The 112977-nt window shown below is 69.0% G+C and carries 115 protein-coding genes, 3 tRNA genes and 1 other RNA gene (2 of these 119 running past the window's edge); 91 read left to right on the top strand and 28 right to left on the bottom strand.

From position 1 onward, the window contains the following. From rpsS to rplQ, 25 genes are all read left to right on the top strand, one after another. On the top strand, window positions 1-276 hold the 3' portion of the coding sequence (gene rpsS, locus Q0568_RS09830; protein ID WP_197220002.1) for a 30S ribosomal protein S19. The gene continues 6 nt to the left of window position 1, outside the view; the window shows 276 of its 282 coding nt (coding positions 7-282); its start codon lies beyond the left edge, outside the window; the stop codon is at window positions 274-276. After that, window positions 276-674: a 50S ribosomal protein L22 gene (gene rplV / locus Q0568_RS09825; RefSeq protein ID WP_298865850.1), complete on the top strand. Its 399-nt coding sequence runs from the start codon at window positions 276-278 to the stop codon at window positions 672-674. Before rpsS ends, rplV begins: the two co-directional genes overlap by 1 nt. Next, window positions 674-1420 (top strand): 30S ribosomal protein S3, encoded by a 747-nt coding sequence (gene rpsC, locus Q0568_RS09820; RefSeq protein ID WP_298865848.1) that lies wholly within the window; start codon window positions 674-676, stop codon window positions 1418-1420. Before rplV ends, rpsC begins: the two co-directional genes overlap by 1 nt. Next, a complete protein-coding gene (gene rplP / locus Q0568_RS09815) occupies window positions 1420-1839 on the top strand; it encodes a 50S ribosomal protein L16 (protein WP_298865845.1) in 420 nt (139 codons plus the stop codon). Before rpsC ends, rplP begins: the two co-directional genes overlap by 1 nt. After that, entirely contained in the window at window positions 1839-2153 is a 315-nt protein-coding gene (rpmC, locus tag Q0568_RS09810; protein WP_298865843.1) for a 50S ribosomal protein L29, read from the top strand. Before rplP ends, rpmC begins: the two co-directional genes overlap by 1 nt. Then, entirely contained in the window at window positions 2153-2467 is a 315-nt protein-coding gene (rpsQ, locus tag Q0568_RS09805) for a 30S ribosomal protein S17 (RefSeq protein WP_298865841.1), read from the top strand. The genes rpmC and rpsQ overlap by 1 nt, the downstream gene beginning before the upstream one ends. Further along, complete coding sequence (rplN, locus tag Q0568_RS09800; RefSeq protein WP_298865839.1) at window positions 2464-2832, top strand: 50S ribosomal protein L14; 369 nt, start codon at window positions 2464-2466, stop codon at window positions 2830-2832. Before rpsQ ends, rplN begins: the two co-directional genes overlap by 4 nt. A gap of 2 nt (window positions 2833-2834) precedes the next feature. After that, complete coding sequence (rplX, locus tag Q0568_RS09795) at window positions 2835-3194, top strand: 50S ribosomal protein L24 (RefSeq protein ID WP_298865838.1); 360 nt, start codon at window positions 2835-2837, stop codon at window positions 3192-3194. Next, on the top strand, window positions 3194-3784 hold the full coding sequence (gene rplE, locus Q0568_RS09790; RefSeq protein WP_298865836.1) for a 50S ribosomal protein L5: 591 nt from the start codon (window positions 3194-3196) through the stop codon (window positions 3782-3784). Before rplX ends, rplE begins: the two co-directional genes overlap by 1 nt. Before the next feature lie 164 nt (window positions 3785-3948). Then, on the top strand, window positions 3949-4347 hold the full coding sequence (gene rpsH / locus Q0568_RS09785) for a 30S ribosomal protein S8 (RefSeq protein WP_298865832.1): 399 nt from the start codon (window positions 3949-3951) through the stop codon (window positions 4345-4347). 6 nt (window positions 4348-4353) lie between these two features. Continuing rightward, a complete protein-coding gene (rplF, locus tag Q0568_RS09780) occupies window positions 4354-4890 on the top strand; it encodes a 50S ribosomal protein L6 (RefSeq protein ID WP_298865830.1) in 537 nt (178 codons plus the stop codon). Window positions 4891-4892: 2 nt separating this feature from the next. Then, window positions 4893-5252 carry a 50S ribosomal protein L18 gene (gene rplR, locus Q0568_RS09775; protein WP_298865828.1) on the top strand — a complete coding sequence of 120 codons (360 nt, stop codon included), beginning with the start codon at window positions 4893-4895 and terminating at the stop codon, window positions 5250-5252. Continuing rightward, window positions 5249-5929 carry a 30S ribosomal protein S5 gene (gene rpsE / locus Q0568_RS09770; protein WP_298865826.1) on the top strand — a complete coding sequence of 227 codons (681 nt, stop codon included), beginning with the start codon at window positions 5249-5251 and terminating at the stop codon, window positions 5927-5929. The genes rplR and rpsE overlap by 4 nt, the downstream gene beginning before the upstream one ends. Further along, window positions 5929-6114, top strand: a complete 186-nt coding sequence (gene rpmD / locus Q0568_RS09765; protein ID WP_071640253.1) for a 50S ribosomal protein L30 — start codon at window positions 5929-5931, stop codon at window positions 6112-6114. The genes rpsE and rpmD overlap by 1 nt, the downstream gene beginning before the upstream one ends. Next, a complete protein-coding gene (gene rplO, locus Q0568_RS09760; RefSeq protein ID WP_298865819.1) occupies window positions 6114-6695 on the top strand; it encodes a 50S ribosomal protein L15 in 582 nt (193 codons plus the stop codon). Before rpmD ends, rplO begins: the two co-directional genes overlap by 1 nt. A gap of 113 nt (window positions 6696-6808) precedes the next feature. Next, a complete protein-coding gene (gene secY / locus Q0568_RS09755; protein WP_298865818.1) occupies window positions 6809-8131 on the top strand; it encodes a preprotein translocase subunit SecY in 1323 nt (440 codons plus the stop codon). Beyond that, window positions 8128-8724, top strand: a complete 597-nt coding sequence (locus Q0568_RS09750; protein WP_298865816.1) for an adenylate kinase — start codon at window positions 8128-8130, stop codon at window positions 8722-8724. The genes secY and Q0568_RS09750 overlap by 4 nt, the downstream gene beginning before the upstream one ends. Before the next feature lie 5 nt (window positions 8725-8729). Further along, the gene (gene map / locus Q0568_RS09745; RefSeq protein WP_298865814.1) at window positions 8730-9578 is read left to right on the top strand and encodes a type I methionyl aminopeptidase; all 849 of its coding nucleotides are present in this window, start codon (window positions 8730-8732) and stop codon (window positions 9576-9578) included. A 98-nt stretch (window positions 9579-9676) separates the two neighbouring features. Continuing rightward, window positions 9677-10345 carry a thioredoxin domain-containing protein gene (locus Q0568_RS09740; protein ID WP_298865812.1) on the top strand — a complete coding sequence of 223 codons (669 nt, stop codon included), beginning with the start codon at window positions 9677-9679 and terminating at the stop codon, window positions 10343-10345. A 142-nt stretch (window positions 10346-10487) separates the two neighbouring features. Further along, complete coding sequence (infA, locus tag Q0568_RS09735) at window positions 10488-10709, top strand: translation initiation factor IF-1 (RefSeq protein WP_018171468.1); 222 nt, start codon at window positions 10488-10490, stop codon at window positions 10707-10709. Window positions 10710-10776: 67 nt separating this feature from the next. Further along, window positions 10777-10893: a 50S ribosomal protein L36 gene (gene rpmJ / locus Q0568_RS09730; protein ID WP_071644008.1), complete on the top strand. Its 117-nt coding sequence runs from the start codon at window positions 10777-10779 to the stop codon at window positions 10891-10893. A 161-nt stretch (window positions 10894-11054) separates the two neighbouring features. Next, window positions 11055-11429: a 30S ribosomal protein S13 gene (gene rpsM / locus Q0568_RS09725; protein ID WP_116241763.1), complete on the top strand. Its 375-nt coding sequence runs from the start codon at window positions 11055-11057 to the stop codon at window positions 11427-11429. Between the two features lie 27 nt (window positions 11430-11456). Then, a complete protein-coding gene (rpsK, locus tag Q0568_RS09720; protein ID WP_071644012.1) occupies window positions 11457-11855 on the top strand; it encodes a 30S ribosomal protein S11 in 399 nt (132 codons plus the stop codon). A gap of 121 nt (window positions 11856-11976) precedes the next feature. Beyond that, the gene (locus Q0568_RS09715) at window positions 11977-12966 is read left to right on the top strand and encodes a DNA-directed RNA polymerase subunit alpha (protein WP_298865801.1); all 990 of its coding nucleotides are present in this window, start codon (window positions 11977-11979) and stop codon (window positions 12964-12966) included. Between the two features lie 35 nt (window positions 12967-13001). Further along, window positions 13002-13679, top strand: coding sequence for a 50S ribosomal protein L17 (rplQ, locus tag Q0568_RS09710; protein ID WP_298865799.1), 678 nt, complete (start codon window positions 13002-13004; stop codon window positions 13677-13679). Between the two features lie 105 nt (window positions 13680-13784). Here rplQ and Q0568_RS09705 read toward each other — a convergent pair whose 3' ends face one another. Beyond that, window positions 13785-15362, bottom strand: coding sequence for an AMP-binding protein (locus Q0568_RS09705; RefSeq protein ID WP_298865797.1), 1578 nt, complete (start codon window positions 15360-15362; stop codon window positions 13785-13787). A 52-nt stretch (window positions 15363-15414) separates the two neighbouring features. Then, window positions 15415-16698, bottom strand: coding sequence for a PAS domain-containing protein (locus Q0568_RS09700; protein ID WP_298866037.1), 1284 nt, complete (start codon window positions 16696-16698; stop codon window positions 15415-15417). A 166-nt stretch (window positions 16699-16864) separates the two neighbouring features. Here Q0568_RS09700 and Q0568_RS09695 point away from each other — a divergent pair, with 166 nt between their 5' ends. Genes Q0568_RS09695 through Q0568_RS09660 form a run of 8 tightly spaced genes read left to right on the top strand, consistent with a single transcriptional unit; the run spans window position 16865 to window position 23297 of the window. Further along, entirely contained in the window at window positions 16865-17881 is a 1017-nt protein-coding gene (locus Q0568_RS09695) for a tripartite tricarboxylate transporter substrate binding protein (RefSeq protein WP_298865795.1), read from the top strand. A gap of 1 nt (window position 17882) precedes the next feature. Further along, window positions 17883-18428, top strand: a complete 546-nt coding sequence (locus tag Q0568_RS09690) for a tripartite tricarboxylate transporter TctB family protein (protein ID WP_298865793.1) — start codon at window positions 17883-17885, stop codon at window positions 18426-18428. Next, window positions 18428-19981, top strand: a complete 1554-nt coding sequence (locus Q0568_RS09685; RefSeq protein ID WP_298865791.1) for a tripartite tricarboxylate transporter permease — start codon at window positions 18428-18430, stop codon at window positions 19979-19981. Before Q0568_RS09690 ends, Q0568_RS09685 begins: the two co-directional genes overlap by 1 nt. Window positions 19982-20023: 42 nt before the next feature. Next, window positions 20024-20812 carry a sulfite exporter TauE/SafE family protein gene (locus tag Q0568_RS09680; RefSeq protein WP_298865789.1) on the top strand — a complete coding sequence of 263 codons (789 nt, stop codon included), beginning with the start codon at window positions 20024-20026 and terminating at the stop codon, window positions 20810-20812. Window positions 20813-20868: 56 nt separating this feature from the next. Next, window positions 20869-21321, top strand: coding sequence for a MaoC family dehydratase N-terminal domain-containing protein (locus tag Q0568_RS09675; RefSeq protein ID WP_298865788.1), 453 nt, complete (start codon window positions 20869-20871; stop codon window positions 21319-21321). Further along, window positions 21321-21722: a MaoC/PaaZ C-terminal domain-containing protein gene (locus Q0568_RS09670; protein ID WP_298865786.1), complete on the top strand. Its 402-nt coding sequence runs from the start codon at window positions 21321-21323 to the stop codon at window positions 21720-21722. Before Q0568_RS09675 ends, Q0568_RS09670 begins: the two co-directional genes overlap by 1 nt. A gap of 1 nt (window position 21723) precedes the next feature. Continuing rightward, entirely contained in the window at window positions 21724-22866 is a 1143-nt protein-coding gene (locus tag Q0568_RS09665; RefSeq protein WP_298865784.1) for a UDP-N-acetylmuramate dehydrogenase, read from the top strand. A 32-nt stretch (window positions 22867-22898) separates the two neighbouring features. Next, window positions 22899-23297, top strand: a complete 399-nt coding sequence (locus Q0568_RS09660) for a VOC family protein (protein WP_298865782.1) — start codon at window positions 22899-22901, stop codon at window positions 23295-23297. A 75-nt stretch (window positions 23298-23372) separates the two neighbouring features. On the opposite strand, the gene Q0568_RS09655 is transcribed toward Q0568_RS09660, so the two are convergent. The 5 genes from Q0568_RS09655 to aceB all read right to left on the bottom strand — a co-directional run bounded on the left by Q0568_RS09655 (window position 23373) and on the right by aceB (window position 29020). Further along, complete coding sequence (locus Q0568_RS09655; protein ID WP_298865780.1) at window positions 23373-24575, bottom strand: pyridoxal phosphate-dependent aminotransferase; 1203 nt, start codon at window positions 24573-24575, stop codon at window positions 23373-23375. A gap of 37 nt (window positions 24576-24612) precedes the next feature. Continuing rightward, window positions 24613-25029 carry a hypothetical protein gene (locus Q0568_RS09650; protein WP_298865779.1) on the bottom strand — a complete coding sequence of 139 codons (417 nt, stop codon included), beginning with the start codon at window positions 25027-25029 and terminating at the stop codon, window positions 24613-24615. A 70-nt stretch (window positions 25030-25099) separates the two neighbouring features. After that, the gene (gene rraA, locus Q0568_RS09645; protein WP_298865777.1) at window positions 25100-25564 is read right to left on the bottom strand and encodes a ribonuclease E activity regulator RraA; all 465 of its coding nucleotides are present in this window, start codon (window positions 25562-25564) and stop codon (window positions 25100-25102) included. A gap of 172 nt (window positions 25565-25736) precedes the next feature. Beyond that, a complete protein-coding gene (locus Q0568_RS09640; RefSeq protein WP_298865774.1) occupies window positions 25737-27332 on the bottom strand; it encodes an isocitrate lyase in 1596 nt (531 codons plus the stop codon). A gap of 29 nt (window positions 27333-27361) precedes the next feature. Continuing rightward, complete coding sequence (aceB, locus tag Q0568_RS09635; RefSeq protein WP_298865772.1) at window positions 27362-29020, bottom strand: malate synthase A; 1659 nt, start codon at window positions 29018-29020, stop codon at window positions 27362-27364. Between the two features lie 130 nt (window positions 29021-29150). Here aceB and Q0568_RS09630 point away from each other — a divergent pair, with 130 nt between their 5' ends. Next, window positions 29151-30602 (top strand): helix-turn-helix transcriptional regulator, encoded by a 1452-nt coding sequence (locus Q0568_RS09630; RefSeq protein WP_298865770.1) that lies wholly within the window; start codon window positions 29151-29153, stop codon window positions 30600-30602. Window positions 30603-30672: 70 nt separating this feature from the next. Here the strand turns inward: Q0568_RS09630 and Q0568_RS09625 are convergent, their stop codons facing one another. Next, the gene (locus Q0568_RS09625) at window positions 30673-32166 is read right to left on the bottom strand and encodes a PucR family transcriptional regulator (protein ID WP_298865768.1); all 1494 of its coding nucleotides are present in this window, start codon (window positions 32164-32166) and stop codon (window positions 30673-30675) included. 96 nt (window positions 32167-32262) lie between these two features. On the opposite strand from Q0568_RS09625, the gene gabT reads away from it, so the two are divergent. The 12 genes from gabT to Q0568_RS09565 all read left to right on the top strand — a co-directional run bounded on the left by gabT (window position 32263) and on the right by Q0568_RS09565 (window position 43853). Beyond that, window positions 32263-33621, top strand: a complete 1359-nt coding sequence (gene gabT / locus Q0568_RS09620) for a 4-aminobutyrate--2-oxoglutarate transaminase (protein WP_298865766.1) — start codon at window positions 32263-32265, stop codon at window positions 33619-33621. An 84-nt stretch (window positions 33622-33705) separates the two neighbouring features. Then, window positions 33706-35178: an NAD-dependent succinate-semialdehyde dehydrogenase gene (locus tag Q0568_RS09615; protein ID WP_298865764.1), complete on the top strand. Its 1473-nt coding sequence runs from the start codon at window positions 33706-33708 to the stop codon at window positions 35176-35178. Between the two features lie 27 nt (window positions 35179-35205). Then, window positions 35206-36567 (top strand): aldehyde dehydrogenase family protein, encoded by a 1362-nt coding sequence (locus Q0568_RS09610; RefSeq protein WP_298865762.1) that lies wholly within the window; start codon window positions 35206-35208, stop codon window positions 36565-36567. A gap of 187 nt (window positions 36568-36754) precedes the next feature. Then, window positions 36755-38479: a ubiquinone-dependent pyruvate dehydrogenase gene (poxB, locus tag Q0568_RS09605; RefSeq protein WP_298865760.1), complete on the top strand. Its 1725-nt coding sequence runs from the start codon at window positions 36755-36757 to the stop codon at window positions 38477-38479. Between the two features lie 173 nt (window positions 38480-38652). After that, window positions 38653-38725, top strand: a tRNA-Trp gene (locus Q0568_RS09600). A 41-nt stretch (window positions 38726-38766) separates the two neighbouring features. Further along, on the top strand, window positions 38767-39033 hold the full coding sequence (gene secE / locus Q0568_RS09595) for a preprotein translocase subunit SecE (protein WP_298865757.1): 267 nt from the start codon (window positions 38767-38769) through the stop codon (window positions 39031-39033). 62 nt (window positions 39034-39095) lie between these two features. Next, window positions 39096-40127: a transcription termination/antitermination protein NusG gene (nusG, locus tag Q0568_RS09590; RefSeq protein ID WP_298865755.1), complete on the top strand. Its 1032-nt coding sequence runs from the start codon at window positions 39096-39098 to the stop codon at window positions 40125-40127. A 121-nt stretch (window positions 40128-40248) separates the two neighbouring features. After that, window positions 40249-40680 (top strand): 50S ribosomal protein L11, encoded by a 432-nt coding sequence (rplK, locus tag Q0568_RS09585; protein ID WP_298865753.1) that lies wholly within the window; start codon window positions 40249-40251, stop codon window positions 40678-40680. A gap of 11 nt (window positions 40681-40691) precedes the next feature. Further along, a complete protein-coding gene (gene rplA / locus Q0568_RS09580; protein ID WP_298865751.1) occupies window positions 40692-41381 on the top strand; it encodes a 50S ribosomal protein L1 in 690 nt (229 codons plus the stop codon). 197 nt (window positions 41382-41578) lie between these two features. Further along, a complete protein-coding gene (locus Q0568_RS09575) occupies window positions 41579-42391 on the top strand; it encodes an amino acid ABC transporter substrate-binding protein (protein WP_298865749.1) in 813 nt (270 codons plus the stop codon). A gap of 9 nt (window positions 42392-42400) precedes the next feature. Beyond that, window positions 42401-43063, top strand: a complete 663-nt coding sequence (locus Q0568_RS09570; protein WP_298865746.1) for an amino acid ABC transporter permease — start codon at window positions 42401-42403, stop codon at window positions 43061-43063. After that, the gene (locus tag Q0568_RS09565; protein ID WP_298866035.1) at window positions 43056-43853 is read left to right on the top strand and encodes an amino acid ABC transporter ATP-binding protein; all 798 of its coding nucleotides are present in this window, start codon (window positions 43056-43058) and stop codon (window positions 43851-43853) included. Before Q0568_RS09570 ends, Q0568_RS09565 begins: the two co-directional genes overlap by 8 nt. A gap of 29 nt (window positions 43854-43882) precedes the next feature. Here the strand turns inward: Q0568_RS09565 and Q0568_RS09560 are convergent, their stop codons facing one another. Beyond that, window positions 43883-44551 carry a LysE/ArgO family amino acid transporter gene (locus Q0568_RS09560; protein ID WP_298865744.1) on the bottom strand — a complete coding sequence of 223 codons (669 nt, stop codon included), beginning with the start codon at window positions 44549-44551 and terminating at the stop codon, window positions 43883-43885. 70 nt (window positions 44552-44621) lie between these two features. Here Q0568_RS09560 and Q0568_RS09555 point away from each other — a divergent pair, with 70 nt between their 5' ends. After that, entirely contained in the window at window positions 44622-45506 is an 885-nt protein-coding gene (locus Q0568_RS09555; RefSeq protein ID WP_298865743.1) for a LysR family transcriptional regulator ArgP, read from the top strand. Between the two features lie 147 nt (window positions 45507-45653). On the opposite strand, the gene Q0568_RS09550 is transcribed toward Q0568_RS09555, so the two are convergent. Beyond that, window positions 45654-46331 (bottom strand): YqaJ viral recombinase family protein, encoded by a 678-nt coding sequence (locus Q0568_RS09550; protein WP_298865741.1) that lies wholly within the window; start codon window positions 46329-46331, stop codon window positions 45654-45656. 261 nt (window positions 46332-46592) lie between these two features. Here Q0568_RS09550 and Q0568_RS09545 point away from each other — a divergent pair, with 261 nt between their 5' ends. The 3 genes from Q0568_RS09545 to rplL all read left to right on the top strand — a co-directional run bounded on the left by Q0568_RS09545 (window position 46593) and on the right by rplL (window position 48856). Continuing rightward, window positions 46593-47576, top strand: a complete 984-nt coding sequence (locus Q0568_RS09545) for a hypothetical protein (RefSeq protein WP_298865739.1) — start codon at window positions 46593-46595, stop codon at window positions 47574-47576. Window positions 47577-47938: 362 nt separating this feature from the next. Further along, a complete protein-coding gene (gene rplJ, locus Q0568_RS09540) occupies window positions 47939-48427 on the top strand; it encodes a 50S ribosomal protein L10 (protein ID WP_298865737.1) in 489 nt (162 codons plus the stop codon). A gap of 48 nt (window positions 48428-48475) precedes the next feature. After that, complete coding sequence (rplL, locus tag Q0568_RS09535) at window positions 48476-48856, top strand: 50S ribosomal protein L7/L12 (RefSeq protein WP_298865734.1); 381 nt, start codon at window positions 48476-48478, stop codon at window positions 48854-48856. 133 nt (window positions 48857-48989) lie between these two features. Here rplL and Q0568_RS09530 read toward each other — a convergent pair whose 3' ends face one another. Beyond that, entirely contained in the window at window positions 48990-49997 is a 1008-nt protein-coding gene (locus tag Q0568_RS09530; RefSeq protein WP_298865733.1) for a LacI family DNA-binding transcriptional regulator, read from the bottom strand. 246 nt (window positions 49998-50243) lie between these two features. Here Q0568_RS09530 and Q0568_RS09525 point away from each other — a divergent pair, with 246 nt between their 5' ends. From Q0568_RS09525 to Q0568_RS09505, 5 genes are all read left to right on the top strand, one after another. Continuing rightward, window positions 50244-51575 carry an extracellular solute-binding protein gene (locus tag Q0568_RS09525; protein ID WP_298865732.1) on the top strand — a complete coding sequence of 444 codons (1332 nt, stop codon included), beginning with the start codon at window positions 50244-50246 and terminating at the stop codon, window positions 51573-51575. 92 nt (window positions 51576-51667) lie between these two features. Further along, window positions 51668-53017 (top strand): carbohydrate ABC transporter permease, encoded by a 1350-nt coding sequence (locus tag Q0568_RS09520; protein WP_298865731.1) that lies wholly within the window; start codon window positions 51668-51670, stop codon window positions 53015-53017. Further along, window positions 53017-53985, top strand: coding sequence for a carbohydrate ABC transporter permease (locus Q0568_RS09515; protein ID WP_298865730.1), 969 nt, complete (start codon window positions 53017-53019; stop codon window positions 53983-53985). Before Q0568_RS09520 ends, Q0568_RS09515 begins: the two co-directional genes overlap by 1 nt. Before the next feature lie 109 nt (window positions 53986-54094). Then, the gene (locus Q0568_RS09510) at window positions 54095-55249 is read left to right on the top strand and encodes a cystathionine gamma-synthase (protein WP_298865729.1); all 1155 of its coding nucleotides are present in this window, start codon (window positions 54095-54097) and stop codon (window positions 55247-55249) included. Between the two features lie 209 nt (window positions 55250-55458). Beyond that, window positions 55459-56688 carry a multidrug effflux MFS transporter gene (locus Q0568_RS09505; protein WP_298866033.1) on the top strand — a complete coding sequence of 410 codons (1230 nt, stop codon included), beginning with the start codon at window positions 55459-55461 and terminating at the stop codon, window positions 56686-56688. Window positions 56689-56693: 5 nt separating this feature from the next. On the opposite strand, the gene Q0568_RS09500 is transcribed toward Q0568_RS09505, so the two are convergent. Then, entirely contained in the window at window positions 56694-57029 is a 336-nt protein-coding gene (locus Q0568_RS09500; protein WP_298865728.1) for a cupin domain-containing protein, read from the bottom strand. Between the two features lie 57 nt (window positions 57030-57086). On the opposite strand from Q0568_RS09500, the gene Q0568_RS17210 reads away from it, so the two are divergent. Beyond that, window positions 57087-58334 (top strand): GNAT family N-acetyltransferase, encoded by a 1248-nt coding sequence (locus tag Q0568_RS17210; protein WP_366941387.1) that lies wholly within the window; start codon window positions 57087-57089, stop codon window positions 58332-58334. A gap of 25 nt (window positions 58335-58359) precedes the next feature. Here the strand turns inward: Q0568_RS17210 and Q0568_RS09485 are convergent, their stop codons facing one another. Beyond that, on the bottom strand, window positions 58360-59739 hold the full coding sequence (locus tag Q0568_RS09485; RefSeq protein ID WP_298865727.1) for an FAD-dependent oxidoreductase: 1380 nt from the start codon (window positions 59737-59739) through the stop codon (window positions 58360-58362). Window positions 59740-59856: 117 nt separating this feature from the next. After that, window positions 59857-59944 (bottom strand) — tRNA-Ser (locus tag Q0568_RS09480). 76 nt (window positions 59945-60020) lie between these two features. Between Q0568_RS09480 and Q0568_RS09475 the strand changes: the two genes are divergently transcribed. Next, entirely contained in the window at window positions 60021-60911 is an 891-nt protein-coding gene (locus tag Q0568_RS09475; protein WP_298865726.1) for a rhodanese-related sulfurtransferase, read from the top strand. A gap of 93 nt (window positions 60912-61004) precedes the next feature. On the opposite strand, the gene Q0568_RS09470 is transcribed toward Q0568_RS09475, so the two are convergent. Genes Q0568_RS09470 through Q0568_RS09460 form a run of 3 tightly spaced genes read right to left on the bottom strand, consistent with a single transcriptional unit; the run spans window position 61005 to window position 65384 of the window. Beyond that, window positions 61005-63197 (bottom strand): DUF3488 and transglutaminase-like domain-containing protein, encoded by a 2193-nt coding sequence (locus tag Q0568_RS09470; RefSeq protein ID WP_298865725.1) that lies wholly within the window; start codon window positions 63195-63197, stop codon window positions 61005-61007. Continuing rightward, entirely contained in the window at window positions 63190-64383 is a 1194-nt protein-coding gene (locus tag Q0568_RS09465; protein ID WP_298865724.1) for a DUF58 domain-containing protein, read from the bottom strand. The genes Q0568_RS09470 and Q0568_RS09465 overlap by 8 nt, the downstream gene beginning before the upstream one ends. A 5-nt stretch (window positions 64384-64388) precedes the next feature. Next, complete coding sequence (locus tag Q0568_RS09460; RefSeq protein WP_298865723.1) at window positions 64389-65384, bottom strand: MoxR family ATPase; 996 nt, start codon at window positions 65382-65384, stop codon at window positions 64389-64391. Between the two features lie 119 nt (window positions 65385-65503). On the opposite strand from Q0568_RS09460, the gene ffs reads away from it, so the two are divergent. The 6 genes from ffs to Q0568_RS09430 all read left to right on the top strand — a co-directional run bounded on the left by ffs (window position 65504) and on the right by Q0568_RS09430 (window position 69526). Next, an RNA gene (ffs, locus tag Q0568_RS09455) (signal recognition particle sRNA small type) lies at window positions 65504-65600 on the top strand. Window positions 65601-65662: 62 nt separating this feature from the next. Then, window positions 65663-66265: a rhomboid family intramembrane serine protease gene (locus Q0568_RS09450; protein WP_298865722.1), complete on the top strand. Its 603-nt coding sequence runs from the start codon at window positions 65663-65665 to the stop codon at window positions 66263-66265. Further along, window positions 66262-66903, top strand: coding sequence for a hypothetical protein (locus Q0568_RS09445; protein ID WP_298865721.1), 642 nt, complete (start codon window positions 66262-66264; stop codon window positions 66901-66903). Before Q0568_RS09450 ends, Q0568_RS09445 begins: the two co-directional genes overlap by 4 nt. 160 nt (window positions 66904-67063) lie before the next feature. Continuing rightward, complete coding sequence (locus Q0568_RS09440) at window positions 67064-68467, top strand: HNH endonuclease signature motif containing protein (protein ID WP_298865720.1); 1404 nt, start codon at window positions 67064-67066, stop codon at window positions 68465-68467. 157 nt (window positions 68468-68624) lie between these two features. After that, on the top strand, window positions 68625-69104 hold the full coding sequence (locus Q0568_RS09435) for a MogA/MoaB family molybdenum cofactor biosynthesis protein (RefSeq protein WP_298865719.1): 480 nt from the start codon (window positions 68625-68627) through the stop codon (window positions 69102-69104). Then, entirely contained in the window at window positions 69101-69526 is a 426-nt protein-coding gene (locus Q0568_RS09430) for a molybdenum cofactor biosynthesis protein MoaE (RefSeq protein ID WP_298865718.1), read from the top strand. The genes Q0568_RS09435 and Q0568_RS09430 overlap by 4 nt, the downstream gene beginning before the upstream one ends. Window positions 69527-69552: 26 nt before the next feature. Here the strand turns inward: Q0568_RS09430 and Q0568_RS09425 are convergent, their stop codons facing one another. The 6 genes from Q0568_RS09425 to Q0568_RS09400 are packed head-to-tail and all read right to left on the bottom strand — an operon-like array spanning window position 69553 to window position 73626. After that, window positions 69553-69786: a MoaD/ThiS family protein gene (locus Q0568_RS09425; RefSeq protein WP_298865717.1), complete on the bottom strand. Its 234-nt coding sequence runs from the start codon at window positions 69784-69786 to the stop codon at window positions 69553-69555. A 1-nt stretch (window position 69787) separates the two neighbouring features. After that, window positions 69788-70051 carry a DUF6457 domain-containing protein gene (locus Q0568_RS09420; protein ID WP_298865716.1) on the bottom strand — a complete coding sequence of 88 codons (264 nt, stop codon included), beginning with the start codon at window positions 70049-70051 and terminating at the stop codon, window positions 69788-69790. Further along, a complete protein-coding gene (locus tag Q0568_RS09415) occupies window positions 70048-70854 on the bottom strand; it encodes an NTP transferase domain-containing protein (protein ID WP_298865715.1) in 807 nt (268 codons plus the stop codon). Before Q0568_RS09415 ends, Q0568_RS09420 begins: the two co-directional genes overlap by 4 nt. Further along, the gene (moaC, locus tag Q0568_RS09410; RefSeq protein WP_298865714.1) at window positions 70851-71351 is read right to left on the bottom strand and encodes a cyclic pyranopterin monophosphate synthase MoaC; all 501 of its coding nucleotides are present in this window, start codon (window positions 71349-71351) and stop codon (window positions 70851-70853) included. Before moaC ends, Q0568_RS09415 begins: the two co-directional genes overlap by 4 nt. Then, entirely contained in the window at window positions 71348-72550 is a 1203-nt protein-coding gene (glp, locus tag Q0568_RS09405; RefSeq protein WP_298865713.1) for a gephyrin-like molybdotransferase Glp, read from the bottom strand. Before glp ends, moaC begins: the two co-directional genes overlap by 4 nt. Further along, entirely contained in the window at window positions 72547-73626 is a 1080-nt protein-coding gene (locus Q0568_RS09400) for a ThiF family adenylyltransferase (protein WP_298865712.1), read from the bottom strand. Before Q0568_RS09400 ends, glp begins: the two co-directional genes overlap by 4 nt. Window positions 73627-73721: 95 nt before the next feature. Between Q0568_RS09400 and Q0568_RS09395 the strand changes: the two genes are divergently transcribed. The 19 genes from Q0568_RS09395 to Q0568_RS09305 all read left to right on the top strand — a co-directional run bounded on the left by Q0568_RS09395 (window position 73722) and on the right by Q0568_RS09305 (window position 98665). Next, a complete protein-coding gene (locus tag Q0568_RS09395; protein ID WP_298865711.1) occupies window positions 73722-74114 on the top strand; it encodes a TOBE domain-containing protein in 393 nt (130 codons plus the stop codon). Window positions 74115-74160: 46 nt separating this feature from the next. Further along, window positions 74161-74976, top strand: a complete 816-nt coding sequence (modA, locus tag Q0568_RS09390; protein WP_298865709.1) for a molybdate ABC transporter substrate-binding protein — start codon at window positions 74161-74163, stop codon at window positions 74974-74976. Beyond that, window positions 74973-75788 (top strand): molybdate ABC transporter permease subunit, encoded by an 816-nt coding sequence (gene modB / locus Q0568_RS09385; RefSeq protein WP_298865706.1) that lies wholly within the window; start codon window positions 74973-74975, stop codon window positions 75786-75788. Before modA ends, modB begins: the two co-directional genes overlap by 4 nt. Continuing rightward, window positions 75785-76666, top strand: coding sequence for an ATP-binding cassette domain-containing protein (locus tag Q0568_RS09380; RefSeq protein WP_298865704.1), 882 nt, complete (start codon window positions 75785-75787; stop codon window positions 76664-76666). The genes modB and Q0568_RS09380 overlap by 4 nt, the downstream gene beginning before the upstream one ends. Before the next feature lie 190 nt (window positions 76667-76856). Continuing rightward, on the top strand, window positions 76857-77771 hold the full coding sequence (gene fdhD, locus Q0568_RS09375) for a formate dehydrogenase accessory sulfurtransferase FdhD (protein ID WP_298865702.1): 915 nt from the start codon (window positions 76857-76859) through the stop codon (window positions 77769-77771). 120 nt (window positions 77772-77891) lie between these two features. Continuing rightward, complete coding sequence (locus Q0568_RS09370; RefSeq protein ID WP_298865700.1) at window positions 77892-80204, top strand: FdhF/YdeP family oxidoreductase; 2313 nt, start codon at window positions 77892-77894, stop codon at window positions 80202-80204. A gap of 91 nt (window positions 80205-80295) precedes the next feature. After that, a complete protein-coding gene (locus Q0568_RS09365) occupies window positions 80296-81630 on the top strand; it encodes an OFA family MFS transporter (protein WP_298865698.1) in 1335 nt (444 codons plus the stop codon). Between the two features lie 110 nt (window positions 81631-81740). Further along, window positions 81741-82763, top strand: coding sequence for a GTP 3',8-cyclase MoaA (moaA, locus tag Q0568_RS09360; RefSeq protein WP_366941392.1), 1023 nt, complete (start codon window positions 81741-81743; stop codon window positions 82761-82763). Window positions 82764-82815: 52 nt separating this feature from the next. Beyond that, entirely contained in the window at window positions 82816-84921 is a 2106-nt protein-coding gene (gene pta, locus Q0568_RS09355) for a phosphate acetyltransferase (RefSeq protein WP_298865695.1), read from the top strand. Further along, window positions 84918-86141 (top strand): acetate kinase, encoded by a 1224-nt coding sequence (locus tag Q0568_RS09350; protein WP_298865693.1) that lies wholly within the window; start codon window positions 84918-84920, stop codon window positions 86139-86141. The genes pta and Q0568_RS09350 overlap by 4 nt, the downstream gene beginning before the upstream one ends. A 118-nt stretch (window positions 86142-86259) precedes the next feature. Beyond that, window positions 86260-87003, top strand: a complete 744-nt coding sequence (locus tag Q0568_RS09345) for an HAD family phosphatase (RefSeq protein WP_298866029.1) — start codon at window positions 86260-86262, stop codon at window positions 87001-87003. A gap of 20 nt (window positions 87004-87023) precedes the next feature. After that, window positions 87024-89516 carry a glycosyl hydrolase family 65 protein gene (locus tag Q0568_RS09340; RefSeq protein WP_298865691.1) on the top strand — a complete coding sequence of 831 codons (2493 nt, stop codon included), beginning with the start codon at window positions 87024-87026 and terminating at the stop codon, window positions 89514-89516. A 201-nt stretch (window positions 89517-89717) separates the two neighbouring features. Further along, a complete protein-coding gene (locus Q0568_RS09335) occupies window positions 89718-92276 on the top strand; it encodes a DNA polymerase III subunit gamma and tau (RefSeq protein ID WP_298865689.1) in 2559 nt (852 codons plus the stop codon). Beyond that, window positions 92276-92869: a recombination mediator RecR gene (recR, locus tag Q0568_RS09330; protein ID WP_298865687.1), complete on the top strand. Its 594-nt coding sequence runs from the start codon at window positions 92276-92278 to the stop codon at window positions 92867-92869. The genes Q0568_RS09335 and recR overlap by 1 nt, the downstream gene beginning before the upstream one ends. Continuing rightward, window positions 92866-93789, top strand: coding sequence for a DMT family transporter (locus tag Q0568_RS09325; RefSeq protein WP_298865684.1), 924 nt, complete (start codon window positions 92866-92868; stop codon window positions 93787-93789). The genes recR and Q0568_RS09325 overlap by 4 nt, the downstream gene beginning before the upstream one ends. 99 nt (window positions 93790-93888) lie before the next feature. Further along, on the top strand, window positions 93889-95175 hold the full coding sequence (locus Q0568_RS09320) for an aspartate kinase (protein ID WP_298866027.1): 1287 nt from the start codon (window positions 93889-93891) through the stop codon (window positions 95173-95175). A gap of 293 nt (window positions 95176-95468) precedes the next feature. Beyond that, complete coding sequence (locus Q0568_RS09315; protein WP_298865682.1) at window positions 95469-96542, top strand: aspartate-semialdehyde dehydrogenase; 1074 nt, start codon at window positions 95469-95471, stop codon at window positions 96540-96542. A gap of 82 nt (window positions 96543-96624) precedes the next feature. Then, on the top strand, window positions 96625-98043 hold the full coding sequence (gene mqo / locus Q0568_RS09310; protein WP_298866025.1) for a malate dehydrogenase (quinone): 1419 nt from the start codon (window positions 96625-96627) through the stop codon (window positions 98041-98043). 10 nt (window positions 98044-98053) lie between these two features. Beyond that, window positions 98054-98665, top strand: a complete 612-nt coding sequence (locus Q0568_RS09305; RefSeq protein WP_298865680.1) for a thymidine kinase — start codon at window positions 98054-98056, stop codon at window positions 98663-98665. A 119-nt stretch (window positions 98666-98784) separates the two neighbouring features. Here Q0568_RS09305 and Q0568_RS09300 read toward each other — a convergent pair whose 3' ends face one another. The 4 genes from Q0568_RS09300 to Q0568_RS09285 form a co-directional block, all read right to left on the bottom strand. Beyond that, a complete protein-coding gene (locus Q0568_RS09300; RefSeq protein WP_298865678.1) occupies window positions 98785-99558 on the bottom strand; it encodes an HAD-IIB family hydrolase in 774 nt (257 codons plus the stop codon). A gap of 344 nt (window positions 99559-99902) precedes the next feature. Beyond that, window positions 99903-99976, bottom strand: a tRNA-Pro gene (locus Q0568_RS09295). Window positions 99977-100031: 55 nt separating this feature from the next. Next, window positions 100032-100970, bottom strand: a complete 939-nt coding sequence (locus tag Q0568_RS09290; RefSeq protein WP_298865676.1) for a metallophosphoesterase — start codon at window positions 100968-100970, stop codon at window positions 100032-100034. Continuing rightward, a complete protein-coding gene (locus Q0568_RS09285; protein ID WP_298865674.1) occupies window positions 100967-103501 on the bottom strand; it encodes a transglycosylase domain-containing protein in 2535 nt (844 codons plus the stop codon). The genes Q0568_RS09290 and Q0568_RS09285 overlap by 4 nt, the downstream gene beginning before the upstream one ends. 102 nt (window positions 103502-103603) lie before the next feature. Between Q0568_RS09285 and Q0568_RS09280 the strand changes: the two genes are divergently transcribed. Together Q0568_RS09280 and Q0568_RS09275 are read left to right on the top strand one after the other, a co-directional pair. Further along, a complete protein-coding gene (locus Q0568_RS09280) occupies window positions 103604-103822 on the top strand; it encodes a DUF4177 domain-containing protein (RefSeq protein WP_298865672.1) in 219 nt (72 codons plus the stop codon). Continuing rightward, a complete protein-coding gene (locus Q0568_RS09275; protein ID WP_298865670.1) occupies window positions 103823-104281 on the top strand; it encodes a RidA family protein in 459 nt (152 codons plus the stop codon). 103 nt (window positions 104282-104384) lie between these two features. Here the strand turns inward: Q0568_RS09275 and acs are convergent, their stop codons facing one another. Next, window positions 104385-106355, bottom strand: coding sequence for an acetate--CoA ligase (acs, locus tag Q0568_RS09270; RefSeq protein ID WP_298865669.1), 1971 nt, complete (start codon window positions 106353-106355; stop codon window positions 104385-104387). A 372-nt stretch (window positions 106356-106727) separates the two neighbouring features. Here acs and Q0568_RS09265 point away from each other — a divergent pair, with 372 nt between their 5' ends. The 7 genes from Q0568_RS09265 to tmk form a co-directional block, all read left to right on the top strand. Then, window positions 106728-107729, top strand: coding sequence for a TadA family conjugal transfer-associated ATPase (locus Q0568_RS09265; RefSeq protein WP_298865667.1), 1002 nt, complete (start codon window positions 106728-106730; stop codon window positions 107727-107729). After that, a complete protein-coding gene (locus Q0568_RS09260; protein ID WP_298865665.1) occupies window positions 107723-108628 on the top strand; it encodes a type II secretion system F family protein in 906 nt (301 codons plus the stop codon). Before Q0568_RS09265 ends, Q0568_RS09260 begins: the two co-directional genes overlap by 7 nt. A gap of 51 nt (window positions 108629-108679) precedes the next feature. Further along, window positions 108680-108889, top strand: coding sequence for a DUF4244 domain-containing protein (locus Q0568_RS09255; protein ID WP_298865663.1), 210 nt, complete (start codon window positions 108680-108682; stop codon window positions 108887-108889). After that, window positions 108886-109317 carry a TadE family type IV pilus minor pilin gene (locus Q0568_RS09250; protein ID WP_298865660.1) on the top strand — a complete coding sequence of 144 codons (432 nt, stop codon included), beginning with the start codon at window positions 108886-108888 and terminating at the stop codon, window positions 109315-109317. Before Q0568_RS09255 ends, Q0568_RS09250 begins: the two co-directional genes overlap by 4 nt. A 29-nt stretch (window positions 109318-109346) precedes the next feature. Further along, window positions 109347-109673, top strand: coding sequence for an Rv3654c family TadE-like protein (locus tag Q0568_RS09245; RefSeq protein WP_298865659.1), 327 nt, complete (start codon window positions 109347-109349; stop codon window positions 109671-109673). 106 nt (window positions 109674-109779) lie between these two features. After that, on the top strand, window positions 109780-112620 hold the full coding sequence (gene topA, locus Q0568_RS09240) for a type I DNA topoisomerase (protein WP_298865657.1): 2841 nt from the start codon (window positions 109780-109782) through the stop codon (window positions 112618-112620). Next, window positions 112617-112977, top strand: partial view of a dTMP kinase gene (gene tmk / locus Q0568_RS09235; RefSeq protein ID WP_298865655.1) — the 5' portion only. Its footprint extends 269 nt past the window's final position; 361 of the gene's 630 nt are visible here — the first part of the coding sequence; its start codon is at window positions 112617-112619; the stop codon falls past the right edge of the window. Before topA ends, tmk begins: the two co-directional genes overlap by 4 nt.

Here is a 112977-nt window from a genome sequence, read left to right as displayed (position 1 = left end):
CGCAGTCTTAAGAAGGGCCCCTTCGTCGACGAGCACCTGCTTCGCAAGGTGGTCGGTCAGAACGAGGCCGGTTCCAAGAACGTCATCAAGACCTGGTCCCGCCGGTCGATGATCATCCCGGCCATGCTGGGTCACACGATCGCCGTCCACGACGGTCGCAAGCACATCCCCGTGTTCGTGACCGAGACCATGGTCGGCCACAAGCTGGGCGAGTTCGCGCCCACCCGCACCTTCCGCGGCCACGAGAAGGACGACAAGAAGGGGAGGCGTCGCTGATGGTCGAATCGATCGCACGTGTCAAGCACATCCGCGTGACACCTCAGAAGGCCCGCCGCGTCGTCGCCCTCATCAAGGGCAAGCAGGCGCAGGAGGCTCTGGCCATCCTGAAGTTCGCCCAGCAGGGTGCGAGCGAGCCCATCTACAAGCTCGTGCACGCTGCCATCGCGAACGCGCAGGTCAAGGCGGATCGCGACGGCGAGTACCTGGACGAGCAGGACCTGTACGTGAAGAACGCGTACGTGGACGAGGGGACGACGCTCAAGCGCTTCCAGCCCCGCGCCCAGGGCCGCGCGTTCCAGATCAAGAAGCGCACGAGCCACATCACGGTCGTGCTGGCCACCCCCGAGGTCGCTGACGCGGCCGAGGCGGCCACGACGAAGAAGGCGAGCAAGTAATGGGCCAGAAGGTCAACCCGTACGGCTTCCGCCTCGGCATCACCACGGACCACGTGTCGCGCTGGTTCTCGGACTCGACGAAGCCCGGCCAGCGTTACGCCGACTACGTCGCCGAGGACATCAAGATCCGTCGTCTGCTGCTGACGCAGCTCGACCGTGCCGGCGTGTCCAGCATCGAGATCGAGCGCACCCGCGACCGCGTGCGTGTGGACATCCACACCGCGCGTCCGGGCATCGTGATCGGCCGCCGCGGCGCCGAGGCCGAGCGCATCCGCGGCGACCTCGAGAAGCTCACCGGCAAGCAGATCCAGCTGAACATCCTCGAGGTCAAGAACCCCGAGGCCGACGCTCAGCTGGTCGCACAGGGCATCGCCGAGCAGCTGTCTGCTCGCGTGGCGTTCCGTCGTGCGATGCGCAAGGGTCTGCAGGGCGCTCAGCGCGCCGGCGCCAAGGGCATCCGCATCCAGGTCTCCGGCCGCCTCGGCGGCGCGGAGATGAGCCGCTCCGAGTTCTACCGTGAGGGTCGTGTGCCGCTGCACACGCTGCGCGCGAACATCGACTACGGCTTCTACGAGGCCAAGACCACCTTCGGCCGCATCGGCGTGAAGGTCTGGATCTACAAGGGCGATCTCACCAACAAGGAGCTCGCACGCGAGCAGGCGAACATGAAGCCGCAGCGCGAGCGCGGCGACCGTCGTCGCGCCCCGCGCAACGAGGCACCGGTCGCAGAAGGAGCGTCGGCATAATGCTCATCCCACGCAAGGTCAAGTACCGCAAGCAGCACCACCCGACGCGTTCGGGCCAGGCCACCGGCGGCACGAAGGTCTCCTTCGGGGACTTCGGCATCCAGGCGCTGACCCCCGCGTACGTGACCAACCGTCAGATCGAGTCCGCTCGTATCGCGATGACCCGTCACATCAAGCGCGGCGGCAAGGTGTGGATCAACATCTACCCCGACCGTCCCCTCACCAAGAAGCCCGCCGAGACCCGCATGGGTTCCGGTAAGGGCTCCCCCGAGTGGTGGGTCGCCAACATCAAGCCGGGCCGCGTCCTCTTCGAGGTCGCGGGCGTCAGCGAGGAGCTCGCACGCGAAGCTCTGACCCGGGCCATTCACAAGCTGCCTCTCAAGGCACGCATCATCAAGCGCGAGGAGGGCGACGCGTAATGGCGATCGGCACCAAGGAGCTCGCACCCGCCGAGCTCGACACGTTCGAAGACCAGCGCCTCGTCGAGGAGCTGCGCAAGGCCAAGGAGGAGCTGTTCAACCTCCGTTTCCAGTCGGCCACCGGCCAGCTGGAGAGCCACGGCCGCATCCGCGCCGTCAAGCGCGACATCGCGCGCCTCTACACCGTGATCCGCGAGCGCGAGCTGGGCATCCGTGCCACGCCCGCTCCCGCCGAGGTCCCGGCCAAGAAGGCGTCCAAGTCGAAGGCGAAGAAGGCCGCAGAGGCCGACGCGCCGAAGGAGGAGGCCGAGTAATGGCTGAGAAGAAGGCAGCTGAGGCCGCCGAGCACTCCGCGCACGACGTGCGCGAGGCCGGCGCCCGCGGATACCGCAAGTCCCGCCGCGGCTACGTCGTCAGCGACAAGATGGACAAGACCATCGTCGTCGAGGTCGAGGACCGGGTGAAGCACCCGCTGTACGGCAAGGTCATCCGCCAGACCTCCAAGGTCAAGGCGCACGACGAGAACAACACCGCCGGCGTCGGTGACCTGGTGGTCATCGACGAGACCCGCCCGCTGAGCGCCACCAAGCGCTGGCGTCTGGTGGAGATCCTGGAGAAGGCAAAGTGATCCAGACCGAGTCCCGCCTCAAGGTCGCCGACAACACCGGCGCGAAGGAGCTGCTCACGATCCGCGTTCTCGGTGGTTCCAACCGCCGTTACGCGGGCCTGGGCGACACCATCGTCGCGACGGTGAAGGACGCGATCCCCGGTGGAAACGTCAAGAAGGGCGATGTGGTCAAGGCCGTCATCGTCCGCACCGTCAAGCAGACCCGTCGTGCAGACGGTTCGTACATCAAGTTCGACGAGAACGCCGCCGTCATCCTGAAGAACGACGGGGAGCCCCGCGGCACCCGCATCTTCGGACCGGTCGGCCGCGAGCTTCGTGACAAGAAGTTCATGAAGATCGTCTCGCTCGCCCCGGAGGTCATCTGATCATGGCGAACATCAAGAAGGGTGACCTGGTTCAGGTCATCGCCGGCCGCAAGCAGGACAAGGGCGGCGACCGCGGCAAGCAGGGCAAGGTCCTCGAGGTCCTCGTCGAGCAGAACCGCGTCGTGGTGGAGGGCGTGAACTACGTCACCAAGCACACCCGCGTCGGCCAGTCGCAGGGCGGCACCAAGACGGGTGGGATCGAGACCGTCGAGGCCCCGATCCACATCTCCAACGTCGCCGTCGTGGACCCCTCGACCAAGAAGCCGACCCGTGTCGGCCACCGGGTCGAGGAGCAGGTCAAGGACGGCGTGAAGCGCACGGTCCGCGTGCGCTACGCGAAGAAGTCAGGTAAGGACCTCTGATGGCAGCGACTGAGGCTGCGGAGGCTGTCAAGGTGCAGCCCCGCCTGAAGGCCAAGTACAACTCCGAGATCAAGAAGGCTCTGCAGGAGCAGTTCGGCTACGCCAACGTCATGCAGATCCCCGGCGTGGTCAAGGTCGTCGTGAACACCGGTGTCGGCGAGGCAGCTCGTGACTCCAAGGTGATCGACGGTGCGATCGCGGACCTGTCCAAGATCACCGGCCAGAAGCCCGTCGTGACCAAGGCGCGCAAGTCCATCGCGCAGTTCAAGCTGCGCGAGGGCCAGGCCATCGGTGCGCACGTCACCCTTCGCGGTGACCGCGCGTGGGAGTTCCTGGACCGCCTGGTGAACCTCGCTCTGCCCCGCATCCGCGACTTCCGCGGCCTGTCGGGCGAGCAGTTCGACGGCAACGGCAACTACACCTTCGGTCTCCAGGAGCAGAGCGTGTTCCACGAGATCGATCAGGACAAGATCGACCGTGTCCGTGGTTTCGACATCACCGTCGTGACCACCGCCACGACCGACGAGGAGGGTCGCGCGCTGCTGAAGGCGCTCGGCTTCCCGTTCAAGTCGGCCGACGCCGCAGCGTGACGCATCGACGGGCTCGGCGATCCTCGGATCGCTGAGCCCGTCGAAGTGCGCGACTGCTGTGCCGTACACTTGAAGATTGTGCGTCCGCTCGGACGCACTGCTCTCATTGAAGGCCGTCTGTCGTGTAACGGCAGCCGGAACCTCATGAACAAAGGAAACACAACATGACAATGACAGACCCGGTCGCAGACATGCTGACCCGTCTGCGCAACGCGAACTCGGCGCACCACGACTCCGTGTCGATGCCGTCGAGCAAGCTGAAGACGAACATCGCCGAGATCCTCCAGCAGGAGGGCTACATCGCCGGTTTCGAGGTCACGGACGCCCGCGTCGGCAGCACCCTCTCGCTGTCGCTGAAGTACGGCCCCAACCGTGAGCGCTCCATCGCCGGCATCAAGCGCGTGTCCAAGCCCGGTCTCCGCGTCTACGCGAAGTCGACCGAGCTGCCCAAGGTCCTCGGCGGCCTGGGCGTTGCCATCCTGTCCACCTCCTCCGGTCTTCTCACCGACCGTCAGGCTGAGCAGAAGGGCGTGGGCGGAGAAGTTCTCGCCTACGTGTGGTGATCTGACATGTCGCGCATTGGACGACTTCCCATCGAGATCCCCGCTGGCGTGACCGTTTCGGTCGACGGCAGCGCGGTCAAGGTGCAGGGCCCCAAGGGTGAGCTCACCCTGACGGTCGCCTCTCCCATCCAGGTCGAGGTCAAGGAGAACCAGGTTCTGGTCTCCCGCCCCGACGACGAGCGCGAGTCGCGGTCGCTTCACGGCCTGACCCGCACGCTCATCAACAACGACATCATCGGCGTGACCCAGGGCTACTCCAAGGGCCTCGAGGTCGTCGGCACCGGTTACCGCGTGCAGCAGAAGGGCGGCTCGGTCGAGTTCGCCCTCGGCTTCTCGCACCCGGTTCTGGTCGACCCGCCCGCCGGCATCACCCTGACGGTCGAGGGCACGAACAAGCTCACCGTCAGCGGCATCAGCAAGCAGGCTGTCGGCGAGGCAGCTGCCAACATCCGCAAGATCCGCAAGCCGGAGCCCTACAAGGGCAAGGGTGTTCGCTATGCCGGCGAGGTCGTGCGTCGCAAGGCCGGAAAGGCTGGTAAGTAACCATGGCTGTCAAGTCCAAGTCCGCCGCCCGCGCTCGTCGCCACACGCGTCTTCGCAAGAAGATCGTCGGCACCGATGTGCGGCCGCGCCTGGTCGTCAACCGCTCCGCGCGCCACGTGTTCGTGCAGCTCGTCGACGACAGCAAGGGCCACACCGTGGCATCCGCTTCCACGCTCGAGACCGACCTGCGCTCCTTCGACGGTGACAAGACCGCCAAGGCCCGCAAGGTGGGCGAGCTCCTCGCCGCGCGCGCCAAGGCCGCCGGTTTTACCGAGGCAGTGTTCGACCGTGGCGGCAACCGCTATGCGGGTCGTGTCGCAGCCATCGCCGAAGGCGCCCGTGAAGGGGGGCTGGCACTGTGAGTGACAACAAGGAGAACGAAGTGACCGAGACCGCTCCTGCCGAGGCTCAGGCTGAGCCGCAGCGCGAGCAGCGCGACAACCGCCGTGGCGGTCGCGAGCGCGGCCAGGGCCGCGACCGCAACTCGCGCGACCGCGGGGACAACCAGTTCCTCGAGCGCGTCGTCACCATCAACCGCGTCTCGAAGGTCGTGAAGGGCGGTCGTCGCTTTAGCTTCACCGCTCTCGTGGTCGTCGGCGACGGCAACGGTCTGGTGGGTGTCGGCTACGGCAAGGCTCGCGAGGTGCCCCTGGCGATCTCGAAGGGCGTCGAAGAGGCCAAGCGCAACTTCTTCCGCGTGCCGCGCGTCGGCTCGACCATCCCGCACCCCGTGCAGGGTGAGGCCGCCGCCGGTGTGGTGCTGCTGCGTCCGGCCGCCGCCGGTACCGGTGTCATCGCCGGTGGCCCGGTCCGCGCCGTGCTCGAGTGCGCCGGCATCCACGACGTCCTGTCGAAGTCCCTCGGCTCGTCGAACACGATCAACATCGTGCACGCGACCGTCGAGGCGCTGCAGGCGCTCGAGGAGCCCCGCGCCGTCGCCGCCCGTCGTGGCCTCGACTACGACGCCGTCGTGCCGGAGATCATCATCCGCAACGAGGCGAAGGCTGCTGCCGCCGCCGCGCAGAAGGTAGGTGCCTGATGGCCGAGCGCCTCAAGGTCACGCAGATCAAGTCCAAGGTGAGTGAGAAGCAGAACCAGCGCGACACGCTGCGTTCGCTCGGACTCAAGCGCATCGGCGACTCCGTCGTCCGTCCGGACGACGCGCAGACGCGCGGCTACGTCCGTGCCGTCGCTCACCTCGTCAAGGTTGAGGAGATCGACTAATGGCTGAGAAGAACGAAGCCGTCGAGGCCGAGAAGGCCGAGAAGAAGACCGCCGCCAAGAAGCCGGCAGCAGCCAAGGCCGCTCCGGCCAAGACCGCCGCCAAGAAGGCTCCGGCCAAGAAGGCCGAGCCCGAGGCTGCGCGTCCCGCCGTCCTGAAGGTGCACCACCTGCGTCCGGTCCCCGGCGCCAACACCGCGAAGACCCGTGTGGGTCGCGGTGAGGGCTCCAAGGGCAAGACCGCCGGTCGCGGCACCAAGGGCACCAAGGCCCGCAACACCGTGCGCGTCGGCTTCGAGGGTGGGCAGATGCCGCTGCACATGCGCACCCCGAAGCTGCGCGGGTTCAAGAACCCGTTCCGCGTCGAGTACCAGGTCGTGAACCTGGCCAAGCTGGCCGAGCTCTACCCGAAGGGTGGGGACGTCACCGTCAGCGACCTGGTCGCCAAGGGCGCCGTGCGCAAGAACGAGAAGGTCAAGGTCCTCGGCGACGGCGACATCTCGGTCAAGCTCACCGTCTCGGTCGACAAGGTGTCGGGCAGCGCCGAGCAGAAGATCGTCGCCGCCGGCGGTTCGGTCAACTGAGCATTCAGCTGTGAACGCTGGGAGGGGTCGGAGATTATCCGGCCCCTCCTGTGCGTTACCCTGGACTTTCGGCCGTCCTTCGACGTTCGGCAATCCCTTCAGGAGGAACGCCCTTGTTTAGCGCCATCGCGCGAATCTTCCGCACGCCTGATCTGCGTGCGAAGATCCTTTTCACCATCGGCATCATCGCCATCTACCGACTCGGCTCGAACGTGCCCTCGCCGTTCGTGCACTTCCCCAACGTCGAGAAGTGCCTTGCCGACAGCGCCGGTACTGACGGCCTGCTGGGTCTTGTCAACCTGTTCTCCGGCGGCGCATTGCTGCAGCTGTCGATCTTCGCCCTGGGCGTCATGCCCTACATCACCGCGACGATCATCATCCAGCTGCTGCGCGTGGTCATCCCGCACTTCGAGACCCTTCATCAGGAGGGTCAGGCGGGCCAGACCAAGCTCACGCAGTACACCCGCTACCTGACCATCGCGCTCGCGCTGCTGCAGTCCAGCACGCTGGTGACGGTGGCCCGCAGCGGTCAGCTGTTCGGGCAGAACGCCGCAGGGGCCTGCCAGCACCTGCTCACCAACGACGTGTGGTGGGCCCAGATGCTGATCATCATGGCGATGACCGCCGGCACCGGCCTGATCATGTGGATGGCCGAGCTCGTCACAGAGAAGGGCATCGGCAACGGCATGTCCCTGCTGATCTTCGTCTCCATCGCGGCGACATTCCCGAGCGCCATGGGCGGCATCCTCGAGGCCAAGGGCTTCGACGTGTTCATGATGGTGATGGTGGTCGGCCTCGCGGTCATGACGCTCATCGTCTGGGTCGAGCAGTCCCAGCGCCGCGTGCCCGTGCAGTACGCCAAGCGCATGGTGGGGCGTCGCACCTACGGCGGCACCAACACCTACATCCCGATCAAGGTCAACATGGCGGGCGTGATCCCGATCATCTTCGCCTCGTCGCTGCTGTACCTGCCGATGCTGGTGGCGCAGTTCAACACGCCCACCGACGGCTCCGAGCCGCCGGCCTGGGTCGCGTGGGTGTCGACCTACCTGGTCTCGGGCGACCAGCCGCTGTACATGCTGATCTACTTCCTGCTGAACGTCGCGTTCACGTACTTCTATGTGGCGATCACGTTCAACCCCGTCGAGATCTCCGACAACATGAAGAAGTACGGCGGGTTCATCCCCGGCATCCGCGCCGGTCGCCCCACGGCGGAGTACCTGGACTACGTGATCACCCGCATCACGTTCCCCGGATCGCTCTACCTCGGCATCGTCGCGCTGATCCCGCTGATCGCCCTGGCGACCGTGCAGGCCAACCAGAACTTCCCGTTCGGCGGCGCCTCGATCCTCATCATCGTCGGTGTCGGACTCGAGACCGTGAAGCAGATCGACGCGCAGCTGCAGCAGCGCCACTACGAAGGGCTCCTCAGATGACCGCATCCGCACGACTCCTCATCGTCGGCCCGCAGGGCTCCGGCAAGGGCACCCAGGGTGTGCGGGTGGCACAGGCCCTCGGCATCCCCGTGGTCTCCACCGGCGACATCTTCCGCGCCAACATCAAGGAGGGCACCGACCTGGGCAAGCAGGTCACCGCCATCCTCGACGCCGGCGACCTGGTGCCCGACGAGCTGACCAGTGAGATCGTGCGGGATCGTCTCTCGCAGGATGATGCCGCGAACGGCTTCCTCCTGGACGGGTACCCGCGCAACACCGCGCAGGTGGGTCACCTCGACGCGTTCCTCGCCGACGGCGGGACCGCGCTGGACGCGATCATCCTGCTGGACGTTCCGCGCGAGGAGAGCATCTCCCGCCTGCGGCTGCGTGCGGTCGAGCAGGGCCGCTCGGATGACACCGACGAGGCCATCGCCCACCGTCTGGACATCTACGAGCACGAGACCGCTCCGATCATCTCGGTGTACGAGCCCCGCGGCATCGTCGACCGCATCGACGGGGTGGGATCGCTGGACGAGATCACCGCGCGCATCTCCGCGGCGCTCGGCGCCCGAGGCATCGGCGCGCTGGTCTGATCCGGATGTTCCGCAAGTCGATCTACAAGACCCCGGCGCAGCTGCGTGCGATGGTCGAGCCCGGGCTCATCACGGCCGCGGCACTGGATGCCGTCGCACCGCTGGTGCGGGCAGGCGTCACCACGGCGGAACTGGATGCCGCGGCGGATCGCCTGATCGCGGATCGAGGAGCGGAGTCCAACTTCAAGCTCGTCCGGGGCTACCGCCACACCACCTGCATCTCGGTCAACGAGCAGGTCGTGCACGGCATCCCCGGCGACCTGGTGCTGCAGCCCGGTGACATCGTCTCCGTGGACTGCGGCGCGCAGTACCAGGGCTGGAACGGCGACAGCGCCCGCACGTTCGTCGTGCCGGATCGGGACCGGCCTGAGGTCGTGGCGCGCCGCGAGGAGCTGTCCCAGGTCACCGAGGGCTCCATGTGGGCCGGCATCGCAGCACTCGCGACCGCCGAGCACATCAACGACGTGAGTACCGCCATCGAGCACCACATCCTCGCGCAGGGCGATTCCGCCGTGTCCGGCAGACCCTACGGCATCCTTCGGGAGTACGTCGGCCACGGCATCGGACGGAAGATGCACGAGGCGCCGAGCGTCTTCAACTATCAGGTTCCGGATGCCGGCCCCGAGGTGCGCTCCGGGCTGGTCCTCGCCATCGAGCCGATGGTCACCGCCGGGGGAGAGGCCACCTTCGTCGAGGACGACGACTGGACCGTGACGACCGTCGACGGCACCGACGGCGCGCACTGGGAGCACAGCATCGCCGTGCACGCCGACGGCATCTGGGTCCTGACCGCAGTCGACGGCGGCGCCGCGGGTCTCGCACCCTTCGGCGTGGTGCCCGTCCCGATCCCGTAGTCCGCCGCCGCGTTCTCAGCGCCGGTCAGCGCACAGGCGGGGCATAGTCTCGGCACTGCACAATAGGTTGTCAACCGTCGTAGGAGGAATGGACTGTCATGGCCCAGGCTCAGAGCAAGCCCAACTGGTTCGTCATCGGCATCTCCGCCGCTGTCGTCGTCGTGCTGATCGCACTCGGCGTGGTCGTGGTGTGGATGAACAACCGGGCGACCGACGGCGGGCCCGCGCCGGCCAGCAGCAAGGCGTTCAGCGCTGAGACCGGCGCGATCTCGTTCGGCACGGGCAAGGACAAGGTCGCCGTCTTCGTCGACTTCCAGTGCCCGGTCTGCAAGAACTTCGAGGAGCAGTTCGGGCCTTCGCTCGAGAAGGCCGCGGAGGCGAACAAGATCACGCTGTCCTACCATCCGATCGCCATCCTGGATCGCTACTCGCAGAACACCGAGTACTCCTCACGCTCGGCGGGTGCTGCGGTGTGCGTCGCCTCGCAGGAGCCCGACAAGTACCTGGCCTTCGCCCAGCTGCTCTTCGACAACCAGCCCGAGGAGAACACCCCGGGACTGGAGACCAGCCAGCTCGCCGACTTCGCGAAGCAGGCGGGGGCTGACAAGTCCGCCTCGTGCATCACGGACGAGACCTACAAGAAGTTCGGCGCCGCGCAGGCCGACAGCCACCAGATCAACGCCACGCCCACCGTGGAGATCAACGGGAAGCGTCTGGACCTGAGCAACCAGGCCGACCTGCAGAAGCTCGTCAAGCTCATCAGCTGACCCCGAGTTGCCGCTGCGGCACAGACGGTCTAACATAGATCTTTGGTGCCTTGTGCCATGTTCCGGCGTGTCCGGAAGAGGCCGCACCGATCATCACCCATCCACCGCAGATCGACCGATCTGCAGAAGCGTCAGCGAGGCTATGGCTAAGAAAGACGGTGTCATCGAGATCGAGGGCGTCGTGTCCGAGGCTCTGCCCAATGCGATGTTCCGCGTTGAGCTCAGCAACGGCCACAAGGTTCTGGCGACGATCTCAGGAAAGATGCGGCAGAACTACATCCGCATCATCCCCGAGGACCGCGTGGTCGTGGAGCTCTCGCCCTACGACCTGACCCGTGGCCGCATCGTCTACCGCTACCGCTGATCGGTCGAGAAGTAACACCCCGGGCGCATCTGCGCCCGCACGGTGAGGACAGCGAACAGGAAACATCATGAAGGTCAACCCCAGCGTCAAGCCCATCTGCGACCACTGCCGCGTGATTCGTCGTCACGGACGCGTCATGGTGATCTGCAAGAGCAACCCGCGCCACAAGCAGCGCCAGGGCTGAGCAGGGGCCGGGTCTGAGGCTTCGGCATCCGGCCCGGCACTGAACAACTCAATATCGAAACACAGGCAGCATCGGATGCCTCTTCGGAGGCGGACACCTCGGGGCGGAGGCCCGGGAACGGATGCTGCTCCACACCTCCACAACACTCCAGGAGATACCGCATGGCACGTCTTGCCGGCGTTGACATCCCGCGCGACAAGCGCGTGGTGATCGCCCTCACCTACATCTACGGCATCGGTCGCACCCGTTCGGTGGAGATCCTCAAGGCCACCGAGATCGACGAGTCGATCCGCGTCAAGGACCTCACCGACGACCAGCTCGTGGCGCTGCGCGACCACATCGAAGGCAACTACAAGGTGGAGGGTGACCTGCGCCGCGAGGTCGCTGCTGACATCCGCCGCAAGGTCGAGATCGGCTCGTACGAGGGCATCCGCCACCGTCGCGGTCTCCCGGTCCGTGGCCAGCGCACCAAGACCAACGCCCGTACCCGCAAGGGCCCGAAGCGCACCGTCGCCGGTAAGAAGAAGGCCCGCTAAGCGGCCAGGGAATAGGAGAACACTTTCATGGCTGCACCCAAGGCCGCCGCGCGCAAGCCGCGCCGCAAGGAGAAGAAGAACATCGCGCTGGGCCAGGCCCACATCAAGTCGACGTTCAACAACACCATCGTCTCGATCACCGACCCGTCCGGCGCTGTCATCAGCTGGGCCTCGTCGGGTGGCGTGGGCTTCAAGGGCTCGCGCAAGTCGACCCCGTACGCCGCCGGCATGGCAGCGGAGTCCGCTGCCCGTCAGGCCGCGGAGCACGGCGTCAAGAAGGTCGACGTCTTCGTGAAGGGTCCGGGTTCGGGCCGCGAGACCGCGATCCGCTCGCTGCAGGCCGCCGGCCTCGAGGTGGGGTCCATCCAGGACGTCACCCCGCAGGCTCACAACGGCTGCCGTCCGCCGAAGCGCCGTCGCGTCTGATCTCGCACGGTGATGCCGGTCCCCACCACGGGGACCGGCATCACCGCCCGCAGAACTCCAAAACTCAAGACCTCACCACACACATGTCATATAGCGGGCATGTGATCGAAAGGAACACATAGTGCTGATTGCACAGCGTCCCACTCTCACCGAGGAAAAGATCTCCGAGAACCGCAGCCGGTTCGTCATCGAGCCGCTGGAGCCCGGTTTCGGATACACGATCGGCAACGCGCTGCGTCGCAGCCTGCTCTCGTCGATCCCCGGCGCGTCCGTCACCACCATTCGCATCGATGGCGTGCTGCACGAGTTCAGCACGATCCCCGGTGTGAAGGAGGACGTGACCGAGATCATCCTCAACATCAAGCAGCTGGTCGTCTCCAGCGAGCGCGACGAGCCCATCACCGCGTACCTGCGCAAGACAGGTGCCGGTGAGGTGACCGCGGCCGACATCTCGGCCCCTGCCGGCGTCGAGGTGCACAACCCCGACCTGGTCATCGCCACGCTCAACGACACCGCTCGCTTCGAGCTGGAGCTCACCATCGAGCGCGGCCGCGGCTACGTGTCGGCGTCGCAGAACCGCAACGAGTACGCCGAGGCCGGTCAGATTCCGGTCGACTCGATCTACTCGCCCGTTCTGAAGGTCGCCTACCGCGTCGACGCCACCCGCGCCGGCGAGCGCACCGACTTCGACAAGCTCGTCCTCGACGTCGAGACGAAGTCGGCGATCAGCCCCCGCGACGCCGTCGCGTCGGCAGCCAAGACCCTCACCGAGCTGTTCGGACTCGCTCGCGAGCTGAACGTCGAGGCCGAGGGCATCGAGATCGGCCCCGCGCCGGTCGAGGCTGTCCTCTCCAGCGAGCTCTCCATGCCGATCGAGGACCTCGATCTGTCGGTGCGCTCGTACAACTGCCTCAAGCGCGAGGGCATCAACACGGTCTCGGAGCTGGTCGCCCTCTCCGAGACGCAGCTGATGAACATCCGCAATTTCGGACAGAAGTCGGTCGACGAGGTGCGCGACAAGCTCGTCTCGCTCGGTCTGTCGCTGAAGGATTCGGTGCCCGGTTTCGACGGCGCCCACTTCTACAGCGCAGGCGAAGACGAGTCCTTCTGAAACCCGACCTTTTCTGACCAGGAAGTCACACGATTATGCCCAAGCCCACTAAGGGTCCCCGCCTCGGAGGCGGCCCCGCCCACGAGCGCCTTCTTCTCGCGAACCTCGCGGCAGCGCTCTTCACCCACAAGTCGATCAAGACGACCGAGACCAAGGCGAAGCGCCTGCGTCCGCTGGCCGAGCGCCTCATCACGCTCGGCAAGCGCGGCGACCTGCACGCCCGTCGTCGTGCGCTGACCGTCCTGCGCTCCAACAAGGACGCCGCGCACATCCTCTTCAACGAGATCGCGCCGCTGGTGGCCGACCGCGAGGGCGGCTACACCCGCATCACGAAGGTCGGCAACCGCAAGGGCGACAACGCTCCCATGGCCGTGATCGAGCTCGTCCTCGAGCCCGTCACCCCCAAGGTGAAGAAGTCGGCCGCCAAGCCCGCAGCCAAGGCCGAGAAGCCCGCCAAGGCCGCGAAGGTCGAGGAGGCTCCCGCGGAGGAGACCGCCGCTCCGGCCGCTCTCGTCGATGGCGGCTTCGGTGAGGACTCCGCCGCTCCCCTCGAGGACGGCTCCGCTCCCGAGGGCTTCGACATCAAGGGCAACAAGGACTCCATGAAGTTCCACCGCCCCGGTGGCCAGTGGTACGACGCGACCGTCGCAGAGGTGTGGTTCCGCACCGCTGAGGCCGCCGAGGCCGCCGGCTTCGTCGAGGCCGGCAAGTAAGCCGCAGCGACAGCTCGCGAAAGAGCCCGCCACCCCGTCAGGGGCGGCGGGCTCTTTCGCGTCCGGTGCGGATGCCGGCGTCGGCGGATGCCGGAGGCGACAGCCTCAGGCCCGCACGCGCAGATCCTTGCGGAGGATCTTGCCGGAGCTGGACTTGGGGATGACGTCGATGAACTCGACGATGCGCACCTTCTCGTGCGGCGCCACGCGGGAGGCGACGAAATCCATCACGTCATCGGCGGACAGCTCGGCGCCGGCCTGACGCACGACGAAGGCCTTCGGCACCTCCTGCCCGTCGGCGTCGTTCGCGCCGATGACCGCGGCATCCGCGATCTGCGGATGCTCCAGCAGCACCGCCTCCAGGATGGCCGGGGCCACCTGGTAGCCCTTGTACTTGATGAGCTCCTTGAGCCGGTCGACGATCCGGAAGATGCCGTCCGACGTGACCGTGGCCATGTCCCCGGTGTGCAGCCAGCCGTCGGCATCCAGCATCTCGGCCGTCGCCTCGGGGCGCTTGAGGTAGCCGACCATCACCTGCGGTCCTCGGACCCACAGCTCGCCGGGCACGCTCGTGCCCGATGCGGGCGCCTCGACGTCCGCGCCGGTGTCGGGGTCGACCAGGCGCGCCTCGGTGTTCGGGATCAGCGGACCGATCGACGACTTGTCGATGCCGTCGACGCCTGCGGGGATGATGTTGACCGCCGGGCTGGTCTCGGTCATCCCGTAGCCCTGCACGACCTCGCAGTCCAGGCGCTTCGCGACGGCCGCGGCCAGTGCGCCATCCAGCGGCGCCGCGCCCGAGAAGATCACCTTGATGGCCGACAGGTCGTACTGATCGACGACGGGATGCTTGGCCAGCGCAACGGCGATCGGCGGCGCGATGAAGACCCAGGTGGTGCGGTGCTCCTGGATGATGCGCAGGAACTCCAGCAGATCGAACTTGGGCATGGTGACGAGCCCTGCGCGCCGGCGCAGCGCGAAGTTCAGCAGCACGGTCATGCCATAGATGTGGAAGAACGGCAGCACGGCCAGCAGGCGGTCCTCCGGGCCGATGTCGGTGGTCGGGATCACCTGCGCGACGTTGGCGATGAGGTTGCGGTGTGTGAGCATCACGCCCTTCGGGCGCCCGGTGGTACCCGAGGAGTACGGCAGCACGGCCAGGTGGGTGGCCGGATCGAACGTGACATCCGGGGCCGGGTGCCCCTCGCCGAGCAGATCGCGCAGGCTCGGGTGCCCCTCGGCGCCATCGAGCACGAGGAGGTGATCGGCGGGAAGCCCGAGCCGCTCGGCGGCGGCCTGAGCGTGCGGGAGCAGCGGGGAGACCGTGACGAGCCAGGATGCCTCGGCATCCTGCATCTGGTTCACGATCTCGTCCGCCGTGTACAGGGAGTTGATGGTCGTGGCGGTCGCGCCCGCGCGCAGGATGCCGTGGAAGACCGTCGCGAACGCGGGCACGTTCGGGCACAGCACGGCGACGGCGTCGCCCACTCCGATGCCCCTGGCCGCCAGTGCCCCGGCGAACAGTCCGATCTGGCCGACGAGTTGGCGATAGGTGGTCTCCGCACCTGAGGCGCCGTCGACGATGGCGACGCGGTCCAGCGTCTGCTCATCGAGATCTGCGAAGAGGTAGTCGTAGATCGAGACGTTCGGTATCTCGACATCCGGGTAGGCGCTGTGGAACATGTGATCTCCTTCGATCGATCGCCCGTGTCAGGCATACGGGCGGTTCTGGGAGTCAGTCTCGCACAGTCTGGGACACAGTCGCAGTGGTGCTGAGCGGCTCATTCGCGCGGTAGCGCGTGCTGGGCCGGCCCTTGGTGGCGTAATCCAGCCACCGGAGTGCGCGGCCCGTGCTCGCGAGGTGCTCGAGATAGCGGCGGGCGCTGACCCGTGAGATCGACAGCGCTTCGCCGAGCTCCGCTGCGGAGGCGTCCGGAAGTCGGATGAGCGCGGTGGAGACGCGCTCGAGCGTCTCGGCGCTCAGTCCCTTCGGCAGGCCGGCCCTGCGGCGGAACGCGAGGATGGCGTCCGCGGCCTCCACACGACGGACCACGTCGTGCAGCTCGGTGTGATCGCGCAGGAGCAGCGTCGACTCCGCGGCGGCTCCCTCCACGCGGGCGCCGGTGCCGCGGGCGACGAGCACGCTGCTGCCGATGATCACGGGCCGGCCCGCATCCTCACCGTCACGGAGCACCGACAGCAGCTCCTCATCGAGGACGCTCGAGGCGTGGGTGCCGGTCAGCTCCGCGGCATCCACTCCCAGCAGCCGCGCCGCGGCGTCGTTGGCGAGAGTGATGATGCCATCGGCGTCGACCGTGATCACGCCCTCGCTGAGCCGGTGCAGCGTGGTCTCCTGGTTGCGCACCAGCGCCGTGATCTCATGCGGTTCGAGTCGGTGGATGCGACGCCGGATGACCGAGGTCACCCACGCTGAGCCGAAGACTCCGAGCACCACGGCGCCGAGCATCGCTCCGATGATCCAGAACAGGTATCCGGTGAACTCGCCGACGCCTTCTGATTCGAGGATGCCGATGGACACCGTCCCGATCACTGTCGACTCGTCCGAGAAGATGGGCACCTTGACCCGCCACGACGGCCCCAGGGTGCCGGTCTGGGTGCCCATGTAGATCTCGCCGGCGAGCGGGATGGAGGGGTCGGTGGAGACGCGCTCGCCGATGCGCGATGGATTGGGGTGCGAGTAGCGGATGCCGTCGGCGTCGGCGACCACGACGTAGGTGAGATCGGAGGCGCGGCGGATGGCCTCGGCGAGCGGCTGGATGGTCGCAGGCGGGTCGGCATCGTCCATGGCCGCGCGGATGGCCGGCATCGACGCGATGGACTGGGCGACCGCCAGCATCCTGTCCTCGTATGCGTCGCGCACGGTGTGGGCCTGGATGAGACCGGCTGTGACACCGGCGATGAGCGTGACGACCGCGACGATGAGCGCCTGCAGCAGGATCAGCTGCACCCGCAGCGTCATCCCGCCGCCGTGCGTGCGCGGGGACGCGTGCTTCATCATCGAGGTCACCCGACCATTCTCCCCTGTGCGCGCGAGGGGCGGGAACCGGTCTGGACGGCATCTGCGACCAATACTTTCCTAACGCGACCAATGGTTTCCGAAGCGCGGCCAGGCAGGGCGGACTGCATAGCGTGGCGTCATCCCTACACCGCTCAAGGAGGAGCGAATGAAGAAATCACGCAGTGCCCTCATCGCGATCGCGGCCGTCGGCGCGCTCACCCTCGCCGGATGCTCGGCGCAGTCCACCGGTGACAAATCGGACGCCGCGGCGGGAGACTCCGCCTCGTCGTTCAAGGACGTCTCGATCATCGTCCCCGCCGACCCCGGCGGCGGCTGGGACCAGACCGGTCGCACGATGGCGAAGGTCCTCACGGAGCAGGACGTCGTCGGCTCGGCGCCGGTGACCAACGTCGGCGGCGCCGGCGGCACGATCGGCCTCGCGCAGCTGGCCAACGTCAAGGACCCCGCCACGCTCATGGTCAACGGCCTGGTCATGGTCGGCGCCATCGAGACCAACGGCTCGAAGGTGCGCCTGGAGGACACCACCCCCATCGCGCGACTGACGGATGAGCCGCTCGTGGTGGTCGTCCCCGCCGACTCGAAGTACAAGGACCTGAAGGATCTCGTCGAGGACATCGTGGCCAAGGGGCAGGCGGTCACCGTCACCGGCGGGTCCGCCGGCGGCGCGGACCACATCCTCGCGGGCCTCCTGCTGGATGCCGCGGGCGTCGCCGCCGCGGACATCCCCGCCAAGCTGAACTACACGCCCAACTCCGGCGGTGGGGAGGCGGTCTCGCTGATCCTGGGCGGGAAGGTCGCCGCCGGCATCTCCGGCGTCGGCGAGTTCCAGCAGCACATCGAGGCGGGCAAGATGCGCGCGCTCGCCGTCTCCAGCGAGAAGCCGGTCGCGCAGCTGCCGGACGTGCCCACCATCACCGACGCGGGCTACGACGTCGTGCTGACCAACTGGCGCGGCGTCATCGCGCCGGGGGGCATCTCCGACGCGGATCGTGCGGAGCTGGAGCGCATCGTCACGGAGATGCACGACTCGGATCAGTGGAAGAAGGAGCTGGAGACCAAGGGCTGGGCAGATGCCTTCCTCACGGGATCCGAGCTGGACGCGTTCGTGACGCAGAACATCTCCGACGTCACCGCCACGCTGAAGAACATCGGACTGATCTGACATGACCGCCCCGCTCATCGGGGCGAAAGGGCGGGCCGAGGAGACTCGGCCCGCCCCACGGGTTCCCGTCGGGGAACTCGTCTTCGCCCTGCTCATGCTCGTCGTCGGCGTCCTCGCGCTGATCGGCGCCTTCGGCATCCATGTGCCGGTCGGCATCCAGGTCGGCCCGACCGTGTTCCCGATCGCGGTCTCCGTGCTGCTCATCGCCGTCGCCGCCTCCGTGGTCGTGACCGTGCTGCGCGGTCATCGCGCGGAACCCGACGACGGCGAGGACATCGACCCCGACGCGAAGACGGATTGGCTCACGCTCGCCAAGATCGTGGGCGCGCTGATCGTGCACATGCTGCTGATCGACGCCATCGGATGGGCACCCGCCGCCGCCGTGCTGTTCGGCCTGGTGGCGTGGAGCCTCGGCGCCAGGCGCTGGTGGCTCGGATTCCTGATCGGACTGGTCGTCGCGCTGGCCGTGCAGATCGTGTTCGGCGGGATGCTGGGACTCTCACTGCCCTGGGGGCCGGCGTTCGGCTGGCTGGGAGGGATGTTCTGATGGACAGCTGGAGTCTGCTCCTGGAGGGCTTCGCCACGGCCCTGCAGCCCGAATACCTGATCTGGGCGTTCGTCGGCGTCTTCATCGGCACCGCCGTGGGCGTGCTGCCCGGCATCGGCCCCGCCATGACCGTGGCGCTGCTGCTGCCGCTGACCTACACGCTGGACGCGACGGCCGCCATCATCACCTTCGCCGGCATCTACTACGGCGGCATGTACGGCGGCTCGACCACCAGCATCCTGCTGAACACGCCAGGTGAATCGGCGTCCATCGTCACGGCCATAGAAGGCAACAAGATGGCGAAGGTCGGCCGCGGTGCTGCTGCGCTGGCGACGGCGGCCATCGGGTCGTTCGTGGCCGGCACCATCGCCACCGTCGGACTGACGCTGCTGGCGCCGATCCTGGCCGACTTCGCCGTCTCACTGGGGCCCGCGGACAAGCTGGCGCTGATCGTGGTCGCCTTCATCACCGTCGGCGCGCTGATGGGCAAGTCCGTCTCCCGCGGTGTCCTGTCGCTGGCCATCGGCCTGTTCATCGGACTCATCGGCACGGACATGCTGTCCGGGCAGCAGCGGTACACGCTGGGGATCCCGGAGCTGGGCGAGGGCATCAGCGTGGTGCTGGTCGCCGTCGGGCTGTTCGCCGTGGGGGAGACGCTGTACGTCGCCTCCCGGCTGCGGCACGGCGGTGTCGACGTGATCCCGGTCACCAAGGGCTGGCGCACCTGGATGACGAAGGAGGACTGGCGCCGCTCCTGGCGTCCCTGGCTGCGCGGCACGGCGATCGGCTTCCCGATCGGCACCATCCCCGCCGGTGGTGCGGATGTCGCGACATTCCTCTCCTACGCGACCGAGCGCAAGCTCTCCAAGCGCAAGGACGAGTTCGGTCGCGGGGCCATCGAGGGCGTGGCGGGGCCTGAGGCCGCCAACAACGCCGCCGCCGCCGGAGTGCTGGTGCCGCTGCTGACGCTGGGGCTTCCCACCACGGCCACGGCTGCGATCATCCTGTTCGCGTTCCAGTCCTACGGCATCCAGCCCGGCCCCCAGCTGTTCAGCAATCAACCCGCGCTGGTGTGGGCGCTGGTGGCGAGCCTGTACCTCGGCAACCTCATCCTCATCGTGCTGAACCTGCCTCTGGTGGGCATGTGGGTGAAGCTGCTGCAGATCCCGCGACCGTATCTGTACGCCGGCATCCTCATGTTCGCGGCGTTCGGCGCGTATGCGATCAGGTTCAACATCGCCGACGTCATCATCCTGCTGGTGATCGGCGTGCTGGGCTACTTCATGCGCAGGTTCGGCGTGCCGGTTGCACCGCTGGTGGTCGGCATGATCCTCGGGCCGATGGGAGAGGCGGAGATGCGCAAGGCGCTCCAGCTGAGCCAGGGCGACCTGTCCACGCTCGTCATGCAGCCCTTCGCGGCGGCGGCGTACGGAGTGCTCGTGGTGCTGATCCTCGGCGCGCTGTGGCTGCGCCGGCGGCAGCACCGCTACGAGCAGCATCTGACCGAGACGATCGCGGTGCCGATCCTCGCGGATCAGGAGGTCGAGCGCTAGAGCGCCGCCATGGGTGCGGGGCCCTCGGGATAGTCTGTTCTCGTGCACGAGGAACAGGCCCTGACCCGAGGGCCTCGGGCCTACCTCGGCTTCGTGATCATCGGCCTCACAGCCGGCCTCCTGTCGGGACTGTTCGGGGTGGGCGGCGGCACGGTCATCGTGCCGATGCTGGTGCTGATGATGGGCTTCGACCAGCGCCGGGCGGCGGGCACGTCGTTGACGGCCATCGTCCCCACGGCGACGGTGGGGGTCATCTCGTACGCAGCCTCGGGATCGGTGGCGTGGGTCGCGGCTCTTCTCCTCGCAGCGGGGGCCGTCGTCGGTGCGCAGATCGGATCGCGGCTCATGCCGCGCATCTCGCAGCGCGCGCTGCGCTGGGGTTTCGTGGTCTTCCTGCTGGTCGTGCTCGTGAGCCTGTTCGTGGTCATCCCGTCCCGCGAGTCGGTGTTCCACCTCACCTGGCTCAACGGCGTCGGGCTGGTGCTGGTGGGCATGCTCACCGGGGTCGTCGCCGGGCTCATCGGCGTCGGCGGCGGCGTGATCATCGTCCCCGCGCTCATGGTGGTCTTCGGCACCAGCGACCTGGTGGCCAAGGGTACCTCGCTGATGATGATGATCCCCACCGCGGTGTCGGGCACCATCGGCAACCTGCGCCATCGCAACGTCGACCTGGTGGGCGCCGGGATCATCGGACTCTCGGCCTGCACCATGACCGCGCTCGGGGCGTGGCTGGCCACCCTCCTCGACCCCGTCAGCGCAAACGTGCTGTTCGCGGTGTACATCGTCGCCATCGCCGTCCAGATGGGCATCAAGGCCCTCCGCACCCGCTGAGAATCCCCGGTCGGCACGGCGGGACGCGCATCGGGCGCCCCGGATAGGATCGAGAGGTGCCCGTGAACAACGATCTGGTCGGCCGGGAGTTCCCGCCGACGGCCCCCTACCTCGTCGGCCGCGAGAAGGTGCGCGAGTTCGCGCGCGCGGTCTTCGCCGACGCCCCGCAGCACACCGACGTCGAGGCCGCTCGCGCGGCCGGCTACGCCGACGTGGTGGCGCCGCCCACCTTCGCGATGGTCATCCAGGACCTCACGCTGCAGCAGCTGCTGGCCGAGCCCGACTCCGGCATCGTGCTGGCGCGCACCATCCACGCGGAGCAGCGTTTCACGTACTCCCGCCCCATCGTCGCCGGCGACGAGCTCACCGCGCAGCTGGTCGTCACCGGCATCCGGGCGCTGGGCGGCAACTCCATGATCACCAGCGACGCGACCATCACCGACGCCACCGGCGAGCACGTCGTGACCGCCACCAGCGTGCTGCTGGTGGGCGCGGGGGAGGACTCCTGATGAGCGATTTCACCGTGGGCGACGTCATCGCCGAGCGCACCGTGCACCTGACCCGCGAATCGCTGGTGCGCTACGCCGGAGCATCCGGCGACTTCAACCCCATCCACTACCGCGACGACGTCGCCGTCTCGGTGGGCCTGCCCGGCGTGCTCGCGCACGGGATGCTGACCATGGGCCTGGCATCCTCCGTCGTTCTGGCGGCGCTCCCCGCCGACGTGCGTCTGATCGACTACGGCGTGCGGTTCACCAAGCCAGTGCTCGTCGACCCGCAGGACGGCGCCGATGTGCACGTGCTGGCCAAGGTCGGCGCGGCCGACGAGACCTCCGCGCGCATCGACCTCACCGTGAAGGCCGCCGAGACCACCGTGCTCGTCAAGGCGCAGCTGCGGGTCGCGCTCTGAGATGACGGACACTGAGATCACGCCGATCCCGCTGCGGCAGCTGACCACGCTGCGCACCGGGGCCGCACCCGAGCGGATGCTGGATGCCCCCACCACCGCGCAGCTGATCGAGGCGCTGCACGAGGCGTGGGCGACGGGTGAGGACTGGTTCGTGCTGGGCGGCGGGTCGAACCTGTTCGTCGGCGACGAGCCGTTCGAGGGCACCGTGATCCGCATCCTCACCACCGGCATCGAAGAGCTGCCCTCCCCGCACGAGGGCAGGATCCGCCTGCGCGTGCAGGCCGGTCACAGCTGGGACGACGTCGTGGCGTACGCGGTCGAGCGCGGTTACGCCGGCATCGAGGCCATGAGCGGCATCCCCGGCACGGTCGGCGCCGCGCCCGTGCAGAACGTGGGTGCGTACGGGCAGGAGATCCAGGAGACCCTGGTCGAGGTGGAACTCATCGACGAGGGCGCGGACGTCCCGGTCGTCGTTCCCGCCGCCGAGCTGGGGCTGGGCTTCCGCACCTCCGTGCTCAAGCACCATTACGGCAGCGAGCAGGAGCGCCGGGCCGTGATCACCTCGGTGACGCTGGATCTGGCGATCACCGGACCTGCAGGACGGGTGGTGCGGGGTGAGCAGCTGCGACGCGCGCTGGGACTTACGGACTTCGAGCCGGTGCCGCTGGAATGGCTGCGCACCCGCATCCTCGCCACTCGCGCGGCGAAGGGGATGCTGCTGAACGACGGCGACCCCGATACGCACAGCGCCGGATCGTTCTTCCAGAACGCCATCGTGCCCGAGCACGTGGCCCGCACGCTGCCGGCCGAGTGCCCGCGGTGGCCCGTCGAGCCCGACCTGGACACCCTCACCGTCATCCCCCTGGAGGACTACTACGGCCTGGCGCCGCGCACCGAGCGCCCGGAGGGGATGGTCAAGGTCAGCTCGGCGTGGCTCATCGAGCACTCCGGCATCGGCAAGGGCTTCAAGCTGCCGCGCTCGCGTGCGTCGATCTCCACCAAGCACGCGCTCGCGCTCACCAACCGCGGCGGCGCGAATGCCGCCGAGCTCAGCGAGCTGGCCCGGTTCATTCAGAGCCGGGTGCACGCCGAATTCGGGCTCGTGCTGCAGCCCGAGCCCGTGCTGGTGGGCGTGGAGCTGTAGCGTCCGGCATCCGCTCTGCGTACACTCGCGGGATGACCGCACCCATTCCGTACCTGCTGTTCCCCGGTGACGCGGCGGAGGCGCTGCAGAACTATGCAGCCGTCTTCGGCTGCGAGCTGACAATGTTCACCTACGCGCAGGCCGGCCGCACGGACGGTCCCGGAGAGGCGATCGCGCACGGGATGCTGCAGGGCGGCCCCGTCGATCTGGCCGGGGCGGATGCCGCCGAAGGCGAGCCCTCGGTCGTCATGACCGGGATGTTCCTGTCACTGCTGGGCACGGCGGATGCCGTGACGCTGAGCTCGTGGTTCGACGCGCTCGCCGAGGGCGGCGAGGTCATCGACCCCCTGCAGCAGCGGCCGTGGGGAGACCACGACGGCACTCTGATCGACCGGCACGGCGTGCGCTGGCTGATCGGCTACCAGGGCTGAACGCGCCGAGACCCCTCCTGACTGTCGAAACCCCTCGTGAATCGCGTCATTCACGAGGGGTTTCGGCGAAAAGGATCAGGAGGCGAACAGGCGCTGCAGGCGCTGCACGCCCTCCAGCAGCTGGTCGTCGCCCAGCGCGTACGACATGCGGATGTAGCCGGACGGGCCGAAGGCCTCGCCGGGGACGACCGCGACCTCGGCCTGGTCCAGGATCAGGTCGGCCAGCTCCAGCGAGGTGGTGGGCGTCACGCCGCCCCAGGTGCGACCCAGCAGGCCCTGCACGTCGGGGTAGACGTAGAACGCGCCGTGCGGGGTGGGCACGTGCATCCCCTCGATCTTGGACAGCTCTGCGACGATCAGACGGCGACGGCGGTCGAAGGCCTGCCGCATCTGCTCGGCCTCGTCCTGCGGGCCGTTCAGCGCGGCGATGGCGCCGCGCTGCGCGACGTTGTTGACGTTGCTGGAGAGGTGCGACTGCAGGTTGCCGGCGATCTTGATGGCGTCGGCGGGGCCGACCATCCAGCCCACCCGCCAGCCGGTCATGGCGTAGGTCTTGGCCACGCCGTTGACGAGGATGGTCTGGTTCGCCGCCTCGGGCAGCGCCTGCACGATCGAGGTCGCCTTCACTCCGTCGTAGGTGAGGTTCTGGTAGATCTCGTCGGAGATGATCCAGATGCCGTGCTCGACGGCCCACTCGGCGATGGCCTTCGTCTCCTCGGCGGTGTACACCGAGCCGGTCGGGTTGGATGGCGAGACGAACACCAGCACGGTGGTGCGGTCGGTGCGCGCGGCCTCGAGCTGCGCGACGGTGACCTTGTAGTCCTGGTCGGCGCCGGCGAAGACCTCCACCGGGATGCCGTCGGCCAGGCGGATCGCCTCGGGGTAGGTGGTCCAGTACGGCGCAGGCAGCAGCACCTCGTCACCCGGGTTGATCACGGCCTGGAACGACTGGTAGACCGACTGCTTGCCGCCGTTGGTGACGATGATCTGGCTGGGGGAGACCTCCAGCCCGGAGTCGCGCAGCGTCTTCGCGGCGATGGCCTCGCGCAGCGCGGGCAGGCCGGGTGCGGGCGTGTAACGGTAATTGGCGGGATCTGCCAGGGCCACGGCCGCAGCGTCCACGATGAACTGCGGGGTGGCGAAGTCGGGCTCGCCGGCGGCATAGGAGATGACGGGCTTGCCCTCGGCCTTGAGGGCCTTGGCCTTGGCATCCACCTTCAGGGTGGCGGACTCGGCGATGGCGGAGAGCTTGCGGGAGAGAGGTGCGCGTTCGATCACGCCTCAATCGTACGCGGGCGCGCCCGCGCGCGTGCGGTCAGCAGGAGTCGGCGAAGCGGCGGAACGGATGCTGCGGATCGGAGACGTCGACGAGCACCGTCGCATCGTCGTGCGGCTCCTCGCTGCCGGCCAGCAGCCACACGCTGAAGTGCCACATGCCGCGGCGTGTGGCATCCAGCAGCCCCTCGTCGCCGGCCACGATCAGCACGGCGTCCGCACCGGCATCGCGGAACGGCGCCACCACCCGCGAGCGCAGGGTGTCGGCATCCGGCGCGTTCGGCGTGACCGCGGTGGTCGAGATCTGCCGTTCGGCGAAGGCGGCGGACAGCGCCGTCGCGAAGGCGGTCGAGCGCTCTGCATCCGGGCTCGACACCGCCAGCAGGCGGGAGCCGTGCGCGTAGGAGCGCAGGAACTCATCGACGATTTCGGACAGCAGAGACGACTCAGCGGACATGTTTCCAGGCTACGCCGCGGTACGACACCGGGCTCGGCGACCGGGTGAGTCCCTGAGCGTCGAAGGGCCATCAGCGCTCGACGAGGATGCCGTCCTCGTCGGCATACAACCGGGCACCGGGACGGAAGACGACCCCGCCGAACTCGACGGGCACGTCCACCTCGCCCAGGCCCTCCTTGGCGCTCTTGCGCGGATTGGTCCCCAGGGCCTTGACACCCAGCGACATCCCGCGCAGCGCCACGCTGTCGCGCACGCAGCCGTGGATCACGACGCCTGCCCAGCCGGCATCCACCGCGCTCTGCGCGATCATGTCGCCCATCAGAGCGGTCTGCAGGGACCCGGCGCCGTCGATGACCAGCACCGCGCCGTCGCCGGGCGTGGCCAGCAGCTGCTTGACCAGGGCGTTGTCCTGGAAGCAGCGCACGGTGCGGACGGGGCCCTCGAACTGCGTGACCGCGCCGAACGAGCGCAGCTGCAGGGGGAGGGACTGCAGGTTCTCACCGTGCAGGTCGTAGAGGTCGGCGGTGGCGATCATGGGGTCTCCTGAAGGGTGCGGGTTGGGGGCGTTGCGACAGGCTCAGGGACGTCGAAACCCCTCACCACCGTCGAGACCCCTCGTGAATGACGCGATTCACGAGGGGTTTCGACAGGCAGGAGGGGTCTCGGGGACCCTGAGCCTGTCGAAGGGTCGAAACGACCGGAGATGATCAGCTGAACTGGTTCATGGTGTTGTCCTTGCCGCCGGCCTTCAGTGCGGCATCCCCGGCGAAGTACTCCTTGTGGTTGTCGCCGATGTCGGAACCCGCCATGTTCTGGTGCTTGACCGTGGCGATGCCCCCGCGGATCTCGCGGCGCTGCACGTCGCGGACGTAGGTCAGCATGCCCTCGTCGCCGAAGTAGCCCTTGGCCAGGTCGTCGGTCGACAGGGCTGCGGTGTGGTACGTCGGCAGCGTGATCAGGTGGTGGAAGATACCCGCGCGGGCCGAGCTGTCGCGCTGGAAGGTGCGGATGCGCTCATCGGCCTGCCGCGCCAGCTCGGTGTCGTCGTACTCGACGCTCATCAGCCTGTCGCGGTCGTAGCCCGAGACGTCCTCGCCCAGCTCGGCGAGCGCGTCGTAGGCCTGCTGGCGGAAGTTCAGCGTCCAGTTGAATGACGGGCTGTTGTTGTAGACCAGCTTGGCGTTCGGCACGGCCTCGCGGATGCGGTCGACCATGCCGGCGATCTGCGCGATGTGCGGCTTCTCGGTCTCGATCCACAGCAGGTCGGCGCCGCCGCGCAGCGAGGTGATGCAGTCCAGCACCACGCGGTCCTCGCCGGTGCCCCTGCGGAACTGGTACAGGTTGCTGGCCAGGCGCTTGGGGCGCAGCAGCTTGCCCTCGCGACGGATGACGAGATCGCCGTCGGACAGGTCGGCCTCGCTGATCTCCTCGACATCCAGGAAGGAGTTGTACTGGTCGCCCAGGTCGCCGGGGACGGAGGAGACGGCGATCTTCTGCGTGAGGCCGGCGCCGAGGGAGTCGGTGCGGGCGACGATGATGCCGTTGTCGATGCCGAGCTCGAGGAACGCGTAGCGGACCGCGTTGATCTTGGCGAGGAAGTCCTCGTGCGGCACGGTGACCTTGCCATCCTGGTGACCGCACTGCTTCTCGTCCGAGACCTGGTTCTCGATCTGGATGGCGCAGGCGCCGGCCTCGATCATCTTCTTCGCCAGCAGGTACGTCGCCTCGGGGTTGCCGAAGCCGGCGTCGATGTCGGCGATGATCGGCACCACGTGGGTCTCGAAGCTGTCGATCTGCGACTGGGCGAACTCCGCGGCGGTGTCGTCGCCGGCGGCGCGGGCCTCGTCGAGCTGGGTGAACAGCAGGTCCAGCTCGCGGGCATCCGCCTGCCGCAGGAAGGAGTAGAGCTCGCGGATCAGCGCTGGGACGACCGTCTTCTCGTGCATGGACTGGTCGGGCAGCGGGCCGAACTCGGAGCGGAGGGCGGCGACCATCCACCCGGACAGGTAGAGGTAGCGCTTGTTCGTCGTCTTCAGGTGCTTCTTGATGGAGATGAGCTTCTGCTGGCCGAAGAAGCCGTGCCAGACGCCGAGCGACTGGGTGTACACCGACGAGTCGGCGTCGTACTCGGCCATGTCGCGGCGCATGATGTCGGCGGTGTACTGCGCGATGTCCAGACCCGTGCGGAAGCGGTTCTGCGCCCGCATGCGTGCGGCGGATTCGGGGTCGATGGCGTTCCAGCCGGGGCCGGCGGCGTCCTTCAGCTCCTGGATGGCGGCGATGTCGTCCTGGTAGTCAGTCATGAGATGTCCTCTTCGGGGATCGGGGATGGTCAGTCGGTCAGGAAGCGCGCGTACGCGGGCAGTGTCAGGAAGGCGGGGAACTCGGGCTGCAGGGCCGCCTCGCGGAACAGCTCCGCGGCGTCGTCGAACCGGTCGCCCTCGGTCCGCTCGGTCTGCGCGAGCATGTCGCCGATCAGGCGCTCGACGTACTCGACGGTGATCAGGTCGCCCTCCTCGGTGCGGCGGTCCTGATGGATCCACTGCCACACCTGCGAGCGGCTGATCTCGGCGGTCGCGGCGTCCTCCATGAGGTCGTCGATGGCCACGGCGCCCAGGCCGCGCAGCCACGCCTCGATGTAGCGGATGGCCACGGAGACGTTCTCGCGCACGCCCTTCTCGGTGATGGGGCGGCCGATGCGCAGGTCCAGCAGCTGAGCCGCCGTCACGTGCACGTCGTCACGCTGCCGGTCCAACTGGTGCGGCTTCTCGCCCAGCACGGCGTCGAACTCGGCCTGCGCGGCCGGGATGAGGTCGGGGTGGGCCACCCAGGTGCCGTCGAAGCCGTCGCCGGCCTCGCGGCGCTTGTCGGCGGCCACCTTCTCCAGCGCCCGCTCGGTGACCTCGGGGCTGCGGCGGTTGGGGATGAACGCGCTCATGCCGCCGATGGCGTAAGCACCGCGCTGGTGGCAGGTCTTCACCAGCAGCTCGGTGTAGGCCCGCATGAACGGCACCGTCATGGTGACCTCGCTGCGGTCGGGGAGCACGAAGCGCGCACCGCGGCCGCGGTAGTTCTTGATGATCGAGAAGATGTAGTCCCAGCGGCCGGCGTTCAGACCCGCGCAGTGATCGCGCAGCTCGTACAGGATCTCGTCCATCTCGAAGGCCGCGGGCAGAGTCTCGATCAGCACCGTGGCGCGGATGGTGCCGTGCTCGATGCCCAGGTACTCCTCGCTGAAGGAGAACACGTCGTTCCACAGCCGGGCCTCCTCGCTGGACTCGAGCTTGGCCAGGTAGAAGTACGGTCCGCGGCCGGAGTCGATCAGCGCCTTCGCGTTGTGGAAGAAGTACAGCCCGAAGTCGGTCAGGGAACCGGATGCCGGCAGCACCCGACCCGTGCGGTCGGTGAACTCGATGTGCTTCTCGCTCAGGTGCCAGCCGCGGGGCCGCATCACGATGGTGGGCGTGCGCTCGGCCGTGACCCGGTACTCCTTGCCCTCCGGACTGGTGTACGACAGCTCACCGCGGATGGCGTCGCGCAGTGACAGCTGGCCGCCGATGACGTTGCGCCAGGTGGGGCTGGTGGCGTCCTCCTGGTCGGCCAACCACACCTTCGCGCCGGAGTTCAGCGCGTTGATGGTCATCTTCGGGTCGGTGGGTCCGGTGATCTCCACGCGGCGGTCCTCGAGCCCCGGGCCGGCGCCTGCGACGCGCCAGTCGGCGTCCTCGCGGATGTGCGCGGTGTCATCGCGGAAGTGCGGGTCGTGGCCGTTGCCGATCTCGAAGCGGCGGCGCATCCGGTCGGCGAGACGGTCGTGGCGGCGGCCGGCGAAGCGGTGGTGCAGCTCGGCGAGGAAGGCGATGGCCTCCGGCGTGAGGATCTCTTCGAACCGCTCGTCCAGTGGACCGGTGATGCGGATGGCGGGGCCCGCGGTCGCGACGGTGTCGACGATCCTGATCGGGGCGGTCCGTGTGGCAGTGGCGATGCTCATGATCTGTCTCCTCCGTGAGATGGGATGCCGGGGTGGCTTGGGTTCAACTCTGCGTGAAGTTCCAACGTCCCTATGACCAAATCGGGGGAGAAGTTTTGTTGAATTTCTGTTTTTGTGACACACTGCTGCGATGACCCACACGGACGTGGAAGAAGAATCCGACGCGCTGATCATCGGCAGGCGCATCCGTCAGCTGCGCACCGCGCAGGGGATGACGCTCGAGGAGCTCGCCTCTCGCATCGGGCGTGCGCCCAGTCAGCTGTCCATGTTCGAGACCGGCAAACGAGAGCCCAAGCTCACGCTGCTGCAGGGCATCGCCCGTGCGCTGGACACCACGATCGATGCACTGCTGGAGGGCGAACCGCTCGACGAGCGCAGCACCATGGAGATCGCGCTGGAGCGCGCCATGAAGGGGCAGACCTTCCAGACCCTGGGCATCTCGCCGTTCCGCATCGGCAAGTCGCTCTCGTCCGAGGCGCTCGCCGCGCTGCTGGCGCTGCACGGAGAGATCGAGCGGCTGCGCGACGAGCGTGCGGCCACCCCCGAGGAGGCCCGGCGCGCCAACGTGGAGCTGCGGCACCTCATGCGCCGCCAGGACAACTACTTCGCCGACCTGGAGGCGAAGGCCGCCGAGATCCTCGCGGCCGTGAAGCATCCGGGCGGGCCGATCACCCAGCGCACGGCATCCGAGATCGCCGCCCACCTGGGGTTCACCCTGCACTACGCGGCCGACCTGCCGCAGTCCACGCGCAGCGTGGCGGATCTCGCCAACGGCAGGCTGTACCTCTCGCGCAGCATCCCGGCCAAGGGCGACGCCCGCACGGCGGTGCTGCAGGCGCTCTCCAGTCGCATCCTCGGCCACGGCGAGCCGCGCAGCTATGCGGAGTTCCTGCGCCAGCGCGTGGAGACCAACTACCTCACCGGCGCCATCCTCGTTCCCGCGGCGCACGTCGTGCCGGTGCTGAAGGAGGCGAAGGCCCGCCGGGCCATCTCCATCGAGGACCTGCGCGACGCGTACTCGGTGTCGTACGAGACCGCCGCGCACCGGTTCACGAATCTCGCCACCCGGCATCTGGACATCCCGGTGCACTTCCTGAAGGTGCACGAGTCCGGCACCATCACCAAGGCGTACGAGAACGACGACGTGAACTTCCCGACCGACCGACTGGGCTCCATCGAGGGGCAGATGTGCTGCCGACGCTGGACCAGCCGCGAGGTGTTCGAGGTGGAGGACCGCTTCAACCCGTACTACCAGTACACCGACACCGGCAACGGCACCTACTGGTGCACGGCCCGCGTCGAACCATCCAGCGAGGGCCTGCACTCGGTGAGCGTGGGCGTGCGGTTCGACGACACCAAGTGGTTCGTGGGCCGCGACACCACCAACCGAGGCGTCTCCAAGCACTCCGTGGAGACCTGCTGCCGCCGTGCGCCTGCAGAGCTCGAGGCGCGCTGGCGCGATCAGGCCTGGCCGAACGTGCGCACTCCGCGCACACTGCTGGCCACCCTGCCGACGGGGGCGTTCCCGGGCGTGGACACCACCGACATGTACGAGTTCCTCGAGGCGCACGCCCCGCGCTGAACCAGGTCGGCGGCGCTGCGGAAGGCCGGCGTCAGGCCTTCGGCGTGACGATCCGCAGCCCGTCGAAGCATCAGCCTCCGGAGCCCTCTGCCGCGCGCAGCGCGGCCCACAGCTCGGCGCAAGCGGGGAACGACGACAGGTCGGAGCCCAGCAGAGCGGATGCCTGTGAGATCCGGGCGCGCAGGGTATGGCGATGGATGCCGAGAGCCGCGGCCGTGTGCTCGGCGTGCGCATCGTGCTCCAGCCACACCCGCAGGGTGCGCTCGAGCTCGCCGCCGGCGGCCTCGTCGTGCCGGCGCAGCGGAGCCAGTCGCGTGCGCGCCAGCAGTCGGACCTCGTCGGTCACGAAGGCGTCCAGCACCCCTCCGGATGCCGCATCCGCGTACCGTGTGACACCTGCGCCTCCCCGGCGCAGGGCTGTCAACGCCTGGGCGCGGGCCTGCGAGAACTCGGCGTAGTCCACGGCATCCGATGCCCCCACCTGCACGCCGAACTGCTCAGCCACCGCATCCAGCGCCGCACTGTCCGCCGCGCTCGTGCACATCACCAGCCCGTCCTCGGAGTCCGCGACGAAAGACGCGATATCCGCGCGGTCCCACCAGTCGATCAACGGGCCGTTGCGCTCCGGCGCGGCCACTGCGACGACCACGGGGGCTGGCGGCATCGACCCCAGCACCCGTCGGGCGGGGGCGGGATCGTCGGTCAGCAGCGTGGCCAGCACCTGCGTGTTCAGTCGGCGCCTGGCACGCGACAGCTGCTCGCTCTGCTCCAGTGCCAGGCCCGCCATGGCGATGACCGAGCTCACGACCGCACGGGTGTCGGCATCCAGTGCCACGGCGGCGATCGCCAGTGCCCCGCGCAGCTGGCCGGTGCGGCCCAGCGTGAGGATCGTGAAGGAGTCCGATCCGTCCTCGATCGTGCGGCTGGCCGAGCCCCCGCGTGCCAGCAGCTGCGCGACGCCGGCGGTGACGGCATCCGCTGCCTGCGCGAGAGCGGCCGGATGCTGATGGGCCAGCGCGCCCGCGGCGTCGAAGAGCCCGACCCAGCATCCGAGTCGGCGCGACAGCTCCGACAACGCCGACTCCAGTCCGCGCGGTCGGAGGGCCGCGATGGCCAGCGCACGATGCGCCTCCAGCGCCCAGGTGCGCCGAGCATAGGCGTGCGCGGCGATGGCCTCGGCGTGCACCCGCGCGACGGCGAGGAACGGGATGTCGTAGGGCACCTCGAACAGCGGCAGTCCGGCATCCGCGCAGGCCGCCACCAGTTCCTCCGGCACGCCGGGCCGATGCACGCCGGATCCGAAGCCCAGCGCGCGCACGCTGCGGTGCATGAGCCGCGCGACGTAGCCGGTGGCGGCGTCGGCGTCGTGGTCGGCCAGCTGCGTCCCCGTGGTCAGCAGGACCACGTCGTCGGAGAGGAACGGGGTGGGGTCGCTCAGATCGCTGGAGTGCACCCAGCGCACCTCGCGGTCCAGGGCCTCGTCGGTCGCGGGGGACACGGTCGCCAGGCGCAGCTCGCGGTGGCCGAGCAGCATGCGCAGCGTGGGCGCGGGGGTCTGATCCACAGCATCCGCTCCTTCTGTACAGATCGGCGAAGAATTGATTGCGATTGTACAAGACGGCCAATGACGTGCGTCGTGCTGCGGACGTAGCCTCGCCTCATGACACTCATCGACGAGACCATCACGACACCTCTCGGCGGACCCGGCCTTCCGCAGGTCCGTCGCATCGTCACCGCACTGCCCGGCCCGCGGTCGGCAGAGATCCTCGCCCGCAAGTCGGATGCCGTCGCCGCAGGCGTCGCGCACTCCATGCCCGTCTCCGTGGTCGCAGCCGGTGGCGGAGTCGTCGTGGACGCCGACGGCAACTCGCTCATCGACCTGGGATCCGGCATCGCCGTGACCAGCGTCGGCAACGCGCATCCGAAGGTCGCCGCGGCCATCGCCGCGCAGGCCGCGCAGTTCACGCACACCTGCTTCATGGTCTCGCCGTACGAATCGTACGTCGACGTCGCCGAGGCGCTGAACCGCCTGACCCCCGGCGATTTCGCCAAGAAGAGCGCGCTGTTCAACTCCGGCGCCGAGGCCGTCGAGAACGCCATCAAGATCGCCCGCAAGCACACCGGGCGCCCCGCCGTCGTGGCCTTCGACCACGGCTACCACGGCCGCACCAACCTCACCATGGCGCTGACGGCCAAGGCCATGCCGTACAAGAGCGGCTTCGGCCCGTTCGCGCCCGAGGTCTACCGCGTGCCCGGCTCGTACCCGCTGCGCGACGGACTGACCGGCCCCGAGGCCGCCGCTCGCGCCATCACGCTCATCGAGAAGCAGATCGGCGCCGACAACCTGGCCGCCGTCATCATCGAGCCCATCCAGGGCGAAGGCGGCTTCATCGTCCCCGCCGACGGTTTCCTCGGCGCGATCGTCGACTGGTGCCGCGCCAACGGCGTGGTGTTCATCGCCGACGAGGTGCAGACCGGCTTCGCCCGCACCGGCGCCATGTTCGCCAGCGAGATCTTCGGCATCGAGCCCGACATGATCACCACCGCCAAGGGCATCGCCGCCGGCCTCCCGCTGGCCGGCGTCACCGGCCGCGCGGACATCATGGATGCCGCGCACCCGGGCGGCCTGGGCGGCACCTACGGCGGCAACCCCGTCGCGTGCGCTGCGGCCGTGGCGGCCATCGACGCGTTCGAGAACGAGGGCCTCGTCGAGCGCGCGCAGCAGATCGGCAGCATCCTGCGCACCCGGCTCGACTCGCTGAAGGCATCCGACCCGCGCATCGGCGAGGTGCGCGGTCACGGCGCCATGGTCGCCGCCGAGTTCGTCGACCCGGCCACCGGCGCACCGGATGCGGCACTCACCGGCGCCGTCGCCAAGGCGGCCATCGCCGAGGGCGTCATCGTGCTCACCTGCGGCACGTTCGGCAACGTCATCCGCTTCCTCCCGCCGCTCAGCATCGGCGACGAGCTCCTGAACGAGGGACTCGACGTCATCGCGGCCGCGCTGAAGCGCTCCTAGACCGTCGGCCGCGTCCCCGGTCGGGGGATCACGGGTCGCGGCCGACCACTTCCCGCAGCACATCCCAGACAGAATCGAGACGACATGAGCACTCTCGCAGCGAACGAGAAGGAACTCCTCGCACGCGTCCCCGGCGGCCTCTTCATCGACGGCCAGTGGTCGGATGCCGAGGAGGGTCGCACCTTCGACGTGCACGACCCGTCCACCAACCAGGTGATCGCCTCGATCGCCGATGCGTCGCCCGCCGACGGCATGCGAGCACTGGATGCCGCCGTCGCCGCACAGGACGCCTGGGCCGCCACCGCACCCCGCACCCGCAGCGACATCCTGCGCCGCGCGTTCGACCTGGTGCAGGCGCACAAGGAGGACCTGGCGCTGCTGATGACGCTCGAGATGGGCAAGCCGCTGGCCGAGTCCCGCGGCGAGGTCGTCTACGGCGCCGAGTTCCTGCGCTGGTTCAGCGAGGAGGCCGTGCGCATCACCGGCCGCTATGGCAGCAACCCCGAGGGCACCGGCCGGATGATCGTGTCGCAGCGCCCGGTGGGCCCGTCGTTCTTCATCACCCCGTGGAACTTCCCGTTCGCGATGGCCACCCGCAAGATCGCCCCGGCGCTCGCCGCGGGCTGCACCGTGGTCGTCAAGCCCGCAGCGCTCACCCCTCTGACCACGATCTTCTTCGCCCAGCTGCTCGAAGAGGCGGGGCTCCCCGCGGGCGTCGTCAACGTCGTGCAGACCTCGCGCTCGGGGGCGCTGTCCGGCCCGATCATCGCCGACCTCCGCCTGCGCAAGCTGTCGTTCACCGGCTCGACCCCGGTCGGCCAGAAGCTCATGGCCCAGGCCGCGCAGGGCGTGCTGCGGGTGTCGATGGAGCTCGGCGGCAACGCACCGTTCGTCGTCTTCGAGGACGCCGACCTGGACAAGGCCGTCGAGGGCGCCATGATGGCCAAGTTCCGCAACATCGGCCAGGCCTGCACGGCCGCCAACCGCTTCATCGTGCACGAGGACGTCGCCGACGAGTTCGCCCGTCGTGTGGCCGAGCGCGTGCAGGCCATGAAGATCGGCCGAGGCACCGAGGACGGCGTCACCATCGGACCCCTGATCGACGCGGATGCCGTGTCGAAGGCGCAGGAGCTGGTGGGGGATGCCGTGCAGCGCGGCGCCCGCGTGCTGGCCGGCGGCAACGCCGTGGACGGCGAGGGCACGTTCTACGAGCCGACCGTGCTGACAGACGTGGCCGCGGGCAGCGAGATCCTCGTCGAGGAGATCTTCGGCCCGGTGCTGGCCATCTCGCGCTTCTCCGACGAGTCCGAGGCCGTGCGGCTGGCCAACGACACCGAGTACGGCCTGGTGGGCTACGTGTTCACCGAGGATCTGGCTCGCGGTCATCGCATGATCGACGCGCTGGAGACCGGGATGATGGGCCTGAACGTGGGCGTGGTCTCCAACGCCGCGGCTCCGTTCGGCGGCGTCAAGCAGTCCGGCATCGGCCGTGAGGGCGGACTCGAGGGCATCCACGAGTACCTGTCCACCAAGTACACGCTGCTCCCCAACAGCTGACCGAAAGCGCTCCACGAGAGGAACGACATGACCGACTACGCCGTCGTCAACCCGGCCACCGGCCAGACGCTCGCCACCTACGACACGCTCACCGATGAGCAGGTCGAGGAGGCCATCGCCCGCGCGGCATCCGCCGCCACCACCTGGGCCGGCACGGCGCCCGCCGATCGCGCCGTCATCATCCGGCGCATCGCCGAACTGCACCGCTCCCGCAAGGACGAGCTGGGGGCCATCATCGTGCGCGAGATGGGCAAGCCGATCGCCGCAGCCGTCGGCGAGGTGGAGTTCGCCGCGGACATCATCGAGTTCTACGCCGACAACATCGAGAAGATCACCGCCGACCAGCCGCTGGAGATCCTCGGCGACGGCACCGCCGTGGTGCGCCGCGCGCCGCTGGGCGCCCTGCTCGGCATCATGCCGTGGAACTTCCCGGCCTACCAGGTGGCCCGCTTCGCCGCCCCCAACCTCGCCATCGGCAACACGATCATCCTCAAGCACGCCCCGCAGTGCCCCGAGTCCGCGGCTGCGCTCGAGGCCATCTACCGCGATGCCGGACTGCCCGACGGAGGGTACGTCAACGTGTACGCCACCAACGAGCAGGCGGCGGCCATCATCGCCGACCCGCGCGTGCACGGCGTCTCGGTCACCGGCTCCGAGCGGGCCGGCGCAGCCGTCGCCGAGGTGGCCGGCCGCAATCTGAAGAAGGTGGCGCTGGAGCTGGGCGGGTCCGATCCGTTCATCCTGCTCTCGACCGACGATCTGGATGCCGTGGTGCAGAGCGCCGTGGATGCCAGGCTCGACAACAACGGCCAGTCCTGCAACGGCGCCAAGCGCTTCATCGTCGTGGACGGGCTGTACGAGGAGTTCACGGCCAAGTTCACCGCATCCCTCGCCGCCGTGGAGGCGCAGGACCCGGCGCAGGAGGACACGATCCTCGGACCGCTGTCGTCGCTGGCCGCGGCCGAGTGGCTGCAGCAGCAGATCGACACTGCCGTCGCGCAGGGCGCGACGCTGCTGACGGGCGGCACCCGAGAGGGCGCCTTCTTCTCGCCGACCGTGCTGGCCGATGTCACACCCGAGATGGATGTGTACCGCGAGGAGCTGTTCGGGCCCGCGGCGGTCGTCTACCGCGTGGCCGACGAGAACGCCGCGGTGCACCTGGCCAACGACACCTCGTTCGGCCTGGGCTCGTACGTGTTCACCACGGATGCCGAGCAGGCCGAGCGGGTCGCGAACGGCATCGAGGCCGGCATGGTCTACGTCAACCTCGTGCTGGCCGATTCGCCGGAGCTGCCCTTCGGCGGCGTGAAGCGCAGCGGCACCTCGCGCGAGCTGGGCCTGCTGGCCGCCGAGGAGTTCGTCAACAAGAAGCTCATCCGCATCGGCTGAGGCGAGCTCTCAGGCGCCCCGTAACGGATCACTGACGTGCGGCGGCCCTGTCGGCGTGTCTCTCATCAACACGCCGAGGCCCACCTTGCAGCATCCGTGATCCGTCACGCGACCAGAGCAAGCGGATGCCGAGGACGGATGCTGCGGCGTCCCACCCTGTCCGGCCCCACCGGCATAGGCTCGTCGTATGACGACCGTCGCTGAGAACATGGTCCGCACGCTGCGGGTGAACGGCATCGACCGGGTCTACGGCATCCCGGGCGATTCGCTGAACGGGTTCACCGACGCCCTCCGCAAGGACGGCACGATCCGCTGGGTGCACGTCCGTCACGAGGAATCGGCGGCGTTCGCCGCGGCGGCGGATGCCGCGCTGACCGGCGAACTCGCCGTGGTGGCGGGCTCCTGCGGCCCGGGCAATCTGCACCTGATCAACGGCCTGTACGACGCCAACCGCTCGCGCGTGCCGGTGCTGGCCATCGCCGCGCACATCCCCACGGTCGAGATCGGCACCGGCTACTTCCAGGAGACGCACCCGCAGGAGCTGTTCCGTGAATCCAGCGTGTACGCCGAGTATGTCGCGGACCCGTCGCAGATGCCGCGGCTGATGGAGATCGCGATGCGCTCGGCCATCGAGAAGCGCGGCGTCGCGGTGCTGGTCATCCCCGGAGACGTCGCCCTGGCCGAGATCGCCGACGACCGCGCCGTCGTCATCCCGCGCGCGACGCCCGTCGTCACGCCCAGCGCCGATGAGCTGGATCGAGCGGCAGAGCTTCTCAACGGCTGCAGTCGCGTCACCATCCTCGCCGGCGCCGGAGTCGAGGGCGCCCACGACGAGGTCATCGCGCTGGCCGACCGGCTGGCAGCCCCCATCGTGCACGCCCTGCGCGGCAAGGAGCACATCGAGTACGACAATCCCTTCGACGTCGGCATGACCGGCCTGCTGGGCTTCGCCTCGGGCTTCCGCGCCATGTCCGATGCTGAGGCTCTGCTGATCCTGGGCTCCGACTTCCCGTACACGCAGTTCTATCCCGACGGCGCCACCACCATCCAGGTCGACATCCGCGGCGAGCAGCTCGGCAAACGGCATCCGCTCGATCTGGGCCTGGTGGGAGACGTGAAGGCGACCGTCGAGGCGCTGCTGCCGCGTCTGACCGCGAAGGCCGACCGCACCCACCTCGACGACGCCACCGCGCACTACCGGAAGACCCGTGCCAAGCTCGACGACCTGGCCGTGCCGGCCCGCGGCAAGGCGCCGATCCACCCGCAGTACCTCGCCCGCCTGATCGACGAGGCGGCGGCATCCGACGCCATCCTCACGGCCGATGTCGGCTCGCCCACGGTGTGGGCCGCGCGGTACTTCACGATGACCGAGAAGCGCCGCCTGATCGGATCGTTCAACCACGGCTCCATGGCCAACGCGCTGCTGCACGCCATCGGCGCGCAGGTGGCCGAGCCCGACAAGCAGGTCATCGCGTTGGCGGGCGACGGGGGACTGGCGATGATGCTCGGCGAGCTGATCACCGTCACCCAGAACAAGCTCCCCGTGAAGACCATCGTGGTCAACAACTCCTCGCTGAACTTCGTCGAGCTCGAGATGAAGGCGGCCGGCTTCGTCACCTACGGCACCGACCTGCACAACCCCGACTTCGCAGCCGTCGCACAGGCCATGGGCATCTTCGCCCGTCGCGTGGAGCGCTCGGAGGACCTGTTGGATGCCGTGGCCGAGGTGCTCGCACACGATGGCCCCGCGTTGCTGGACGTCGTCACCGAGCGGCAGGAGCTGTCGATGCCGCCCGCCATCAAGGCCGAGCAGGTCAAGGGCTTCGCGCTGTACGCCATCCGCACCGTGATGTCCGGCCGCGGCGACGAGCTGCTGGACCTGGCCAAGGCCAACTGGCGTCAGCTGTTCTGAAGCGCGCGCACCGCCCCGGACCGGCACCGCTCCGACGCCCTCCCACGCCCGGGATGCCGGCCCGGTTCGGCCAGACGGATCGGATGCCGTACACTTGAGGGGCAGTTGTCTGCATCCTTCACTGTGCCCTCATCGGCACACGGGCATGCGGACCCAGGGGCCTTCCGGTCTCTAGGGCGGTAGCTCAATTGGCAGAGCAGCGGTCTCCAAAACCGCAGGTTGCAGGTTCGATTCCTGTCCGCCCTGCGCGTCAGCACACATGCTGACTCACGAAAGGTACTTGCAGGATGGATCAGGACGACGTTGGCGGCGAGGCCGTCGCATCAGGCCCGTACTCCCTGCGGGACAAGCAGCTCGGCTTCTTCGGTCGCATCGCGCTGTTCTTCCGGCAGGTGTGGAGCGAGCTGCGCAAGGTCGTCACGCCGACCCGCAAGGAGCTGATCAAGTTCACCGTCGTGGTGCTGGTGTTCGTGCTGATCGTGATGGGGCTGGTCTACGGCTTCGACACGTTCTTCGGTTGGGTCACGCACCTGGTGTTCGGGCTTCCCGACTGACGCACCCTCCGACGAGCTCGGCGCCATCCGCCCGGCCATCGCAGTGAATGGAAAGAAGCAACGTGTCTGAACGATATTCCGACGACGCAGACTGGGCCACCGCGGCCGAGCAGTCCAGCGAGGTGGACGAGGCCCAGGAGGGCAGCGTGCTCGCCGAGCAGGAGCAGTCCGTCGCATCGGCGGAGAACGTCGCCCTCCACGTGGAGGACGAGGACGGCTCCGACGAGGAGTACGACGACGACACGGACGACATCGACATCGAAGACCCGGAGGCGGACGCGATCGTGAACGACGCTCTCAACCTGGACGAAGCGGCTGAGTCTGAAGCAGCCGCCGAGGTCCTCAACGACGCTGTGGCAGAGGAGACCGCCGAGGAGGAGGCCGCTGCCGCTGAGGAAGTGACTCCCTACGACGGCCCCGACGTGAACGGTGACGACGAGGCGGATGCCGACGACGAGGTTCCTGCCGAGGAGGACCCGTACGAGGCCTTCCGTCTGGACCTGCGCATGATGCCGGGCAAGTGGTACGTCATCCACTCGTACGCCGGCTTCGAGCGCAAGGTGAAGGCCAACATCGAGCAGCGCAAGTCGACGCTCGAGGTCGAGGACGACATCTACCAGATCGAGGTCCCCATGGAGGACGTCGTCGAGATCAAGAACGGCCAGCGCAAGATGGTCACCCGCGTGCGCATCCCGGGCTACGTGCTTGTGCGCATGGAGCTCAACGAGGACACCTGGTCGGTCGTGCGCCACACGCCGGGCGTCACGGGCTTCGTCGGCAACGCCCACAACCCCACGCCGCTGCGCTTCGAAGAGGCCTTCAACATGCTGAAGTCGCTCGTCGAGGTCAAGGACGTCCCCACCGCGAAGTCCATCGCTGCCAAGGGCGGCGTGGCCGTGGCCCGTCCGATGGCCGCCGAGGTCGACTTCGAGGTCGGCGAGACCATCACCATCAAGGAGGGCTCGTTCGCGGGCCTGCCCGGCACGATCAGCGAGATCAACGCCGCCGCCGGCAAGCTCACCGTGCTGGTCTCCCTGTTCGAGCGCGAGACTCCCGTGGAGCTGGCCTTCGAGCAGGTCACCAAGATGCTCTGATCGCCCTTTTCGGGTAAGATCAAGAGGTTTGCGCTTCGCGCGCAAGCGACACCGCGCCTCGGAGATGCCGAGGTTGCGGGAGAGGGATGCCACCGGCATCCGCTCGATGAAAGGAACAAGAATGGCACCCAAGAAGAAGGTGACCGGCCTGATCAAGCTTCAGATCAACGCCGGTGCAGCCAACCCGGCGCCGCCGATCGGCCCCGCGCTCGGTCAGCACGGCGTGAACATCATGGAGTTCTGCAAGGCGTACAACGCCGCGACCGAGTCGCAGCGCGGCAACGTCATCCCCGTGGAGATCACCGTCTACGAGGACCGCAGCTTCACGTTCGTCCTGAAGACCCCGCCGGCCGCAGAGCTGATCAAGAAGGCCGCCGGTGTCGCGAAGGGCTCCGCCACCCCGCACACCGTCAAGGTCGCGAAGATCAGCGCCGAGCAGGTCCGTCAGATCGCCGAGCAGAAGCAGGCCGACCTGAACGCGAACGACATCGACGCCGCGTCCAAGATCATCGCCGGAACCGCCCGTTCCATGGGCATCACGGTCGAGGGCTGAGGGAGATAACAATGGCTACCAAGTCCAAGGCTTACAAGGCTGCCGCCGCCAAGATCGAGGCAGACCGCTTCTACACCCCGGCCGACGCCGTCGCTCTGGCGCGCGAGACCGGTTCGGCGAAGTTCGACTCGACCGTCGAGGTCGTGCTGAAGCTCGCCGTCGACCCCCGCAAGGCCGACCAGATGGTGCGCGGCACCGTCATGCTGCCGCACGGCACGGGCAAGACCGCCCGCGTCATCGTCTTCGCCAACGGTCCGGCTGCTGAGGCCGCCATCGCCGCCGGCGCCGACGAGGTCGGCAGCACCGATCTGATCGAGAAGGTCGCCGGCGGGTGGACCGACTTCGACGCCGCCGTCTCGACCCCTGAGCTCATGGGCCAGGTCGGTCGTCTGGGCAAGGTGCTGGGTCCCCGTGGCCTGATGCCGAACCCCAAGACCGGCACCGTGACCCCCAACCCGGCCAAGGCCGTGGAGGAGATCAAGGGCGGCAAGATCGAGTTCCGCGTCGACAAGCACGCCAACGTGCACTTCATCGTCGGCAAGGCCTCGTTCTCGGCCGAGCAGCTGGGCGAGAACGTCAACGCCGCGCTCGAGGAGATCGTGCGCCTGAAGCCGTCGAGCTCGAAGGGCCGCTACATCCAGAAGGGCACCGTGTCGACCACGTTCGGCCCGGGCATCCCGCTGGACGTCAACGCCATCTGACGCATCATGACGGGCAGCTGAGCCCGTCCGCCAAGACCCCCGCCCGGTGCACCGGCGGGGGTCTTGCGCTCGTGCCGCCCGCATCCGTGCAATCGGACGTCATGCGACTACGGGTGCCGGATCAGCCCGGAATACCCTGGAATCGATCGCGCATCACCACTCGCGCACACGCACCCCGCACCTCAGGAAGGTCCCTTATGTCACGCCGTCTCATCGCCACCGCAGCCGCACTGGTCGTCGCCGTCACCGCGCTGGCCGGATGCAGCAGCACGGCCGCGCCTGAATCGGGCTCCTCGTCGGCGGGCTCCGACCTCGGGCTGGTCGCGGCGGGCACGCTCACCGTCGCCACCGAGGGGACCTACCGCCCGTTCAGCTTCCACGCCGACGGCGGCACGGGCGAGCTCACCGGCTTCGATGTGGAGATCATCAAGGTCGTCGCCGACAAGCTCCACCTCAAGGTGCAGTTCCAGGAGACCCAGTGGGACGCGATCTTCGCGGGCCTGGATGCCGGTCGGTTCGACGTGATCGCCAACCAGGTGACCATCAACGACCAGCGCAAGGCGAAGTACCTCTTCAGCACGCCGTACACGGTGTCGCCCGGTGTCATCGTGGTGCCGAAGGACAACACATCGATCAGCTCGTTCGCCGACCTCAAGGGCAAGACCACGGCGCAGTCGCTCACCAGCAACTGGAACGACCTGGCCGTGAAGTCCGGCGCCAAGGTGGAGGCCGTCGACGGCTGGGCGCAGGCCGTCGCGCTGCTGCGCCAGGGGCGGGTGGATGCCACCATCAACGACAAGCTCACTTACCTCGACTACGAGAAGACCGATGGTCCGAGCGGGCTGAAGATCGCCGCCGAGACCGATGAGGTCGGCAAGCAGGCCTTCGCGTTCACCAAGAAGTCGCAGAAGCTCGTGGATGCTGTCGACGGCGCTCTCGCGGATCTGAGCGCCGACGGCACGCTCGCGAAGATCAGCAAGAAGTACTTCGGCGAAGACGTCACGAAGTAGGGTCGGATCATGGATGCCGGGCAGCTGTTCCTCAACTCGCTCGGGCCCATCGCGCTCGGCGGCGTGCTCGGCACCATCCCGCTCGCGCTGGCCTCGTTCGCGCTCGGACTGGTGCTGGCCATCGTCGTGGCGCTGATGCGGATCTCGGTGAACCCGGTCGTCTCGGGGATCGCCCGCTTCTACGTGTCGATCATCCGCGGTACGCCGCTGCTGGTGCAGCTGTTCGTCATCTTCTACGGGATGCCCGCGATCGGCGTCGTGATCAACCCCTGGCCGAGCGCGATCATCGCCCTCTCGCTGAATGTCGGCGGTTACGGCGCCGAGGTCGTGCGCGCCGCGATCCTGTCCGTCCCGCAGGGCCAATGGGAAGCCGCCTACACGATCGGGATGAACCGCACGCGCACGCTGACGCGCATCATCCTGCCGCAGGCCGCCCGGGTCTCGGTGCCGCCGCTGTCGAACACCTTCATCTCGTTGGTGAAGGACACCTCGCTCACCTCGACCATCCTCGTCACCGAGCTGTTCCGCGTCTCGCAGCAGATCGCGTCATCGTCGTACCAGGTGATGGTGGTCTACCTGACCGCGGCCCTGGTGTACTGGGTGATCTGCCTGGTGCTGTCCACCGGGCAGAGCGCTCTGGAGAGGAGACTGGATCGCCGTGTCACTGCCTGAGGGGATTCCGTCCAGCGCGGCATCCGGTGCTCCGCTGCTGACCGCGACCGGCCTGCGCAAGAGCTTCGGCTCGCACGAGGTGCTGCGCGGCATCGACCTGACCCTGCACCGCGGCGAGGTCGTGGTGCTGATCGGCCCGAGCGGGTCGGGGAAGACCACCGTGCTGCGCTCGCTGAACGGACTGGAGACGCCGGACGGCGGAAGCATCCGCGTCGACGGCGGGCCGGAGATCGACTTCTCCACACGGGTCGGCGCCTCGCAGCGCGCGGCGCTGCGGGACCGCTCGGCGATGGTCTTCCAGCACCACAACCTGTTCCCGCATTTCACCGTGCTGCAGAACGTGATCGAGGGCCCCTGGCGTGTGCAGCGCCGGCCGAAGGACCAGGTGGTCGCCGAGGCGCGCGCGCTGCTGGCGAGGGTGGGGCTGGCCGACCGGGAGGATGCCAGACCGCATCAGCTCTCCGGCGGGCAGCAGCAGCGCGTGGGCATCGTGCGCGCGCTGGCGCTGCGACCCGACCTGCTGCTGTTCGACGAGCCCACCAGTGCGCTCGACCCCGAACTGGTCGGCGAGGTGCTGCGGGTGATCAAGGAGCTGGCCGATGAGGGCTGGAGCATGGTCGTCGTCACCCACGAGCTGAGCTTCGCCCGGGAGGCCGCGGATCGTGTGCTGTTCATGGACGACGGCGTGGTGGTGGAGCAGGGTGCGCCCGAGCAGCTGTTCAGCGACCCGCAGCACGACCGCACGCGAAGGTTCCTCACGCGCATCCTGAGGCCGCTGGGCGAGGACTGAAGAGCGGATGCCGGTCAGCCGGCGCCCGGTCAGCCGGCGAACACGGGCAGCACCAGCAGCACGCCCATGATCACCAGCAGCACGGCGATGCCGGTGTCGAGGATCCGCCAGGCGCGCGGGGTGCGCAGCCAGCGGCCCAGGTGCCGGGCGCCGAAGCCCAGCGCGAAGAACCAGGTGATACTGGCCACGATGGCACCGGCGGCGAACAGCCAGCGCTCCTCGCCGTGCGTGGCGGCGATCGAGCCGATCAGCAGAACGGTGTCCAGGTACACGTTGGGGTTCAGATACGTGAACGCCAGCGTCGCGATGATCACGGTGGCCAGGCGCGACCGGGTCGCGGTGACGGTGCCGCCTGCCGCTCCGATGCTCTCGGCGCTCTCCGCGGGGGCTGCGGTGTCGGCGATCAGCGTCTCTCCGCCGGAGCCCCACGCCCGTCGAGCAGCGTACACGCCGTAGATCACCAGGGAGATGCCGCCCAGCCAGCGGGCGGCGATCAGCAGCCATGGCAGCTGCCCGATGAGGTATCCGAGGCCTGCGGTGCCCAGCAGCACGAGGAGCGCATCGGATGCCGCGCAGATCAGCACGACGGGAAGGACATGCTCGCGACGCAGGCCCTGGCGCAGCACGAAGACGTTCTGGGCGCCGACGGCGATGATGAGCGAGAACATGAGGCCGAGGCCGGAGAGCAGGGTGAGCACGTCTTCACGTTAGGACGGGAACTGCAACAGCACCAGCGAAGATATCTGCATTAGCGTTAGCATCGCTTATGTGAGGATCGATGCACAGCTGGCCGCCACTGTCGCCGCCGCCGTGGACGAGGGCAGCTTCGACGCAGCCGCACGGCGCCTGCACATCACGCCGTCGGCGGTGAGCCAGCGCATCAAGGCCGTCGAGCAGCAGCTCGGACGCGTGGTGGTCGTGCGCTCCCGTCCGGTGCGCGCCACCGAAGCCGGTGAGGCGCTGATCAGGCTGGCGCGACAGGTGCAGCTGCTCGAGCACGACGCCGTCGGCGCGTTCGGGTTGGGCGACGTCGACGGCGCGGCGCCGAGGATCCGCGTGCCGCTGGCCGTGAACGCCGACTCGATGGCCACCTGGTTCCTGGCTCCCATCGCGCGCGTCGCGCAGCAGCATCCGATCGATGTCGACCTGCACCGCGACGATCAGGACTACACCGCTCGGCTGCTGGAATCGGGGGAGGTGATGGCAGCCGTCACCAGCGAGTCCGCGCCGGTCGGCGGCAGTGCGGTCACGCCGCTGGGCGTGCTGGAGTACCGCGCCATGGCGACGGCCGACTATATCGCGCGCTGGTTCCCGCACGGCGTGACGGCAGACGCGCTGCAGATCGCGCCGTTCGTGGATTTCGATCGGCGCGACGACCTGCAGCAGGACTGGCTGCGGGCCAGGGGAGTGGACCCGTGGTCGGTGCCGAGGCACTACGTGCCGGCATCCCACGACTTCTCGCAGGCGGTGCGGCTCGGGCTCGGCTGGGGGCTGATCCCCGCGCCGCAGGCGAGCGACGATCTCATCGAGCTGGGCGGCCCGCCGACGCGCGTGCCGCTGTACTGGCAGCAGTGGAATCTGCGTTCGCCCCTGCTGGATGCCCTCGCCGCCGAGGTCCTCGCCGAGGCCCGCCACATCCTCGCGCCGCTGTAGGGCGCCCTGTTGCCAGCCCCTCTCTTCCGCCGAGAGCACGGGACCTCGCCGAGTGCACGGGAACCTCGCGTGAACAGGGCGTGCGGTCGGCGAGATGTCGTGCTCTCGACGCGGATGCGGAGGAAGCGACGCGGATGCCGAGGCGGGTCAGTCCGAGAGGGCCAGCGCGCGGAACATGTCGCGCTCGCGCAGCGACGAGCGTCGGCTGGGTGCCAGCGGGCCGCGGCTGGGCGGCGTCTGGCCTGTGGTCCGGTGGTACAGCTCGTCGATCAGTCGGTTGGCAAGTCCCACCAGACGGGTGATCTGCTTCTCGTCGCGGTCGATCCACACGCACTTCGGCTCGTCGTGAACGGGCTGGAAGTCGACGTGCTCCTCCCACACGAACAGCGTGCGCTCGGCTCCCAGCACATACTGCTGCCACCAGATCTGGCGCAGGTAGTGGCGCGGGATGCTGCTCCACGACTTGTTGGTGGTCTTGATCTCGGACAGCAGGATGCGGCCGTCGGCCTCCTGCACGACACCGTCGGGGGTCGCGAGGTGGCGCTGCTCGACCTCGGCGCGGAAGAGCGCGGACGAGGGCAGGATGCCGTGGGTCGCGGCCACCCAGGAGGCGATCGCCGGCTCGCGACGGCGACCGTGATCGGTGTACGCGTTGCCCTGGAAGTGCGGCCCCCGGCCGAGCTTCGCATCCGCCGCGCGGGCGATCGACGTCTCGCTGGAGAGCCCGGCGACGTCGGTGGCCGTGATCCCGCGAGTGCGGGCGCGGAGCCAGGAGACCCTGTCGCTGGAGTCCGCGATGATGCGGGCCTGGAGTTCCGGGGTCACCCTCCGAGGCTACCCCTCGCCCCGCCCTCGCCCTGCGCGCCCACGCCGCACCCGCTCTCCCTTGCCCCGCATCCTCGCCCCTGCTCACCGTCCCCGCCCCTGCTGAGTGACGCAGCTGAGCGGGGGCGGCGGCGGCCAGCAGGGGCGGCGGCGCGAAGGATGGCCGGCGACTCCTTCTGCACAATCCGGGGCGCACGACGATTCCATCGGGAGCCTGTGGATAACGGCGGATCGGGCAGGAGCGGTGTCGAAGATCAGAGGATGCGGAAGACCATAGACATCGCCGGAGCGCGAAAGCTGATCCGTACGCGAGCACAGCTGCTGGCGCAGGGGCACTCCGAGCGCGACGTCCGACGACTGGTCACGCAAGGCATTCTCCGCCGAGTCCGCAACGACCGCTATGTGCGCACCGAGCAGTGGGAGGAACTCTGGAACGAGGGGCGCCACCTGGTGGAGGTCGTGGCCACCCATCTCAACTCCGCCGCACCCGGTCCCGTGTTCTGGGGACCCTCGGCCGCGGTCCTGCATGCGTTGCCGCTGTACCGGATGGCGCCGACGAACGTGCACGCGGCGATCCTCGGAGCGCGGCACGGGCGCACGACGGCCGGGGTGAGGTGGCACCGCATCCCGGTGGATCCTGTCGACATCGTCGAGTTCGCAGGCATCCGGTGCACGTCGCTGGATCGCACGATCCTCGACCTCGGATGCACGACGTCATCTCCGGTTTCGCTGTCGGCGGCGGATGCTGCGCAGCGCAGCGAGACCGTGACCGGTCAGGTGCGGGATGCGGATCTCGCCCGGGACTGGAGAGAGCGGATGCTGGCGCGCGCGGAACGCGCCCACCGCCCGGGAATCCGGCGTGCTCGCAGGATCATCGGCCTGGCAGACGGGCGCGCACAGCTGCCTGGGGAGAGCGTGAGCAGGCTCCATCTGCTGAATCTGGGATTCGCCGAACCCGACCTGCAGATGCACGTGGTGGGATCCGCAGGGGATGACTACTGGCTCGATTTCGGATTCCGACGCTCCCAGTGCTTCGGCGAGTTCGACGGACAGGGGAAGTATCTGGACGACAGCATCCGCGGGGAGAAGAGCGCGGAAGAGGTCGTGCTGGCCGAGAAACGACGCGAGGACGATATCCGCGGCGTCACCGGGTGGCGCATCGCGCGGTGGGGCTCGTCCGACATCCGGACCGCGACGACGTTCGGCGCGAGGCTCGCAGCCTTCGGCATCCACCCACCGGGGTGACGTGCAGGGATCTCGCCCCTGCTGAGCGTCCTCGCCCCTGCTCAATGACGCAGCTGAGCAGGGGCGGTGACGGCCAACAGGGGCGGCGAGCGTCATGAGGAGGAGAAGAGGAGAGGGGGCGGGATTTGGGGAGAGAGTGGGGGATGCCGTAGAGTGGGGGCAACCGAAGACCGCCGGTCATCGTCGTGCGCGAGCACGAGGATCGAAGCACTGCTCAGCAGGGGCCCGCGCAGGTGTCATAGAGAGTTTCTCCTCGAGATCCACGCTCCGTGCGCTTGCGCCGGAGCGTTTTTGTTTGACACGCGGGTGGTCGGGGCCGATGTCGCGCAGCCGCGCGGCATCCGTACACGTTAGGAGTGACCATGGCGCAGAAGGATGCAACGGTTGCCGAGCTCACGAAGAACTTCGAGAACTCGAACGCCGTCCTGCTGACCGAGTACCGCGGTCTGACGGTTGCCCAGCTCAAGCAGCTGCGCAACAGCATCCGTCAGGACGCGGAGTACGCCGTGGTGAAGAACACGCTGACCAAGATCGCCGCGAACGCCGCGGGGATCACGTCGCTGGACGACGACCTCAAGGGTCCGTCGGCTGTGGCGTTCGTGCACGGTGACTTCGTCGCCACTGCCAAGGCTCTTCGTGACTTCGCCAAGGCCAACCCGCTTCTCGTGATCAAGGGCGCCGTGTTCGAGGGCAACACCCTCGACGCCGCCCAGGTCGACAAGTACGCCTCGCTCGAGAGCCGTGAGGTTCTGCTGGCGAAGGCAGCGGGCATGATGAAGGCGACGATGGGCAAGGCTGCTGCCACCATCGACGCGCTTCGCGAAAAGCTGGAGACCGCCGAGGCCGCGTGAGCGACCGGCGTCTTCCCCACACAAACCCCACGTATTAGGAGAAACATCATGGCGAAGCTCACCACTGAGGAGCTGCTGGAGCAGTTCGCTGGTCTGACCCTTGTCGAGCTCAGCGAGTTCGTGAAGGCGTTCGAGGAGAAGTTCGACGTCACCGCTGCCGCCCCCGTCGCCGTCGCCGGCGCCGCTGGTGCAGGTGCCGCTGAGGCCGAGGAGGAGAAGGACTCGTTCGACGTCATCCTCGAGTCGGTCGGCGACAAGAAGATCCAGGTCATCAAGGCCGTCCGCGAGCTCACTTCGCTGGGCCTCGGCGAGGCCAAGGCCGTCGTCGACGGTGCTCCGAAGGCTGTCCTCGAGGGCGCCAACAAGGAGACCGCCGACAAGGCGAAGGAGGCCCTCGAGGCCGCCGGCGCCACCGTCGTCCTCAAGTAAGTCGCAGCGCGCGAGCGCAGACTTCTTCCAGAAGGCCCCGGGTTCGCCCGGGGCCTTCTGGCGTACCTTGGGCGACGCTTCGCCTGTACGGAGCGAGAGCGACGCTTCGACGGGCTCAGCGACCCCGGGGACGCTATGCCCGAGGAGCGGCGGTGGATGCCCGGACCACAAGCTCCGAGGGCAGCACGCGCTGCGCGGGAGCGCCATCCGGGGCAGCGACGCGATCCTGCAGCAGCTCGACCGCGGTCAGGCCCTGGACGCGCGGCTGCTGGCGCATGGTGGTCAGCGCGAACATCTCCGCATGCTGGTGATCGTCGATGCCGATGACGCTGAGCTCCGCGGGCACGGAGATGCCGAGACGCCGGGTCGCGATGATGGCGCCGATCGCGGCTTCGTCGCACACGGCGACCAGCGCGGTCGGACGGTTCTGCCTGTCGCCCAGCAAACGCACGGCCGCCTCGTAGCCGCCGGGCATGGTCGGCTCGCCATCGGCATGGCGGATGCGATCGCCGAGGCCCGCGGCGGTCATCGCGGCTCGGTATCCAGCCAGCCGTCGATCATCGCCGAAGGCGTGCAGAGCGGCATCCGTCGTGCCGCCCAGGAAGACGATGTCGCGGTGCCCGAGGTCGATGAGGTGCTCGGTGGCGACGCGGGCCGCACCCTCGTCGTCGATCGTCACCGCGCTGACGTCGCCGCGGTACGCGCCCACGCACACCAGCGGCGACTCGACCAGCATCAGGCGCTCCAGTTCGCGGGCGTTGGGCTGGATCCCGACGGCGATGATCCCGTCGAGGCGGCGCCGCGGGAGGACCTCCTCGAACAGGAGCGCGCGTCGAGGGGTGCCCTCCTGGATGCCGTAGAGCACCAGGTCGAGTCCGGAGGCGAGGAGTTCTTCCTGGATGCCGGCCAGCAGCTCCGCGAAGAACCACCGGTCCAGCGCGGGCATGATCACGCCCACCGAGAGCGAGCGTCCGGTGGCCAGGCTCATGGCCGAGGAGTGCCCGATGTAATCCAGCGCGGCGGCCGCCGCCTGCACCTTCGCGCGGGTCGACGCAGATACGTAGCCGCCTCCGCTCAGCGCACGGCTGGCGGTCGCCTTGGAGACGCCGGCGCGCGCGGCGACGTCCGCGATCGTGCTCATCGGTCCTCCGGGGTGGGTCCTGCACAGCGTATCCGGAACTCGAGTCGAACGGAACCGGTTCCACACGATAGGCTATGGGAGCGCTCCCACAGGTCGCATCACGTATCCGCAACGGTTGCGGATATCTGTGAGCGTGGCGTTGTGAAAGGGCGCCCGGGGCAAGTAGGTTGTCCTGGAATCGGTTCCTCAAAGCTGCGGAGATCGCAGCCGACGGGGGCTGAGATCCATCCGAAGAGGAGAAAACACATGGCTTTGTCACAGCGATACCGCCTGCTCGCTCCCCTCGCCCTGGTCGGTGCGGCTGCAATCGCCCTGACCGGTTGCGCGGAGGCGACACCCGGCGGAGGCAATGGCGGCGATCAGGGCAAGACGACCGTCCGCATCTCCGGTGGCATCACCGGCTCGGAGGCCACCGACCTCAACAAGACGTTCGAGCAGTTCACCAAGGACACCGGTATCAAGGTCGAGTACACCGGCGACAAGAGCTTCGAGGGCAACATCGTCACCAAGGTGACCGGTGGCGACGCCCCCGACATCGCGATCGTCCCGCAGCCGGGCCTGCTGAAGAGCCTGGTCGAGACCGGCAAGGTCAAGGCCGCGCCGGACAGCGTCTCGAAGGCCGTCGACGCCAACTGGTCCGCGGACTGGAAGAAGTACGGCACGATCGACGGCACGTTCTACTCCGCTCCGATGCTGGCCAACCTCAAGGGCTACATCTGGTACTCGCCTGCGAAGTTCAAGGAGTGGGGCGTCGAGGTCCCCAAGACCTGGGACGACATGATCAAGCTCACCGACACGATCCGTCAGAAGACCGGCACCGCTCCGTGGTGCGCGGGCTTCGCCTCCGGTGACGCGTCCGGCTGGCCGGGAACCGACTGGATCGAGGACCTGGTCCTGCGCGACTCCGGCCCCGACGTCTACGACCAGTGGGTCGACGGCAAGGTGAAGTTCACCGACCCGCAGATCAAGGACGCCTTCGACGCCGTCGGCTCGATCCTGCAGAACAAGGACTACGTCAACGCCGGCTTCGGCGATGTGAAGAGCATCAACTCGACCGCGTTCGGTGACGTCGCGGCCAAGGTCGCCGACGGCACCTGCGCACTGACCCACCAGGCCTCGTTCCTGTCGGCGAACTTCCTCGACGTGAAGAACGCCGCAGGGGAGACCCCGAAGGTGGCGCCCGACGGTGACGTGTACGCGTTCATCATGCCCGGCACCAAGGAGGGCGAGCTGCAGGTCGAGGGCGGCGGCGAGTTCGTCGCCGGCTTCAACGCCGATAAGTCCACCGTCAAGGTGCTCGAGTTCATGGCCTCGCCCGAGTTCGCGGATGCCCGCGTCAAGCTCGGCGGTGTGATCTCCGCCAACAAGAACGCCGACCCGACGCTCGCGTCGAGCGAGTTCCTGCAGGACGCCATGAAGACGCTGCAGGACCCGAGCACGACGTTCCGCTTCGACGCATCCGACCTGATGCCGGCCACCGTCGGCTCCGGGTCGTTCTGGAAGGGCATGGTCGACTGGATCGATGGCAAGGCCACCGACCAGGTGCTCAGCGACATCCAGGCCGGTTACGAGAACTGATCGGTCGCGCTAGTCTGAGCGCAACCTGCTGACGGATGCGGGGTCGGGCACACCAGCTCGGCCCCGCATCCGCACCACCAGAAGGGGAATCCATGTCACAGGTCATCGTCGACGAGACAGAGACGGACACGGGCGGCGAGCTTCCGCAGACCACGCACGGCGTCGATGCCAAGGGGCGTGCGATCACCCGCACGCTCGTCGTGGTCGGCTTCGCGCTGATCGTCGCGCTGTTCTTCCTGCTGCTGTTCTCGGCGCCCGTCGAGGATCCCGCCCGCATCGCGCTGGGCTCGGTCTCGCTGAACACGTTCTTCATGTGGCTGGGGGAGATGCCGCCGCTCGTGCAGATCCCCGTGGTGCTGCTGGCCTTCGGCATCGTGGTGGCGATCCTGCTGGTGCTCATCGAGTACGCACCGCGCCCGGGCAAGGGCTACTTCGTCATGCGGCTGGTCGCGTGCCTGGTGATCCCGGTGCTCTCCTTCATGCTGCTGCGCCCGTACGCCAATGCGGTGCTGTACGTCGTGGCCATCGCCCTGCTCTCCGGTGCGCTGCTGTTCTTCGCGGACTACCGCTCGCGGCAGGGCGCGGGCTACCTGTTCCAGCTCATCCTCTTCATGGCCCCGGCGGCGATCATGCTGCTGATGGGCCTGATCTACCCGGCCGTCGCGACGATCTTCAAGTCGTTCTTCGACAAGACCGGCAAGGACTTCGTCGGGCTGGACAACTACATCTGGGTGTTCACGAACCCGGTCGGCACCTGGTCGGTGATCAACACCCTCATCTGGGCGCTGCTGGCGCCCACCATCTCGGTCGCCTTCGGTCTCGCCTACGCCGTCTTCATCGACAGGGCGCGCGGCGAGAAGATCCTCAAGGTGCTCGTGTTCATGCCGGTCGCGATCTCGTTCGTGGGCGCCGGCATCATCTGGAAGTTCATGTACGACTACCGGCAGGGCGACCAGCTCGGCCTGCTGAACGCCATCGTCACGATGTTCGGCGGCGATCCTGTCAACTGGCTGGCGGTCAAGCCGCTGCTGAACACCATCATGCTGCTGATCGTGTTCATCTGGACGCAGACCGGCTTCGCGATGGTGATCCTCTCGGCCGCCATCAAGGCCGTGCCCGTCGAGCAGATGGAGGCCGCGGAGCTGGATGGCACCAACGCGTGGCAGCGGTTCACGAACGTCACCGTCCCGGGCATCCGCTCTTCTCTGATCGTCGTGCTGACGACCATCACGATCATGTCTCTGAAGGTGTACGACATCGTCGCCGTGATGACCGGCGGTCGCGATGACACCACCGTGCTGGGCTTCGAGATGGTCAACCAGCAGCAGCGCTTCCAGAGCTACGGGCACTCCTCGGCGCTGGCCGTGGTGCTGTTCCTGTTCGTGCTGCCGCTGATCGTCTACAACGCCCGATCCATGACCAAGCAGAGGGAGATCCGCTGATGAGCGCCACCGAAGCCATCGTCCGCGACACCCGCTCCAAGCGTCAGGTCGCCAGGGACACGCGCCGCACCGAGGCCATCGCCCACAAGAAGCTCACCTCCAAGGGCGCGACGATCGCCGCCGTGATCATCGCCTTCTTCTGGACGATCCCCACCTTCGGCCTGTTCGTCACCTCGTTCCGGCCTGGCGCCGACACGCAGACCACCGGATGGTGGACGGTGTTCACCGACCCGAAGTTCACGCTCGACAACTACGTGCAGGCGCTCACCTCGGGCGGCACGTCGACCACGCTGGCCGTGGCGTTCGTGAACTCGCTGGCCATCACCATCCCGGCCACGGTCATCCCGATCGCGCTGGCGTCGCTGGCCGCGTACGCCTTCGCCTGGATCGACTTCAAGGGCCGCAACCTGCTGTTCGTCTTCGTGTTCGCGCTGCAGATCGTGCCGCTGCAGATGGCCCTGGTGCCGCTGCTGAGCCTGTTCTCCAACGGCCTCACCATCGGCGACGTGCAGGTGTTCCCCGGTTACACGCTGAACGACCTGGACTACAGCTTCGCCCGGGTGTGGATCGCGCATGCGATCTTCGCGCTGCCGCTGGCCACGTTCATGCTGCACAACTTCATCTCCGAGATCCCCGGCGATGTCGTCGAGGCGGCGCGCGTGGACGGCGCCGGCCACGGACAGGTGTTCTTCCGCATCATCCTGCCGCTGGCGATGCCCGCCATCGCCTCGTTCGGCATCTTCCAGTTCCTCTGGGTGTGGAACGACCTGCTGGTCGCGACGATCTTCGCCTCGCCCGGCGCACTGCCGATCACCCAGGCGCTGAACTCGCTGTCGGGCACGTGGGGCAACCGCTGGTTCCTGCAGTCGGCCGGTACCTTCATCTCGATCATCGTCCCGCTGATCGTGTTCTTCGCCCTGCAGCGCTTCTTCGTGCGCGGCCTGCTGGCCGGCGCGACGAAGGGCTGATCCCGTCGGCATCTGGCATCCTGTCGCGTCTCGCGGCGTAACAGGATGCCGGATGCCGCAGCGCCCGCGCGTAGCGTGAGAGGGCTGTCCGCCTGCCCTGAGGAGTGCCATGTCCGACCGCGCGTTCGCCACCCGAGCCATCCATGCCGGGCAGACGCCCGACCCGGTCACCGGTGCGATCGTGCCGCCGATCTATCAGGCGTCCACGCATGTGCAGGACGGCATCAACGTGCACCGCGGCGGGTTCGAGTACAACCGTGCGGGCAATCCGACGCGGTCGTCGCTGGAGACGCAGGTCGCCGCGCTCGAGGGCGGGGCGTCGGCGTACTCGTTCGCCTCCGGGCTGGCCGCCGAGGACGCGCTGCTGCGCGGCATCCTCAAGCCCGGCGATCACGTGCTGCTGGGCGCCGACGTGTACGGCGGCACCTACCGGCTGCTGGATGCCGTCTTGGTGCCGTGGGGGATCACGGTCAGCACCGCCGACCTGCAGGATCTGGATGCCGTGCGCGCTGCGCTGCGTCCCGAGACCCGCATCGTCTGGCTGGAGACGCCGTCGAACCCGCTGCTGAAGATCGTCGACATCGCGGCGGTCGCCGAGATCGCGCATGCCGGCGGCGCGCTGCTGGTCGCGGACAACACCTTCGCGTCGCCGGCGCTGCAGCGCCCGCTGGAGCTGGGAGCGGATGCCGTGGTGCACTCCACCACCAAGTACCTGGGCGGGCACTCCGACGTGCTGGGCGGTGCCGTCGTGCTGGGGGATGACCGGTTCGCGCAGGCCGTGAGCGACCAGCAGTTCGTCGTCGGCGCGGTGTCGGCGCCGATGGATGCGTGGCTCACCACCCGAGGCATCAAGACGCTGTCCGTGCGGGTGCGCCAGCACTGCGAGAACGCCCAGGCGCTCGCGGAGTGGGCGGCAGAACGGCCGGAGTTCTCCGAGGTCTACTACCCGGGGCTCCCGTCGCATCCCGGCCACGACATCGCCGCACGGCAGATGAGCGGGTTCGGCGGGATGCTGTCACTGGGCCTTGCCGCGGGCCCTGCGGCCGCGCGCGCGTTCACGGAGTCGACCACGCTGTTCCAGCTGGCGGAGTCCCTCGGCGGGGTCGAGTCGCTGCTGTGCTACCCGCCGGAGATGACGCACGCGGCACTGCGCGGCACCCCGCTGGCAGTGCCGGAGAACATCGTGCGCCTGTCGGTGGGCATCGAGGACGTCGCCGATCTCATCGCCGATCTCGAGGAGACGCTGGAGCGCATCGCCCGCTGACTCCGGCGCGTCCCGAGGCGAGTAGCATGGGAGACTTCCGCTGCGCCGAATCGATTCGAGCGCAGCATCCGCTCCTCTTCTGAAAGTCCTCCGTGAGCGACCAGCGCACCCCCACCGGAAGCATCCGCGCCGTCACCGGCGCCATCCGCACGTCCACGCCCACCGGGGCCATCCGCACCCTCGGCGCGGACCCGGCGACCGCGCCGATCATGCTGCATCCCGGCGATGCCATCTCCACCCGGCGGCGGGTGCTGTACATCATCCTGCTCGGCGCGCTCACGGCGCTCGGCCCGTTCACGATCGACCTGTACCTGCCGGCGTTCCCCGAACTCGAGGCGGACTTCGACACCTCCGCCGCCATGATCCAGCTGACCCTGACCGGCACGATGATCGGCTTCGCGATCGGGCAGCTGATCGTCGGCCCGCTCAGCGACAAGGTCGGCCGGCGCGTGCCGCTGATCGTCGTGACCGCGCTGCACGTGCTCTCCAGCATCGCGGCCGCCATCGCCCCCGATCTGATCCTGCTGGGAACCGCACGCGTGGTGATGGGCATCGGCGCCGCGGCCGGCGGCGTGGTGGCGATGGCCATCGTGCGCGACCTGTTCGGCGGCAGGCGACTGGTGGTCATGCTCTCGCGGCTGGCGCTGGTCTCGGGCGTCGCACCCGTGATCGCGCCCATCATCGGCTCCGGGCTTCTGACGGTCATGCCGTGGCGGGGCATCTTCGTGGTGCTGGCGGGGTACGGCGCCGTGATGCTGCTGGCGACGATCCTGCTGATGCCCGAGACCCTGCCGCGCGAGCGGCGCCAGGAGCGCGGCTCCAGCACGGTGCTGCAGCGCTATCGCAGCGTGTTCTCGGATCGCGTGTTCGTCGGCGTGCTGATCATCGGTGCGATGACGTTCTCGGGGCTGTTCTCGTACCTGTCGGCGTCGCCGTTCCTGTTCCAGCAGACGCACGGGCTGAACCCGCAGGAGTACGGCCTGCTGTTCGCCGCCAACTCGTTGGGCGTGGTCGGCGGCGTGCAGGCGGCGGCACGACTGGCGGCGCGGTTCGGCCCGCAGTGGGTGATGGCGTACTCCACCGGGACACTGCTCGTCTCCGGAGCCACCATCATCGTCTGCGACCAGGTCGGCGCCGGATTCTGGGGCACGGTGATCCCGCTGTGGCTGTTCATGACCGCGTGCGGCTTCACTTTCCCGTGCGTGCAGGTGCTCGCGCTGGATAGGCACGGCAAGGCCGCCGGCACCGCGGCATCCGTGCTCGGCGCCAGCAACAACGGCGTCGCGGCCATCATCTCGCCCGCCGTCGGCCTGATCTCGGCGGGCTCGGGCATCACGGCGACGACCATGGCCATCGTGATGGTCGGCTGCGCGGTGGTGGCGATCCTGGCGCTGTGGCTGATCGTGCGCCCGCGCCAGGTCGCGATGCTCGCGCCCTGAGCGCGTCAGCCCATCAGGGTGAGCAGCACGTGCGAGGGCTCGACGGCCTCCAGCTCGTGCGGCTCGAATGCCGTCACCTGGATCGTCCCGCCGGCGGTGAGGTCGTACTCGACGCCGTCCACGCGGAACAGGATGCGGCCGGACACGACCTGCACGAGGATCGGCACCGGGGCACGGTGCTGGCGCAGCACGGCGCCGGCATCCATCACCAGCGTGCGGATCTTGAACCCGTCGCCGTCCATCGTGCGATGCGGACGCACGCGGCCCTCCTCCACGGGGTGCGCGGCGACGAGGTCGGCCGCCGAGGCGGCCAGGAGCAGATGGGACGTGGCGAAGCTCATAGCCCGAGGATATCCCCGCCCGCGCAGGGCCGGCGGAGTCGCGGGCAGAATGGGGTGATGGTGCGAACTCGGATGCTGGTCGGCGGCACCGCCCTGCTGGCCGGAGCCGTCGTGCTGGGACTGGTCGCGGTGACGGCGTTCGGCGGCGGGGTGAACGGACTCGATCAGGGCTGGCACGATCTGACGAAGGGCATCCGGCAGCCGTGGATGCTGGCGATCTCGTACGCGCTGAACTGGATCGGCGGCGGGTGGCGCGCCTCGCTGCTGGTGCCGCTGCTGCTGATCGCGGCGCTCGTGATCGTCCGAAGGTGGAGGGCCGCCGTGTTCGCGGCCGCGTCGCTGGTGCTGAGCGTCGCCCTCGCGCAGCTGCTGAAGGCGCTGTTCAGCAGGGCCCGTCCTGAGGACATGCTGGTGGTCTCGGATCCGGGATCATTCCCCTCCGGGCATACGGCCAACGCCGCGACGCTGGCGGTGATCCTGTATCTGATCTTCCCACGACGATGGGTGGCCGTGCTGGGGGCGATCTGGACCGTCGCGATGGCGCTGTCGAGGACGATCCTCAGCGTGCACTGGCTCACCGACACCATCGGCGGGATGCTGGTCGGCTCGGCTGCCGTGGTGCTGGTCGCCGCGGTTGCGGGGCCGTGGGCGTCGCTAGGCTGGATGGGTTCCGGCATCCGCCCGGACGTGAAGGAGCCGTCCGTGTCGAGCATCCGTCCCTACCGTCCCTCCGATCGCGATGCGATGTACGAGGTGTGCGTGAGGACGGCGGATGTCGGACGCGACGCGACCGGTATGTTCACCGACGATCGGCTGTGGGGCGACATCTTCGCCGTGCCGTACGTCGAGCGGCATCCGGACCTCTGCTGGGTCGTCGAGTCCGAGGACGGCCGCACGATCGGCTATATCGTCTCCACGGATGACACCGAGGCGTTCGAGGCCTGGTTCCACGACGCGTGGTGGCCGAGCGTCTCAGGCCGTTATCCGCTGTCGGGCGGGGCCGAGCCCACGCGCCAGGACAGCATGATCGGCTATGCCGCCCGACGCGCTCCGGGCCGGGAGCCGCACGTCGCCGAGTACCCCGCGCACCTGCACATCGACCTGCTGCCCGAGACGCAGGGCCAGGGTCTGGGCCGCCGTCTGATCGAGACGCTGTTCGCCGAGCTGCGCCGTCGCGGCGTGACCGGCCTGCACCTGGGCATGAATCCCGAGAACGCCGGCGCCGGCGCGTTCTACGAGCGCCTCGGCATGCGCCGCCTGGAGGCCGGCTCCGACACCACCATGTACGGGGTGCGGTTCGACTGAGCCGCCGGGGCTGAGTCTGGCGGGATCAACTGCCCAGCGGATGCCGTGCGGCGAGCACTTCGTTGAGCGCCTCGGTGCTCGACGGATGCGTCCAGATGCTGTCGCGCAGCTCGGCGGCCGTCACGTCGTGGCGCATCGCGAGTGCGACGAGGTTGATGACCTCCTGAGCGTCGATCGAGAACACCGCGGCACCGAGGACCAGGTCGGTGTCCGCGTCGATGAGCAGCTTGATGAGCCCGTGGGTCTCGCCGACGATCTTCGGGCGAGGCATCGCGGCGATGTCGGCGATGGGCTTGGATGCGACCAGCACACGTCGTCCGCTCTCCCTCGCCTGAGCCTCGTTCATGCCCACGCGACCGAGGGGAGGGGTGAGGAACACCGTGTAGGGGACGGCCATGCGGTCCGTGGTCGACCGGACGCCCGACCCGTCCAGCTGGTCCATCACGATCCGGTTGTCGTCCAGTGAGATGTAGGTGAACTGGGGCCCGCCGTTGACGTCGCCGACGGCGAAGATGTGCGGCACCGAGGTGCGCAGCCGGTCATCGACCACGACGTAGCCTCGCTCGTCGACCGCGACGCCGGCGGTGGCGAGTCCGAGCTCGGCGGTGACCGGTCGCCGTCCGACCGCCACGAGCACGGCATCCGTCGTGAGCGTCCGGCTCTGGTCGCCGACGGCGAGGGCGACGGTCGTGCTCCCTGCTTCGTCTCGGATGCTGCGCACATCGCCGCCGAGAATGATCTGCACTCCGGTTTCCTCGAGCAGGGTCCGGGCGGCATCCGCCACGTCACGGTCCTCGTTGCGCATGAACGTGTCGCCGTGGTCGATGAGGGTGACCTGCGACCCGAACTTCGAGAACATGCCGGCGAACTCCAGGCCGACGTACCCGCCGCCGATGACGACGAGCCGCTGCGGGAGCGGGTCGACATGCTGGATGGTGGTCGAATCGAACACCCGCGAGCTCTCGACCGGGAAGCGTGGTTCGGCGGGCGCGGTTCCGGTGTTGATGATGATCGCCTCGGCGTGGACGGTCAGGGTGTCCTCGCCGGCGCTGACCTGCACCTCGTGCGCGCCGGTGAACCGGGCATGGCCGTCGATGAGTGTCACGGTGTCGACCTCGGCGAGCATCGCGTGGTTGCGGGCGCGCAGCTTCTCGGTCAGCGCATCGCGGCCCGCGACGGCGGTGGTGAACCACGCCTGCGGGTCATCCTCGGGGCGGCGCTCGGAGGCGCTGTGCACGAGGTCCTTCGTCGGGATGCACGCGATGTTGATGCAGCTGCCGCCGTACATCGCCGTCGACTGCTCCACGAGGGCGACGGATCGCCCCTTGCGGCCGAGGGCTCCGGCGAGGGTCTTGCCGCCCTTGCCCCATCCGATGACGAGCACATCCACATCGATATCAGCCATGGGGGACACTCTAGGCGCGTGGAGCCTCTGGCCGCGTGGGGCCCTGGGGCGGCGACGTGCCAACCGCCGTCGCAAACGCAAGAAGACCCCCGCTGGCGCGGAGGTCTTCTTGCGTTCTGGCGGTGACGGCGGGATTCGAACCCGCGGTTGCTTGCACAACACACGCTTTCCAAGCGTGCTCCTTCGGCCGCTCGGACACGTCACCAGGAAACAACCTGTCCATCCTATCCGATGCCGGGAGCGCCGACGAACCGCTCGAGAAGCCCACGTAGAATCTGGAGGTGCCCACCCCCAAGATCGTGCTGTTCTACGCGTTCACGCCGCTGGCGGATCCCGACGCGATCCGGCTGTGGCAGCGCGACCTGGGCGCGGCTCTGAAGCTCCGCGGGCGCATCCTCATCTCGAAGGACGGCATCAACGGCACGCTCGGCGGCGACCTGCCGGCGGTGAAGAAGTGGCTGCGCAGGTTCCGCGAGTACCCGGCGTTCAAGGATGCCGACGTCAAGTGGAGCGAGGGCACCGCGCTCGATGAGGACGGGTACAGCCTCGACTTCCCGAAGCTCAGCGTGAAGGTGCGCGAGGGGATCGTCTCGTTCGGCGCGCCGGGCGAGCTGCAGGTCGACGAGCACGGCGTGATCGGCGGCGGTGTGCGCCTGAACCCCCAGCAGCTGCACGAACTGGTCGCGCAGCGCGGCGACGACGTGGTCTTCTTCGACGGACGCAACGCCCTGGAAGCGGAGATCGGGCGATTCCGCAACGCGGTCGTACCCGAGGCCGACACCACCCGCGACTTCGTGCGGCTGCTGGACGACGGCGCCTTCGACGATCTGAAGGGCAGGCCGGTCGTCACGTACTGCACCGGCGGCATCCGCTGCGAGGTGCTGTCCAGCCTGATGGTCTCCCGCGGGTTCGGCGAGGTGTACCAGCTCGACGGCGGCATCGCCCGCTATGGCGAGACGTACGGCGACGACGGGCTGTGGGAGGGGTCGCTGTACGTGTTCGACAGGCGCGGGTCGGTCGACTTCTCCGACCATGCCGCCGTCATCGGCCAGTGCGTCGGATGCGGTGCATCCACCAGCCGCACCGCCAACTGCCCCGAGGCATCCTGCCGCCGCCAGTTCGTGGTGTGCGAAGCGTGCGATGCGGTGCCCTGCCCCGAGCACGCGGCCTGAGACGGGCTTTCAGCCCAACCTAAGCCCGTCTATTTGCGCCGAATGCGCCGAAACTGGCCGAAAACGCCGCGTTAGACGCGAATAGGCGGGCTTTCAGCGGCGGCGGGCGAACAGCGAAGCGGGCAGCAGGCGCGCCAGCACGCGCTGGCGCGAGTCCACGCTCGCGCCGAGCTGGGCGAGCACGACCCGCAGCGGGTTCGCCAGGTTCCCGGCATCCGGTGTCCGCTCGGCGTAGCTGGCATGCTCCACGGCCCGCACGATCGGGGCGAGCGCCACGGGGTCCACTCCTCGCGTCAGCGCCAGGGCGTCGGCCCGCACCCGCGCCGTCTGCGCCTCGGGCGCGGCCAGGCCCAGATCGACCAGCGTGTCGGAGAGCTCCTGCCAGGCGGCCATCGCGTCGCCCGACCGGGCCCTGCCCACGCGGGAGGCCCGCCGCACCTCGCGCACCAGCATCGGCAGCAGGAGCACCACCAGGATGCCGAGCACCGTCAGCGTGACGGGCGTCGGGTTCAGGGCTCGCAACGGTGCCGCGCCGCTGGAGCCGACGTCGTCCCGGGGGCCCCTGGAGCTGGTGGGTGCGGCCGATGCGCCATCCGTCGGCGCGCTCGAGGGCTTCGGCGCCTCGGGACCGTCGCCGCTGCCGCCGGCCGCTGCAGCGATGAAGTCGGTCGGCACGCCCAGCGTGGCCGTCGGCTCGAACGGCACCCAGCCGATGCCCTCGAAGAACACCTCGGGCCAGGAGTGCAGCTGGTCGCTGGACACCGAGTAGATCAGATTCTCGCCGCGCTTCTCGCCCGTGGAGGTACCGGGCAGGTATCCGACGACGATCCGCACGGGCATGTCCAGCGACTGCGCCATCAGCGCGAAGGCGCCCGCGAAGTGGATGCAATAGCCGGTGCGCTTCTCGAGGAACGTCGCCACGGCATCCGCGCCGGTGCCGTCGAAGCCCTCGTCGACGGGGGCGTCCAGTGAGTAGGTGAACTCGCTGCGGAACCAGTTCTGCAGCGCGATCAGCCTGTCGTAGTCGGTGTCGGCCCTCGCGGTGACCTGCCGGGCCAGCTCGCCGATGATGGGCGGCAGATCGTCGGGCAGCGGCGGCACGGGCACGCCGGATGCCGACGACGCGCGGATCTGCTCGAGCGTCGGCACCGCGGTCTCGGCGGTGACCGTGTAGTCGCTGCCGGCGGCATCCGCTGTGCGACTGATGACCGTGCGATTCTCGGGGATAGCCGACCAGCCCTCGCCCGCGTCCTTGATGCTCTCCGGGGCGTATGGCACGGGCAGTCGGTCGCTGGAGACGCCGGTCACCCGGATCGACACCTCGCTCTTCACGGTCTTGATGCCGTCGCCCCAGTCGGGGGCGCCGAAGCCGTCGCTCAGCGCCACGCGGTCGCCGCGGTCGGGCCGCCAGACGTCGCCGTCGAAGCGCGACAGCGTGGCCAGCCGGAGATACGGCGGGTTGGCGGAGGACGTCACCAGCGTCAGCGCCTCGATGCCCTCCGGACGGCGCAGGTCGCTGCCCAGGTTCAGGTCGGCGTTGATGGTCAGCATCGGTCCGGTGCCCGGCAGAGCGGATGCCACGGGCAGGACCGGCGCGAGCACCAGCGCCGCGACGACGGTCAGCGCTCCGGCGGTCGTCGCCACCATGAACGATGCGCCGCGGGGTGCGCGCGGATCGTGCCGGGCGCCGAACCTCAGCAGCAGCAGGATCACGATCGCCTGCATCACGAACCACACGATGTTGATCGCACCGAAGGAGATGAGGATGGGCATCACGCCCACGACCGAGGTGAACACCACCGCGAGCAGCACCAACCGGTTCGCGACCAGCTGGTCGATCAGGATCGCGACGACGACGAACACCAGGCCCAGCAGGGTCGCCATCGGCACGGTCGCCTCGATGGGAGCGACCCCGTTCATGATCTCGTCGACGCTCTGGCTCAGCCGCAGCCCGATCAGGCGCACGGTCTGCCCGGTGGGGATGAGGCCGGCGATCGCGGTCTCCGAGGCCAGCGTCGCGGTGCCCGCCATGGCTGCGGCGATCGCCTGCACCAGCAGCACCAGCGGACTGCGGATGCCGGCGCGCACAGCCGCGAGCGAGAGTCGGGCGAGGATGCCGCTGACGCCGACCGCGATGACGATCGTGACGATCACGAACGTCCACAGCCCCGGTCGCACGGCGCCGGTGTACGGCCACAGCGTCACGAACGCGGCCAGCATGGCCAGCATCCCGGCCCCGGCCGGTGAGATCGGCCGGCGCACGGGGCGTGCCGTGGTCTCAGACATGCTGCACCGTCGTGAACGGGAGAGCGGATGCCCACGCCGCGGCCAGCTCGGCGGGATCCGTCGTGCCGGTGGGGAGGACGGACGGATGCCAGCCGTGCGACCGCACGGAGGCCAGTGCCTCGGCACTCGCGGATGCCGCGAACAGCAGCGGGGCTGCGGCGCCGGCGGTGCTGAGCTTCTCGGCATCCTCGTCGTCCAGGACACCCGTGATGAGGATCAGCGGGCCAGGCGCCGTGCTGCCGACGACGGAGCGGATGTCGTGCGCCTCGCCGCGCGGCTCGACGGTGGCCAGGGCGATGAGCATGTCCTCGCGGTCCTCCTCGTGCCCGCGCAGGGCGCCCAGAGGGTTGCCTGCCGCGTCGACCACGTCGACGCTGTAGCCGTCCTGGGCCAGCCTCAGCGCGGCGGAGGCGCACAGCGACACCGCCTGCTCGAAGGCCGGATCGGGATCCTCGCCGGGACGCGCCCAGCGGCCGGCGGTGCGGTCGAGCACCACCATCGCGTCGGGGCTGGCCTCTTCCTCCTCCTGACGCACCATCAGGCTGCCGCGATGCGCGGTGGCGCGCCAGTGGATGCGCCGGCGCGAGTCGCCGGACGAGTAGGGGCGGGGGATGAGGTTGTCGGCGCCCTGCCCGATCCGGGTGGAACGGGTCTGCGCGGTGCCGCCGGCCGCGCCGACCTTGGTGGGCAGGGGCGCAAGCGCCACGGTCTGCGGGATGACGGTGATCGTGCGGGTGTCGCCGAAGGCCTGCTCGCGCCTGGCGAGTCCGAACGGATCGGTGGTGCGCAGCATGAGCGGGCCCAGCGTGGACACCCCGCGGCGCATGCCCTCCACGTCGTAGCGCAGCGCGTCGTCGGGGTAGTCGCCGGTGGCGTCGCCGCGGACGGCGGCGGGCAGCACGTCGCGCCAGATCCCGTTCGGGATGCCGAACGACCACAGATCGAACCGCACCGTCACGCGCGACGTCTCGCCGACAGCCATCAGATCGGTGGAGATCTGCCGCGTCACCTCGCCGCGTCGCCGCGGCATCCGCACGATCATCAGACACACCACCGGCAGAGCCGCCAGCAGCACGCCGATGTACAGCAACGGTCGCGCCGCGGCGATGTTCGCAGCGACGATCAGCAGGATGCCCGAGAGCAGGCATCCCCATCCTCGTGCGGTCAACGGGCGACTGCGGGACATGGTGCTCAGCGGCGGGTGCCGGCGAACGGCACGGGCACGCGGGAGATGATCTGCGTGAGGGCGGCCTCCACCGGCTGGGCGCCGGCGCGGTGCATGCCGCGGGCGGCCAGCAGGCGATGCGCGAACACCGGGATGACGAGGTCGGCGATGTCGTCGGGCACCACGAACTCGCGGCCGTCGAGCGCTGCGCGCACCTTCGCCGCGCGCACCAGCTGCAGCGTGGCGCGCGGGCTGGCGCCCAGGTGCAGGCCCGGGTCCTGACGAGTGGCCTGCGCGATGGCGACGGCGTACTCCTCGAGGGACTCCGCGACGTGCACGCGGCGGGTCCAGGCGATGAGGGAGCGGATGCCGGCGGCGTCGACCACCGGGGCGACCGAGGCCAGCGGGTTGGAGCGCTCGCGCTGGCGCAGCATGAGCGTCTCGGCCGCCGCATCCGGATAGCCCATCGAGATGCGCATCATGAATCTGTCGCGCTGGGCCTCGGGGAGCGGATAGGTGCCCTCCATCTCCAGCGGGTTCTGCGTGGCGACGACGAGGAACGGCTCTGGCAGCAGGTGCGTGGAGCCGTCGACGGTGACCTGCTGCTCCTCCATGGCCTCGAGCAGGGCGGACTGCGTCTTGGGTGAGGCGCGGTTGATCTCGTCGGCGATGACGATGTTGGCGAACACGGCGCCGCGCTTGAACTCGAACTCGCGGTCGGCCGGGTCGTACACGGCCACGCCGGTGACGTCGCCCGGCAGCAGGTCGGGCGTGAACTGGATGCGGCGGACGGTGGCGTCCACGCTGGCTGCCAGAGCCCGGGCGAGCATCGTCTTGCCGACACCGGGAACGTCTTCGATGAGAAGGTGCCCCTCGGCGAACAGGCAGGTCAGCGCGCTGCGCACGGCCTCGGGCTTTCCGTCGATGACCGAGGAGACGGAGGCGATGATCCGCGAGGTCTGCTCGGCGAAGACCTCGGCGGTGATCTGGGCGGTGCTCGGCTCGGTCAACTGCTCTGGCATGCGGTGGCTTCCCTTCGCAACGGTGCGAACTCCGATCGTATCTCGGCTGGGTGAACCAGGGGTTGCCGGTGGGTGCCTGAGCCTGTCGAGAGGCTGCCTCCGCGTCGGGTAGACTCGTGGACGGCTCTCCGCGTGACGGCATCCAGGCCAATTCCCCCAGGGCGGAAACGCAGCAAGGGTAACCGGGCTCTGCTGGGTGCGCGGAGGGTCTTTTTTCTTGCCCCGGGGCATCGGGTCGCGCTCGGACTGCTCACCGGAACACCTGCGAGGATCGTCGTGTGACAGCATCCGCTCTTCCGGCTCCGCGCTCCTCGTCGAAGGGGTCGCGCTTTCTCGCGCCGGTCGGGCTGCTGGCGCTGATGTGGGCGATCCAGTTCGCGGATGCCGTGCTGCCCGGGACGTTCGTCGGCTGGGGGCTGCGCTCGTGGGACCTCGGCAGTCTGCAGGGCCTCGTGCTCGGACCGCTGCTGCACGCGAACTGGGCGCATCTGATCGGCAACTCCGTGCCGTTCCTCATCCTCGGATGCCTGGTGGCTGTGGAGGGGGCTGGGCGGTTCTGGGCGGTCACCGGTGTGGTCGCGCTGGTCGGCGGGGCCGGAACGTGGCTGCTGAATGCGCCGGGCACGCTCACCGTGGGCGCATCCGTGCTGGTGTTCGGATACTTCGGCTACGTCGTGCTGCGCGTGATCGCACCAGGGCGGATCGCGCATCGGCTGGCGTATGCCGGGATCGCACTGATCGTCATCGTGCTCTACGGCACCACCGTGCTGGGCGGGATCTTCGGAGCAGGCCCCGGCGTCTCGTGGCAGGCGCATCTGTTCGGCGCGATCGGCGGCGGGCTCGTCGCGTTCATCGGCAGGCGGAGGGAGCCTCAGGAGTGAGCGTCCGCCGCTCGAGGGCGACCATCCTGCGCCGTCGCGCGCGCCGGAGGCGGGAGTGGAAGCGGATGCTGCGAATCGCCGCGATCACGGTGTCGGTGGCGCTCGCGGCATCCGCTCTGCTGGTGGGGATCGGGATGCTGACTCGACAGTCGCCGTCCGAGACGTACTGCGTGACGGAGCCGTCGACGTTCCCTGCGCAGGGCGTTGACGGCTGGAGCGGCGACCAGCTCGAGAACGCGGCGATCATCGTGCGCACCGCGCAGGGCATGGGATTCGAGCGCGATGGGCAGATCCTGGGCGTGATGGCCGCGATGGGTGAGAGCTCGCTGCACAACATCGACTACGGCGACTGGGAGACATCGGGAGTGACGAATCCCGACGGCAGCCGCACGACGAGTGTGGGGCTGTTCCAGCAGCAGAAGTGGTGGGGGAGCGTCGCCGAGAGGATGGATCCTGCCGTTGCGGCTGGAAAGTTCTACGCACGGCTGAAGAAGCTTCCGGACTGGCAGGGGATGCCGGCGTCGCACGCGATCCACCGGGTGCAGGTCAACGCGGATCAGGAGCACTACGCGAGGTTCCAGGGGGATGCCGAGGACGTGGTCGATGCACTGTCGGGGGAGTGCGGCGGTAGGGCTTGAGCCTGGTCCGTGGTTCGGCTGCTGGGTCCCTGAGCCCGTCGAAGGGTCGAGTGTCGGTGCATACTGATAGGGAAGATTTGTTCGAAGATTAATGCAATACAAGGAAGGAATATTAGAAGAAAAGCTTGACTTATTAGTGGGGCGTTCGTAGGCTGGAGGCATGTCAGCTCCCCTGGAGAATCTGCACGAGGCCGTGTCGGTCATCGATGCGGCGTGGGTGGATGCTGACCAAGGACTGGGCCGGTCCGAGCTGTTGTCGGTGAACGCGGCGATCGGGTCCGCGCGGCGAGCACTGGACGCTCTGCAGGCGCGGGTGGCGGCGGGGATCGCGCATGAGTCGCGCCCCGAGCTGGGCGCAGAGTCGCTGGCGAAGCAGGCGGGTTTCAGAATCCCTGCAGCGTTGATCGCGGCGACCACCGGAGTCTCGACGGGGGATGCCGGCCGGCTGGTGAAGGTCGGGGAGGCGGTCGCGCCACGGGCTGACCTGGTGGGGGATCGGATGCCGCCGAAGTACCCGGGCGTGGATTCAGCTCTGTCGGAGGGGATGCTGGGCGCTGCCGCGTCTGCGGTGATCGTGGAGCTCCTGGACCGGGTCCGCGTCGGACGCGACGCCGATGAGGTCGCCGATGTTGAGGCGCGGCTGGTGGAGCGCGCGGTCGGGCTGTCGCTGGATGATGTGCGTCGACTGGTCAAGCGCGCCGAGATGCTCCTGGAAGAGGACCGGCTCGAAGCTCGAGAAGAGGAGCGTCGTGCCGCGCGCTCGCTGACCTATTTCGAGAAGGACGGGAACTTCCACCTGTACCTTGTCACTCCGGTCGAGGAGGGTGCCCCGATCCGCGCAGCCCTCGATGGGTACGTGACGGCGCAGTTCCAGGCCCGCAAAGACGAGGAAGGTGCTGGTGCTGGTGCCGGTGCCGGTGGGGCGGACGAGGATCGTCGGACGGTCGCGATGATGCGCGCTGACGGACTCATGCTGTTCTGCGAGCACGTGCTCGACTGCGGCGCCTCGGTTCCTGTAGCCGGAGCCACTGTGATCGTTCGGATCGGCCTCGACGACCTCGAAGCGGGTACTGGGCACGGCACGATCGACGGGATCGATCAGCCGGTCAGCGTGGCCGCGGTGCGGCGGATGGCCGCATCCGGCGGAGTGATCCCCTGCGTCCTCGACGGTTCCGGGGAGATCCTGGACTGGGGACGGGAGCGGCGGCTTTTCACTCCGGCGCAGAAGCTCGCCCTCGCAGAGCGTGACGGCGGCTGCGCGAGATGCGGACTCCCACCCGGGATGACCAAAGCCCACCACCTGGCCTGGTGGAAACGCGACGCCGGACCGACGGACCTGTCCAACGGTGTCCTGCTGTGCGAGTCCTGCCATCACCGCATCCACGACAACGGCTGGGACATCCGCATCGATGACCCACCCGGCACGAGCGTCGGCACCACCACGACCCGGCGCGGGACGGGCGTCAACATCCACGCTCGAGTCTGGTTCATCCCACCTGCCCACGTCGACCCCGCCCGCACCCCACAACTCGGCGGACGCGCCCGCTACGACATCGCCGCCTGAGCGACGGCGCGCCGCGGGGCTCACGGGGCCCGGGCCGTCTCGCCCCGCCCGCTGAGCCCGTCGGAGTGCCGTCCTTCAGGTTGCTCACGGGCTCGCTGACGTTATCGAAGCGTCGTCGGCGCGGGCCACCCCTCCCACTGCTCGCTAGGCTGAAGGCATGTCGCTGGCCGCCGCCGTCATCACCGTTTCCGACCGCTCGTCTCGCGGTGAGCGGGCCGATGCGTCCGGGCCCATCGCCGTCGCGGCGCTGCGCGAGGCGGGCTTCGACGTCGGCGACGCGATCATCGTGCCCGACGGTGCCGATGAGGTGGAACGCATCCTCCAGGCGACGCTGCAGCGCGGCATCCGCCTGATCGTCACCACCGGTGGAACCGGCATCGGCCCGAGAGACCGCACCCCCGAGGGGACGACTCGCGTGCTGGAGCGCGAGATCCCCGGCATCGCCGAAGAGCTGCGTCGTCGGGGCGCCGCCCAGAAGCCCGCCGCCCTGCTCTCCCGCGGACTCGCAGGCGTCGTCGGGGACGCCCTGATCGTGAACCTGCCCGGTTCGACGGCCGCCGTCACCGACGGCATCCGACTCGTGCTCGAGATCGCGAAGCACACCCTCGGACAGCTCGAAGGAGAGGACCACCGATGAACATCCGCCTCGCGCAGATCAGCACCGAGCCGCTGGACGTCGACGCGCACCGCGCCGCCGTCGTGGACCCGCGCATGGGGGCCGAGATCACCTTCGTCGGTCTGGTGCGCGACAACGACGAGGATGCCGCGACGCCGGTCGTCGCGTTGGAGTACACGTCTCACCCCGATGCCGAGAAGACGCTGCGCGAGTTGTGCGCCGAGGCCATCGGCGACACCGACGCCATCGTCGCGGCCAGCCATCGCATCGGCCGACTCGAGGTCGGTGAGACCGCGGTGATCGTCGCGGTGGCGGCCGGCCATCGCGGCGTCGCCTACGACGTCTCTCGAACCCTCATCGAAGCCATCAAGCACCGCCTGCCCATCTGGAAGCGCCAGGTCGAGTCCGGCGGCGCGACCGTCTGGAAGGGCCTCGGCGGCTGACCGTCAGCACCGCACGAGAGCAGGAGTCAGCCCCCGGCGAAGGGCGGCAGCACGTCGACCACGGCGTCGCCGCCGAGCGGCCACGAGTCGTCCACGCGCGCGCCGTCGACCAGTACCGAGCAGCGCGGCAGGATCTCCGCCAGCTTGGGGTGATCATCGCGCAGGGCAGCGGTCAGCGCGGCGAGCGTCGCCGCATCCACGGTCAGCTGCGAGCTGCCGACGGCCTCCTCGGCCGCGGCGAAGAACCTCACCTGTGCCATGTCATCCCTGCCACTCGCCGGCCAGCTTCGCGACATCGGCGACAGCCGAGCGGATGTCCTCGGGCGATCCGCCGCGACGACCGGCCATCAGTCCCGCGACGAACGCGCTGAACGGAGCGGCCGGACGGGCGACGCCGTTGGCGACGTCCTTGGCCAGGTTCAGGATGAGCGAGATCGGCACATCCTCGGCGCTCAGCTCGAAGTGCTCGCGGAGGGCGTCGGCCCACTTGTCCAGGGCCTCGGGCGGCAGATGGTTCTCGCTCATGGATGCTCCTTCGTCAACTCTTCGTAATCCTCCCACGTATCCACGTCGCGGGCGCTGGCCTCGTGATCCGCCAACACGTCGACCGACAGTCCCGCCACCAGCGCGCGCACAGGCTGGTCGCGTCCGCCGTCCTGCAGAGCCGTCGCCGCGCGCGCGAGGGCGGTGGTTCGGTAGGCGCCGGTCAGCCACTGCATCCGCCCGTCCTCGTCGGCCAGGCAGACGCCGTCCGACTCCGACTCCAGAGAGCGGATGCTGTCGGCCAGCAGCTGCACGGCGGCCTCCGGCCGCGGCAGGTCGCAGGCCAGCAGCAGCGTCCAGTTCGCGGCATCCGACCCGATCGCGGCCAGCGCGGTCACAACAGCGGCGGCGGGACCGGAGAACGGCGGATCCTCCCGCACCCAGCGCACCGAGCCGGGCGCGCTGGCGGCGGGCGAGTCAAGAGCGGATGCTCCTGCAGCCGCCGCGACGGATGCGCCCGCTGCGGATGCCGACGATGCGGAACTCGCATTCGCGGGCGCCTGGGATCCGGACGCGGCACGTGCTGTTGCGGATTCATCTGGCCCGTGACCCGTCGGCGGCAGCGCCGCGTCGACAGGCGGGGCGCCGTCGTGCTGCAGCAGCACCGCATCCGATCGGGAATCCGGCTCCGGCCCCACGATGACCACGGGCGAAGCGCCCACCGCAGCCACCGCCGCAATGGCACGGTCCCGCATGCTCACGCCGTCGACCAGCAGACCGGGCTTGTCGATCCCGCCCATCCGCGACGCGCGGCCTCCGGCCAGCAGGATCGCCTGCACAGTCATGGCCGCGCGGGCTCGTCGGGCCGGTGCCAGTCGCCGGACTTGCCGCCGGTTTTCGCGACGATCCGCACGTCGGCGATCGAGGTGGCCTTGTCCAGCCCCTTGACCATGTCGATCACGGTGAGAGCTGCGATCGACACGGCCGTCAGCGCCTCCATCTCCACGCCCGTGCGGTCGGCGGTGCGCACGGTGGCCTCCAACTCGACGCCCTCGTCCGTGATCTGCAGATCGACCGAGGCGCCGTGCACGCCGATCACGTGCGCGAGCGGCAGCAGCTCGGGGGTGCGCTTAGCGCCCGCGATGCCGGCGATCCGAGCCACCGCCAGCACATCGCCCTTCGGAACCGTGTCATCGCGCAGCGCCGCCACCACGTGCGGGGCGCAGTGCACGAATCCGCGCGCCGTGGCGGAGCGCACCGTCGGCTGCTTCTCGGTGACATCGACCATGCGGGCGTGACCCGCCCCGTCCAGATGCGTGAAGTCCAGGTTCGTGAAGCTCATGGCACCAGCATGACATCGACGAGGTCGCCCACCTGGACATGGTCCACGTCGGCGGGCACGACCGCGTACGCCTCGGCTCGCCCCAGGCTCGCGGCCAGGTGCGATCCGCCCGAAGACGCCGGCTGCACCCCGGCAGGGGTGACCAGTACCGGCCGGTACTGCTGCCGCTCGGCGGGCGTACGCCACGCCTCGACCACGGGCAGTCGCACGACGAGCCGGTCCAGGTCGGCGGCGCCCTGCATGGCACGCAGCGCCGGTCGCACGAACACCTCGAACGACACCGCCACGCTCACCGGGTTGCCTGGCAGCCCGAACAGCAGCGGCCCGGAGCCGTCGGAGCCGAAGCCCTGCGGCTTGCCGGGTTGCATGGCGACCTTGTCGAACTGCATCCGCGCCACCTGCTTGACGACCTCGTACGCGCCCTCGCTGACGCCGCCGGACGTGATCACCACGTCGGCGCCGAGGGCCGTGGCATCCGCCAGCGCCGCGCGCAGGCCGTCGCCGTCATCTGTGACCGAGGTGCGCAGCACGACCTCGGCGCCGTTCTCGCGGCACAGCCCCTCCAGCAGCGTGCTGTTGGACTCGGGGATCTGCCCCCGCGAAAGCTCCTCGCCCGGCTGACGCAGTTCGTCGCCGGTGGAGATCACGGCCACCCGTGGCGCGCGCGAGACCACGACCTCCTGCACGCCGGCAGCCGCGGCGGCCGCCAGCTGCCGGCCGCCCATCTCGGTTCCGGCCGGGAGGATCTCATCGCCCGCGCGGCACTCCTCGCCCTGTGGACGGATGTGCTGTCCACGGGAACGAGGTGCGGCGAGGATCCGGATACTGCCCATGGAATCCGCCAGGCCCCCCTCGGTGTCCTCGAAGGGGACCACGGCGTCGGCATCCGAGGGCATCGCCGCACCGGTCATGATCCGCACCGCCTGGCCCGGGCCGAACGACGGGTCCGCCGAGCTGCCGGCGGGCATGTCGGCGACCACCTCCAGCGACACGGGAGAAGAGGCCGAGGCCTGAGCCACATCGTCGAAGTGCACCGCGAACCCGTCCATGGCGGAGTTGTCGAACAGCGGCAGATCCACCGCCGAGAGCACGGGTTCGCGCAGGATGCGGCCGAGCGCCGCGCCGAGCGGCATCCGCGACGCCTCCAGCGGCCGCACCGCCGCGAGGATCCGCTGCCGATGCTGTTCCACGGTGATCATGCCGCATGCCTCCTGCTGTTGTACTCGTCCATGCCGCCGCGCAGCACGACCGCGTTCACGCCCCTGCCGACCAGCGCCTGCGCCGCGCGCCGCGCGCGAGTGCCCACCTGGCACACCACCACGACGTCGCTGCCCTTCAGGTCGCCGACCATCTCGTCGAGCGAGTCCAGCAGCTCCCGCAGCGGAAGATGGTCGGCGCCTGCGATCATGCCGGTGGCCACCTCGTCGGCCTCCCGGACGTCGATGATGACCGCGCCTGCGCCGGGCTCGTCGACTTCACCCACCTCAGGAGCGGCGGGTCGGGCGGATGCCGTGGCGCGCGCCGCCCGTAGCGGCGCCTCGCGCACGGTGCCCGCCAGCGCGTCGATCATCGCGATGCGGCCCAGCAGCGGCTTTCCGATGCCCATGATCAGCTTCAGCGCCTCGGATGCCATCATCGAGCCCGCCTGGATGCACAGCGGTCCGAACACGCCCACGGCCGAGCACGCCGGCGCTTCGCTGCCCGGCGGGTACAGGTCGTGCAGGCGCACGGCATCCGCTCCCTCGGGAGGCGCCGACCAGAACACCGTGACCAGTCCCGCGAACTCCTGCACCGTGCCCCACACCAGCGGCAGCGACAGCCGCTCGCACGCGGCGGCGACGATCTCGCGGCTGTCGAAGGAGTCCGTGCCGTCGAGCACCAGGTCGACACCCGTGATGAGCTCGGCCGCGTTCTCGTGCGTGAGCCGCGTGCTCACCACCCGCACCCGGGTCTCGGACATGTCGGCGGCCACCCGCACCACGCTGTCGGTCTTGGGTCGCCCCACATCCTGCAGGCGGTGGATCACCTGACGCTGCAGGTTGGACAGCTCGATGTCGTCGTCGTCGAAGATGACGATCTCACCGATGCCGGCTGCGGCCAGCGCCAGCACGACCGGCGCGCCCAGTCCACCGGCGCCCACCACGCCGACGGTCGCGGCGGCGATGCGTCGCTGTCCTTCGGATCCGAGGCCGGTCAGACGCTGATGCCGCGCCGTGCGCAGCTGTTCCCGGGGAGTGAGCGCATCGATGGGCTCGACCAGTGGTGGCAAGGGCATACCCACAGGCTAGCCCTTCGCCTGCGTCCCGGCGTCTCCGCAGATACGTATATATAGGTGTACTTGATCCGCAGATGCGGTGATAGCCTGCCGTCATGGTCGCAAGCTACAAGATCGCGCAGGCCGCTGACCTGCTCGGCGTCAGCGATGACACGGTCCGCCGCTGGATCGATCAGGGGGTGCTTCCCGTCACCGACGCGAGCCCTGCGGAGATCCCCGGTGACGCGCTGGCCGCGCACGCCGTGACGCTGGCCAAGTCGGCAGGGGATCCCACCGGCGTGCGCTCCAGCGCCCGCAACCGCTTCACCGGACTGGTCACCGGGGTCGTGATGGACGCCGTCGCCGCGCAGGTGGAGATCCAGGCCGGCCCGCACCGCTTCGTCTCACTCATGACCGCGGAGGCCGTGCGCGATCTGGGCCTGGAGGTCGGGTCGCTGGCCGTCGCCGTCGTGAAGGCCACCACCGTCATCGTCGAGACCCCGCGCTGATCGCGACAGCACCGCACAGCAGAACCCAGCACCAGGAGGAACCACCATGCGCCGCATCCCGATCATCGCCTCAGCCGCCACGGCTCTCGTCCTGCTGCTGGCCGGCTGCTCGGCCGGCCCCAGTGGATCCGCCGACGGGTCCTCCGCGCCCAAGGACGAGCCGAGCTCGTCGTCGGCCGAGCAGGTGCTCACCGGCGATCTGACGGTGTCCGCCGCCGCGTCGCTGAAGGGCGCGTTCGACGAGTCGGTCACGAAGTTCGAGCAGCTGTATCCCGGGGTGCACGTCGTGGTGACGTACGACGGCTCCAGCACCCTGGCCACGCAGATCAACGGCGGCGCGAAGGTGGACGTGTTCGCCTCGGCCGACGAGGCCGACATGGCCAAGGTCACCGATCCCGGCCTGGCAGCCGACCCGACGATCTTCGCCCGTAACACGCTGGTGGTCGTCACGCCGAAGGACAACCCGGCCGGCATCACCACGCTGGCCGATCTCGCCAAGTCCAGCGCCAAGGTCGTGCTGTGCGAACCGGAGGTGCCGTGCGGAGCGGCATCCCAGAAGCTGCTGACCGCGCAGGACGTGAAAGTCACCCCGGTCAGCCAAGAGCAGAACGTGACGGCCGTGCTCACCAAGGTGCGCACCGGCGAGGCCGACGCCGGCCTGGTGTACAAGACCGATGCGGCCACCGCCAGCGGCGAAGTCACCTCGTTCACGCCCGACGGCGCCGACCAGGTCGTCAACTCCTACCCGATCGTCGCGCTGAAGGATGCTCCCAACGCCACCGCGGCCAAGGCGTTCGTGGCCTTCATCACCGGCGCCGACGGGCAGAAGATCCTCGCGTCGTTCGGGTTCGACAAGCCGTGACCCGTCCCGGCCGCCGCGGCTACGCACCGCGAGTGCTGGCGATCCCCGCAGTGCTGGGGATCGCCTTCCTCGTGCTGCCGCTGGCGGCCCTGGTCGGCCGCGTGCAGTGGGCAACCCTGTGGCAGGACGTCACCTCGGCCGAGGCACTGAACGCCCTGCGTCTCTCACTGGTCACCGGGCTGATCGCCACCGCGATCTGCCTGCTCATCGGCATCCCGCTGGCACTGAGCATCGCCCGCGCGACGCCCCGCACGGCATCCGTCCTGCGGGCCGTCGTCACGGTTCCGCTGGTGCTGCCGCCGATGGTCGGCGGCCTGTCGCTGCTGTTCCTGTTCGGCCGCACCGGGTGGCTGGGCTGGACGGGCTGGCAGGTGCCGTTCACGACTCCGGCCGTCGTGCTCGCTCAGGTGTTCGTCGCCCTCCCGTTTCTCGTGCTGGCGCTTGAGGGTGCCGTCCGCACGTCGGGGCTGGAGTACGAGCGCGCGGCGGCCGGTCTGGGGGCCGGACGCTGGACCATCCTGTGGCGGGTCACGCTGCCCCTGGCCGGTCCCGGTCTGCTCTCCGGCACCGTGCTGTGCTTCGCGCGCGCCGCGGGGGAGTTCGGCGCGACGGCGCTGTTCGCAGGCAACGCGCCCGGTGTGACGCAGACCATGCCGCTGGCGATCTACACGGCGTTCAACGGCGCGGGCGTCAGCCAGGGCAGCGCCATCGCGCTGTCTCTGATGCTGCTGGTCACCTCGGTGCTCGTGCTGCTGCTGGTGCGCGGCTGGCGGCCCGGCCAGGGTGCAGCGGTCGCGGAGGAGCTGCGATGACCGGGGTCGGGCTGGATGCCGCGGTGCAGGTGCAGCGCGCGCCGTTCACCCTGGACGCCCGGTTGCAGGCCGCTCCGGGAGAGATCGTGGCGGTGATGGGGCCCTCCGGTGCGGGCAAGTCGACGCTGCTGGGGGCGGTCGCCGGGTTCGTGCCCCTGACCGCCGGCTCGGTGGCGCTGGACGGAAGAGTGGTGCAGGATGCCGCCGGCGAGGACGTGCCGCCTCGGGAGCGCGGCGTGATCCTGCTCGGCCAGCAGGCGCGTCTGTTCCCGCACCTGAGCGCCCGCGAGAACGTCGCGTTCGGCCTGCGCGCTCGCCGCGTGTCACGGCGGGCGGCCCGGGCGTCGGCGGATGCCTGGCTCGAGCGCGTCGGGCTGCCGGACCTCGGTGATCGCCGGCCCGCCCGGCTCTCCGGCGGGCAGCAGCAGCGGGTCGCGCTGGCCAGGGCCCTCGCCACCTCTCCGCGCGTGCTGCTGCTGGACGAGCCGCTGACCTCCCTGGATCCTGCCACGGCCGACGGCATCCGCTCGCTGCTGCGCGAAGAGCTGGCCGAGACCGGCACGACGGCGGTGCTGGCGACGCACGATGCCACCGACGCGGTCGCACTGGCCGACCGGCTGGTCGTGCTGGAGGCCGGGCGGATCACCGCAGACGGCGCGCCGGACGACGTGCTCGCGCGGTCCGCGACGCCGTTCATCGCCGCTGTCGCGGGCACGCGTGCGGGATGGCAGGCGGTCGTCGAGAGCGTCGAGACGGATGCCGCGGGCATCCTCGCCCGCGTCCGCACGTCCGACGGCGCACTCCTGGAGCTGCCGTTCCCGGCAGACGCGCCGCTCGTGCCCGGCTCGATCATCAGCATCCGTCCGCCCTCCGCCTGACCGGCCCTCGCCCTGTCACTCGCCCGGGCACGGATGTCGGTCGAGAGTACGGATGTCGGCGCGGATGCCGGATCTGAGCCGACATCCGTGAACCGGGCCGACATCCGTACCGGCCCTCGCGGCTCTGCAGGGGAGTACGGTGGCAGCCAGACCGTGACAGAGGCGAAGACGCACACTCCGGGAGGACGCGATGGGCAGGATCACCACCCGCAAGAAGGTCGTTCACATCACCGTGCCGAGAGCGGATGCCGAAGGCGCAGCCGTGCGTCGGATGGACAACCTCGCTGTCGAGGAGCCGCTGGAGATCCGCGTCTCCGGCGCCCCCCTCACCGTCACGATGCGCACCCCTGGGCACGATGTCGAGCTGGCGGCCGGGTTCCTGGTCTCGGAGGGCGTGATCACTCACCACGACCAGTTCGCCTCGGCCATCCACTGCGGCGGACCGGGCACCGGCGGCGCAGCGGCCAACCCCGGCGTCTATGCGCTGGGCGCCTCCGCCGCGGACGGCGGGAACACCTACAACGTGCTCGACATCACGCTCGCCCCCGGCACTCCGCTGCCCGACCCGGCGCGGGCCCGCCATTCGTACACCACCAGCGCCTGCGGGGTGTGCGGTTCGGCCTCCATCGAGCAGGTCGCGACGACCTCCGCGTTCGACGTGTCGGGGGATGAGCTGGAGGTGGATGCCGCGATCCTCGCCGCGCTGCCCGACGAGCTGCGCTCGCGACAGGAGGCGTTCGAGAAGACCGGCGGCCTGCACGCGGCCGGCCTGTACGACGCGGCCACGGGCGAGCTGCTGGTGGTGCGCGAGGACGTCGGGCGCCACAACGCGGTCGACAAGGTCGTGGGCTGGGCGGTGCTGAACGGCAGGCTGCCACTGAGCGGCACCGTGCTGCAGGTGTCCGGACGGGCGAGCTTCGAGCTCGTGCAGAAGGCCGTGATGGCCGGCATCCCGATGCTGTCGGCCGTCTCGGCCCCATCGTCGCTGGCCGTGGAGATGGCCGAGAGCATGGGACTGACCCTGGTGGGCTTCTTGCGCGGCGGGAGCATGAATGTGTACACCAGGCCCGATCGTGTGCGGGACGGCGTGCTCGTCCCGGTGTGACCGGTCTCTGCAGACTCCGGGAAACCGCGTTCCCTCGCAGGCGCGGCGCGCCCTGTCAACCCTTGCGAGGATCGTATATCACTGGTAGTCATGTGATAACAGGCGAAGGAGCGTGTGACGATGGCTGCGAAGGCCCCGATCGAGGACATCAGCGAAGACGCGAGGAACATGGAGGTCTCGCCTCCGAAGGACTGGGCCGCAGGTGTTCCCGGCGTGCTTCACTCCATGATTCCCGGGATCAAGGAGATGGGCGCGGGCCGCGCTCTGACCCTTCTGACCGACATGAATCAGAAGGACGGCTTCGACTGCATGAGCTGCGCGTGGGCCGATCCGGACCACCGCAAGACGTTCGAGTTCTGCGAGAACGGCGCCAAGGCCGTCACGTGGGAGGCGACGCCCGTCACCATCCCCACCTCGTTCTGGGCGCAGAACTCCATCAGCAGCCTGTTCAGCAAGTCGGAGTACTGGCTGGGCATGCAGGGGCGGCTCATCGAGCCGGTCTACAAGCCCAAGGGCAAGGACCACTACGAGCCCATCTCGTGGGATGACGCGTTCACCCTCATCGCCGACCGGCTGAAGGCCATGGACTCGCCCGACGAGGCCACGTTCTACACCAGTGGCCGCACGGCCAACGAGACCGCATTCATCTACCAGCTGATGGCGCGCAACCTCGGCACCAACAACCTGCCGGACTGCTCCAACATGTGTCACGAGTCCACCGGCAAGGCCATGGGCGAGGTCATCGGCATCGGCAAGAACACCATCGCGTACCAGGACTTCGGCAAGGCCGACCTCATCATCGTGATGGGGCAGAACCCCGGCACCAACCACCCGCGCATGCTGACCGCGCTCGAGGAGTGCAAGGACAACGGCGGCAAGATCGTCGCCATCAACACGCTGCACGAGGCGGGTCTGAGCCGCTACAAGAACCCGCAGCGCGTGCGCGGCATCATCGGGCACGGCACGGGTCTTGCCGACCAGTACATGCTGATCCGCGCCGGCGGCGACGGCTGGCTGATGAAGGCCATCTCGAAGAAGGTGCTCGAGGCCGAGGACGCCGCCCCCGGCACCGTGCTGGATCACAAGTTCATCGAGGAGCACTGCCAGGGCCTGGAGGAGTTCCGCGAGCACCTCAAGGACCTCGACAACGACATGGTGCTCAAGGCCACCGGCCTGACGCAGGCGGAGATCGACGAGCTCGCCGACCGCTACCTGCACTCCGAGCGCGTGGTCATCACCTGGGCCATGGGCCTGACCCAGCACCACGACGCCGTCAGCATCATCAAGGAGGTCATCAACCTCCTGCTGCTGCGCGGCAACATGGGCAAGCCGGGCGCCGGCGCCTCGCCGATCCGCGGACACAGCAACGTGCAGGGCGACCGCACCATGGGCATCTGGGAGCAGATGCCGGAGAAGTTCCTCGCCGGCCTGGACAACGAGTTCGGCATCACCGTGCCGCGCCATCATGGCTATGACGTCGTGAAGTCGGTGGAGGCCATGCAGGCGGGCAAGACCAAGGTGTGGGTCGCCATGGGCGGCAACATGGTCTCCGCGGTGTCCGACACGCACGCTGCCGAGGAGGGCTTCAGCAAGGTGGGCCTGAACGTGCAGGTGTCCACCAAGCTCAACCGCAACCACCTCACGGTGGGGGACGAGGCGCTCATCCTGCCCGTGCTGGGACGCACGGAGATCGACATGCAGGCCACCGGCGAGCAGTCGCTCTCGGTGGAGGACTCGGTGTGCGCCATCCATGCCACCAAGGGCAAGGTCAAGCCGATCTCCAGCCTGCTGAAGTCCGAGGTCGCCGTGGTCGTCGGCATCGCCCGCGCGCTGTGGGGCGACGACGGTCCCATCGACTGGGCCGGGTTCGAGAAGAACTACGACACCATCCGCGACCACATCGAGGCCGTCATCCCCGGTTTCACCGACTTCAACAAGCGTCTGCGTGAGGACCACGGCTTCGTGCTGCCGCACGGTCCGCGCGACTCGCGCACCTTCCCGACCAAGACCGGCAAGGCCATGATCACGGTGAACGACCTGGAGTACATCGAGCGACCCAAGGGTCGGCTGCTGCTGCAGTCGATGCGCGCGCATGACCAGTTCAACACGACGATCTACAGCCTGGATGACCGCTACCGCGGCATCAAGAAGAGCCGCCGGGTGATCTTCGTGAACCCGGACGACCTGAAGGAGCTCGGCATCGCCGACGGCGCCATCGTGGACGTGCACAGCGAGTACTCCGACGGGGTGGACCGCGTGGTGCGCGCCTTCAAGGCCGTGTCGTACCCGACGTCCCGCGGCTGCGCGGCGACGTACTTCCCCGAGGGCAACCCGCTGGTCCCGCTGGGACTCACGGCGATGGGCAGCAACACGCCTGCGTCGAAGTCCGTCGTGATCCGCCTGGAGCCGGCGTCCGTGCCGGCGGGAAGGTGAGGGCCGAGCACTAGATCCCCGGACGCCGCCCGACGAGCCCCGCGGGGCAGGAGTGCGTCCACAAGTCAGTCTGTGAGAGAGGTGTACGAAGATGTCATCAACCGCGACGACCAGAGGGACGGGGAAGAGCCCCACCGCCGGCCGATGGTGGATCGTGGTCGCAGCGCTGCTGCTGCAGTTCGCGATCGGAGCCGTCTACGCGTGGAGCGTGTTCGGCAAGGCCCTGGCCGACCCGAACGCCATGGCACTGACCACGACCGAGGCGTCGCTGACGTTCACGGTGACCATCGGCATGATCTTCATCGGCAGCTACATCGGCGGCAAGGTGCAGGACCGCACCGGACCACGCCCCGTGGCGCTGACCGGCGGCATCATCTATGGACTGGGCTGCATCATCGCCTCGTTCGCGGTGTCGCACGACAGCAGCCAGCTGTGGCTGCTCGTCCTGGGTTACGGCGTGATCAGCGGCTTCGGCCTCGGCTACGCGTACATCGTGCCGATCGCCATGCTGCAGAAGTGGTTCCCCGACAAGCGCGGCCTGATCACCGGGCTGGCCGTGGCGGGCTTCGGCTTCGGCGCTGTGGTGACCGCTCCGGTCGCGCAGTGGCTGATCGCGATGACTCCCACCGAGCCCAACCGGGCTTTCCTGCCGCTGGGCATCGGCTACCTCGTGCTGGCCGTGGTCGGGGCGTCGTTCTTCCGCAACCCGCCGGAGGGCTACGCCGTTCCGGGCTGGAAGCCGGCCGCGTCTGGTCGCACCCAGGACGCATACAAGCAGTTCACCGAGAAGGAGGCGCTGCGAACCCCGCAGTGGTACCTGCTGACGGCCATCCTCACACTGAACGTCACGGTCGGCATCGCCCTGATCGCGCAGGCCGCGGCCAGCGCGAAGGACATCGCCGGGTACACCGTGGCCGGTGCGGCCACGGTGGTCGGCGTGCTGGCGCTGTTCAACGGCGGCGGCCGCATCTTCTGGGCGTGGGTATCGGGATTCACGGGCCGCATGTGGGCGTTCGCGCTCATGCTCGGCCTGCAGGGCGTCTGCCTGCTCGTGATCCCCTACGCCAGCAACGCGGCGCTGTTCTTCATCCTCGCGGCGGTCATCTACCTCTGCTACGGCGGCGGCTTCGGCACCATGCCGGCGACCGCGGGTGACTTCTTCGGCGTCAAGCACGCCGGCGCCATCTACGGCCTGATGATCATCGGCTGGAGCCTCGGCGGCATCATCGGACCTCCGATCATCGCCGCGCTGATCGGCGACGGCGAGGTCAAGAACTACACGCTGGGCTACACGGTCATCGGCATCATCGCCCTGGTGTCGCTGGTCTTCCCGCTGATCACCAAGATGCCCAAGCCGAAGGCATCCGCCAATCCGACGACGAACGTCGGACCCGCCACGGCGGCAGGCGCTGTCGCAGGCGAATAGCGCGAATCAGGCAAGCAGCGCCCGGGCCGGTCGTCCTGAACGACCGGCCCGGTGCGTACCCGGCCCTTGCGGGCCGCACGACGACTACGGTGGTGGACATGGCAGTGCAGCTGGGACCCAGACTCCGCGACACGCGAGGGCGGATGCTTCGAGACATGCGCATCTCGGTCACGGACCGGTGCAACTTCCGGTGCGTGTACTGCATGCCGAAGGAGATCTTCGGCCGGGACTACGACTTCATGCCGCAGCAGCTGCTGCTGAGCTTCGAGGAGATCGTGCGGGTCGCGAAGGCGGGCGTCGCGCACGGCGTGCACAAGCTGCGCCTGACCGGCGGCGAGCCGCTGCTGCGCCGCGACATCGAGACGCTCATCGCCATGCTGGCCGAGCTGCGCACCCCCGAGGGGGAGAAGCTCGACATCGCGCTGACCACCAACGGGTCGGCTCTCGCGCACAAGGCGCAGGCGCTGCGGGATGCCGGGCTGAACCGCGTCACGGTGTCGGTCGACTCCCTCGACGACGCGACATTCCGAGCCATGAACGACATCGACTTCCCCCTGCAGCGCGTGCTGGACGGCATCCGGGTGGCGACAGAGGTCGGCTTCGACGCCATCAAGATCAACACGGTCGTCAAGCGCGGTGTCAACGAGGACGACGTGCTGCCCATCGCCGAGCACTTCCGCGGCACCGGCGCCACGGTGCGGTTCATCGAGTTCATGGACGTCGGCACCACCAACGGCTGGAACCTGGATCAGGTCGTGCCGTCGGCCGAGATCATCGAGCGCATCGGCGCCGTGCACCCGCTGGAGGCGCTGCGTCCCGCGTACCGCGGCGAGACCGCGACCCGGTGGCGCTACCTCGACGGCTCGGGCGAGATCGGCGCCATCTCCAGCGTCACGGCGCCGTTCTGCGGCAACTGCACGCGGGCGCGCATCTCCGCCGACGGCAAGCTGTTCACCTGCCTGTTCGCCTCCCGCGGGCACGACCTGCGCGCGCTGCTGCGCGGCGGATGCACGGATGCCGAGCTCGAGGCGGCCATCGCCGGCATCTGGGAGACGCGCGATGACCGCTACTCCGAGCTGCGCTCGTCGAACACGCCCACCGAGCGCATCGAGATGTCGTACATCGGCGGCTGATCAGAGCATCCGCACCGGAGCTCGAGCGATGTCCCGTCAGTAGGCTGGGTGTGTGGCACGCAGCATCTACATCACCTCCGCTGAGGGGCACACCGGCAAGTCCACCATCGCTCTGGGGGTGCTGGATGCGCTGATGCGGGTCTCGCCGCGCGTGGGGGTGTTCCGCCCCATCGCGCGCTCCACGCAGGAGCGCGACTACGTGCTGGAGCTGCTGCTTGCCCACGACGGCGTGCACCTCGACTACGAGGACTGCATCGGCGTGAGCTACGACGACGTGCGCGCGGATCCGGAGCACGCGCTGGGCGAGATCGTCGCCAGGTTCAAGGCCGTCGAGGCCCAGTGCGATGCCGTCGTCGTGGTGGGCAGCGACTACACCGACGTCGCGAGCCCCGCCGAGCTGGGCTTCAACGCCCGGATCGCCGCGAACCTCGGTGTTCCGGTGCTGCTGGTCATCTCCGGCCGCGATCAGCAGGACCACGCCGAGCAGCTCGGCACGACCACCGCGCGCTCGCCGCAGCAGGTCCAGCAGCTGGCGGCGCTCGCGCTCGGCGAGCTCGCCGCCGAGCGCGCGGAGCTGTTCGCCATCATCGTCAACAGGGCCGAGCCCGATCAACTGCGCGAGATCGTCGACGGACTGGACGCGGATCGCACGTCGGTGTGGGCGATCCCCGAGGAGCGGGCGCTGGTGGCGCCGTCGATGCGCGGCATCCTGCGCGCCTTGGACGGCAGGCTGGTGCGCGGTGGCGAGGAGCTGCTGGACCGCGAGGCGTACAGCGTGGTGATCGCCGGGATGTCCATGGTCAACGTGCTGCCGCGCCTGATCGAGGGCTCGGTGGTGGTGATCGCCGCCGACCGCACCGAGACGCTGCTGGCCACACTGCTGGCGACCTCATCCGGCACGTTCCCGGATGTGGCGGGCATCGTGCTGAACGGACCGTTCGCGCTGCCTGACACCATCCTGCAGCTGATCGACGGACTCGACCTGGCCATCCCGATCATCGCCACGGATCTGGGCACCTACGACACCGCCGCGCGCATCATGCGCACCCGCGGCAGGGTGAGCGTGGAGTCGGGGCAGCGGTACCAGACGGCGCTCGCGCTGTTCCAGAAGCACGTCGACATCGCCGAGCTCACCATCGAGATGGGTCTGGCGACGTCGTCGGTGGTGACCCCGCTGATGTTCGAGTACGGCCTCATCGAGCGCGCCCGCAGCATCCGCCGCCGCATCGTGCTCCCCGAGGGCGACGACGACCGCATCCTGCGCGCGGCCGGCATCTTGCTGGCCCGCGGCGTGGCCGACCTGGTCATCCTCGGCGACGAGGGCGAGGTGCGCGCCCGGGCCGCCGCGCTGGGAGTGGACATCTCCGCGGCGCAGGTGATCAGCCCCACCGATCCGGAACTGGTGGCGCGGTTCGCCGCCGAGTACGCGCGCATCCGCGCGCACAAGGGCATCACCCTGCAGCAGGCCGCCGACACCGTCACGGACGTGTCGTACTTCGGCACGATGATGGTGCATCTGGGCCTGGCCGACGGGATGGTCTCCGGTGCCGCGCACACCACCGCGCACACCATCCGGCCCTCGTTCGAGATCATCAAGACCCGCCCCGGCGTGGATGTCGTGTCCAGCGTGTTCCTGATGGCGCTCGCCGATCGGGTGCTGGTGTACGGCGACTGCGCCGTGATCCCCGACCCCACCAGCGCCCAGCTGGCCGACATCGCCATCTCGTCGGCCGCGACGGCCGCGCAGTTCGGCGTGGAGCCCCGCGTCGCGATGCTGTCCTACTCCACGGGGGAGTCCGGGTCCGGCGCCGATGTCGAGAAGGTGCGCGCGGCGACGGCCCTGGTGCGCGAGCGCATGCCCGCGCTGCTCGTGGAGGGGCCGATCCAGTACGACGCGGCGGCCGACGCCGCCGTCGCGGCCGCCAAGCTCCCCGGGTCTCAGGTCGCGGGGCGAGCGACCGTGTTCATCTTCCCCGACCTGAACACCGGCAACAACACCTACAAGGCCGTGCAGCGGTCGGCCGGGGCCGTGGCGATCGGGCCGGTGCTGCAGGGGCTGAACAAGCCCATCAACGACCTCAGCCGCGGTGCGCTCGTCGACGACATCGTCAACACCGTCGCCATCACGGCGATCCAGGCGCAGGGGGATGCCGCATGAGCGTCGTGCTCGTCATCAACAGTGGGTCGTCGTCGCTGAAGTACAGCCTGATCGATCCCGAGCGCGGATTCGAGTTGGCGAACGGGCTCATCGAGCGCATCGGGCAGGGCGCCGGGATCATCGGCCACACGGTGCGCACCGTGGCCGAGCCCGGCGCGCCGACGCCGGCGGTGCTCGATGTGAAGCACTCCGCCGAGCGCCCGATCCGCGATCACGACGACGCCTTCGCCGAGATGCTCGCGCAGTTCGCCGCGCACGGACCGGATCTCGCCGAGCATCCTCCGGTGGTGGTCGGGCACCGCGTGGTGCACGGCGGGGCGCGGTTCTTCGAGCCCACGGTGATCACGGATGCCGTGGAGGAGGACATCGAGGATCTCATCGTGCTCGCCCCGCTGCACAACCCGGCCAATCTCGCCGGCATCCGCGCGGCACGAGCCGTGTTCCGCGATGTGCCGCACGTGGCGGTCTTCGACACGGCCTTCCACCAGACGCTGGAGCCGGCCGCGTACACGTACGCGATCGACGCGGCGGTGGCGCGGGAGCACCGCATCCGCCGCTACGGCTTCCACGGCACGAGCCACAAGTACGTCGCCGGTGCGGCAGCAGCCTTCCTGGGCCGCGACATCGGCGAGCTGCGGCAGATCGTGTTCCACCTCGGCAACGGCGCATCCGTGACGGCCGTGCGCGGCGGCAGATCCGTGGAGACGTCGATGGGCTTCACACCGCTGGAGGGGCTGGTGATGGGCACCCGCACGGGTGACATCGACCCGGCCGTCCTCATCCACCTCGTGCGACGGGCGGGCCTCGACGCCGACGGGCTGGACACCCTGCTCAACAAGCGCAGCGGACTGCTGGGCCTGGCGGGGCGCAGCGACATGCGCGACATCCTCGCGGGCCGGCTCGAGGGGGATGCGGCGGCGTCGCTGGCATACGACGTGTACATCCACCGGCTGCGCGCGTACGCCGGCGCGTACATCGCGCAACTGAGCGGAGTGGACGTGATCTCGTTCACCGCGGGCGTCGGAGAGAACGCCGCCGACGTGCGGGCCGATGCGCTCGCGACGCTGGAATTCATGGGCGTGCGCGTGGATGCGGGGCGCAATGCGTCGCGCGAACGCGGCATCCGCCGGATCTCCGCGGACGACTCGGCGGTGCAGGTGCTGGTCGTCCCCACGGATGAGGAGCTCGAGATCGCCCGCCAATCGGTCAGCGCGATCTGACCCGCTCGCACGATCGTCGGCAGCCCGTCCCGTGCCGTCGCCCCGCAGTCGTCGATTCGTGATGAGACCGACCCTGGATACGCCCCGTCGCATCAGTAGGCTGGATGCAGTGATCCCCATCCCTGGAGGTGTCGTGCCCGAGGCGCTCCCCGATCTTCAGCGCGCCGTCGGCGTGCTGTTCGATCTCGACGGCGTGCTCACGCCCACCGCCGAGGTGCACATGCGCGCCTGGAAGGCCGTCTTCGACGCGGAACTCGCTCGCTGGGGCGTCACCGAGCCGTACACGGATGCGGACTACTTCGCCTACGTCGACGGCAAGAAGCGCTACGACGGCGTCGCCAGCCTGCTGCGCAGCCGCAACATCGAGATCCCCTGGGGAGAGGTGACCGATCCGCCCGAGGCCGACACGATCTGCGGCGTCGGCAACCGCAAGAACGCGGCCTTCGCCGCCGCGTTGCGCAGCGAGGGCATCGCCCCGTACCCGGGGTCCCTGGCCGTGCTCGAGGCTCTTCGGGATGCCGAGGTGCCGATGGGCGTGGTCTCCAGCTCCAAGAACGCCGAAGAGGTGCTGGCCTCCGCCGGCATCCGCGACTTCTTCCGCATCGTCGTCGACGGCGTCGTCGCCGAGCGCGAGCACCTGGCCTCCAAGCCCGCACCGGACATGTTCCTGGCGGGGGCTCGGATGCTGGGCGTCGACCCGGCTGCGGCCGTCGCCGTGGAGGATGCCGTCGCTGGCGTCGGCTCTGCGGCATCCGCCGGCTACGCCACCGTCGTCGGCGTCGACCGCGGCGCCGGCCCCGCTGCCCTCCGCGAGGCCGGTGCGACGTGCATCGTCGACGACCTCGCCCGTCTGCTGCCCTGAACCCCTCTTCCGGAGAACGCATGATCGATCGCGAACGCTATCCCGTCGACCCCTGGCGCCTCATCGAGACCAGTTACGACGAGCAGGGGGTCTCGGAGACCTTCTTCTCGGTCGGGAACGGCTATCTCGGTCTGCGGGGCAACCACATCGAGGGCCGCGGCGCACACGAGCACGGCACCTTCATCAACGGGCTGCACGAGACCTGGCCCATCCGACATGCCGAGCAGGCGTACGGGTTCGCCGAGGTGGGGCAGACCATCATCAACGCGCCGGACGCCAAGGTCATGCGGGTGTACATCGACGACGAGCCGTTGACCTTCGACGAGACCGAGATCCACGAGTACGAGCGCGCCCTGGATCTGCGCACCGGCGTGCTCTCGCGCACTGTGGTGTGGGTCACGCCATCGGGCAAGCGGGTCCGCATGCACGACGAGCGCATCGTCAGTTTCGATGAGCGGCACCTGGCCGTGCTGCGGCTCGAGGTCGTCGTCGAGAACGCCGACGCGCCCGTGACCATCAGCTGCCAGCTGCTGAACCGGCAGGACGGCGCGGGCATCTACGCCGGCGACCCGATGGCCGCGAAGTCCGAGAGCAAGGCCGGATTCGATCCTCGACGCGCCGAGAAGATCTCACAGCGCGTGCTGCAGCCGGTGGAGTACTGGCAGGACGGGCTGCGGTCGGCGCTGTCCTACCGGGTGACGGAATCCGGGATGACGGTGGCCGTCGTGGCCGACCACATCGTCGAGACCGAGAACGAGTACAGCGCGCGCACGCTCATCGAGCCGGACATCGCCAAGAACGTCTTCCGCGTGCAGGCCAAGGCCGGCGTTCCGATCCGGATCAGCAAGATCGTCAGCTACCACAGCTCCCGGGGCGTGCCGCCGCGCGAGCTGGTGGATCGCTGCCGTCGGTCGCTGGACCGTGTGGGCGTGGAGGGCGTGGATGCGCTGTTCCGTGCGCAGGCTGCGTGGCTGGCCGACTTCTGGGAGCGGTCCGATGTGCGCATCGCGGGGCACGACGACCTGCAGCAGGCCACCCGGTGGTGCATGTTCCAGCTGGCGCAGGCCGCGTCGCGCGCCGACGGCGCCGGAGTGGCGGCGAAGGGCCTGACCGGTTCGGGCTACAGCGGCCACTACTTCTGGGACACCGAGATCTACGTGCTCCCGTTCCTGACGTACACGTCGCCGCGCTGGGCGAAGAACGCGCTGCGCGCGCGGGTGCTGATGCTGCCCGCCGCGCGACGCCGCGCCGCCCAGCTCAACGAGGCGGGGGCGCTGTTCCCGTGGCGCACCATCAACGGCGAGGAGGCATCGGCGTACTACGCCGCCGGTACCGCGCAGTACCACATCAACGCCGACGTCAGCTATGCGCTCGGCAAGTACGTGCGGGCGACCGGCGACGAGGACTTCCTGCGGCGCGAGGGCGCCGACATCGCCGTGGAGACCGCGCGACTGTGGTCGACGCTGGGCTTCTGGCGCGGCACCAACGGCAGCTCCACATTCCACATCCACGGGGTGACGGGGCCGGACGAGTACACCACGGTCGTCAACGACAACCTGTTCACCAACGTGATGGCCCGTTACAACCTGCGCTTCGCGGCGCGCATCGTGGGGGAGATGGCCGAGCAGGATCCGGCTGCGTACGCCGCGCTGGTGGAGCGCACCGGGCTGGATGCCGGAGAACGGGATGCCTGGGAGCGGGCGGCCGAGGCCATCCATATCCCGTTCAGCGAGTCACTGGGCATCCATCCGCAGGACGCCATGTTCCTGGAGCGCGAGGTGTGGGATCTGGAGGGCACGCCCGCCGAGCAGCGCCCGCTGCTGCTGCACTACCACCCGCTCGTGATCTACCGGTTCCAGGTTCTCAAGCAGGCGGATGTCGTGCTGGCGCTGTTCCTGCAGGGCAACCACTTCACCGCCGAGCAGAAGCTCGCCGACTTCGACTACTACGATCCGCTGACCACCGGGGACTCGACGCTGTCGGCGGTGGTGCAGTCCATCATGGCGGCCGAGGTCGGGTACCAGGATCTCGCGCGGAACTACTTCGAGCAGGCGCTGTTCGTGGATCTCGGCGACCTGCACCACAACGCGGCCGACGGCGTGCACGTGGCGTCCGCCGGCGGAGTGTGGACCACGCTGGTGTCCGGGTTCGGCGGCATGCGCGACCACGACGGCAAGCTGTCCTTCGATCCGCGTCTGCCCGAGGACTGGCCCGAGCTGGCGTACCCGCTGCGCTGGCACGATTCGCAGCTGCAGGTGACGCTCACGGCCGATGCGATGCGCGTGGAGGTGCGCTCCGGCGAGCCGGTGGACTTCTCCGTGCGGGGCGTGAAGCACCGGGCATCCGCGGCGGAGCCCGCGCTGGTGGCGCTGGCCGACCAGGGGCCGGTGCGCCGCGGCCGCCCGACTCTGCGCCAGTTCGAGGATGCCCGCCGCGACGACGGCACGCTCATGTCGCCCACGGTTCCCGTCACCACCACGACCATCCCCGTGATCGCCGCCTACGAGGACTGAGGTCACTCCTCCGCGTGCCGTCGAGACCCCTCCTGATCGTCGAAACCCCTCAGCAGCGACGTCACTGCTGAGGGGTTTCGACGCTGGCGAGGGGTTTCGACGCTGGCGGCGGATGCTGGTGAGTCGGCGTCGGAGACCGTGCACCGCGATGTGCGCGGCGGCCCCGGAACCGATGTCGGTCGCACGCCGTAGGCTGGACGGGTGACAGCAGCCCTCTACCGCCGCTACCGGCCCGAGACCTTCGCGGAGATGATCGGCCAGTCCCAGGTGACCGATCCGCTCATGACCGCGCTGCGCGGCGACCGCGTGGGGCACGCATACCTCTTCTCCGGCCCTCGCGGGTGCGGGAAGACCACGTCGGCGCGCATCCTCGCGCGCTGCCTGAACTGCGCCGAGGGCCCCACCGACACTCCGTGCGGGAAGTGCCCGAGCTGCATGGAGCTGTCCCGCAACGGCGGCGGGTCGCTGGACGTGGTCGAGATCGACGCCGCCAGCCACAACGGTGTCGACGACGCCCGCGACCTGCGCGAGCGCGCCACGTTCGCACCCAGCCGCGACCGCTACAAGATCTTCATCCTCGACGAGGCGCACATGGTCACGCCGCAGGGCTTCAACGCGCTGCTGAAACTGGTCGAGGAGCCGCCCGAGCACGTGAAGTTCATCTTCGCGACCACCGAGCCCGAGAAGGTGCTCGGCACCATCCGCTCGCGCACCCACCACTACCCGTTCCGACTGGTGCCGCCGGCGGCCATGCTCGAATACGTCGAGAAGCTGTGCGGCGAGGAGGGCGTGCAGGTCGAACAGGGCGTGCTGAGCCTGGTCGTGCGCGCCGGCGGCGGCTCGCCGCGCGACACCCTGTCGCTGCTGGACCAGCTCATCGCCGGTTCCGACCCTTCGACAGGCTCAGGGACCCAGACCCTGGTGACGTACGAGCGCGCCGTCGCGCTGCTGGGCTACACGCACGCGGCGCTGCTGGATGAGATCGTCGAGGCACTCGCCGCGGGCGATGCCGCCGCGGCCTTCCCCGCGGTCGACCGCGTCGTGCAGTCCGGTCAGGATCCGCGCCGCTTCGTCGACGACCTGCTGGAGCGCCTGCGCGATCTCATCGTCATCGCCGCAGTCGGGGAAGCGGGCGCATCGTCCGTGCTGCGCGGCCTGCCCGCCGACGAGATGCAGCGGATGCTGGCGCAGGCGGCGTCCTTCGGCGCCTCGCGGCTGTCTCGCACGGCCGACCTCGTCAGCCGTGCCCTCGACGACATGACCGGCGCCACCTCGCCTCGTCTGCACCTGGAGCTCATGGTCGCCCGCGTGCTGGCCGCAGCGCCGGCGGATGCCGCGGGCCAGGCATCACCTGCGACGCCCGCGCCCGCGGCACCGGCGTCTCCCGCGGGAACCGCGTCTCCGGCAACTCGCACTGCCGTGCACGAACCGGTCGTGCCCCCGACTGCCGCTGCGACCAGGTCGGCAGGAACGCCGGCGTCCGCTGCGGCACCTGCAGCGGCGGGCTCCGCCGCCGATTCCGCGGCCGCGCCTGCCTCCACGCCTGAGAAGCCGGGCACTGCTCCGCAGCACGGAACCTCCGCACCAGCCGCGACCGTGCCGGTTGTCGACACGTCGGCGCCCGCCGGTGCTGCGGCCGAGGGCGAGGCATCCGCCGCCGAACCCCGGCCCGTGGCCACTGCCTCTCCGGCACCGGCTGCGGCACCGGCATCCGAGTCCTCAGCTCCTGCGTCGGCCGCCCCCACGGCATCCGCTGCGGAACCCGCACCTGCCGCACCGGCCGGCCCCGTCACGTTCGAACGCATCCAGGCGTCGTGGCCGGCGGTGCTGAAGCGGCTGGAGTCCGTCAGCCGCACGTCGTGGCTGGTGGCCACGGGCACGCAGCCGCTCGGCTTCAATGCCGAGAAGACCGTGCTGACGCTGGGGTTCGCGAGCCCCTCGGACCTGACGAGATTCAAGGGCACCAAGCCCGGCGACGGTCCGTCCGACCACCTGCGCGCGGCCATCGAGCAGGAGCTCGGCATCACCGTGAAGTACCGCCCCGCGCCTCTTCCTCCGCAGGGCGGCGGTGGCAGCGCACGCGTCCCGTCCGGTCCTGCACCGACGTCGCCGAGCCGTCCTGCTCCGGAGCGCTCCGACGCGCACGGAGACGACGCCCCCGCAGCCGGCTGGGCCAACCCGATGGGCGACCCGTCGCCGGTAGGGGAAGCCGACCACCGCAGCGATCCGAGGAGCGGCTCCGCGTCGGTGCCCGCATCCGTCATGGAGTGGGCGGTCGCGACGATCCCGACCTCGGCGCCCGCCGAGAGCGCCGTGGGCACCGCGGATGCCGCGCCGACGGCGCGCACAGCACCGGCAGCACCCGCCGCGCCGGCCGCCGTGCAGCAGCAGTTCGCGGTGGATGAGGAGCCCGCCGAAGCCGAGGCCGCGGCATCCGCTCCTCCTGCACCTCCAACGGACGGCGCCATCGACACCCCGCCCGAGGACGACTACCCGCCGTTCGACGACGAGCCGCCCTATGACCCCGCCTACGATGCGCCCGTTCCCGACGCCGGAGCATCCCGCGCGCCCCGTCAGGCGCCCGCGGCGCATGCCTCCGCCCGTCAGGCGCCTGCCCGTCAGGCGCCTGCGCCGTTCGTCTCCTCGCACCGCGCGGCCTCCGACGGCGTCGAGCGCCGCGGCGAGGCCGTGATCCGCCAGGTGCTCGGCGCGAAGTTCCTCCGCGAAGAGCCCTACGAGCCCCCGACGAGGTTCCACTGATGTACGACGGCATCGTCCAGGAGCTGATCGACGAGTTCGGCCGGCTCCCCGGCATCGGGCCGAAATCCGCGCAGCGCATCGCGTTCCACATCCTGCAGACGCCCTCCTTCGACGTGAAGCGGCTCTCGGAGCTGCTGGTCGAGGTGCGTGAGCGCGTGCGCTTCTGCGAGATCTGCGGCAACGTGTCCGAGCACGAGCGCTGCGCGATCTGCTGCGACCCGCGCCGCAACCCCGAACTGATCTGCGTGGTCGAAGACGCCAAGGACGTCGCCGCGATCGAGCGCACCCGCGAATTCCGCGGCCTGTATCACGTGCTCGGCGGCGCCATCAGTCCCATCGCCGGCGTCGGACCCGACGACCTGCGCATCGCGCAGCTGATGACGCGCCTGGCCGACGGCACCGTGCAGGAGGTCATCCTCGCCACCAACCCCAACCTCGAGGGCGAGGCCACGGCCAGCTATCTCAGTCGACTGCTCACCAGCATGGACATCACCGTCTCACGGCTGGCCTCAGGGCTGCCCGTCGGCGGCGACCTGGAGTACGCGGACGAGGTGACGCTGGGGCGGGCCTTCGAGGGCCGTCGCCGCCTGTGAACGCGAACGCCGGATTCAGCCGCCGGGGCTGGATCCTGTTCGCCGTCATGGCGTTCGTGTGGGGCATCACCTACCTGTTCATCAAGGAGGCCGTCGACACGTTCGGCCCGCCGGCGGTGGTCTCCGGCCGTACGCTGCTGGGCGCGCTCGTGCTGCTGCCGCTCGCGATCCGCAGCGGAGCGCTGAGGGCGGCCTGGAAGCACTGGCCGTGGATTCTGGCCTTCGGAGCGGTGGAGATGGGCGGCCCGTTCCTGCTGCTCAGCCACGCCGAGACGCAGCTGCCGTCCGGGCTGACCGGTCTGCTGGTCGCCACCGTGCCGCTGTTCGCCGTGATCATCGCGCTGCTGCGCGGCGATCGCACAGCACTCGCTCCCATCCGTCTGGGCGGCCTGCTGGTGGGGTTCGCGGGCGTGGCCATCGTCGTCGCGGGTCCCGGACTGTTCCCGACCGAGCCCGCCAGCGCCTTCGCCATCGGCGAGATCATGCTCACCGCCGTGATGTACGCGATCGCGCCGTTCATCATCGCGCACAAGCTCGCCGACGTGCCCTCGATCGGCACGATCACCCTGGCCCTGCTCGCCATCGGCCTGGCGTACCTGCCTGCGGCCATCCTCACCCCGCACGAGCCGCCCACCCTGCGCTCGGCAGGCTCGCTGCTGCTGCTGGGCGTGGTCTGCACGGCGTTCGCATTCGTGTGCTTCTTCGCGCTCATCCGCGAGGTCGGTCCGGTGCGCGCGCCGCTGTTCACCTACATCAACCCGATCGTCGCGATCGTGCTGGGCACCGTGCTGGTGGCCGAGCCCGTCACGCCCGGCCTGATCATCGGCCTGCCGATCATCCTCATCGGATGCTGGTTCGCCGCCACCGGGGGACGCTTCAGGCCACGGGCATCCGAGGTCCCGTCCGGGCCCACCGCCTAGCCGGACTCGCCGGCCGTACCCGTCACATGCATCGGCGGGCATGGACCCGATCCGTACAATGTTCCTGGGCGGCTCCGCCCACCGTCCCCGGGAGTGAACGTGGCCCTGATCGTGCAGAAGTACGGCGGATCGTCCGTCGCCGATGCGGAGAGCATCAAGCGCGTCGCCAAGCGCATCGTCGACACCCGTCGTGCCGGCCACGACGTGGTCGTGGCCGTCAGCGCCATGGGCGACACGACCGACGAACTGCTGGATCTCGCGCACGAGGTGGCGCCCATCCCGGCGCCCCGTGAGCTGGACATGCTGCTCTCCAGCGGTGAGCGCATCTCCATGGCGCTGCTGGCCATGGCCATCCACTCGATGGGCTTCGAGGCCCGCTCGTTCACCGGCAGCCAGGCCGGCATGATCACCGACTCGCACCACGGCAAGGCCCGCATCGTCGACGTCACCCCGGTGCGCCTGCGCGAGGCTCTGGACGAGGGGGCGATCGTCATCGTCGCAGGCTTCCAGGGCTTCAACCGCGACACCCGCGACATCACCACGCTCGGCCGCGGCGGCTCCGACACCACCGCCGTCGCGCTGGCCGCGGCGCTGAAGGCCGACGTCTGCGAGATCTACAGCGACGTCGACGGCATCTACACCGCCGATCCGCGCGTGATCCCGAAGGCCCGCAAGCTCGACCACATCTCCACCGAGGAGATGCTGGAGCTGGCCGCCAACGGCGCCAAGGTGCTCTACATCCGCGCCGTCGAGTACGCGCGTCGGCAGCACGTCCTCATCCACGCCCGGTCCACGTTCTCGTCGGCCGAGGGCACCTACGTTCTGGGCGAGGGCATGAAGAACCCCCGCGAAACCGAGGGAGCAGTCATGGAAGAACCCATCGTCGCAGGCGTCGCCACCGACCTCAGCCAGGCCAAGATCACCGTCACGGGCGTGCCCGACGTGCCCGGCAAGGCCGCGGAGATCTTCAAGATCGTCTCCAAGTCCGGCGCCAACGTCGACATGATCGTGCAGAACGTGTCGGCGGCATCCACCGGCCGCACCGACATCTCCTTCACGCTCTCCAAGGCCGATGCGACCGCCACGCTGAAGGCGCTGGCGGCCGAGAAGAACGAGGTCGGCTTCGAGAACCTCATCCACGACGACCAGATCGGCAAGCTGTCGGTGGTCGGCGCCGGCATGCGCACGCACTCCGGCGTCTCCGAGATCCTGTTCGATGCGCTGAGCACCGCGGGCATCAACATCGAGATGATCTCCACCTCCGAGATCCGCATCTCGGTCGTGCTGCGCGGCTCCGATCTCAACTCCGCCGCACAGGCCGTGCACACCGCCTACGGGCTGGACAGCGAGATCGAGGCCGTCGTCCACGCCGGCACCGGCCGCTGACGGCATCCGCACGCCCGAGCGTCCACGTCCGTCCGGAATCTGTCCGTCTCCGGACGGATGTCGGCTCAGAACACGGATGCCGGTCGGATTGGAGCGTCTGAGCCGACATCCGTGCTTTCTGCCGACATCCGTCCCCGACGGACCACACGTCGGACGGATCGCTGACGGCATCCGTCACTCCGCATCCGCACCCCGGTGCGAGCGGGTAGACTCGCCGCAACCCTGACACCGGCGCCGGGCGCAGCATCCTCGGGGCTGAGCCTGGCGCACCGTCTTCACGCCAAGGACTTCTCATGACCCGTATCTCCGACTCAGGATTCTCGATCGCCGTCGTCGGCGCGACCGGACAGGTCGGCACCGTGATGCGCGAGATCCTCGCCGAACGCGCCTTCCCCGTCCGCGAGCTGCGGCTGTTCGCCTCCGCGCGCTCCGCCGGGAAGGTCATCGAGTTCCAGGGGCAGGACGTCGTCGTCGAGGACGTCGAGACGGCCGACCCCGCGGGCATCGACATCGCCCTCTTCTCCGCCGGCGCCACGGCCAGCCGCGCGTACGCGCCGAAATTCGCGGCTGCGGGCGCCGTCGTCGTCGACAACTCCAGCGCCTGGCGGATGGATCCCGAGGTCCCGCTGGTGGTCAGCGAGGTGAACCCGGATGCCATGGACGAGCGTCCCAAGGGCATCATCGCCAACCCGAACTGCACCACCATGGCCGCCATGCCGGTCATGAAGGCGCTGGACGCCGAGGCGGGCCTCGAGCGGCTCATCGTCAGCACCTACCAGGCCGTGTCCGGATCCGGACTCGCCGGTGCGCAGGAGCTGCTGGGCCAGGTGGAGAGCGCTGTCGCCCAGGGCGACACGCTGCGCCTCGTGCACGACGGCTCGGCCGTCGAGTTCCCCGCGCCCGAGAAGTACGTCGCCCCGATCGCGTTCGACGTGATCCCGTTCGCCGGCAACCTCGTCGACGACGGCGACAACGAGACCGACGAGGAGAAGAAGCTCCGAAACGAGAGCCGCAAGATCCTCGGTCTTCCCGACCTGCGCGTGGCCGGCACCTGCGTGCGCGTGCCGGTGTTCACCGGGCACTCCCTGTCGATCCACGCCGAGTTCGCGAACGACATCACCCCCGAGCGGGCCTACGAGGTGCTCGCCCAGGCGCCCGGCGTGGTCGTCGACGAAGTGCCCACGCCGCTGCACGCCGCGGGCAAGGACCCCAGCTTCGTCGGTCGCATCCGCGCCGACCAGTCCGCCCCCGAGGGCAAGGGCCTGGTGCTGTTCATCACCAACGACAACCTGCGCAAGGGTGCGGCGCTGAACGCGGTGCAGATCGCCGAGGAGCTCACGAAGCGCCTCGTGCCGGCATCCGCCTGACGCGGAAAACGGGGCGGATGCCGACGACTAGACTGGTCGGGTGACTGAAACCGTCGACGTCGTCTTGATCGGTGGGGGCATCATGTCCGCCACACTCGGTACTCTGCTGCACGAACTGCAGCCGGACTGGAAGATCGTCGCCTACGAGCGCCTCAGCGAGGTGGCCGAGGAGAGTTCCAACGCGTTCAACAACGCGGGTACCGGCCACTCGGCGCTGTGCGAGCTGAACTACACGCCGCAGGCTGCCGACGGCAGCGTCGACGTCAGCAAGGCGATCTCCATCAACGAGCAGTTCCAGCTCAGCCGCCAGCTCTGGTCGAGCCTGATCGACCGCGGTGTGCTCAGCGGCCCCGACACGTTCATCAACCCGACCCCGCACATGACCTTCGTGCGCGGCGAGAAGAACGTGTCGTTCCTGAAGACCCGCTACCAGGCGCTCAGCAAGCAGACGCTGTTCGCGGACATGGAGTACAGCGAGGACTCGCGCGTCATCAACACCTGGGCGCCGCTGCTCGTTGAGAAGCGTCTGAAGACCGACGCGCCGTTCGCCGCGACGCGGGTCACCGGCGGCACCGACGTGGACTTCGGCGCCCTCACGCGCCAGCTCTTCTCGCACCTGGCGGCCTCCGGCGCGCAGGTGCGCACCAACACCGAGGTGCGCTCCCTGAAGCGTCAGAAGGACGGCACCTGGCTGATCAAGAGCCGTCGCACTCTGGGCCACGCGCCCGCTGAGATCAAGGCGAGCTTCGTGTTCGTCGGCGCGGGCGGCTGGGCGCTCAAGCTGCTGCAGAACAGCGGCATCCCCGAGATCAAGGGCTACGGCTGCTTCCCCATCGGCGGGCAGTGGCTGATGACCAGCAAGCCCGAGATCGTGGCGAAGCACCACGCCAAGGTGTACTCGAAGGCCACGGTGGGCGCCCCGCCGATGTCGGTGCCGCACCTGGACACCCGCGTCGTCGACGGCAAGACGTCGGTGCTGTTCGGCCCGTTCGCCACGTTCAGCCCGAAGTTCCTCAAGAACGGCTCGAACTGGGACATCGTCACCCAGGTGCGCCCGTCCAACCTGTTCAGCATGCTGAAGGTCGCCGCCACCAACTTCGACCTCATCAAGTACCTGGTCAGCGAGCTGCTGAAGAACCACAGCCGCAAGGTCCAGGATCTGCGCGAGCTGATGCCGGATGCCAAGGACGAGGACTGGACGCTGCGCCAGGCCGGTCAGCGCGCCCAGGTCATGCACAACGGCAAGCTGCAGTTCGGCACCGAGGTCATCACCTCGGCCGACGGCTCCATCTCGGGCCTGCTGGGCGCCTCGCCGGGAGCCTCCACCGCCGTGCCGATCATGCTGGGACTGCTCAAGCGCTGCTTCGCCGACGAGTACGCCGGCTGGGAGCCGAAGCTGCGTCAGCTGATCCCCACGCTGGGGGAGCAGCTCAACGACAAGCCGGAGCTGGCGAAGGAGACGTTCGAGAAGACGTCCGCCGTGCTCTCGCTGCAGGGCTGACGGGCGCACCGTGGCGAAGCTGTACTTCCGCTACGGCGCGATGAACTCCGGCAAGTCGACGGCACTGCTGCAGGCCGCCTACAACTACGAGGAGCGAGACCAGCACGTGCTGCTGGCCAAGCCCGCCATCGACACCAAAGGCGCCTCGCAGATCGAGAGCCGGCTGGGCATGACCCGTGAGGTCGACTTCCTCATCGGCCCGGATGACGATGCGCGCGGGCTGTTCGCCGCGCAGCGCGAGCAGGTGCGGCGGGCGTCCGAGGATCATGCGGATGTCGCGTGCCTGCTCATCGATGAGGCGCAGTTCCTCACGCCCGAGCAGATCGACGACCTGTTCCGCATCGCGGTGCTGGACGGCATCCCGGTACTGGCCTACGGCATCCGCAACGACTTCCGCACGCATGCGTTCCCGGGCTCTGCGCGGCTGCTGGCCATCGCGCACACGCTCGAGGAGTTGAAGACCATCTGCCGTTGCGGCCGCAAGGCCGTGTTCAACGGGCGGAAGATCGATGGGCGATTCGTCTTCGATGGCGACCAGGTCGCGATCGACGGTGCTTCCGTCACGTACGAGTCGCTGTGCGGGAACTGCTATCTCGAGGAATCCGGCGGGGTGCTCGGCTGATCTTCTGATGCGGATGCCGTAGGTCGGATGGCGGATGCTGGCGCGCTGAGCTCAGTCCCACGGCCAGCGCGAAGCGTCGCTGGCGGCATCCGCTCGCTTCCGGCCGTGCGCAGGTCGGATCAGTCGGCGACGGGCGCGGGCAGCGCCGGAATGAGGGCGTCGAGTTTGTCGGCGGTGTCCTGCCAGCCCTCCACGGGCACGCAGGGCACGCCGATGGCGAGCACGGGGTAGTCGTTGCCGCCCTCGTCGAGGCGGTCGCCGTAGAAGAGCATCTCGGTCAGCGGGATGCCGGTGTGCTCGGCGAGCTGGCGCATGCCGTGGGCCTTGTCGATGCCCTGACGGGTGATGTCGATGCTGGTGGAGCCGCCGGAGCGGACCTCCAGACCGGGCAGCCGGGCGGCGACCGCGTCGCGCAGGGCGGCGCGCTTGGCGCCGTCGGGATCCCAGGCGCGCTTGGCGTCGCCGGGGGCCTGCTGGCCGAGGGCGGAGAAGGTGATCTGCGAGCCGCGGTCCTCGAGGATCTCGCCCCAGGGGTTCGGCTCCCACAGACCCAGGCGCTGGGCCTCCTGACGCAGGGCGCCCATGGCCGCGGTCTTCTCGGTATCGGTGAGGTCGTGGGCGTAGACGGCGGTGAAGTCGCTGCCGTCGTGGCGCAGGTAGCGGGTGCCGCAGGTGGGCAGCAGGTGAAGTCGCGCCAGATCGGATGCCGGTGCGTCGGCCAGCTGCGAGATGACCTGCGTGCGGAACTGCTGCTCGTTGCCACCGGAGATGATGGCGACGTCGACCCGCTGCAGCAGGCCGCACAGCAGACCTGCGATGCGGGCGTCGATGCGGGCCTTGGACGGGGCGAGCGTGTCATCGAGGTCGAAGGCGACCAGGCGCGGTGTGGGCATAGTGCCTCCAGCTTATTCGAGCATCGGGGTGCTCGCCGCTGCGGCAAGGGTGGGCTCGCCGCTGCGCGGCGTCGTGGGGAGAGGGCGGGGCAAAGTCGGAGTGCTCGCCGCTTCGCGGCATCGCGGGCGGGGCGGGGCAGCCCACCGCTTCGCGGCGTGCTGCTCTGTCGGCTTGCGTCGGGGTGCTTCCCCACCGCGCCCTCCACCCGCCGCTCGAATCCGAGATCGGGTTGTGTATCGGGAAGTGGCGGCGGGCGGAGCCTCCTGCGCGGCGGGGCCCCTCTGGCGTCCCGGACGAAACGCCGCAGGACCCCGCCCTCCGGGCGGGGTCCTGCGGCGTTGAGTCGGGGTGACAGGATTTGAACCTGCGGCCTCTTCGTCCCGAACGAAGCGCGCTACCAAGCTGCGCCACACCCCGTTGTTGCAACCGTTCGAGTCTACATGCGAGAAGGCCGTTACGACGAATCGGCCGGTCAGGCCGCGCGTGCCGTGAGGGTCAGCAGCGTCGCCTCGGGGCGGCAGGCGAAGCGCACCGGGGCGTAGATCGAGTGCCCGCAGCCCGCGCTGACGTTCAGCGGCACCGTACGGCCGCCGTGTGTCCACGTGCTCAGGCCCTTGGCCTGCTTCAGCGGGATGTCGCAGTTCGCCACCAGTGCGCCGTAGCCGGGCAGGCACACCTGGCCGCCGTGCGTGTGGCCGCCGAACACGGCATCCGCTCCCAGCTCGATGAAGCCGTTGAGCACGCGCTGGTACGGCGCGTGCGTGACACCGATCAGCGACGAGCCTGCAGGCCGCTCACCGAGCGCCTGCAGCGCATCGGGGAGAGCATCCAGGGCATCCCAGTCGCGATGCGCGTCGTCGACGCCGATGAAGTCGATGCTGGCGCCTGCGACCTGCAGCCGCGTGGCGGCGTTGTTCAGACCGTGCCAGCCCAGCTCGTCGGTGAAGAACGCATCCAAGGCATCCGTGTCCAGCGCGACCGGCTCACGCACGACCTTCGACGGGCCCGCGAAATACCTCAGCGGGTTGCGCGGAGCGGGCCCCAGCACATCGTTGGAGCCGTGCACGAAGACACCGGGAATCCCTGCCAGTGGGGCGAGGGCCCGGCGGATGCCGACGAGCCCGTCCTTGTGGCCGAGGTTGTCGCCGGTGTTGATGATCAGGTCGGGCTTGAGATCCGCGAGCGAAGCCAGCCACTCCTGCTTGCGGTGCTGCCAGGGCGCCATGTGCGCGTCCGAGATGTGCAGTACGCGAATCGGGCTGCTTCCGGGGGTGAGAGCGGGCGCCACCGCTTCACGGACGGTGAACAGGTAGCGCTCGATGCCTACACCCCACACCGTCGCCGCGACACCGGCGGCCCCCACCGCGCCGAGCGCGATGAGGGCCGGGTGAGCGGAGCCTGTGCGGCTCAATTCTCGGGGCCGCACGTGAGCGAGACCGTGGTGCCCGGGGGAGCCGGTGCGTTGGCTGCGGGGTTCTGCCCGGTCACGGGCGAGCCGCCCTTGCACCCCTGATCGCTCACCCCGAACCCGGCGCCCTCCAGCGTCGACTTCGCCTTCCCGAACTTCTCACCCACCACGTTCGGCACGGCTATCGCGGGCGGGTTGCCCGTGCTGGGACTCAGCGTCACGGTCGTGCCTCCCGCCACCCTGCCCGCGCCCGGAGTCTGCTCGGCCACGAGGCCCGCGGCGACCGTGCTGTCGACCGGTGCGCCGACCTGTACCTGGAAGCCGGCATCCTCGAGGGTCTTCGTGGCCTGTTCGACGGGCTGTCCGACGACGTTCGGCAGGTCCTCGTACGGCGTCTTCGTGAGCTTGTCGTCTGGCGGGGGGAACTGGTCACCACGCCCCAGCACCGCGTCGGCAGCGGCCTGCATGTCGCGGGCCACGGAATAGCGGATGTTCTCCAGCAGGTTCCCCTTGTACCACTTGCCCCAGATGTTCTCATTGGCGCCGATGTTGTTCCAACGGCCGATGTAGACCGCGGTTGCAGCCTTGGTGCTGGACTCGATCATCATCGTCGAGGAACGGTTGTTGGAACCAGTCTTGCCGAGCAGCGGAGTGCCATCGTGCGGATTGGCACGCGAGCCGGTCCCTCCCGGTGCCATCACACCCTGGAGCGCGTACGCGGCAGTGGCGGCGATCTCGGGCTCGATGACCTTGGTGCACGATGACTCCGGCAGCGGCATCTCCTTGCCGTCGGTGCCGATCACCTTGTCGATGGCCTTCGGCATGCAGTAGACGCCCTGGTTGGCGACTGTCGCGAAGGCGCTCGCCATCGAAAGCGGCGAGATGTACTTCGATCCGAGGACGTCGTACGCATTGTTAGTCGCGGTCACGCTCTTCCCATCACCCAGCGTCACGCCCATGCGCTGCGCGACCTTGTTGATGTCGCAGACGTCCAGCTTGGAGGCCATGGCGAAGTAGCCCGAGTTCAACGAGTCACGTGTGAAGCGCATCGGCGTTCCGAAGTAGCCGTTGCCGCCGCCGAAGTTCCCGATCGTGCGGGTGTCCAGCACCGGCAGCGGGCGTCCGCACGCCGTCATCTTCAGTCGCTGGTTCGTGCCGTTCACCCTCTCATTGACGGAGTGTCCATTCTCCAGCCAGTCGATCAGGGTGAAGATCTTGTATGCCGAGCCGACAGGGAAGCCGCCCTGCACCGTGTCCGAGGCGAACACCAGGCTGGTGTACGCCTGGTCGGCGGACGTCGTCTCGCGGAAAGTGGTGTTCTGCGTGATCGCCAGGATCCGGCCGGTAGCCGGCTGGACGGTCACGCCGGCACCGCCGAAGTACTTGTTGTCGTAGTTGGGCGGAACGCGATCGTGAAGCGCCTTTACCGCCGGACCCTGGATGCGCATGTCGAGCGAGGTGTACACCTTCAGACCGCCGCGCTTGAGCAGCTCCTGCCGCGCGGAACGGTCCTTTCCGAAGGCCTTGTCGGTTTCGATGATCTTCTTCACGTACTGGCAGAAGTATGCCTGGTCGACCGCCGCTGCACAGCCCTGGGTGGTGGGGTGGATGCTCGGGGTGATCGGCTCCGCGATGGCCGCGTCATGCTCTTCCTTGGTGATCTTGCCATCGATGCGCATGCGATTCAGGACGTAGTCCCGGCGGAACTTGGTGTCGGCGTAACCGTCGGCCTTGCTGTTGGTCGGCTTGCCGTTCTTCGACCAGGAACCGTCCTCCTTGTCGATGCGGAACCGGTTCGGGTTCTGCACGATGCCAGCCAGGGTGGCGGCCTGATTCAGCGTCAGCTGAGCCGCCGTGGTGCCGAAGTAGTAATTCGCGGCTGCTTCGATGCCGTAGGTCTGCCCGCCGAAGTTGGCGATGTTCAGGTAGCCCAGCAGGATGTCGTTCTTCGAGTAGTCCTTCTCGATCTGGATGGCGTAGCGCATCTCCTGCAGCTTGCGCTGCACGCCATCGGCGCCGACAGCGTTGGCGGCATCGTTCCAGCACTTGTTGAGCGCATCGGCATCGGAGGCGGGTACGTCCTGTTCGCACTGCTGGATCAGCACGTTCTTCACGAACTGCTGGCTGATGGTCGACGCACCGCGCGAGGAGGTGCCGCGGACGTTGTCGTAGACAGCCTTGACCGTCGCCCCCAGGTTCACGCCGCCGTGCTCGTAGAAGCTCTTGTCCTCACTGGAGAGGATCGCGTCGTACATGACCGGGGAGACCTGCTCGAACGTCACCGGCACGCGGTTCTGATCGTAGAACTTCGCGAGCTGGAACGGCTTGCCGTCGGTGCCGGTGCCGTAGAACGTGGTCGGCTCCATCACAGCGCCCGGGACGAGGCTGTTGGGAAGGTTCTCGAAGATCGAGAGGGCCTTCGAGCCGCTCACACCGGCGATGGCGATGGCGGGGGTGACAGCTGCCGTGGCCAGCATGCCGGCGATGGCCGCGAGGCCGACCATGCCCAGCAGGCCGCCGAGCACACCCTTCATCGTTCGAGTCTTATGGGGCATACGCTTGATCGTAGGGGAGTTCCCTGAACAGAAGCCCCGACGTGCGGTGCTCGCCGCGCGTCGACGACATGCAGGAGTGCCATGACAACGTGGGAGTATCTGACGACGCCGCTGGTGATCCACAACACGGCTGCGATCCTCAACAACTGGGGCAAGCAGGGCTGGGAGCTCGTACAGGTCATCCAGAATTCCGAGGGCGGCCTCGTCGCCTACCTCAAGCGTCCTGTCGGTGGCGAGAGCACGGCCAATGCCGGGCTCGCCGCCGCGGCAGAGGCCTCTCGTCAGTTCGAAGGAGAATAAGTGAGCATCGCAACCCGTCTTCAGGAGCTCGGCATCGAGCTGCCCGCCGTGGCAGCACCCGTCGCGGCCTACGTCCCCGCCGTCGCGCACGGCGGCCTGGTCTACACGTCCGGGCAGCTGCCGTTCGAAGGCGGTGAACTCCCCGCCACGGGCAAGGTCGGCGCCGAGGTCGACGCCGACGCGGCCAAGGGCTACGCCCGCACCTGCGCGCTGAACGCACTTGCGGCGGCGGCGGATGCCGCGGGCGGCGTCGACAAGCTGGCCGGCGTGCTCCGGGTGGGCGGCTTCGTGGCATCCGCTCCGTCCTTCACCGGTCAGTCCGGCGTGATCAACGGCGCCAGTGAGGTGCTCGGCGAGATCTTCGGCGATGCCGGCAGGCACGTCCGCGCCGCCGTGGGCATGGTGTCGCTGCCGCTGGACACCCCCGTCGAGGTCGAGGTCACGTTCATCCTCGCCTGAGTTCATCGCCGAGACCCCTCAGCAACGTCGAAACCCCTCCGGAATCTCGCGATTCAGGAGGGGTTTCGACGATCAGGAGGGGTCTCGACGATAGGGGAGGGCGCTACTTGACCTGGTCGGTGATGGTGCTCATCACCATCGTGTCGGCCAGCGTGGTGGTGTCGCCCACCTCACGGCCTTCGGCGACGTCGCGCAGCAGGCGGCGCATGATCTTGCCGGAGCGGGTCTTCGGCAGCTCGTTCACGATGTACACGTCGCGCGGACGGGCGATCGGGCCGATCTGCTCGCCGACCCAGGCGCGCAGCAGCTGCGCCAGGCCCTCGGGGGAGTTCTCTTCGAGGTAGCTCTGCTTGATGATCACGAACGCCACGACGGCCTGGCCGGTGGTCTCGTCGTTGGCGCCGACGACCGCCGCCTCGGCGGTGGCCTCGTGCGCCACCAGCGACGACTCGATCTCGGTGGTGGACAGGCGGTGCCCCGACACGTTCATCACGTCGTCGACTCGGCCCAGCAGCCACAGGTCGCCGTCCTCGTCGAGGCGCGCGCCGTCGCCGGCGAAGTAGTAGCCCTTGTCCTCGAACTTCTCCCAATACGTGGCCTTGAAGCGCTCCGGGTCTCCCCAGACACCGCGCAGCATCGAGGGCCACGGCTCGGTGATCACCAGCAGGCCGCCCTTGCCGTTGTCGACGACGTTGCCGTCGTCATCGGCGACGCTCACCGAGATGCCGGGCAGCGGCACCTGCGCGGAGCCGGGCTTGGCGGCGGTGATGCCGGGGAGCGGGCTGACCATGATGGCTCCGGTCTCGGTCTGCCACCAGGTGTCCACGATCGGGGCCTTGCCGCCGCCGATGACCTCGCGGTACCACATCCACGCCTCGGGGTTGATGGGCTCGCCCACCGAGCCCAGCAGGCGCAGGCTGGACAGGTCGAACTGCTGCGGGATCTGCCGGCCGGTCTTCATGAACGAGCGGATCGCGGTGGGCGCCGTGTACAGGATGGTCACGCCGTACTTCTGGATGAGCTCCCACCAGCGGCCCGGATGCGGTGCGTCGGGCGTGCCCTCGTACATCAGCTGCGTGCATCCGTTGGCGAGCGGGCCGTAGGTGACGTAGGAGTGGCCGGTGACCCAGCCGATGTCGGCCGTGCACCAGAACACGTCGGTCTCAGGGTGCAGGTCGAACACATACTTCTGCGTGTACGCGGCCTGCACCAGATATCCGCCGGTGGTGTGCAGGATGCCCTTGGGCTTTCCGGTGGTGCCGGAGGTGTACAGGATGAACAGCGGGTTCTCGGCGGGGAAGGACTGCGCCTCGTGCTCGGCGGATGCCTGCGGCACCACGTCGTGCCACCAGATGTCGCGGTCGGCATCCCAGTCCACCTCGTTGTCGCCGCGCTTGACGACCAGCACATGTTCGACGGTCTGCTGCTCGCCCTCGCCGTGACGGTCGCTGAGAGCCTGGTCGACGGCGGGCTTGAGCGCGGAGACCTTGCCCTTGCGCCATCCGCCGTCGGCGGTGATGACGAGCTTGGCGCCGGCGTCGTCGATGCGCGAGCGCAGGCTGTCGGCGCTGAAGCCGCCGAAGACGACCGAGTGGATGGCGCCCAGGCGGGCGACGGCCAGCATGGAGATGACCGCCTCGGGGATCATCGGCAGGTAGATGGCGACGCGGTCGCCGTGGCCGATGCCCAACTCCGTCAGCACGTTGGCGGTGCGCTTGACCTCGTCGGTCAGTTCGGCGTAGGTGATGCTGCGGGAATCCCCGGGCTCGCCCTCCCAGTGGATGGCGACGCGGTCGCCGTTGCCTGCCTCGACGTGGCGGTCCAGGCAGTTGTAGGCGACGTTGAGCTCGCCGTCGTCGAACCACTTCGCGAACGGCGGGTTGGTCCAGTCCAGCACCTTCGTGAACGGCTTGCTCCAGGTCAGCAGATCGCGGGCCTGCTCTCCCCAGAACGCGTCGCGGTCGGCATCCGCCTTCGCGTACATGGCCGGGTCGTCGATGGTGTGGGCTGCGAACTCCTCCGACGGCGGGAACTTCCGCGACTCTTCGAGGAGGTGGTCGATCTGGCTGCTCATGGCACTTCGCTCCTTTGCGCGGGCTGGTAGGTCGTGACGTGGCACGTCCCGGACACGGCGAATCTAGTCGGCGTCCTCGGACGAGGCCTACTGTCGAAAGTCAGTAGTGCGCGTCGTTTGCGCCGGGCTTCCAGCGTGCATACACTGACCTCAGCCGAATCTTATTCCGGCTTCAGCGCGCCCGATACCCCCGAACGCGGGTCGCGCGTGGGCGGCATCTCATTCCCCCCGTGAGGTGCCGCCCTTCGGTCTCCACAGGCCGATCCGCTGCCGTCGGGGCTCTGCTCTGCACAATCCCGAGTTCTTTCCGATTGTGCACAGGACGTGGGTTTCCGGGGTTCGCGGGTCGGTCGGCCGCTCTAGCGTCGTGGCATGCCTGATCCGTTCGTGCTCCGTCCTCGCACCGCTGTCGCAGCCTCTGCCGACGACTCCGCCGGTGCTCCCGTCGACCCCGCCTTCGGCGCGCTCGCCGAGCATGTCCGCGATTCGCGGGTGACCGACATCTTCGTCAACGGGGCCGGCGGACTGTTCGTCGATCGAGGTCAGGGCGCCGAGCGGATGCCGGAATGGCGGGCCTCCGAGCGAGAGGTGCGCGACCTGGCGGTGGCCCTGGTCGGGGCCGGTGGAAGACACCTGGATGACCAGTCGCCATGCGTGGACGTGCGGCTGAACGACGGCATCCGCGTGCACGCCGTGCTGGCGCCGATCTCGACATCCGGCACGGCGCTGTCGATCCGCGTGCCGCGCGTGCTGGGCGCCGACCTGGACGCCCTCGCGGCCACGGGCACCTTCGCCGTGGGTCAGCGGGAGTGGCTGCGGCGGCTGGTGACCGAGCGTGCGAACATCCTCATCACCGGCGGCACCGGCACGGGCAAGACCACTCTGCTCGCCGCGCTGCTGAGCGAGGTGGGGCCGGGGGAGCGGATCGTCACGATCGAGGACGTCGCGGAGCTGCGCCCCCGGCATCCGCATCACGTCTCGCTCGAGGCCCGACAGCCGAATCTGGAGGGCGCGGGCAGGATCACACTGGCCATGCTGGTGCGGGAGTCGCTGCGCATGCGCCCCGACCGGCTGGTGGTCGGCGAGTGCCGCGGCGAGGAGGTGCGGGAGCTGCTCACCGCACTCAATACCGGCCACGACGGCGGGGCGGGAACGCTGCACGCCAGCGGCCTGGAGGATGTGCCGGCTCGGCTGGAGGCGCTGGGCGCGCTGGCGGGGATGGATGCTGTGGCGCTGGCGCGGCAGGTGGTCAGCGCGTTCACGATCGTGCTGCATCTGGAGCGCGCCTCCGACGGTCGGCGGCGCATCGCCCGTGCCGGCAGATTCACGCTGGTCGGGGAGCGACTGGGGATCGAGGAGACAGAGCCGTGGTGATCTTCGCGCGGTCCCGGAAGGCGGATGCCGGATCCGCGGCGGCCGAGGCGGCTGCGGCCGTCCGCACCCTCGCCGTGCTGCTGCAGGCCGGGGCACGCCCGCTCACGGCCTGGCGGCACCTGGCCGACACCGGCGATGCGGTCGCGTCCCGAGTGACCGGCCGCTGCGATGCCGGTGCCGAGCTCGCCGGAGCCATCGACGCCGAGGGCGGCACCTGGTCGGACGTCGCCGCGGCCTGGGAGATCGCCTCGGTCGTGGGTGCGCCGCTGGCCGAGGTGCTGCGATCGCTGGCGGAGTCGCTGCAGGATGCCGCATCCGCCGCCGACGATGTGCGCATCGCGCTGGCCGAGCCCGCAGGCACGGCCCGGCTGCTGCTGTGGCTGCCGTTCGCGGGCCTCCTGCTGGGGTTCGCGCTGGGCTTCGACACCATCGGCGTGCTGGTCGGCAATCCGCTCGGGATCGCCTGCGTGGTGGCCGGACTCGTGCTGGTCGCGCTGGCCAGACTGTGGACCTCACGGCTGGTGCGGCGGGCATCCGTGCGACCGGGCACCCCCGGCATGCACGCCGAGCTGGTGGCTGTCGCACTCGCCGGCGGTGCGGGCATCCCGCGGGCACTGCGACTCGTGGAGCACAGCACCGCGCACCTGGTCGATGATCGGGCGGCGACGGATGTCGTGCTGGAGCTCTCGCGCTCGGCGGGCGTTCCCGCGGGGGCGCTGCTGCGGGCCTCGGCGGCTCAGCAGCGTCATCGGGCGCGTGTGCAGGGGCGCGTCCGGGCGGCCCGGCTGTCATCAGCGCTGCTGCTGCCGCTGGGCGCGTGCACGCTGCCGGCGTTCCTGCTGCTGGGCGTCGCCCCGCTCATGCTCAGCGTGCTGGGCTCCACGCCGTTGCCGATCTGAGGACGTGCTCCGGGCGATGGCCGTCCGGAGAGGAGAGGAAGAAGGAGAGAGATGAAGAAGAAGAGGAACGACCTGCCGGAGCTGACCAGGGCGCGCGCCGCGCGGCTGTTCGCCGACGAGTCCGGCGCGGCCACGGCCGAGTACGCCATCACCACGATGGCCGCTGTGGCCTTCGCGGGCATGCTGGTGGTGATCATGCGGTCGGACGAGGTGCGCGGCATCCTCACCGATCTCGTGCGGCGGGCGCTGACGGTGTCATGATCGGGACCGCCGGTTGCGCCGGGCGAGCGGTGCGCGAGCCGAGCGGACGGTCAGCGTGGCGCCGACGGTCGTGGCGCGCGCGGTCAGCGTGGCGCGGACTCGGCGGTGAGCGGGGATCCGTCGCCGCCGAGCTCGCGATCGCGCTGCCCGCCGTGCTGCTGGCACTGCTGCTGGGCGTCGGCGCGCTGAACGCCGCCGCCGTGCAGGTCTCGCTGCAGGATGCTGCCGCCGATGCCGCGCGCCTGCTCGGGCGTGGGGAGAGCACCGCACGGGCCGCCGGCGTGGTCGGCACCGTCGACGGCGCCGGCATGGCCTCCGCGAACGCGGGTGATCTGGTCTGCGTCACGGCGTCCGTGCGGGTGCGTGTGGGCCGGCTCATCAGCATCCCGTTGAGCGCCCGCAGCTGCGCGCTGGACGGCGGACTGTAGGAACCGCAGAAGAAGAGGAAGGAGTGCTCATGGCGGGAACGGCTCTGGCGGCCGGTGTCCTCACGGTCGCGGCCACCCTTTCGGTGGGGCTGGCGGCGGTGGGTGGTGCGGCGGTGACCGCGCAGCGCGTGGCGGGTGCGGCGGATGCCGCAGCGCTCGCCGCGGCAGACGCGGCATCGGGCGCCGTGACGAGCGACGAGGATCCGTGCGCACTGGCCGCACGGGTGGCGGCATCCGCCGGCGGGACCCTGACCGGATGCCGCATCGACGGGCTCACGGCGACCGTGCGGGTGGAATCCGCGTACGCTGGTCTGGTCGCCGCATCCCGCGCCCGCGCCGGGCAACCCGAGGGATGACAGGCGAGCCCCACGCCGCTGCAGCATTCGGAATGCAGGGTCCCCGACCCTGTGCTCGCGCCAGGACAGCGGTGTGTATGGTGTGCTTCGGAGAAAGGACGCACTCTTGGCACAAGGCAAGAAGCTCGTCATCGTCGAGTCCCCGACGAAGATGCGATCTATTCAGGGCTACCTCGGCGACGACTACGAGGTGCTCAGCTCCGTCGGCCACATCCGCGACCTGGCCGACAAGAAGGACATCCCCGCCGCCGACAAGAAGGCGTACGGGAAGTACTCGATCGACGTCGACCACGACTTCGACCCCTACTACGTCGTCTCCGACCGGAAGACGAAGACCGTCGCCGAACTCAAGCGCGCGCTGAAGACCGCAGACGAGCTCCTGCTCGCCACCGATGAGGACCGCGAGGGCGAGGCCATCGCGTGGCACCTGCTGGAGACCCTCAAGCCGAAGGTCCCCGTCAAGCGCATGGTGTTCCACGAGATCACCAAGGATGCGATCCAGGCGGCCGTCGGACGCACCCGCGACCTCGACCTGGCACTCGTCGATGCGCAGGAGACCCGGCGCATCCTCGACCGGCTGTACGGCTGGGACGTCTCGCCGGTGCTCTGGTACAAGGTCAAGTCCGGCCTGTCCGCGGGGCGCGTGCAGTCCGCCGCCACCCGCATGATCGTCGACCGCGAGCGCGAGCGCATGGCGTTCACGTCCGCCGACTACTGGGACGTCGAGGCCACCGCGACCTCGGCCGGGCAGTCGTTCGGCGTGCGCCTTGTGCGCATCGACGGCGGGCAGCTGGCCCGCGGCACCGACTTCGACGACACCGGCAAGCTCAAGAAGGCCGTCGTCGTGCTCACCGAGGCCGAGGTCATGGCGCTCGCCGCTGCCGTCGACGAAGCCGGCTCCGCCACCGTCAGCAAGGTCGAGGCCAAGCCCGGCACCCGCAGCCCCTACCCACCGTTCACCACCTCCACCATGCAGCAGGAGGCCGGTCGCAAGCTCTCGATGAGCGCCAAGCAGGCGATGAGCGTCGCCCAGCGGCTGTACGAGAAGGGGTACATCACCTATATGCGCACCGACTCGGTCGCGCTGTCGACGCAGGCCGTCCAGGCCGCGCGCAGCCAGGCCGTCGCGCTGTACGGCGATGCCGCAGTGCCGCTGAAGCCCCGCGTGTACAAGTCCAAGAGTAAGAATGCGCAGGAGGCGCACGAGGCGATCCGCCCGTCGGGTGAGCAGTTCCGCACTCCGGCATCCGTCTCCTCCCACCTCGACCGTGACGAGCAGCGGCTGTACGACCTGATCTGGAAGCGCACCGTCGCCAGTCAGATGTCGGATGCCAAGTACGAGACCACCACGGTCACGCTCGAGGCCTTGGTGGAGGGCAAGAAGCTCGAGTTCACCGCATCCGGCACCGTCTACACGTTCAAGGGGTTCCTGGAGGCCTACGAGGAGGGCCGCGACGAGAAGCGCAACGCGCAGGACGCCGCCGCGAATCAGTCCCTGCCGGCCGTCGCCGTCGGCGACGAGCTGGGGATGGCGGATGCCGAGGCCAAGGGCCACCGCACCACGCCGAAGCCCCGCTACACCGAGGCGTCGCTGGTGAAGGCGCTGGAGGAGCACGGCATCGGCCGTCCGTCCACGTTCGCGAGCATCATCGGCACCGTCATCGACCGCGGCTACGCCACCAAGCGCGGCCAGGCGCTGGTGCCGACCTGGCTGGCGTTCAGCGTGGTGCGGCTGCTCGAGGAGCACTTCGCCGAGCTGATCGACTACGACTTCACCGCCACGCTCGAGGACGACCTCGACGCCATCGCCCGCGGAGAGCAGGACCGCAACGCCTGGCTGCGCTCCTTCTACTTCGGCTCCGATGCGCATGTCGGGCTGCGGCAGGTGGTCGACAACCTGGGCGAGATCGACGCCCGCGCGCTGAACTCCACCCGCATCACTGACACCGCCACCCTGCGCTTCGGCAAGTACGGCCCGTACCTCGAGGTCACCGACCCGGCGAACCCCGAGGCCAAGCCGCGCATCGTCAACGTGCCCGAGGACCTCGCTCCCGACGAGCTGACCGCGGCCAAGGCGCAGGAGCTGGTCGACGCCCCCGTCGCCGGCGATCGCGTGCTCGGCGAGAATCCCGAGAACGGCAAGATCATCGTCGTCAAGGACGGCCGCTTCGGGCCGTACGTGCAGGAGAACGACCCGGTGTCCGAGGACGACGCGGTCGATGAGACCACCGGAGAGGTCGTTCAGGCCCCGAAGAAGAAGTCGAAGAAGGATGCTGCGCCCAAGCCGCGCACGGCCTCGCTGTTCCGTTCCATGTCGGTGGACACCATCGACCTCGAGACCGCGCTGAAGCTGCTGAGCCTTCCTCGCGTGGTCGGGAAGGACCCCGAGTCCGGGAACGAGATCACGGCGCAGAACGGCCGGTTCGGCCCGTACCTGAAGAAGGACAAGGACTCGCGCTCGCTGGAGAGCGAGTCGCAGATCTTCGACATCACCCTCGAGCAGGCCCTGGAGATCTACGCGCGGCCCAAGTACGGCGCCGGGCGCACCAGCAGCGCGCTGAAGGAGTTCGAGGCGGATCCGGTCAGCGGCAAGCCGATCCGCATCCGCGACGGGCGCTTCGGCGCGTATGTGACCGACGGCGAGACGAATGTCACCATCCCGCGCGGGCAGACGCCCGACGACGTGACCTTCGAGATCGCCGTGCAGATGCTGGCCGACAAGCGCGCCAAGGGCCCGGCACCCAAGCGGGGCCGCGCCGGCGCCAAGAAGGCTCCGGCGAAGAAGGCTCCGGCGAAGAAGCCTGCGGCCAAGAAGAAGGCCGCGCAGACCGATGGGCAGAAGGCCGCCGCGCGTTCTGAGGCGGCCAAGAAGGCCGCGGCCACGCGCAAGGCGAACGCCATCGCGAAGGCGGACGCGGCACGGGCAGCGGCCAAGGCGGGTTCGTGAGCCCGGAGCATCCCGGTCTCTGGGTCACTCTGGAGGGTGGCGACGGCTCGGGCAAGACCACGCAGGCCGCGCTGCTGTCGGAGTGGCTCGGCGCGCGGGGCCGCACGGTGCTGCACACCCGTGAACCCGGCGGCTCCGAGGTGGGCGTGCTGATCCGCAACATCGTGCTGCACCACCGCGGCGAGGTCGTGCCGCGGGCCGAGGCGCTGCTGTACGCGGCCGACCGCGCGCACCACGTCGCGACGGTCGTGCGTCCCGCTCTGGCGCGCGGCGAGGTCGTCATCCAGGATCGCTATCTGGACTCGTCGGTCGCCTACCAGGGCTCTGGACGCGTGCTGGACCCCGTCGAGATCCGCG

The sequence above is a fragment of the uncultured Microbacterium sp. genome, assembly GCF_937927635.1.
GTDB lineage: Bacteria > Actinomycetota > Actinomycetes > Actinomycetales > Microbacteriaceae > Microbacterium.
The sequence above is the reverse complement of the archived record's forward strand: the minus strand, read 5'-3'. Positions and strand labels throughout refer to the sequence as shown.

Excerpts from the sequence above, each read along its gene's own strand:
- rplP (WP_298865845.1), top strand. The coding sequence starts at position 1,420 with ATGCTCATCCCACGCAAGGTCAAGTACCGCAAGCAGCACCACCCGACG.
- acs (WP_298865669.1), bottom strand. The coding sequence starts at position 106,355 with ATGAGCAGCCAGATCGACCACCTCCTCGAAGAGTCGCGGAAGTTCCCG.
- rpsM (WP_116241763.1), top strand. The coding sequence starts at position 11,055 with ATGGCACGTCTTGCCGGCGTTGACATCCCGCGCGACAAGCGCGTGGTG.
- Q0568_RS09740 (WP_298865812.1), top strand. The coding sequence starts at position 9,677 with ATGGCCCAGGCTCAGAGCAAGCCCAACTGGTTCGTCATCGGCATCTCC.
- secE (WP_298865757.1), top strand. The coding sequence starts at position 38,767 with ATGGATCAGGACGACGTTGGCGGCGAGGCCGTCGCATCAGGCCCGTAC.
- Q0568_RS09395 (WP_298865711.1), top strand. The coding sequence starts at position 73,722 with ATGGTCGCAAGCTACAAGATCGCGCAGGCCGCTGACCTGCTCGGCGTC.
- Q0568_RS09425 (WP_298865717.1), bottom strand. The coding sequence starts at position 69,786 with ATGGCACAGGTGAGGTTCTTCGCCGCGGCCGAGGAGGCCGTCGGCAGC.
- rpsK (WP_071644012.1), top strand. The coding sequence starts at position 11,457 with ATGGCTGCACCCAAGGCCGCCGCGCGCAAGCCGCGCCGCAAGGAGAAG.
- Q0568_RS09485 (WP_298865727.1), bottom strand. The coding sequence starts at position 59,739 with ATGGCTGATATCGATGTGGATGTGCTCGTCATCGGATGGGGCAAGGGC.
- rplF (WP_298865830.1), top strand. The coding sequence starts at position 4,354 with ATGTCGCGCATTGGACGACTTCCCATCGAGATCCCCGCTGGCGTGACC.
- glp (WP_298865713.1), bottom strand. The coding sequence starts at position 72,550 with ATGATCACCGTGGAACAGCATCGGCAGCGGATCCTCGCGGCGGTGCGG.
- Q0568_RS09265 (WP_298865667.1), top strand. The coding sequence starts at position 106,728 with ATGCCTGATCCGTTCGTGCTCCGTCCTCGCACCGCTGTCGCAGCCTCT.
- rplO (WP_298865819.1), top strand. The coding sequence starts at position 6,114 with ATGGCTGAGAAGAACGAAGCCGTCGAGGCCGAGAAGGCCGAGAAGAAG.
- Q0568_RS09420 (WP_298865716.1), bottom strand. The coding sequence starts at position 70,051 with ATGAGCGAGAACCATCTGCCGCCCGAGGCCCTGGACAAGTGGGCCGAC.
- Q0568_RS09685 (WP_298865791.1), top strand. The coding sequence starts at position 18,428 with ATGGACAGCTGGAGTCTGCTCCTGGAGGGCTTCGCCACGGCCCTGCAG.
- Q0568_RS09380 (WP_298865704.1), top strand. The coding sequence starts at position 75,785 with ATGACCGGGGTCGGGCTGGATGCCGCGGTGCAGGTGCAGCGCGCGCCG.
- Q0568_RS09575 (WP_298865749.1), top strand. The coding sequence starts at position 41,579 with ATGTCACGCCGTCTCATCGCCACCGCAGCCGCACTGGTCGTCGCCGTC.
- Q0568_RS09440 (WP_298865720.1), top strand. The coding sequence starts at position 67,064 with ATGTCAGCTCCCCTGGAGAATCTGCACGAGGCCGTGTCGGTCATCGAT.
- Q0568_RS09705 (WP_298865797.1), bottom strand. The coding sequence starts at position 15,362 with ATGTTCCACAGCGCCTACCCGGATGTCGAGATACCGAACGTCTCGATC.
- rplQ (WP_298865799.1), top strand. The coding sequence starts at position 13,002 with ATGCCCAAGCCCACTAAGGGTCCCCGCCTCGGAGGCGGCCCCGCCCAC.
- rplE (WP_298865836.1), top strand. The coding sequence starts at position 3,194 with ATGGCAGCGACTGAGGCTGCGGAGGCTGTCAAGGTGCAGCCCCGCCTG.
- Q0568_RS17210 (WP_366941387.1), top strand. The coding sequence starts at position 57,087 with ATGGTGCGAACTCGGATGCTGGTCGGCGGCACCGCCCTGCTGGCCGGA.
- Q0568_RS09430 (WP_298865718.1), top strand. The coding sequence starts at position 69,101 with ATGAACATCCGCCTCGCGCAGATCAGCACCGAGCCGCTGGACGTCGAC.
- Q0568_RS09695 (WP_298865795.1), top strand. The coding sequence starts at position 16,865 with ATGAAGAAATCACGCAGTGCCCTCATCGCGATCGCGGCCGTCGGCGCG.
- Q0568_RS09460 (WP_298865723.1), bottom strand. The coding sequence starts at position 65,384 with ATGCCAGAGCAGTTGACCGAGCCGAGCACCGCCCAGATCACCGCCGAG.
- modA (WP_298865709.1), top strand. The coding sequence starts at position 74,161 with ATGCGCCGCATCCCGATCATCGCCTCAGCCGCCACGGCTCTCGTCCTG.
- rplK (WP_298865753.1), top strand. The coding sequence starts at position 40,249 with ATGGCACCCAAGAAGAAGGTGACCGGCCTGATCAAGCTTCAGATCAAC.
- Q0568_RS09435 (WP_298865719.1), top strand. The coding sequence starts at position 68,625 with ATGTCGCTGGCCGCCGCCGTCATCACCGTTTCCGACCGCTCGTCTCGC.
- Q0568_RS09515 (WP_298865730.1), top strand. The coding sequence starts at position 53,017 with ATGAGCGCCACCGAAGCCATCGTCCGCGACACCCGCTCCAAGCGTCAG.
- recR (WP_298865687.1), top strand. The coding sequence starts at position 92,276 with ATGTACGACGGCATCGTCCAGGAGCTGATCGACGAGTTCGGCCGGCTC.
- Q0568_RS09285 (WP_298865674.1), bottom strand. The coding sequence starts at position 103,501 with ATGAAGGGTGTGCTCGGCGGCCTGCTGGGCATGGTCGGCCTCGCGGCC.
- rpmC (WP_298865843.1), top strand. The coding sequence starts at position 1,839 with ATGGCGATCGGCACCAAGGAGCTCGCACCCGCCGAGCTCGACACGTTC.
- Q0568_RS09370 (WP_298865700.1), top strand. The coding sequence starts at position 77,892 with ATGGCTGCGAAGGCCCCGATCGAGGACATCAGCGAAGACGCGAGGAAC.
- Q0568_RS09545 (WP_298865739.1), top strand. The coding sequence starts at position 46,593 with ATGCGGAAGACCATAGACATCGCCGGAGCGCGAAAGCTGATCCGTACG.
- Q0568_RS09280 (WP_298865672.1), top strand. The coding sequence starts at position 103,604 with ATGACAACGTGGGAGTATCTGACGACGCCGCTGGTGATCCACAACACG.
- mqo (WP_298866025.1), top strand. The coding sequence starts at position 96,625 with ATGTCCGCCACACTCGGTACTCTGCTGCACGAACTGCAGCCGGACTGG.
- Q0568_RS09340 (WP_298865691.1), top strand. The coding sequence starts at position 87,024 with ATGATCGATCGCGAACGCTATCCCGTCGACCCCTGGCGCCTCATCGAG.
- Q0568_RS09610 (WP_298865762.1), top strand. The coding sequence starts at position 35,206 with ATGACCGACTACGCCGTCGTCAACCCGGCCACCGGCCAGACGCTCGCC.
- rpsC (WP_298865848.1), top strand. The coding sequence starts at position 674 with ATGGGCCAGAAGGTCAACCCGTACGGCTTCCGCCTCGGCATCACCACG.
- infA (WP_018171468.1), top strand. The coding sequence starts at position 10,488 with ATGGCTAAGAAAGACGGTGTCATCGAGATCGAGGGCGTCGTGTCCGAG.
- Q0568_RS09245 (WP_298865659.1), top strand. The coding sequence starts at position 109,347 with ATGGCGGGAACGGCTCTGGCGGCCGGTGTCCTCACGGTCGCGGCCACC.
- Q0568_RS09665 (WP_298865784.1), top strand. The coding sequence starts at position 21,724 with ATGACGGACACTGAGATCACGCCGATCCCGCTGCGGCAGCTGACCACG.
- Q0568_RS09660 (WP_298865782.1), top strand. The coding sequence starts at position 22,899 with ATGACCGCACCCATTCCGTACCTGCTGTTCCCCGGTGACGCGGCGGAG.
- rpmD (WP_071640253.1), top strand. The coding sequence starts at position 5,929 with ATGGCCGAGCGCCTCAAGGTCACGCAGATCAAGTCCAAGGTGAGTGAG.
- Q0568_RS09250 (WP_298865660.1), top strand. The coding sequence starts at position 108,886 with ATGATCGGGACCGCCGGTTGCGCCGGGCGAGCGGTGCGCGAGCCGAGC.
- rpsQ (WP_298865841.1), top strand. The coding sequence starts at position 2,153 with ATGGCTGAGAAGAAGGCAGCTGAGGCCGCCGAGCACTCCGCGCACGAC.
- rplX (WP_298865838.1), top strand. The coding sequence starts at position 2,835 with ATGGCGAACATCAAGAAGGGTGACCTGGTTCAGGTCATCGCCGGCCGC.
- moaC (WP_298865714.1), bottom strand. The coding sequence starts at position 71,351 with ATGAGCTTCACGAACCTGGACTTCACGCATCTGGACGGGGCGGGTCAC.
- Q0568_RS09510 (WP_298865729.1), top strand. The coding sequence starts at position 54,095 with ATGTCCGACCGCGCGTTCGCCACCCGAGCCATCCATGCCGGGCAGACG.
- rplL (WP_298865734.1), top strand. The coding sequence starts at position 48,476 with ATGGCGAAGCTCACCACTGAGGAGCTGCTGGAGCAGTTCGCTGGTCTG.
- Q0568_RS09415 (WP_298865715.1), bottom strand. The coding sequence starts at position 70,854 with ATGACTGTGCAGGCGATCCTGCTGGCCGGAGGCCGCGCGTCGCGGATG.
- rplV (WP_298865850.1), top strand. The coding sequence starts at position 276 with ATGGTCGAATCGATCGCACGTGTCAAGCACATCCGCGTGACACCTCAG.
- Q0568_RS09465 (WP_298865724.1), bottom strand. The coding sequence starts at position 64,383 with ATGTCCCGCAGTCGCCCGTTGACCGCACGAGGATGGGGATGCCTGCTC.
- Q0568_RS09350 (WP_298865693.1), top strand. The coding sequence starts at position 84,918 with ATGAGCGTCGTGCTCGTCATCAACAGTGGGTCGTCGTCGCTGAAGTAC.
- rpmJ (WP_071644008.1), top strand. The coding sequence starts at position 10,777 with ATGAAGGTCAACCCCAGCGTCAAGCCCATCTGCGACCACTGCCGCGTG.
- Q0568_RS09400 (WP_298865712.1), bottom strand. The coding sequence starts at position 73,626 with ATGCCCTTGCCACCACTGGTCGAGCCCATCGATGCGCTCACTCCCCGG.
- Q0568_RS09365 (WP_298865698.1), top strand. The coding sequence starts at position 80,296 with ATGTCATCAACCGCGACGACCAGAGGGACGGGGAAGAGCCCCACCGCC.
- Q0568_RS09570 (WP_298865746.1), top strand. The coding sequence starts at position 42,401 with ATGGATGCCGGGCAGCTGTTCCTCAACTCGCTCGGGCCCATCGCGCTC.
- Q0568_RS09750 (WP_298865816.1), top strand. The coding sequence starts at position 8,128 with ATGACCGCATCCGCACGACTCCTCATCGTCGGCCCGCAGGGCTCCGGC.
- rraA (WP_298865777.1), bottom strand. The coding sequence starts at position 25,564 with ATGATCGCCACCGCCGACCTCTACGACCTGCACGGTGAGAACCTGCAG.
- map (WP_298865814.1), top strand. The coding sequence starts at position 8,730 with ATGTTCCGCAAGTCGATCTACAAGACCCCGGCGCAGCTGCGTGCGATG.
- Q0568_RS09690 (WP_298865793.1), top strand. The coding sequence starts at position 17,883 with ATGACCGCCCCGCTCATCGGGGCGAAAGGGCGGGCCGAGGAGACTCGG.
- poxB (WP_298865760.1), top strand. The coding sequence starts at position 36,755 with ATGACGACCGTCGCTGAGAACATGGTCCGCACGCTGCGGGTGAACGGC.
- Q0568_RS09525 (WP_298865732.1), top strand. The coding sequence starts at position 50,244 with ATGGCTTTGTCACAGCGATACCGCCTGCTCGCTCCCCTCGCCCTGGTC.
- Q0568_RS09700 (WP_298866037.1), bottom strand. The coding sequence starts at position 16,698 with ATGATGAAGCACGCGTCCCCGCGCACGCACGGCGGCGGGATGACGCTG.
- rplA (WP_298865751.1), top strand. The coding sequence starts at position 40,692 with ATGGCTACCAAGTCCAAGGCTTACAAGGCTGCCGCCGCCAAGATCGAG.
- Q0568_RS09520 (WP_298865731.1), top strand. The coding sequence starts at position 51,668 with ATGTCACAGGTCATCGTCGACGAGACAGAGACGGACACGGGCGGCGAG.
- Q0568_RS09530 (WP_298865733.1), bottom strand. The coding sequence starts at position 49,997 with ATGAGCACGATCGCGGACGTCGCCGCGCGCGCCGGCGTCTCCAAGGCG.
- Q0568_RS09315 (WP_298865682.1), top strand. The coding sequence starts at position 95,469 with ATGACCCGTATCTCCGACTCAGGATTCTCGATCGCCGTCGTCGGCGCG.
- Q0568_RS09300 (WP_298865678.1), bottom strand. The coding sequence starts at position 99,558 with ATGCCCACACCGCGCCTGGTCGCCTTCGACCTCGATGACACGCTCGCC.
- rpsH (WP_298865832.1), top strand. The coding sequence starts at position 3,949 with ATGACAATGACAGACCCGGTCGCAGACATGCTGACCCGTCTGCGCAAC.
- Q0568_RS09505 (WP_298866033.1), top strand. The coding sequence starts at position 55,459 with ATGCTGCATCCCGGCGATGCCATCTCCACCCGGCGGCGGGTGCTGTAC.
- Q0568_RS09615 (WP_298865764.1), top strand. The coding sequence starts at position 33,706 with ATGAGCACTCTCGCAGCGAACGAGAAGGAACTCCTCGCACGCGTCCCC.
- rplJ (WP_298865737.1), top strand. The coding sequence starts at position 47,939 with ATGGCGCAGAAGGATGCAACGGTTGCCGAGCTCACGAAGAACTTCGAG.
- rplR (WP_298865828.1), top strand. The coding sequence starts at position 4,893 with ATGGCTGTCAAGTCCAAGTCCGCCGCCCGCGCTCGTCGCCACACGCGT.
- Q0568_RS09630 (WP_298865770.1), top strand. The coding sequence starts at position 29,151 with ATGACCCACACGGACGTGGAAGAAGAATCCGACGCGCTGATCATCGGC.
- Q0568_RS09640 (WP_298865774.1), bottom strand. The coding sequence starts at position 27,332 with ATGACTGACTACCAGGACGACATCGCCGCCATCCAGGAGCTGAAGGAC.
- aceB (WP_298865772.1), bottom strand. The coding sequence starts at position 29,020 with ATGAGCATCGCCACTGCCACACGGACCGCCCCGATCAGGATCGTCGAC.
- Q0568_RS09500 (WP_298865728.1), bottom strand. The coding sequence starts at position 57,029 with ATGAGCTTCGCCACGTCCCATCTGCTCCTGGCCGCCTCGGCGGCCGAC.
- Q0568_RS09255 (WP_298865663.1), top strand. The coding sequence starts at position 108,680 with ATGAAGAAGAAGAGGAACGACCTGCCGGAGCTGACCAGGGCGCGCGCC.
- fdhD (WP_298865702.1), top strand. The coding sequence starts at position 76,857 with ATGGGCAGGATCACCACCCGCAAGAAGGTCGTTCACATCACCGTGCCG.
- Q0568_RS09670 (WP_298865786.1), top strand. The coding sequence starts at position 21,321 with ATGAGCGATTTCACCGTGGGCGACGTCATCGCCGAGCGCACCGTGCAC.
- gabT (WP_298865766.1), top strand. The coding sequence starts at position 32,263 with ATGACACTCATCGACGAGACCATCACGACACCTCTCGGCGGACCCGGC.
- Q0568_RS09470 (WP_298865725.1), bottom strand. The coding sequence starts at position 63,197 with ATGTCTGAGACCACGGCACGCCCCGTGCGCCGGCCGATCTCACCGGCC.
- Q0568_RS09650 (WP_298865779.1), bottom strand. The coding sequence starts at position 25,029 with ATGTCCGCTGAGTCGTCTCTGCTGTCCGAAATCGTCGATGAGTTCCTG.